A 114,849-nucleotide genomic window follows, 5' to 3' on the forward strand; every position below is an offset into this window, starting at 1 on the left:
TAGCCGCGGGCGAGACCGGGACCGGTCACATACATCTCGCCCACCGCGCCCTCGGGCACGGGCTGGAGCGCCTGGTCGAGCACGAGCACCCGAAGGTCGCCGAGCGGGCCGCCGATGAGGCTGCCGGTCGCGCGGGCCGCGGTGGCGCGGTCGAGCCCGAGGTGGGTGACATGGACCGTGGTCTCGGTGATTCCGTACATGTTGGACAGCACGGGCGTGTCCTCGGCGCGGTGGTCGTACCAGCCCTCGAGCCGCCCCAGATCGAGCGCTTCGCCGCCGAACACCACATGGCGCAGGGCCAAGTGGCGCCCGGGTCGCTCCCGGTCGGCCTGGATGAGCGGGTAGAAGGCCGACGGTGTCTGGTTCAGGACCGTGACCCGCTGCTCGGCCAGCAGGTCCAGGAAGTCGTCGGGGGAGCGGGAGACGTCGAACGGGACGACCACCAGCCGCCCGCCGTGCAGCAGCGGACCCCATATCTCCCACACGGAGAAGTCGAAGGCGAACGAGTGGAACATGGTCCACACGTCCCGTGGGCCGAACGCGAAGTGCTCGGCGGCCGCGGCGAACAGCCGGGTGACGTTGCGATGGGTGACCACGACGCCCTTGGGCCGCCCGGTCGAGCCCGAGGTGTAGATGACATACGCCGGGCAGTCCGGCCGCAGCGCGGCCACGACCGGGTCGGTCGCGGGCTCCTGGGCCATGCCCGTACGGACCTGGGGCGCGTCGACGACCAGCCGCGGCACCGCGTCCCCGGTGTGCGCGCCGATTGCGGCGTCCACCTCGGCGGCGGTCACCAGCAGCGCGGGGCGGGCGTCGCCGAGGATGAGGGCCAGCCGCTCGGCCGGGGCCGCGGGGTCCAGCGGCACATAGGCGGCGCCGGCCTTCAACACGGCCAGGAGCGCCACGATTTGGTCGAGCGAGCGCGGCAGCGCGATGGCCACCAGCCGCTCCGGGCCCGCACCGTACCTGATCAGACGGTGCGCCAGCTGATTGGCCCGGGCGTTCAGTTCGCCGTAGGTCAGCGTGGTGTCGCCGTAGGTCAGCGCGGCGGCGTAGGTGGTACGCCGGGCCCGGTGCGCGAACAGGCCGGGCAGCGTGGCCTGCGCCTCGGGCGACGCCGCAGGGGGGAGGGGTGCGGCCGCCGGAAGCGCACGAGTGCGCTCGGCGGGCGTGGTGATGTCCAGCAGGCCGAGCGGAGTGTCCACATCGGCGCGGGCCAGCCGCTCCAGAAGGTGCCCCAGCCGCTGCTGGTGCGCGGCGACATCGGCCTCGTCATAGCGGTCGGCGTTGCCGTCCAGCTCGATCCTCAGCCCGCCGCCGCCGGGGTGGACGGAGACGACGACCGAGAAGTCGTCGGTGGGCCCGATGGACAGATTGTGAACGGTGACCGGGGCGCCGTCGAATGTCAGTTCGGCGGCGAAGGACATGATGTTGACCTGCGGGCCGAACAGGGGCGTGAGGGCGTCGGGGCCGCCGTGCTCGCGGCGCAGGTCCTCGTAGCGGTACCGCTGGTGCCGCAGGACCGCGCGCAGCCGCCGGGACACCTGGCGCAGCGCCTCGCCGACGGTCAGGGCCGGACCCAGGTCGAGTCGCAGCGGCAGCAGATTGGACATCATGCCCGGAGTCCGCTGCGGCGCGTGGCCGATCCGGGACGCGACCGGCACGCCGAGGGTGACCTCGCCGGCCCCGGACATCCGCTGCACATAGACGGCGACCGCCGTGAGCACCGCGATCGGCCAGGGCAGCGCGGCCTCGCGCGCCACATCCCGCAGCCGCTCCAGCTGGGGCGCTTCCAAGCTCATCCCGCGCCGCACCTTCTCCCGCGGCGGTGCGGGCGGCCTGGCACTGAGCGACGCCGGTGCCGGTGCGTCCGCGAGCTCCCGCGCCCAGAACGCACGGTCGGCGTCGAACTGCTCCGAGGCACGGTATGCGGCGTCCGCCTCGACCAGCCCCGCCAGCGGGGGGAACGGCGTGCCCGCGGCCATCCCCTCGGTGCCCGCCACGGTGTACAGCTCCGCGACCCGACGGGCCACCGCGGCCACCGTGAACCCGTCGCCCACCAGGTGGTGGTAGTGGTGGAACCAGAAGAAGCGGTCCGGCGCGACGGCGAACAGCACACACCCGAAGAGCGGCTCCCCGCCCAGGTCGAGCGGGGTGCGCAGCCGCTCCCACATCGCCCGCTCGGCCACCGCCCGGGGATCAGGCTCGTGGCGCAGATCCACCACTGGCAACGTCCAGTCGCCCAGGGGCGTGATGACCTGCCGGGGCCCGTCGGGTCCGTCCACCACCCGCACCCGCAGCGTCTCGGCCTCCTCCAGGGTCCGCCGGACCGCTGCCTCCAGCCGCGCGGCGTCCACCGGGCCCGCGACCTCCAGGTACTCCCCGCCCTGGTAGGCGGTGCTGAGCGGGGCGAGCTGCTGCGCATGCCAAATGCCCAGCTGCGCGGCGGTCAGCGGCAGTTCCCGCCGCTCGCGGCCGTCCGCTCCCTCGCGCTCATTCGTGGCGCGCCCCGAGGTCTCGCTAAACACGTCGACGTCCCCTTCTGCAGTGACTCGGACCTGGCTGATCCGGAAGAACGAAATGGTGTGGAACGGCCGGTTACAGGCGGCGGGTGAAGGCGCGGATGGCCAGCGGTACGAAGAGGGCGAGGATCACCGCGGAGGCCAGCAGCGTGCTGCCGAGAGCCGAACCGGAATCCGAAGCCGGACCGGTGAGCAGGGCCCGTACGGCATCGGTCAGATGCGTCACCGGATTGACCTTCGCCCAGGCCTGGAGCCATCCGGGAAGGGTGTCGGTCGCGACCATCGTGTTGCTGCCGAACGCCATCGGGAACAGCAGGATCATCACGAGCATGTTGACCGACTCGGGCTTGTCCGCGATCAGCCCTATCGTCAGGGCGATCCAGGAGAACGCGAACGACACCAGCAGCACCAACGCCACGGCCAGCACCGCCGAGAGCGGATCGGTGTGGACGCGGAAGCCGATGCAGAAGCCGAAGGCGAGCAGCGTCAGCGTGGTGGCGGCCTGGCGTGGCAGGTCCCCGAGGATGTGCGCGATGAGCGGTGCGGGCCGGGCGATGGGCAGGCTCCGGAACCGGTCGAAGATCCCCTTGTCGATATCGCTGTTGATCGCCTGGCCCACGGTGGTGACCATGAACGCCGCGTTCTGCGCGAGCATCCCCGGCAGCAGGAACTGCAGATAGGCCGACTGGCTCCCGGACACCGCCCCGGCGAACAGCACCATGAAGAGCAGCATCATGATGAGCGGCTGCAGCACGCTGAACACCACGATCTGCGGCGAGGCGCGCAACTTGGTCAGATGGCGTCCGGCGAGGATCAGCGTATGGCTGACCAGGGCCCCACGGCCCGGGTCGACGGGGAGCTGGGCCGGGGTGCTGTGCTGGGCGCTGCTCATCGCGGTTTCCTTTCGGCGGACCCGGCCGTGACCGGTGCCGGATCGGGGTCCTGGACGGGGTCGGCGGGCTGGGCGGTACGGCCGGTCAGCGCGAAGAACACCTCATCGAGGGTGGCCTGACGCAGCCCCAGCTCGACGAAGCCGATCCCCTCCGCCTCCAGCCGCGCCGCCACCCGCCGCAGCGCCGTCACATCCGCGACGGCGGCGTCGATCAGGCCGGTGTCCGCGTCGACGGCCGGCTCCACCCCCGTCGCCTCGGCGACGTACGCGGCGGCCTGCGCGCCCTGGGCCGGATCCGCCACCCGCATCTGCAGGGCGAGGCCGCCGACCCGGGCCTTGAGCTCGGTGGGGGTTCCGGTGGCCACCACGCGGCCCTGGTCGAGTACCACCAGATCGTTCGCCAGGTGGTCCGCCTCCTCCAGGTACTGCGTGGTGAGCAGGACCGTCACGCCGTCCGCCACCAGCTCGCGCACCAGCGTCCACACCTCGGTGCGGCTGCGCGGGTCCAGCCCGGTCGTCGGCTCGTCCAGGAACAGCACCCGCGGCCGCCCGACGAGGCTCGCCGCCACGTCCAGTCGGCGCCGCATGCCCCCGGAGTACGTCTTCGCCAGCCGGCCCGCGGCGTCCTCCAGCCGGAACCGCTCGATCAACTCGCTGGCCCGGCCGCGCGCCGCCGCCCGGGACAGGCCCAGCAGCCTGCCGATCAGCTCCAGGTTGTGCTGCCCTGACAGCTCGTCGTCCACCGCCGCGTACTGGCCCGTCAGGCCGATCGCCGCCCGCACCAGGTGCGGCTGCGCCATGACGTCGTGTCCGTCGATCCAGGCCCGCCCGCTGTCCGCGCGGATCAGGGTGGACAGAATGCGCACCGTGGTGGTCTTGCCGGATCCATTCGGGCCCAGCAGCCCCAGGACGGTCCCGGCCCGAGCCGTGAATCCGACCTCGGACAGCGCCTGGGTCTTCGCATAGGACTTGCTCAGTTCTTCGACACGGATGGTCTCCACGACAGGGCCTCTCGGGTATCGATGTCCGCCGGTCACACGCGGTGGACCGCGGCGGCAGAATCAGCAATTCCACGGTTGGGATCACGCGCCGTCCGGCTGAGCCCTCATCCTGGGCAGCGGGACAACGCCTGGACACCCCGCATCGAATAATCAATTGCGTAACGCATGATTCCGTAGAGGCGTAATGAGGAATTCCGCGGACCGTGCGGGGTAATGTGCGGCAGGTGTGACCAGGGCCTTCAGTATGATCAGAGGAAGTGCCCGGATGCGGGGGCGGGGCCGGATGGATTCGCCTCCTGGCCGCGAAGGGAATTGCGTAATCCGGAGTTCCGGATCATGCGTAATTCTTGATTCCGGTGTGTGTATCGGTCAGCAATCAGGGGTTGTGCAGCCTCGGATTCTTACTGGCGCCGGCTGCCAACTTCTTGCCTGGGGGTTGCACTCCCGGGGCGGACACGGATAAATGTGAGAAGCTCGCAGACCTCCCCGTATGTTCGTCATGCTCGGGGACCGGTCGTCGGCGGCTTTTCATCGGTGTATTGCCCGGGAATTCCTCGGGTGGTTTCCGTGCGCCGCGGGCGGCTGCAGAAGATCCACCATCACGGTCTGCCGCATTCTCGACTCGAGGGGGAGCGCAATCGATGACCACAGTGCGTGAAGGGTTCCTGCTGATCGAGAGTCAGGCGGCGGCCCTGCCGGGCGGGGCGGGATTCCCGCGTGACGCCGTGACCCAGGCACGGCTCGGCCATCCGGTGGTGCTGTTCCTCATCCAGGACGCCGTGGCCCTGGCCGTCCCGGGCCGCTCACCGGAACTCGAGGCCTTCATCGGGGCCGGCGGCCGGGTCTGGGTGGACGACTTCTCGCTCGCCCAGCGGGGCCTCGCGAGCGCCGGCCTCCTGCCCGCGGCCCGCCGCACCGATATGGGCGCGGTGGCCGAGGCGGTACTCAACCCGGCGGTGAAAGTGGTGTGGCACTGATGGGCCGTCCCGTTCCCTACACCGACGTCATGGTGATCCTCATGGGCGCACCGCATGAATCCGACCAGACCACCAGCGTGCTGCGGCTGGTCCAGGCGATGCTGGAGCGTGGTGGCCGGGTGCAGGTGTGGACATGCGGCCACGCCACCCATCTCACTCGGCAGGCGCTCGGCGCTGCCAAACAGCGCAACATCGCCTCCTGGACCACCTCCTATCCGACGACCGCCACGCTGGTCCAGGACATGCTCGCGGCCTTTCCCGACCAGCTCTACTGGTACGGCTGCCAGTTCTGCAGCGAGGACCGGGGCGTTCACGATCACGTGCCCGAGGTCGTCCTGCGCCGGCCCTCCACGTTCGCCGCGAACAGCGCCGCGACCGGCAAGACGCTGATGGTCGGAGTGATGTGAGATGGACAACCGCCCCGGCCTGCCCTCGGCCGCACCGCAGCGGCCCCAGGTGCTGGCCATCGTGGAGCGCGCCTACCGCGGCGCCGTGGAGAAGCAGTTCGCGGATGCCCTGTACCTGGCGCTCGAACTGCACCGCCAGCTCGGCGGGATCGACATCCTGCTGCGCGGCCAGGCCGTGACGTACGCGGCGCGCGACGCCCATGTGCCCCCGCTGCGGCTCGGCAACCGAGTGATCGACACGCTCACCGATCCGCGCGGTGACGTGCTGCGGCTGCTGGACGCCGGGGTGCGGGTGTACGCCGAGGAGCCTGGCCTGGCCGCCTACGGACTGGACGGTGAGGGGCGCCTCCTGGACCGGGTACGGCCGATGCCCGCGGACGAGGCGGCGGCGCGGTGGTCCACCTACCGGATGGTGTGCTTCATGTAGCGGTGCCCGCCATGGCTTCGGAGCGGACGGCCCACCGCGAGCCCGATCGCCGGTCCTCCGGCCACCCGGTCTTGATATGAGTACGGCAGCGGATACCGGCGGGTCGGCCGGTTCCGTAGCGTCCCTCGCATGGAGAACACGGGAACGGCTGCTGATGGTGCGGCCTTTGATCGTGCGGCCGGGCCGGACCGCCGTGGCGTCCCTCGCCGGCGCACCGCTGCCGGCTGGGCAGGGCTGGTCGCCCTCGCGGTGGGAGTGCTGGTCCTCGGAGTCTTCGTGGGGCTGGTGGGGCCCCTCTTCGCCATCGCCTGCGATTCCTGCCCGGACGGTGTCCGCGGCCCGCAGCGTTTCGGCGATGCCCTGATAGGCATCACACGGTACGCGGTGCCGTTCGCGACGGTGGGGACGATCATGGGGATGTTCCACCCTCGAGGTGGCGCCCGAGTAGCCGGTATCGGGCTGGGGGCACTGGTGATGCTGCTGTTCCTGATGCTGGCGCTCGGTCAGTCCACCGCCTGACGGTGGCCCTCCACCCTGGCAGCGTTCTCACCTGGCGCGCAGGCCCCGGTCGGTGAAGGCGATCAGCCACTCGAAGCTCTCGTCGATGTCGGTGCTCCACTGGAAGCCGCCCGCCGCCTGCAACGTGGCGAAGCCGTGGGCGAAGCTGCGGAGCATGCGCAGGGCGTGGTCCACGTCGGACTCCGCGATGTCGTAGCCGCGCAGGACCGCCGTGAACGCGTCGAGCAGCCGCTGACTCGCGATGGCCAGCGGGTCGTCCGGGCCGGAGGGTTCCAGGCCGATCGTCGCGGCGTACCGGCCGGGGTGCTCCAGGACGAAGGCGCGGAAGGCGCGCGCCGCGGCCGCCAGGGCGTCGCGGCCCGCGTACCCCTGGACCGCGCCGCCGACGGCGTCGGCGGCCTCGCTCAACGCCAGGGCCGCGATGCGCCGGTTGAGGTCCTCCTGGCCGCCCACGTGCTTGTACAGGGACGGGGTGCGCACGCCCACCCGCTCGGCCAGCAGGCCCATCGTCAGGCCGGCGAGGCCCACCTCGTCGGCGAGGGCGGCACCGGCCGCGACCACGGCCACCGGGTCCAGTCCGGCCCTAGGCATGAGCGGCGTCCGAGCGGAGGAAAGCGAGCATCAGCGAAACCACCTGGTCGGGGAACTGGTCGTGCGGGTAGTGCCCGGCGCCCTCGATCATCTCAAGGTGACCGAGGCCGGACGGCAGGGCATCGACGATCGCCGAACCCTCGGCGTGCGGGTCGGCCCAGTCGGGGTCGAGTGTGCCCATCACGACCAGGACCGGGCAGCGGACGTTGCCGAGCTGCGCGCCGGCGTCGGTCGGGGTGCTGCGGCCCATGCCCTGCAGGGCCTTCATCCGGCCCGGCTCGCGCAGCAGGGAGTCGATGCGGCCGAGCCGCTCGGCCCAGTCGGCCGGCTTCACCCCGGGGGAGGCCACGTCGAGGTACGAGCGCCAGAGCGGCACACTGCCGAACACACCCGTGCCGAGCAGCCGCAGCACGCCCTGCCGGAAGCGCTTGACCCGCAGGTCGCCGAGGCGGATCGACTGCTTGCGGGTGAACGGCGCCACCTCGACCACCGCGGTGACCAGCGAAGGCTCCCGCGCCGCGGCGATGGTGGCGGCGCCGCCGGAGATCGAATGGCCGACGAGCAGGGCCGGGCCGCCCAGGTGGCGGATCACGGCGAGCAGGTCGCCGGCGATGGCGGTGCGGCTCCAGGCCGGCCAGCCGACGCTGGACTCGCCGCAGCCGCGCAGATCGACCGCGGCGACCCGATAGCCCGCCGCCACCAGCGGGGGAATCACGGCACGGTACGCGGCGCGGCTGTCGCCCATGCCGTGGGCGAGGACGATCAGCGGGCCGGACCCCGCCACCTCATACGCGATCGTGCCGCCGTCGACGGCAAGGTACTCGGTCATGACACCCCTCAGCTCTGGCTAACTGTGTTAGCTAAAAGCTAATGGGGTTAGCCGAGCCTGTCAACGACGAACTCCCGCGCCTTGCTCGCGCTGGCCCATCGGATGAGGTGAGACGCGCAAACGTCGTTGCCCAGGCGCCGGGGTGCGGTGTGACGTGCGTGGGAGTCGTGAAGAATCCGCGCGCGATTCCCGGGATCCGGTTACCGGAGCGGAAGACTTGGGGGGCTCACTCGGCGCTTCCGAACAGGTCGGGCGCCGACCCATGCGAGGGGAGACCGGTCAACGATGTTCAGCCTGGTACGGAGCAGAATACGGACGGCCGCGTTCGCACTCACGGCGGTCGCGGCCCTCGCCTTACCCGGGGCCGCGGCGACCGCCGCGACCGGGGCGGCAGCGGCCCCCGCTCCCGCGAAACAGGGGCCGACCTCGGTGGCGTACGTCGAGGTGAACAACAACAGCATGCGGAACGTCGGCAAGTACACCCTCGCCAACGGCGGCGGCAACGTCTTCGACGTCGCCGTGATCTTCGCGGCGAACATCAACTACGACACGGGTACCAAGGCGGCGTATCTGCACTTCAACGAGAACGTGCAGCGCGTCCTCGACAACGCCGCCACGGAGATACGGCCGTTGCAGCAGAAGGGCATCAAGGTCGTCCTCTCGGTGCTCGGCAACCATCAGGGCGCGGGCTTCGCCAACTTCCCCTCCCAGCAAGCGGCTTCGGCGTTCGCCAAAACACTGTCGGACACCGTGGCCAAGTACGGCCTCGACGGCATCGACTTCGACGACGAGTACGCCGATTACGGCAACAACGGCACAGGCCAGCCCAACGACAGCTCGTTCGTGCACCTGGTGACGGCGCTGCGCGCGAACATGCCGGACAAGATCATCAGCCTCTACAACATCGGCCCGGCCGCGTCGCGCCTGTCCTACGGCGGCGTCGACGTCTCGTCCAAGTTCGACTACGCCTGGAACCCGTACTACGGCACCTGGCAGGTTCCCGGCGTGGCACTGCCCAAGTCGAAGCTGTCGCCGGCGGCTGTCGAGATCGGCCGGACCTCGCAGAGCACGGCCGCCGACCTCGCCCGCCGCACCGTCAGCGAGGGGTACGGCGTCTATCTGACGTACAACCTCGACGGCGCCGATCGCAGCGCCGATGTCTCCGCGTTCACCAGGGAGCTGTACGGCAGCGACGCCGTCTACACGCCCTGAGGCGACCGCACGCCCCGGCGCGCGGACGGTGGCCGTATGAAGACGGTCGCCACCACCGGGGGCACGGACGGCATCGGACGCGGCATCGCCCGTATGCGTCGCGGGCGTGGGGATCGGGACTGGCGCGCATCACCGGACGAGAGGACCAGCACCATGGCTCGCCGCGCCGCCCTCGGCGGTCTTCGCCGTGATCGCCGATCCGCACCGGCACGCCGACCTCGACGGATCCGGCACGGTGAAGAAGTCGGTATAGGGGCCGGAGCGGTTGAGCTCGGCGCGCAGTTCCGGATGGCGATGAAACTGTCCGGCGTCAGATATCAGATCACCAACACGGTCGAGGAGTACGACGAGAACCGCCGCATCGCCTGGGCCCACCCTGGCAGGCACCGCTGGCGCTACGAGCTCCAGGAGGTTCCGGGCCTGGTGGAGGCGTCCACAGGAGCCTGTTCCCACGCGGGGAGCCGGAGGCGGACATCGCACTCGCCCTGCCTGCTACTCCTCGGAGGGCTGCCGCCGAACGGAAGTGAGCCGCGTCCAGGAGCGGTCCGTTTGGCCTCTTCGGGGAGTAGCGTGAACTCATCGGGAGTATTTCGCACACCGGCCCCGATGCCGGTGTCGTTCCCGGTGAGCAACGACACCGGCCAACTGTCCACGCGCAGAGGTCCGGAGACGGGTTCGCGCGATGTCCGTGACCACCGATCACCCCCCACTCCGGGCCGTGCCCTTCAGGGCCCCGACCGCGCGCCTCGCGCTGAAACCCCTGAGTCCTTCACCAGGGCACGACGAGTTGGACGGCGCCTGGTGGCCTCGTTCACGTGACCTGACACACGAACTCGCCGCTCTGGCGGACGTACTGGATCCGCTGTGGGGACGGATCACCCGTATCGCCGTCAACCCGCGCCACTGGTCGGTCATCCCGCGCAAGATCTACGTCAACGGCCATGAGGTGAAGGTCGGTTGGTACACCTCCGAGCAGGATCCGCACAAGATCCTGCTGCTGTCCTATACGGCGGGCCGCTGGGACCTCCTGGTGATACCCCCGGAGACCAGTGCCCCCTCGGCGGCCCGGCTGATGGCCGCCGCGAGCGCGGGCACCGGCCCGCCGCTGACCGCGACCGCCCTCATGACGGCGGAACGGGCCGGCGACACTTCCTCGTCGTACGAGGCCGACACCGGACGGCCCGGCCGGTTGGTGTCAGGGATGTGACGGGCGTCGTCAGTGCCCTGGTGATTCGCCGGCCCGTCCGTGGCAGGCCGAATCAGACGTGACCGCCCGCGGCGGATGCCAGGAGCGGTTCCGCGGCCTCCTCGGTCGTGTTCGGAGGAACGACCAGTAGGTCCCAGCGCCCCCGGCCGGGGGCGAGCAGGACGACCGTGTGGGGGGCGGATGCCGCCAGGATCCTGCGCAGTCGTACGACCTGGTTGGAGACGAGCATCCGGCCGGGCGTCGCGGACCATTCCGCCCCGTTGACCGCAACGCTGCTGATGTGGCCCCACGCAGGCGGCAACCCGGCGAGCAGTGGCGGGAGCTCCGCGAGCAGGTCGTACGAACGAGGCCACCACGCGCCGTCAACGGGTCGGGGCAGACCGCCGAGGGGTGCCAGGCGCAGACGGAGAACAGGATGGGAGGGAAGCGGGGGTTGCAGTGCGGTGGTCATGAAGGCTCCTGCCAACTGCGTTATATGGACCAATGGTTGACGTCAGGCACGACGGGCGGCGACACGGGTCGGCGTCGGCCGGCGCACCTTGTCCACCCAGCCAGGCGTTCGAGGAGGCGGCCGCGGCCGACGGGTCGCTGGCCGCGGTCGACGCCGTGCCGGGCACTGGTGGGGACGACGCCGTGTCCGACGGAATCGCTGTCGTGGATGCGGTGGATGAGCGACATGCGGGGCCCCTCGGCCTCGGTGCGGGTGGCGCGGCCGGGGTCAGGGGTTGCCCAGGTGATGGGAGTCGTGGGGACGGGGCCGGTTCCGACACCGGCATACGAAGAGCCCCCGCTTCGTCCACCGTACTCCCGCGCTCCGAAACGAGGCGGGCCGGATCGCGTGGCCACCGCGTTGACAGGGGTGTCGCCGGACGTCGACTGGCGGCACCGCGCAGGGCCATGCCGCTTCGGAACACACGGCGAAGCATTTCGCCTTCCCGCCCCGCCCAGACTCCGCGGGAACCCGGGCCAATCCGGGGGCGCCGCAGAACGCCGTCCCCCCGGCCCGGAGCCGCTGCTCCCGTCGGCCGAAGGGGACGAGAGCCATGCCTCCGGCGCGCCCTCGACACCTTGGCCGACAGTCCGCGCGAGGCCGGCCGAGGATGCGGGCCACGGTGGTCTTGCCGGTGCCGGAGGGGCCGGAGAAGACGAAGTGCCGCTTGGGCGGCTGGAACTGGGAGGGGTCGAGAGCGCCTACGACGAGGCCACCGCCCAGCTGGTGAACGTCCTCGCGGAACGGCGGCGTCTCCTCCGTGCCGCCCGGCAGGACCAGGCCCCCGAGACACCATTCCGACGCATTCCGGCGCGCTGTGAGGCAGTACCGGGAGAGCACACAACGACTGCTCCGCCTCCAGGCGGCCGCAGGTCCGCGCTGCGGCGGAGCGGGGAGTAGTGTGGACACTACCGAGGGCATTCCGCACACCGGCTTCCACGCCGGGTCGTTCTCGGCGAGAGATGAAACCCGGGCCGCCGCAGAGGCGACCCGGAGACGGGTCCGCATCATGTCGGCAACCCTGCATCGAACCCTGCAGCACCATGAGTCCGCAGCGGCCCCGGCCGCGCGTCTCGCACTGAAGACCGAGGGCACGTCCCGCGGACTCCTGGACGGGGCCTGGTGGCCCCGCTCCCGGGATCTGTTGAGCGAACTTCCCCTACTGACGGACGTGTTGGATCCCTTGTGGGGCCGCATCACCCGCGTCGCCGTCAACCCGGAGCACTGGCCGGTCATCCCCCGCAAGGTTCCCGTGGACGGCCACATCGTCAAGGTCGGCTGGTTCACCCCGGAAATCGATCCGCACAAGCTGCTGCTGCTCTCCTACGGCAGCGGCCGCTGGGACCTGCTGGTCATCCCGCCCGAAACCGGGGCGGATTCGGCGGCGCGGCTGATGGCTGCCGCGTCCGACTACGACGGCCCGCCATTGACCGCGAGCGCGCTCATCGCCGCGGACGAGGCCGGGCATGCCGTCTCCGCGGCCGACCAGCCACTGGACCCGGAGGAGACATGGGAGTACGAAGGCGGTGCCTCCGCGGTGTCCGCGGCCGTTCCGGAACAAACCGGTCCGTCCAGGCGGACCAGCCGCCTGATCGTCGGTACGTGAGGTGGCCGCCATGAACGCCTTCTGACAGTCGCCGCCTTCGTCGTTCTCGTCGCAGCGGCGGCATACGTGATCCACCGGCTCAACATCCAGCAGGCCGACAGAATCGCCGTGCACCGGTACGGCGCCGCCCTGCCCGGCCGCCGCGGCCGCGGCACGCCGCAGCCCCCGGTGAGACCGGACCGGTCCGAGTCGCCGACCGTCGGCGAACGACGGGACCACCGCGACGGGGGCCGTGGCCGCTTCCGGCCGCGCCGCCGCAGCCGTACCACTCACCACAGGTGACCAGTTGGCTTGTCGTCACCGGCCTCGCGCACGGACCGTCGACTCGGCTCGTACCGACGCGTGCGCCCGGGAACGTACACCCGGGCCAAGGACCGCGCGAGGAGCGGCCGGGATCCATGCACCGAGGCGTCATGACTCTTCCGCAGCTGAACATCTACCGGTACGACCGGGGCGGGCGAGCGCTGATCACCCTGGCCGGTGAGATCGGCCCGGCCACCGCCGGACACCGGCTCCGAGCGCATGCTCCGGTGATGGACCGGGTCGGAACAGCGAAACAGGGGAAGCGAGTTGATCAGCCCTCCTGAACGCGATCCGCCGACGCCGGCCGAACCGCGGGCAGGCCGAGAGCCTGCGTGAGATCCGCGTGGACCTGCACGTGAAGTCCGCCGTCGGGGCGGGGGCGGCGAGGAGTGACGCCACCGTCCCAGACCCCGGCGGCATTCTGCTGCTGAACACGATGGCCGCGGGGTGCGGATTCTCCGTCTGTCCCCCGGCGCATCCCTGGAGGGAACTGGGTGGGTCGTTAGTCCTGCTGTGCAGGCTGTCGGACCGGCCGTTGCTCTGCCTCCGCCGGAATGCGCCCCTGCCGGGAGCGCGCCCAGCCTCCGCGCTGCGCAGCAGACCACCGTGGTCGGCGGGACCGGTCGTCGGCGTAATAGGCGTCGTCCGGACCCGTGCTTCCCGGCCCGCCCCGTTGCCGCGTTGCGGGCCGTTAGCCTGTCGGTATGTCAGAGCGTGTCATGCCCGGTCGCACGGACGGCCTGATCACCCTGGGTGCCGCGGACGCTCTGTGGGTCGAATTGACGGCCGACAGTGCTGTGCCGACGGCTTCTGGGGCCTTGACCTGCTCTCCTGCCCATGCCCGGGTGGGGTACGTCCTGCTCGGCGACCGTGTGGTGGCGACGGTGAGGGCGAGCGGCGGTCAGTGGAGTGTTCCGGAGGTTGAGGTGCGCCGGGCGGCCGCGGAACTCAACGCGGTGGGGATGGATCGGCAGGACCAGGTCCGCATCGGGCCGTTTCGTGGGGCGCCGAGGCAAGGGTGCAACGAGGAAACGCCGCTGCGTTGGCGCCGGCGCATCGCGGGGGAACTGCGGGAGCTGGGCGGCCCCGAGCGGGCAGCACGAGGTGAAGTCGGCCGGCCGTACCATCTGGCGGGGATCGACTGGCGACGGATACTCGTGGAGCGGACCCGCGACGGGACGCAGCGGACGTGGTGGCTGCCGCGCGCTGTGGTCAGGCTGCTCGACGCGGCCGAGCACGCCGAAACGCAGTGGGTACAAGCCGCGCGGAACCGCCAGGCAAGCACAGCCGTCACCGAGCCGCCCTCCCACCTCCGGCAGGCCCGAGACTTTGGCGGTCAGCAGACGACGAGCCCGGAGGGCTCCACCGCCTCACTGCGTCCGTACAATGCGGAGCTGGAAGGCCAGCTGTACTCGGTGCTCAGCAGGAAGCCCGGTACCTCCCGCAGGGTGGCCGGGTGGGTGTGTGCCATCTGCCGCACCACGGCCGCCGCGGTCCTCGACCACTGCCATGAACACGGCTACGTCCGCGCCCCCGTCTGCCAGTCCTGCAACACACAGGAACGCCCCGACCACCTGTACAGCAACGACATCCGCGTGGCGAACCGCTACACACGCCTCTTCGACACCGGCGCCGACGACTGGCTTCGCCACTGGCACCGCTGCCCCGGCTGCCGCGCACGCACCACCTTGCCCCTGCCGCACCTCGCCGCATGGACCGCCCACATAGCCTGCCGATCGCTGCGCCCGACCCACCGCGCCCCCCGCGGGCGCGAGCCCTGCGGTGTCCTGCGTGTGTCCTGGACGGGCAGTCAGAAGGCGCCCCGTTCCTGCCTGCTCACTGTCGCCGTCGATTTCTGCCCCTCCGGCGAGCACCGTGTCCTGGCGCGAGTCCCCTACCTCAAAGCCGTTGAGCGGTTTGGTGTCTGGTTGGCCGAGACGGCCCCTGCCGTGGCCGCCGCGGCCGGTCCTGACCGCTTGGACGACCTCCCCGCCCAGTTCCGGCCAGTCATCGCGGACACCAGCGGCGAGGGCCTGGCACTGTTCTGAGCGGGCACCGGGAGACGTGACACCCCAACGTCACCTCGCAGCTGCCGGCCCCCGACACGGTCACCCCGCACGCCCTCGGCGAAATGCGCAGCAGAGTGAGTAAGGGCAAGCGATACGCCCCGAGGAGCCGGCCTGCTCGATGCGTCAGAACGCACTCGTAGCAGTCGAGCCCGCGCAGCCTCACAGCCGGGATCTCAGCACGGCGGCCTCACCACCCGGCCACCACCCGGCGCGGACGGGTCGAAGCCGTGCTCGACCAGCCGGCGCACCGCCAGCAGGCTTCGCAACGACCACCCCGCGCGGATCATGCCGAGGTCGATGTCGGTTCCCTAGCCGGCGACGGTGTCGCCGAGGCGCCCCTCGTGTCCGAGCGTCAAGGTGGCGAGGCCGAACCGAGCGTCACCCCGGCCTGCCTCGGACCAGTCGATGATGCCAGTGATCTCGTCGCCGTCGACGGACACGTGAGCGATCTGCAGGTCGCCGAGCGTGAACACCGGAGTCCACGGCCGGAGCGCGGCCTCGGCGACCTGGCGGTTGCGGGTGACCAGGTCGGCAGGCAGGGCGCCGTTCGCCACGAGCCGCTTGCACTCGCCGTCGAGATCCGGCGTGGCTCGTTGGAGCCGTCGGCCCGGGAATAATGGTCCGGATCTTGTCCGTAGCGAGACGGGCCTGGTCATCTGTCGACGCCGCATCCCTCGGCTCATGGACTGCTCCAAGCGGATGCGTCGGCCCGTCGAGTGCTATATCGAGGTGGGCAGGTGCGGGGAGCGGAGCACGAGCAGGGTGATCTCGCTGGGGGCGAAGACGCGGAACGGCGGGCCCCAGAAGCCGGTGCCGCGGCTGGTGTAGAGGAGGGTGCGGGGGCCGTGGTGGCTGAGGCCGGCGAGGGCGGGCTGGTCGATGCGGACGAGGTGGTGGAAGGGCCAGATCTGGCCGCCGTGGGTGTGGCCGGAGAGTTGGAGGTCGATGCCGGCCGCTGCTGCCCGGTCGATGAACTTGGGCTGGTGTGCCAAGAGCAGGACGGGTAGGTCGGGGTCGGCGCCGTTCAAGGCTCCGGCGAGGTGGGCGCGGTGGCCTGCCAGGCCGGAGGACTCGGCGGTGACGTCATCCACGCCGGCGACCACGAGGGTGTCGCCTCCGCGTTCGAGCAGCAGATGGCGGTTGCGCAGCGGCTCCCAGCCCAGCTCGTCCATCAGGTCGACCCAGCCCTGGGCCTCGCTGTAGTACTCGTGGTTGCCGGTGACGTATACACGGGCCCGGGTGGCCCGCACGGTACCGAGTGGGGCGGCCTGGGCCCGGCGGCGTTCGGCCGTGCCGTCCGCGATGTCGCCGGTGTGGCAGACCAGGTCGGCTTCCAGAGTGTTCACCGTCTCGCATACCCGCGCCGACCAGCGAGCGCGATCGAGCGGGCCGTAGTGGGTGTCGGTGATGAGGACGACGCGGATGCCGTCCAACCCGGCACCCAGCCGTGGGAGTTGCACGTCGAGCCGGCGCACGCGTGGCACGCGGCGGGCCTCGGCGTACCCCCAGCCGAGCAGTACGGCGGTTATGCCGAGGACGGTCCAGGTGACGATTCGGGCCCGGTCCTGGCTCTCGCCGACGCCGGCCACGGCCAGGGCGAGCCGCAAGAGGACGGCGAGCAGAACGGACCAGGTGAACAGAATCCAGATGGTGCCCAGCAGGGTGTCGCCGATGATCGCCGCCCGATCCTGCTGGCGCCGGCCGTGGCCGCGCACCATCACGAGTGGCATACCGATGAGACCGAGGGCGAACAGGGCGGTGCCGACCAGCGTGACGGGCAGCGGCCAGTGCTGGCCGGTGTGCAGGAGCACCCAGCAGGGCACGGCCCACAGCAGGACGGGGGCGATCAGGGGGATGTAGTGCATCAGGCGGCGCAGTCGGCTCTGCCGCGGCGCTTGCGCTTCACCCTCGGCGGGCCGGGTGTCGCTGGTGTCGGTCACGCTTCCCCTCCCTGACCAGGCTGCCGTCTCGCGCACTGTATCCGGTCGCCTCGGGCCGGCCGGACCGGGCGTTCACAGGCGCGGCCCTTTAGAGCGAAGGATTCTCTGCGAGATGGCATGACGGCGCCGCAGACACCTCCCTCGGCATGAGCCGCGATCAGGGTGCTGCTGCCCCGGCTTGGTACTGCCGCCGGTGGAGGGCGCGGTCGGCGGGACGATGGCCTGAGCCGATGATGGCGAGTACCGGCCTCGCTGAAGCCGGTCAATGCACTCCCGCAACAGGCTGTTGACGTACCCGAGTCAGGGAGGTTGCCAGCACGTGGGACGAGGGCGGCTCCGACTACGTGCCGAACCCCCAGACCGAGTGGCCGGGTGGTGGTCATCGGGCCTGGTCCCGCTGCTGGGCGGCACTGACCGGGCCATCATCGTGGAGGGTCTGGACGAGCCGCCGCGCTACTACCTCCAGCACGGCTTCGGCTGCCAGTGCCACGACCGCGAGAAGCCTCACCACTACCGTCGGCACGGCCGTGCAGCCATCGGCTGGCCGGCGGAGAACGGAATGGCCGCACCATGAACTTCGCCACCTGGCCCGCACTGTTCGTCGTGGACGTCGAAGGCAACGGCACCAACCCGCCCGACCTGGTCGAGGTGGCCGCCCTACCCGTTCGCGACGGCTGCCCGGACACCAGCAGGGCCGCGTGGTGGCTCATCCGCCCGCCCCGGGCCCGTCACTCCCCGCGCCGCAAGCATCCACGGCCTGACCAACGGACTTCTGGCGCAGTCCCCCCGATGGGAGAGATCGCCGAGCGGGTCCACGGGGTCCTGGGCAAGGCGTGGATCTGCGCCCACAACGCGCACACGGACTACCGAGTGCTCAAGGCGCACCTGCCGGATTGGGAACCGGCCGGAGTCCTCGACACGCTCCGCCTGGCCAAGACCACGTACAAGGACCTGCCCGGCTACAGCCTCGACGCCCTGATCAAGCACACCGCGCCGGACATCATGGCCGCTCCCGCCCAGCGGCACCGTGCCACCTGCGACGCCTTCGCCGCGGCGCAACTCCTCATCGTCATGGCCGCCCACTACGACACCTGGGATCAACTCGTCGCCGCGGCCGTGCCGCCCGGCCTGCCAGGCACCCCCGAACCAGAAGAGGACCCCACCCTGTGGTGACCACCGGACACCCATCCGTATCGGCGTGCTCGGCACCACTCCACCGGCAAGACGACACTGCTCAAACGGATCCAGATGGAACTGCGCGGCCACGGGCTCACCGTGGCCCGCTCGCCGACGAAGTCGACCCCGAGTGCGTGCCGAATCCTCCTCAGGTCGCCCGGCTGCTTGCCGCGGTCAAAGCCCTGCCCGGTCGCGGCGGGGAACTACATCGAAGCCGCGGCGCATGGCCTTACGCGGAGGCGAGCGCGTGAGGCTGCTCTCACCCTTGACGAGCAGGCGATGAAACGCGCGAAGCGTCCCTATGACCTGCGCCATGCAGGCATCTTGTTCTGGCTGGCTTCCGGAGTCGACCCCGCGGAGTGCGCGCGCCGGGCCGGGCAGGGCATTCAGGTTCTGTTCCGCCATGACGCCAAGTTCCTGGCCGAAGCCCGGAATCATGCGAACAGCCTGATCGAGGAATCCATGCGGCGGTGGGAGGAGGCGACGGACGGCTCGGAGAGCGCCTTAGCAGGGTCTTGGCCCGGAAATGCCCCGGAACAGCTGGTCATAGCTGGGATACCCGTGGGAGGAATCGGGACTGAGGTCGTGTCTCGACTCGCGGCCCAGATCGTGCGCAGACAGGGCGCCTGACGGGCATCTGCCCTGGTCAGGCGCCCTTTTGCGGTGCTCAGAAGAAGCCGAGCTTCTTCGGCGAGTACGACACCAGTAGATTCTTCGTCTGCTGATAGTGATCCAGCATCATCTTGTGGGTCTCGCGGCCGATCCCGGACTGCTTGTAGCCGCCGAAGGCGGCGTGTGCCGGGTAGGCGTGGTAGCAGTTGGTCCACACCCGGCCCGCCTGGATGGCGCGCCCGGCGCGGTACGCGGTCGTGCCGTCGCGGGTCCACACCCCCGCGCCCAGCCCGTAGAGCGTGTCGTTGGCGATGCCGATCGCGTCCTCGAAGTCGGTGAACCGCGCCACCGCGACCACCGGCCCGAAGATCTCCTCCTGGAAGACCCGCATATGGTTGCCGCCCTCGAAGATCGTGGGCTGGACGTAGTAGCCGCCCTCCAGTTCGCCGCCGAGCTCGGCGCGGCTGCCGCCGGTGAGGACGCGGGCGCCCTCCTGCCGGCCGATGTCGAGATACGACAGGATCTTCTCGAGCTGGTCGTTGGACGCCTGGGCGCCGATCATGGTGTCGGTGTCCAGCGGATGCCCCTGTGCCACCTTCTCCGTACGGGCCACGGCCGCGTCCATGAACGCCTGGTAGTGACCGCCTTGGACCAGGGCCCGCGAGGGGCAGGTGCACACCTCGCCCTGGTTCAGGGCGAACATGGTGAACCCTTCCAGCGCCTTGTCCAGGAAGTCGTCGTCGGCGGCCGAGACATCGTCGAAGAAGACGTTCGGGCTCTTGCCGCCGAGTTCCAGGGTGACCGGGATCAGGTTCTCGCTCGCGTACTGCATGATCAGCCGGCCGGTGGTGGTCTCCCCGGTGAAGGCGACCTTGGCCACCCGGGAGTTGGACGCCAGCGGCTTTCCGGCCTCTACGCCGAAGCCGTTGACGATGTTGACCACACCCGGGGGCAGCAGATCGGCCACCAGGCTCATCCACAGGTGGATCGAGGCGGGCGTCTGCTCGGCGGGCTTCAGCACCACCGCGTTGCCCGCGGCCAGCGCCGGGGCCAGCTTCCAAGTGGCCATCAGAATCGGGAAGTTCCACGGGATGATCTGGGCGACCACGCCCAGCGGCTCGTGGAAGTGGTACGCGACCGTGTCGTGGTCGAGTTCGGAGAGGCTGCCTTCCTGGGCCCGGATCACCCCCGCGAAATAGCGGAAGTGGTCGATCGCCAGCGGGATATCGGCGGCCAGTGTCTCCCGTACCGGCTTGCCGTTCTCCCAGCTCTCCGCGACCGCGAGCGCCTCCAGATTCTGCTCCATCCGGTCGGCGATCTTCAGCAGCACCGAGGCGCGCTCGGCGGGTGCCGTGCGGCCCCAGGCGGGCGCGGCCGCGTGGGCGGCGTCCAGGGCCCGCTCGACGTCCTCGGCGGTGCCCCGGGCGATCTCGGTGAACGGCTGCCCGTTCACGGGGGTCGGGTTCTCGAAATAGCGGCCCCGGGCCGGCGGTACGTACTCGCCACCGATCCAGTGGTCATAGCGCGGCTGATAGCTGACGACCGAGCCCTCGGAGCCGGGGTTTGCGAAACGCGTCATGGGGCGGCCTCCCGTGGTGTACGCGTGATGGGGTCCCGTTGTCGGACGCGTCGTTCGTGTGCGTCCCGGCCCCGCCCGCGCCGACACGGGCGGAGCCGACGGGGAGGCTAGCCGCGGCCACGTTGCGGGGACGTTGCGTCCCGGTGGCCGACCCCTTGCCATTCAGCGCCGCCTGCGCGTTGCGGGCCGACGCCGTGGTGCGGGCCGACGCTGTGGTGGGCGCCGTCTCCGTGCTGGGCTACGCCCGCCAGCCCGTACAGCTCCCGCAGCCGCCGTACCCGCGCCGCCGGAACCGCCCGCCCCGGCGCATGGGCCGGAAGCGCGGTCAGCAGCGCCTCCGCGACCTCCAGATCGTGCTCGCCCCACGGCGTCTGCGCCCAGCGCCGCAGCAGTTCCGGATCGCCGTGGGACAGCACGGTGCGCCGCAGCCCGTCCTCCAGCACCCGCCGCATCCGGCACACCCCCGGCGCCTCCGACAGCGGCAGCAGCGGCCCCGTATACGCCCGCAGCGCCGTATACGCGTCGCCGGAGGCCAACGCCTCGGCGGCGTCGGCCAGATCGGTGCTCACGGGCGCGCAGAGCCGGTACGGGCGCGAGCCCAGCAGCGGGCCCACCAGGCGGCGCAGCCGCGACAGCTCGGCCCGCAGCGTCACCGGGGAGCGATCGTCGGCCCGGGGCCCGTACAGCTCCAGCGTCAGCCGGTCGCCGGACAGCCCCTCCGGATGGCCGGCCAGCAGCACCATGATCTCGCTGTGCCGCCGCCCGAGCCGCAGCCGCCGCCCGTCGACGACCAGCAGCGCCTCGTCCCGGCCCAGCGCCGTCAGGGAGATCCGCGGCCCGCGCGCCCGCGGCTCCCCGGCGCCCAGCTGGGCCTCGGCGGCGCGGGCGGTCGCCTGGACCAGGGCCAGGCTGTGCGGGGCGGCCAGATGGTCCCCGCCGGTGATGTCCACCGCGCCCAGCAGCCGTCCGGTGTGCGGATCGTGGACGGGGGCGGCGGCGCAGGTCCACGGCTGCACACTGCGGTTGAAGTGCTCGGTGGCGAAGATCTGCACCGCGTGGTCGACGGTCAGCGCCGTCCCGGGCGCGTTGGTGCCCGCATGGCTCTCGTCCCAGCGCGCCCCGGCCACGAAGTTCATCCGCTCGGCCTGGTTCCGTACGCCCGCATGCCCCTCCACCCACAGCAGCCGGCCCTGTTCGTCGCAGACCGCGAGCAGATGGGCGCCGTCGTGGGCGATGGTGCCCAGCAGCTCCCGGAACAGCGGCATCACCCGGGCCAGCGGATGGTCCGCGCGGTAGGTGTCCAGCGCGTCGTCCGCCAGGTCGATCGGCGCGTTGCGCTCCTGGGCGACCCGTGCGTCGGCCGAGCGCCGCCAGGACTCCGCCACCACCGGCCGCACGGCCGGGCTGAGTGCCCCCTCGGTCAGAAACGCCTCATGGGCGCGGCGCACGGCACGGGTGCGCTCGGCGGGGTCGGTGCCGGACGCCATCGCCAGCCAGGGATTGACCATGGTGCCTCGCTCAGCGGTACGGGGGGCGGAATGTTCAGAGGTCCAGGGTTCCAGGGTTTCGGGGATTTGGGGATTCGGGGCTTCAGGGATACGAGGAGACGGTACTAAGAGGCGGACGGGGTGGGGGAGTCGGCCGTCAGCTTCGGGCGGGCAGAGAGGGGGCGGGCACGACCCCGGGCGGGGATGCATAGCCGCAGGAGTGGCAGATCTTCCACCCGTCCTGGTTCACGGCGAGTTGGCCACCACAGCTCGGGCACTGCTCGGAGCTCATGATCGTTCCTTTGGTTCATGCGCACGAGGCGGTGCGGGCCACCCGTGCGCTCAGATTTCCTTGTGGGGCGGATGCCCCGCAACAGTCAGAACAAGCCGCGTTCAGGTACGGGCTGCGGAGGGAGCGCGTTCACACCGGTGTGCGGGCGTTGCCGGGATCTCCCCCTACGCTTCCCGCGCCCCCTCGCACGCCGCTTGAACGCTTGAGAACCGGTCGGCCGCCGGTCGAGCCCGCCGCGCACGCCGTGTACGCCGGGTCCGCCGCACACGTCTGACCCGCCGCGCACGGCAACGCGGGCGGGGAGCCGGTGAGGCTCCCCGCCCGCGTCATCAGGGGGGTTCGTACGGGGTCCGTACGAGGGTCAGCTGATGGACTTGATCAGCTCACCGTTCGTGGTGTCGCCACTGAGCTCCCAGAAGAAGGTGCCGCCCAGGCCCTGCTGCTGCTTGTAGTTCATCTTGCCGGCGATGGTGGCGGGGGTGTCATAGCTCCACCACTGGTTGCCGCAGTGCGCGTAGGCCGTCCCCGCGACCGTGCCGGTCGCCGGGCAGGAGTTCTTGAGCACCTTGTAGTCCTCGATGCCCGCCTCGTAGGTGCCGGGCGCGGCGCCGGTCGCCGTGCCGCCGGGGGCGTCCTGGGTGACGCCGCTCCAGCCGCGTCCGTAGAAGCCGATGCCCAGCAGCAGCTTCGAGGCCGGGATGCCGGCGCCCTTGAGCTTGCTGATGGCGGCGTCGGTGTCGAAGCCCTGTTGCGGAATGCCGTTGTAGGAGTTGAGCGGCGAATGCGGGGCGGTGGGGCCCTGTGCGGCCCACGCGCCGAAGAAGTCGTACGTCATCGGGTTGTACCAGTCGACGTACTGCGCGGCGCCCGCGTAGTCGGCGGCCTCGATCTTGCCGCCGGAGGAGGCGTCGGCCGTGATCGCCGCGGTCACCAGATTGGACGAACCGAACTTGGCCCGCATCGCGGACATCAGGTTCTTGAAGGCGTCCTTGCCGCTGGTGTCACAGCTGAGGCCGCAGGCGTTGGGGTACTCCCAGTCGATGTCGATGCCGTCGAAGACATCCGCCCAGCGCGGGTCCTCGACCAGGTCGTAGCAGGACTGCGCGAAGGCCGCGGGGTTCTTGGCGGCCTCGGTGAACCCGGAGGACCAGGTCCAGCCGCCGAAGGACCACAGCACCTTGAGGCCCGGGTGGAGCTTCTTCAGCTTGCGCAGCTGGTTGAAGTTGCCGCGCAGGGCGCCCGCGTCCCAGGTGTCGGCCTGGCCGTCGACGCTGCTCGCCGCGTCGTACGCCTTGTCGTAGTCGGCGTAGGCGTCGCCGATGGCGCACTTGCCGCCGGTGACATTGCCGAAGGCGTAGTTGATGTGGGTGAGCTTGGCGGCCGAGCCCGAGGTCTCGACGTTCTTGACGTGGTAGTTGCGCTGGTAGATGCCCCATTCGGTGAAGTAGCCGACGACCTTGTCACCGGCGGCCTTCGCGGCGGGGGCCTCGGCGCTCTTGGAAGCGGCCTTCGGCGTGGCCTTGGCTATGCCGGCGCTTTGGGGTTCACCGGCCGTGGCCGAGCCCGCGAGCAGAGTGGCGGTCAGGACCGCCGTACAGAGCGCCGCGAGCGCGGCCGACAGTCTGCCTGGTCTGAGCATGGAATCTCCTCGGTGGGGGGTGAGGGGAGAGTGAACTGCCCGACGACCTGCCCATAGCTTGACATGAACGCGCAGGACAGGGTGGGGAAAAGGTAGAAGGACTAGACCAGTGGGGTCAATGGTCTGGGCCAATTTGCTCCGCGCGTGCGCCGTTGGTGGGAATGCGCGTAAGAAGGTGGTGGGCGTACGTGTGCGAAGTTGATTGAAGATCGGGCAACCGGTGGCGGAAGGCCCGGGATCGGGCATACTCCAACCGCCGCGGTACAGGTCACCACCCCTCGCGATCCGAACGGGCGGGCCGGCCGGCGGCAGCAACACCGGCGGCGCCGCCACACCCCGGCGCACGTCGCCGCAGTGCCTGAACAGGGGAGAGGAGAGCGCCGCCATGACCGACCACGGCCCGCAGCCGGTGGAACGCGAGCTGCCCACCGAGGAGGCCCGCGACCTGATTTCGCTCGTCCGCGAGCTGATCGAACGGGAGATCAAGCCCCGGGCCGCCGAGGAGGAGGCCGCCGGGCACTTCCCCCGCGAGCTGTTCACCCTGCTGTCCGAGTCCGGGCTGCTGGGGCTGGTCCAGCCCGAGGAGTTCGGCGGCGGTGACCAGCCGTACGAGGTCTATCTGCAGGTCCTGGAGGAGCTCGCGGCGGCCCGGCTGACCGTCGGCCTCGGCGTCAGCGTCCACACCCTGGCCTGCCACGCCCTCGCCCGCTACGGGAGCAAGGAGCAGCTGGCCGAGCACCTTCCCGCGATGCTGGGCGGCGGTCTGCTCGGCGCGTACTGCCTCTCCGAGCCCTCCTCCGGCTCCGACGCGGCCGGGCTCACCACCCGGGCCACCCGCGACGGGGACACCTGGACGCTTCAGGGCACCAAGGCGTGGATCACCCACGGCGGTATCGCCGACTTCTACACCGTGCTCGCCCGCACCGGCCCCGAGCGCACCCGGGGCATCAGCGCCTTCCTCGTCCCCGCGGACACCCCCGGGCTCTCGGCGGCCGCACCCGAGCACAAGATGGGCATGGCCGGTTCGCCGACCGCGCAGATCCATCTCGACGGGGTGCGCGTTCCCGACGCCCGGCGCATCGGCGAGGAGGGCCAGGGGTTCGCGATCGCCCTGTCCGCCCTCGACGCGGGCCGTCTGGGCATCGCGGCCTGCGCCGTCGGCGTCGCCCAGGCGGCGCTGGACGAGGCGCTCGCGTACACCGCGCAGCGGCGGCAGTTCGGCCGGCCGATAGCCGACTTCCAGGGGCTGCGCTTCATGCTCGCCGACATGGCCACCCAGATCGAGGCCGGGCGTGCCCTGTACCTGTCGGCGGCACGGCTGCGGGACGCGGGGCGGCCGTTCTCCAAGCAGGCGGCGATGGCCAAGCTGTTCTGCACGGACGCCGCGATGCGGATCACCACCGACGCCGTCCAACTGCTCGGCGGATACGGCTACACGGTGGACTTCCCGGTCGAGCGCTATATGCGCGAGGCGAAGGTCCTGCAGATCGTGGAGGGCACCAACCAGATCCAGCGGGTGGTCATCGCCCGCGCTCTCGCGGGACCTGAGACCGGCTGAGCCGGGTGTTTCGGTGGGGGGCGCGGCACGCGCCCCCGCCGTTCGCCTACCGCCGCGTCACCGGGAAGCGGACCGGCTGCGAGCCGGGGCCGCCGAGGTGCGAGAACGGCTGCGTCCGCCAGTCCAGGCCCGCCGGAAGCGTCAGCAGCAAGGCGGCGTCCCGCTCCCGCGCCTCCAGCGACGCGTCGGCGGGGGCGGCGTCGGCCGCCGGGCGGCCGGTGCCGGCGCAGACCGTGAGCCCGAACGGGTCCCACGGGGAGGAGCACAGCGCGTGCTCGGGAAGAACGTCCTCGTCGGCGAGGAGCGCGATGGGATGCGCGCAGTCCGGGCAGATCACCCGGAACATCTCATAGGTGTCGTTGTGCTCGTCGGTATCGATGTCGCCTGCGTCGAGGCGCTCGAGATGAGGCATGTGTCTCCCCCTCGGGTGGGCTGGTCGGGCGCGTCGGCCTCGACCACAGCAAGCATTTCCCGCGCGACCGCATAGGTAATCGCGGCAACTCATAGGACACCCACGAGGAGATGTGGCGTTCGTCACATGCCTGGTGCAGGTGCGGCGTACGGGCGTCTGTGTCCGCTGTGCCCACCCGTTGTGCCGGAGCCCTCCCGACCACATAAGGTGATCGGCTGTGGAGGAGTTGGACAGACAGATCGTGGAGCTGCTCGTCAAGGACGGCCGGATGAGCTACACGGACCTGGGCAAGGCCACCGGCCTGTCCACATCGGCCGTGCACCAGCGCGTTCGCCGGCTCGAACAACGGGGCGTGATCCGCGGCTATGCCGCCGTCGTGGACCCCGAGGCCGTCGGGCTCCCTCTTACCGCGTTCATCTCGGTCAAACCCTTCGACCCCAGCGCGCCCGACGACATCTCCGAGCGGCTCGCCGAGGTGCCCGAGATCGAGGCATGCCACAGCGTCGCGGGGGATGAGAACTACATCCTCAAGGTGCGCGTGGCCACCCCGCTGGAGCTGGAGCACCTGCTCAGCCGGATCCGCTCGCTGGCCGGGGTCTCGACCCGCACCACCGTGGTCCTCTCCACGCCCTACGAGGCGCGCCCGCCGCGCGTCTGAAACGCCGGGGACCTCTTACCGGGCCCCTTCCGATCCCCTCATCTGATACCCCCCGAGGCAGCCCGCCGTGAACGACCCGACCCCCGCCCAGGCCCCCGAAGGCCGTACCGTCCTGCTGCGCGGAGGTGAGGTCCACAGCCCCGCCGATCCGTTCGCGACCGCGATGGTCGTCGAGCGCGGCACCATCGCCTGGGTCGGCTCCGAAGGGGCCGCGGACAGCTTCGCGGACGGCGTGGACGAGATCATCCAGCTGGACGGGGCACTGGTGACCCCCGCGTTCACCGATGCGCATGTGCACACCACCGCGACCGGGCTCGCCCTCACCGGACTCGATCTCACCGGTGCCCGTACGCTCGCCGACGCGCTGGAGCGGGTGCGCGCCTTCGCCGCCGCCCACCCCGCCGACCGGGTGCTGCTCGGCCACGGCTGGGACGCCGCCCGCTGGCCCGAGGGACGCCCGCCGTCGCGGGCCGAACTCGACGAGGCGACCGGCGGCCGCCCCCTCTATCTCACGCGCATCGATGTGCACTCCGCCGTCGTCACCACCGCGCTCCTCGACCGCGTCCCCGGCGTGTCCGACCTGGCCGGCCACCATCCCAGTCGGGGTGGTGCCCCCCTGACCGGCGCCGCCCACCACGCCGTCCGGGCCGCCGCCCACGCGGCCGTCACCGAGCGGCAGCGCACCGACGCCCAGCGGGCCGCACTCGCCCGCGCCGCCTCGCTCGGCATCGGCTCCCTCCATGAATGCGCCGGGCCCGACATCTCCTCCGAGGACGACCTCACCGGGCTGCTGAAGCTCGCCGCCGGGGAGCCGGGACCGCGGGTCTACGGCTACTGGGCCGAGGCCGCCGGCAGCGCCGCCGACCTGGACAAGGTGCGCGAACTCGGCGCCATCGGCGCGGCGGGCGACCTCTTCGCCGACGGGGCGCTCGGCTCGCACACGGCGTGTCTCCACCAGCCGTACGCCGACACGCCGCACACCGGCACCGCCTATCTGGACGCGGCGGCCATCGCCGCCCATGTCATCGCCTGCACCGAGGCCGGCATCCAGGCCGGATTCCACGCCATCGGCGACGCCGCCGTCACGGCCGTGGTCGAGGGCGTACGGGCCGCCGCCGACAAGGCCGGGCTCGCCCGCGTCCGCGCCGCCCGCCACCGCGTCGAACACGCCGAGATGCTCACCCCCGGGACCATCGCGGCCTTCGCCGACCTCGGCCTCACCGCCTCCGTCCAGCCCGCCTTCGACGCCCTGTGGGGCGGCGAGGACGGCATGTACGCCCAGCGGCTCGGCCCCGAGCGGGCCCGCACCCTCAACCCGTACGCGGCGCTGCTGCGTGCCGGTGTGCCCCTGGCGCTCGGCTCCGACAGTCCCGTCACCCCGCTCGACCCCTGGGGCACCGTGCGCGCCGCCGCCTTCCACCGCACCCCGGAGCACCGGATCTCCGTCCGCGCCGCCTTCACCGCCCACACCCGCGGCGGCTGGCGGGCCATCGGACGGGACGACGCGGGGGTCCTGGTGCCCGGCGCGCCCGCCGACTACGCGATCTGGCGGACCGGTGAACTCATCGTGCAGGTGCCCGACACGCGGGTCGCCGGATGGTCGACCGACCCCCGCTCCGGCACCCCCGGCCTGCCCGACCTCACCCCCGGCGGTCAACTGCCCGTCTGCGTGCGCACGGTGGTGGGCGGACGCACCGTCCACCTCCGGCCGGACGAGTGACGCGCGGACGCCCCGTACCGCCGAACGATGAGCCCCCGGCCTGTCGTGGCATCTGAACATCGTCCGTACTGACCTGGTCATTTGAGGAAACGGCGCAGGTCATGCGGCTGTTGACAGGGTGCGGTCGGTGGCCGGTAGGTTCGGCCTCGTCCACCACTGGACGCCCGACCGGGGAATCTTCACGCAGTCGTCGAACGCCGCTGGGCCAGAGGGAGACGCGCCGCCGTGGTGCGCCGCCACTGGGAGCCAGGTCCAGCGCACGGGGGCGAGGGAGGGATCGCCGGGTCGGCAGGTGCGACCCGGGAGGGGCCCGGACGCTCAGTAGACAACGGCTCTCGGTCGATCCGCAGCCAGCGGGTCCCAGGTCGGCCCGAAGGGCGTCGGGCCCCCACTCCGCACGCGCACACCGGCGGACCGCCCCCCCCGACGCGGGGGCGGGGCCGCCGCCGGGCGAGGAACCCCCGCCATGGCCGAAGCGTTTCCATAGCCCGAGGTCACAATCCGCACCTCGGGACAACTTCTGGGCGCCCGCGTTATACGGTCACTTCACCACAGCACGACCTGTAGGAAGGCCGCACCGTGCCATCGGGTTCCGACACCACCGCCGATACCGCCCCCACCGGGCCGGACGCAGACCGTCCGGGCCGGCGGCCCGGCTCCGCCGTCACGCCGCCCACCGGCGGCGCCGTCGAAGGCGGTGACACCGTCGAGGGCGGCGGGACCGGGACCGCGGCGCCCGCGTCCGAGCCGTCCACCGGGGAGCGGCGGCCCGGCCGGCTGCGCCGTCTGGGCCTGCTCGCCCGCCGCGAGGCGCGGCGCAGTGCGCTCGCGGCGGTCAGCGGGCTCGCGCTCGGCGTCGCCTTCCCGCCGTTCGGGGTGTGGCCGCTGTCCCTGGTGGCCGTCGCCGCCCTGGCCCTGCTCACCCACGGCCGGACCGCCCGCCAGGGCGCCTGGACGGGCTTCGCCTTCGGGCTGCCGTTCTTCCTGCTGCTGCTGAAGTGGCTCAGCGTGGTGGGATGGGACGCGGTGATCGGGCTCTCCGTCATCCAGGCGGCCTTCCTGGCGCTGATGGGCGCGGGCCTGGCCCTGGTCTCCCGGCTGCCGGTACCGGCCCTGTGGCCGCTGTGGACGGCCTGCCTGTGGGTCGCCGAGGAGTGGGCCCGCGACCGGGTGCCCTTCGGCGGCTTCCCCTGGGGCCGGCTGGCCTTCGCCAACACCGGTTCGCCCTACACCCCGCTCGCCGCGCTGGGCGGCGCCCCGCTGGTCACCTTCGGCGTCGCGGTGACGGGCGGGGCGCTGGCCTCCGCCGCGCTCCTCCTGTGGCGGCTGAAGCGCGCCGGGAGCCTCTCGCCGCGCGGCGCCCTGCCCGCCGCCGGGGCCGTGGCCGTCGCCGCCGCCGTGACGGCGGCCGGATTCGCGGTGCCCATTCCCACCGCCGCCGACGACTCGGTCGACATCGCCGTCGTCCAGGGCAATGTGCAGCAGCCCGGTATGGACTTCCTGGGCCGCCCCATGATGATCCTCGACAACCATGTGAAGGCGACGCTGAACCTGGCGAAGGACGTCAAGGCCGGCCGGATCGCCAAGCCCGACCTCGTCATCTGGCCGGAAAACGCCTCCGACCTCGACCCCTTCCAGTATCGGGAGGCATACGCCCGGATCGACGAGGCCGTGAAGGCGATCGGCGTTCCGGTGCTGGTCGGCGCCCTGGTCGACCATCCGACCAAACAGGGCTATGTGGAGAACCAGGGCATCGTCTGGGATCCGAAGAGCGGTCCCGGCGCCTCGTACACCAAGCAGCATCCGGTGCCCTTCGGCGAGTACGTCCCCTTCCGCCAGCAGCTCAGCAAGGTCATCACCCGGCTCCAGCGGGTGCCCCGCGACTTCTACCCCGGCGACCACACCGGCGTGCTGAAGGTCGGCCCCGCCCGGCTCGGCGATGTGATCTGCTTCGAGGTCGCCTACGACGAGATCGTCCGCGACACGGTCAACGCGGGCGCCCGGGCGATCGTCGTCCAGACCAACAACGCCACCTACGGGCGCAGCGGCCAGCCCGAGCAGCAGCTGGTCATGTCCAAGCTGAGGGCGATCGAGCACGGTCGGCCGGTGATCACCGCGGCCACGAGCGGGATCAGCGCCGTGGTCTCCCCGGATGGCACGATCGAGCAGCGGACGAAAGAATTCACGCAAGATGTGCTCACCGCGCGCATCCCGCTGCGTGACGGCAAGACCCTGGCCGACCGCGTCGGTGCGATGCCCGAGTGGGTGCTCGCTATGGTGGGCGTTCTGTCCTGCGCGGCCGCGATCACGATCGGCCGTCGGGGACGTACGGACGAGAAGGGGCAGTAGCCGTGAGCGACGCACGCGAGGCCGAGGAGCCGCGCCGGAGCAACGACCGTGACGATGCGTCTCACGGGCGGAGAAGCGACCAATCCGACGCCGTGAGCGACGCACGCGAGGTCGGTGAGCCGAGCGAGAAGGCCGCGGAGCCGCTTGCCGGAGCCGGTGAGCCGAGCGAGAAGGCCGCGGAGCCGCGCACCGGAGCCGAGGAGCCCAGCGCGAAGGCCAACGCGCCGCGTACCGATGCCACGGAGCCGCTCGCCGGAGCCGACGAGCCGCGTATCGAAGGCGACGAGCCGCTCACCGACGGCGCGGACGCGGAGCCGCGCCGTGCGCAGCAGGACGACGGCGGCCGGCGGAAGTACGGTCCGCTCGGTACGACCTTGGTGATCATCCCGACCTATAACGAGGCGGAGAACATCAAGCCGATCGTCGAGCGGGTCCTGGAGTCGGTTCCGGAGGCGCACATCCTCGTCGCGGACGACAACAGCCCCGACGGCACCGGCAAGGTCGCCGACGAGCTGGCCGCCGAGGACGACCGCGTCAAGGTCCTGCACCGCAAGGGCAAGGAGGGCCTCGGCGCCGCCTATCTGGCCGGGTTCCGCTGGGGCATCGAGCACGGCTACGGCGTGCTGGTGGAGATGGACGCCGACGGCTCCCACCAGCCCGAGGAACTGCCCCGGCTGCTCACCGCGCTCAAGGGCGCGGATCTGGTGATCGGTTCCCGCTGGGTACCCGGCGGCCGTATCGTCAACTGGCCCAAGTCCCGCGAGTTCATCTCCCGGGGCGGCAGCACGTACTCCCGCCTCCTCCTCGATGTGCCGATCCGCGATATGACGGCCGGCTATCGCGCGTTCCGCAAGGAGACGCTCGAGGGCATCGGCATGGACGAGGTCGCCTCCCAGGGCTACTGCTTCCAGATCGACTTGGCCTGGCGGGCCATCAAGGCGGGCTTCCATGTCATCGAGGTTCCGGTCACCTTCATCGAACGCGAGCGCGGCGAGAGCAAGATGAGCCGCGACATCGTCACGGAGGCGGCCTGGCGGGTCATGTCCTGGGGCGTGGGCTCACGGGTCAACAAGATGCTGGGTCGCAAGGAGCCCTAGGCCCGGCTTCGGGTCCCCGGGCCCGGGCTTCGGGTCCCCGGGCCCGGGCTTCGGGGGTCCTTCGGGTCCCAGCCTCCGGCTCTCCGCCTCCGCGCTCGGAGTAGTCCCGCGGGCGTCCTTCCGCCCCGTACCGGACACTTGAGGCTGAAGGAGGCGGAACATGGCTAAAGCGACCACGAAGAGCGCGAAGTCGACAGCGCGCGGCACGGCGGCCCGAGGGAGCGCCAAGTCGGGCAGCATGGAGATGCGGACCAAGGAGGATCTGTACCGCGAGGCCCAGAAGGCGGGCATCGAGGGCAGGTCCCAGATGTCCAAGAGTCAGCTGATCTCGGCACTGCGCCACCGCTGACCACGGGACCGAGCGCGTCTCGGTCTCAGCGGACCCCCGGGGCGGTCAGCACCGTGAGCAGCGCCGTCCCGGCAACCAGCCAGGCGACGTAGTCGCCGATATGCCCGGACTGCAGCCGCCGTACGGGCGCGAGTAGCGCGGCCGTCCCGGTGCGGACCGGCCGCCGTACCGCCAGTGTGGCCAGAGTGATGGCGAGGGCCGTGGAAAGCAGCCCGAGCACGATCCCGGTCGCCTGCCAGTGCGGTGGCACGGACGTCGGGGCGGCCGCGGCGCGTCCGTCCAGGACCGCCCGCCGGTAGCCACCGGTATCGGTGAACAGCGCCCCGGCCCGGTCCACCGCGGACGCGACGGCCGGGATCACCCCGACCGCCAGCGACCCGGCCAGCAGCGCGGCGGGCACCGCCAGCAGCGGCACCGGGATGCGCCCGAGGCGGCGGCCGGTCTCGGGCTCCTCCTCGCCGGTGGTCTCCGGACCGCTCTCCTGCCCGTCCCGGGGCCGCCGCCCCACTCCGGCGAAGATCCGCAGCCCGGCGCGCAGCACCGCACCCCCGGTCACCGCCGACACCAGGACGTAGAGCGCGGGCAGCCATGCGACGGTGTGCCCCGCGGCCTCCTCGGCGACGGCCTTGCCGAGCCCGGAGCCGAACGGCGGCAGCCCGCTCAAGCCCAGGCCGCCCACCGCGAACAGGGCCCCGACCTCCGGCAGCTCCCGGGCCCGGCCGAACAACTCGTGTTCGTCCACCGACGCGTACCGGTCCAGCAGCACCCCGGCGCAGGCGAAGAGGGCCGCCTTCACCCTCGCGTGGCCGAGCACGTACAGCGCCGTACCCGAGATCCCCTCGGGGGTCAGCACGGCGACGCCGATCAGGAACAGCCCGGTGTGGGAGACGGTCGAGAACGCCAGCAGCCGTTTGAGATGGCGCTGCTGCCAGCACATCACCGCGCCCAGCAGCGCCGTGAGGACGCCCAGCACCAGCAGGGCGCGGGTGAAGTCGGGGTGGGCGAGACCGCCGCGCCCGGCGAAGACCGTCCAGTAGACCCGGGCGACGCCGTAGACACCCAGCTCCACCATCACCCCGGACAGCAGCATGCACACGGGCGTCGGGGCGACCGCGTGCGCGTCGGGCAGCCAGAAGTGGAACGGGACGGCGGCCGCCTTCACCAGCAGACCCGTCGTCACCAGGACGAACGCGGCGAGTACCAGCCCGTCCGGCCCGCCCGTATCCAGCTTCCGTCCGATCTGGGCGAACCCCAGCTCCCCGGTGCGCGCGTACAGCAGCGTGATGCCCAGCAAGGTGACGTAGGCGCCGAGGGAGTTCACCACCCCGAAGGCCAGCGCGCCCTGCAGCGGCTTGGGCTCCTCGACCCGGAAGCCGGTCAGCGCGTAGGCGACCACGCCCATCAGCTCGAAGAAGACGAAGGCGTTGAACAGATCGCCGGTCAGCGCGAAACCGCACATGCCCGCCTGGAACACCAGGATCAGCGCGGAGAAGGAGCCGGTGTGACGGCGCGGCGGCTCCTCGAAGTAGCGCCAGGAGTAGACGAGGACGGCGACGACGAGCAGCGAGGCCAGTGCCGCGAGCCCGGCGCCCAGCGGATCGCCGACCAGCACGATGCCCACCCCGCTGCCGCCCACCGGCCGCCAGCCGCCCACCCACTCCACCGGATACGCCTCCGGCCCGGGATGACCGGCCCGGAACAGCACCAGGAGCGCCAGTACGGCGGTGGCGGTCGCGAAGGCGCAGCCCAGAACGTCGGAGGCGAGCCGGGGCAGCCGCCGTCCGGCGGCCACCAGCACCGCCGCGCCCATCAGCGGCGCCGCCACCACCAGCGGCAGCAGTCGCGCGGTATCCACCCGGTCAGCCCTTCAGCTCGGACAGGGCGTCCGGGTCGACCGTGCCATGGCGTTTGCGGAGCTGGACGACGAGCGCGAGCAGCAGCGCGGTCACGGTCGCGCCGACCACGATGTCGGTGAGGGCGAGCGCCTGCACGACCGGGTCGACCACCCGGCTGTCGGTGGGCGCGTCGGCGAAGACCGGGGCGGTGCCGCCGTTGCGGTAGCCGACGGCGAGCAGCAGCACATAGGTGGAGGACTGGGTGACCGCCAGGCACCCCACGGCATGGATCAGGTCCCGGCTGGTCACCAGCCCGTACACACCGATCAGAAAGATCCATCCGGCGACCAGGTACGGCAGGACCGTCACGCTCGCTCCCTCTCGTCGTCTCCGTTGTCTCCGTTGTCTGGGCTGTCCCCTGCGCCGTGCGGGCTCCCCTCGTCCTCCCCGGGCTCCTCGATCTCCACGGCCTGGTCCAGGAAACGGGCCAGCAGGACCACGACCCCGCTGACGACCTCCAGGCCGACGGCCGCGTTGAGCACCGGCACCGTGCCGCCGGAGGACAGGGTCGCGAAGGTGCCGAACGGCAGGACGTTGGCGAGGAACGCCGACCCCGCGAGGACGGCCGCGAGCCCGGTGATGACATAGGCCACCTCGCCCGCGGACTCCCCGATCTCGTAGAGCGTCAGCGGCCGGACCCGCTCCAGGGCCCGGTAGTCGGCGGCGATGTAGAGCAGATGCAGCGCGGTGGCGGCGACTACCCCGCCCTGGAAGCCGCCCCCGGGGCTGACCTGACCGTGCGCGATCACATACAGCCCCACCAGCAGGGCGAGCGGCAGCATCAGCAGCGCGAACCGGCGCACCCGGGGATGGACCACGGCGGGCTCGGGATCCTTGCGGTGCTCGTCGCGGGCCTGGCGCAGCAGCACCACGGTGCCGAGGACGGCGGAGAAGAGGATGGTCTCCTCGCCGAGCGTGTCGAAGGCGCGCAGATCGAAGTTGACGGACGCGATGACATTGGCCGTGTGATGGCTCAAGGAGGCGTGCACCGCCCGGACGCCGTACGGGTGGTGGCCGGTGCCGAACGCCGGCAGGCCGAAGCAGGCGACGGCGAACAGCACGGCGAACCCGGCGGCGCCCACCAGGAAGACCCACCACCGGACCCGGGCGCTCATCGCTCACGGCCCGCCCGCTTGTCCGCGCCGTCGCCGTCCCCCGGGCGGCGCCGCACCTTGCGCACGGTCAGCAGGATCATCAGGGGCGTCACCGCGGAGCCGACGGCGAGCTGTGAGAGCGCGACGTCCGGCGCCTGGAGGAAGGTGAACAGCAGGGCCAGCGCGAGGCCGAGGAAGGACAGCACCAGCGCCTGCCGCACCGGGTCCCGGTTGAGCACGGCGGCGGTGCCGGCGCCTGCGACCAGCAGCAGCGCGACGACGATCAGCACATCGGTCATGCCGTGATGCCCCCGTTTCCGCCGCGGGCGCTGGTCACCACGCTGCCCGCGATCAGAGGTGAGGTTCTGGCCGATCAGCCGGTCCTTCGGCGAGCCGTAGGCGATCCGCCACAGCACCGGCACCAGCGCGAGCAGCGGCACCAGCGCCGCCGCCAGCCAGCCGTCGGAGGTGTTCACCGGCCCGCCACCGCCCGGCGCCCGGCGCGGGCGAGCAGGGCGGCGGCCAGCGCGGCGGCCGCCCCGACCAGGATCTCCAGGGGGTCGACGGTGCCGATCAGCACCAGCCAGATCCCGGTCAGCGCCGCCCACCACACCAGGACCTCCAGCACACCCGTCATGCGACACCTCCGCCGACAGCGGGTACCCGGACCGCCACCGCCGATTCCCCGCGAATTCCGTCCGGTCTCCTTCGGACCCCTCTTCGAACTCCGCTTCGGACTCCTGGAGCCTCTGGGACACCTCGCACGTTGGAACCCATGAGATCCCCTCGATCCCCTTGGCCACGCGGCCCCGGGCTCCGAATCGCGCACGGGCCCGGGCACACTTGGAGGCATGATGACCGGCGCATCGCAGCAGAGCGACCCGACCCGCCCGAAGCGCTCACGCGCCCGCACCTTCGTGCCGCTGGGGATCGCCGCCTGGCTGGTCCTGGAGATCTGGCTGCTGACATTGGTGGCGGACCTGGCCGGTGGGCTGACCGTCTTCCTGCTGCTGGTCGCGGGCGTGGTGGTGGGCGGGGCCGTGGTCAAGCGCGGCGGCCGCCGGGCGTGGCAGAGCCTGGCCGCGTCGATGCGGCCGGGCGGCGAGGAGGAGCCCGCGGCGCGGCCCGGAAGCTCCTTCACCATGCTCGGCGGGCTGCTGCTCATGGTGCCGGGGCTGATATCGGACGTGGCCGCGCTGGTGTGTCTGTTCCCGCCGACCCGGGCGCTGCTGCGGCGGCGCGCGGAGAGCGCGCTGTCGCGCCAGATGGGCTTCGTCCCCGGATCGCCCTCCGACCCCTTCCTTCAGGCCCGTGAGGAGTGGGAGCGCCGGGGCAGGCAGGCGCGCCCGGAGCAGGGCACGGTCATCCAGGGCGAGGTGATCCGGGACGGTGACGGGGACGACCGGGACCGGGACGGCGATGGAGAGCCGGGCCCCGGGCTGCGGCCGCGGGACCGGGGCTGAGACAGCGGGACCGGGGCTGGGCCACCGGCGGCCACAGCCCCACCCGGGCCCGACGCCGCCGAGGCCAACGCGAACAAGGGCCGGGGCCACTGCTCAGCAGTGGCCCCGGCCCTTGTTATCTCAGTGCTGCCGCTCGGATTCAGGCGGACTTACGTGTTGTGTCCCGCGGATGCACGGCGATGTTCATGGCACCGGAGCGCAGGACCGCCAGCCGCTCGGCCAGCACCTCCTCGAGCTCCTCGCGGGTGCGCCGCTCCATGAGCATGTCCCAGTGCGTGCGCGCAGGCTTGCCCTTTTTCTCCTCAGGTCCGTCGCCGTCCACCAGGAGTGCCATGGCGCCGCACGCCTTGCACTCCCACTCCGGCGGGATCTCCGCCTCTACCGAGAACGGCATCTCAAATCGATGGCCGTTCTGGCATGCGTACTCCACCGCCTGGCGCGGGGCCAGATCGATGCCGCGGTCGGTCTCGTAGCTGGTCACCACGAGTCGCGTGCCGCGGAGAGCTCGCTCACTCATGAATCGTGCCTCCCGGGCTTGTCGCCCACAGGACAGGTGTCGCTGTCGTCGTCATCCGGTCAACGTCCGGTCGGCGGTGAAGATTCCCGTATTGGGACATGCGTCGCCCGTCGTGCCGCCCCGTTGTTCTACCCACAGGCGCCCGGTTTGTCACATCTGGCAGCAGATGTCACCCAGCGTTTCTGGTACTTTAGCGCGCAGTAACGGTCCGCCTGGTAGGCCAAGGGCGTACACTACCGCCCCGATCGCGTCAGCCCTAAATCAGGTCCCGGACCTGCGGCTCGACGCCGCCGCGCGCCACGATCCCGGGGCCCGACGTCCCAGCGGTCGCCGGAATCGCGAAAACGCGCAGGAAGAACTGCGACAGCGGGCCGATGGTCAGCGCGAACAGCGCTGTACCCAGCCCCACCGACCCGCCCAGGGCGAAGCCGGTGGCCAGTACCGCCAGCTCGATCCCGGTCCGCACCAGCCGGAGCGACCATCCGGTGCGCCGGTGCAGCCCCGTCATCAGCCCGTCCCGCGGGCCCGCCCCGAACCGCGCCGAGATGTAGAGCCCGGTGGCCACGCCGCACAGCACGATCGCGAAGAGCAGCATCGGGATCCGTACCGCCAGCGCCTCCTGCTCCGGTATCAGCCACAAGGTGGCGTCCATCACCGGCCCGATCACCATCACGTTCGACACCGTGCCCAGTCCGGGCCGCTCGCGCAGCGGGATCCACAGCAGCAGCGCGGCGAGGCCGACGACGACCGTCACGGTGCCGATCGACAGCGAGGTGTGCTCGGCGACGCCCTGGTGGAAGGCGTCCCAGGGGTCGAGACCGACGGCGGCGCGCAACTGGAGCCCCATGGACGCGCCATACAGGACGAGCCCCACGTAGAGCTGGACAAGGCGGCGTGGAAGGCGATCGGACAATGCGAGCTCCTGGTGTGAGTGGCCTGCGGCATGTCACTCTGTGGCCTGGAACCAGTCCAGTTCTACGGCCAATTTCCGAAAGGTGGACCGCATTCGATGAGTCCATGGACGTCCGCGGTCGGCGCACCCCAACTGGCCCGGCTGCTCGGGTCGCAGCACTCCCGCGACGGCGTGGCAGCCGGGGCCGCGGCCTCACTGACCGGGGGCCGCCGCGTCCCCGCCTACCGCTCCCTCGCCGACGGCGTACGGCTGCTCATCCTGGAGGGCCGGGTTCCGGTCGCGGCACGCCTCCCCGCCGAGCGCGAGCTCGCCGCGGCGCTCGCGGTCAGCCGCACCACCGTCGCCGCCGCCTACGAGGCGCTGCGCGGCGAGGGGTTCCTGGAGTCCCGGCGCGGCGCCGGGAGCTGGACCGCCATGCCCGCCGGAAGCCCGCTGCCCACCCGGGGGCTCGATCCGCTCCCGCCCGAGGCCGCGGCCTCCGTCATCGACCTCGGCTGTGCCGCGCTGCCCGCCCCCGAACCGTGGCTCACCCGCGCCATGCACGGCGCCCTGGACGAACTGCCGCCCTACGCCCGCACCCACGGCGACTACCCCGCCGGGCTGCCCGCCCTGCGCCAGGCGCTCGCCGACCGCTACACCGCAAGCGGCATACCGACCATGCCCGAGCAGATCATGGTCACCACCGGCGCCATGGGCGCGGTCGCCGCCGCCTGCCGGCTGATGGTCCGGCCCGGGGAGCGGGTCGCCGTCGAATCACCCAGCTACGCCAACATCCTCCAGCTGATGCGGGAGGCGGGCGCCCGGCTCGTGCCCGTCGCCGTGGCCGACCGACTCGGGGGCTGGGACATCCCGGCCTGGCGCCAGGTCCTCAGCGCCGCCGCACCCCGGCTGGCCTATGTCATCGCCGACTTCCACAACCCCACCGGCGCCCTCGCCACCGAAGAGCAGCGCCGGCAGCTCGTCGACGCCGCCCGCGCCGCCGGAACGATCCTGATCGCCGACGAGACCATGACCGAGCTGCGCCTGGACGACGAGGTGGCGCTGCCCCGCCCCGTCTGCGCCTTCGACCCGGGCGGCAGCACCGTGATCACCGTCGGCTCGGCGAGCAAGTCGTTCTGGGCGGGGTTGCGCATCGGCTGGGTGCGCGCCGCGCCCGATGTCATCCGCACCCTGGTCGCCGCCCGCGCCTACGCGGACCTGGGCACCCCCGTCATCGAACAGCTCGCCGTCGCCTGGCTGCTGAACACCGGCGGCTGGGAGGAGGCCATCGAGGTGCGCCGGGCGCTCGCCCGCGACAACCGTGACGCGCTCGTCGATGCCCTCCGACGCCATCTGCCCGACTGGGAGTTCACCGTCCCGCACGGCGGACTCACCCTCTGGGCCCGCACCGGCGGCCTCTCCGGCTCGCGCATCGCGGAGGCGGGTGCCCGGCTGGGGGTCCGGGTGCCGTCGGGGCCCCGCTTCGGAGTGGACGGCGCGTTCGAGGGGTACGTACGGCTTCCGTTCACCGTCGGGGGAGCGGTCGCCGAAAAGGCCGCCACCCGGCTGGCCGCGGCCGCCGATCTGGTGGCCTCGGGCGCCACGATCGAGGCCGAGTCGCCCCGTACGTACGTGGCCTGACCCGCCGGGACGTGCCCCGGCGGGTCACCTCGTCCGGGCACTGCGGCGGGTCATCCGCCCACGGGCGCCGGGGCCTGGGGTGCGGCGGGGTCCGGGGCGGGGAGCAGCCGGAGCACCGCCTGCCGCTCGGCCTCGCTCACCGCCTCGTCGTACGGATCGGGGGTGGCCGGCACCTGGAGGCGGTGCACCGGCCCCGCGCCAAGGCGGGCATAGCCGCGGCCCGGAGGGACCTCGGGCGTCGGCGTGGTGTGCGGGGGCGCCCCGAGGACGGCCGTGACCTGCTCGGACGAGACCGGGCCCAGCACCACCCGGGCCCGGGTGTGGCGCCGCACGGCGTCGCTCAGCCCCTCCGCGGCATCCAGCTGATCGGCCACCACGACCCGTACGTTCGCCGCCCGTCCGTGCCGCAGCGGCACGGCCAGCAGCTCCTGCGGGTCGGTGCGGCCGTCGGCCGCCGCGAGATGGCTCATCACCGACGGCCGGTCCAGCAGGATCCACAGCGGGCGCTGGATGTCGTCCGGCGGCGCATGCCCGAGCTGGCGGGCGCGGTTGGCGCCGATCAGTCGGCGCTCGGTCTCATGGCCCGCCCACTCCAGCGTGGCCAGCATCCCGGCCAGCCCGGACTCCACCGCGAGCACCCCCGTCCGCCCGCCCAGACACGCGTACTCGCCGGTGCCGCCGCCGTCCACCACCAGCACCTCGCCATGGGGCAGCGCCTGCAGCGCGATGGAGCGCAGCAGGGTGGTGGTGCCGCTTCCGGGCTGGCCGAGCGCGAGCAGATGCGGTTCGGTCGACCGCGGGCCGGTGCGCCAGACCACCGGCGGCACGTCATGGGTCCGAGGTCCGTCCCCCGTCGCCCTCTCGACCCCCGTGCCCGCCGCGTCCCCCGCGCTCTCCTCGCAGCTCTCCGGCTCCGCCAGTACCGGCAGCGTCCGCTGCACCGACGACGGGTCGGTGAAGCCCAGCACCGTCTCACCGGGCGCGGTGACGAAGCGCTGGGCGTGGATCGCGGTCGACAGGGCGGGCAGCACGGTCAGGCTGAGGCCATTGGCCTCCTCGTCCCACTCGAACAGATATTCACGACCGCGTCCCGACTTCGCGTACAGCAGCTGCTCGATCCGGGTGCGGGCCGCGGGTTCGCCGTCGGTGAAGTAGGCGGGGTAGCGGAGCCGCAGTCGGGTGAGCCGTCCGCCCTCGTCGAAGGCGAAGGAGTCGAACACCGTGGACCAGTCGCCGCCGTGGCTGTAGAGCGGGCTGGGGTCCTCGGAAGCGGAGAAGTACGGCACCAGGGCTTCGTAGAGCGTGCGCAGCCGCTCGGCCCCGTCCGTGCCGGGCGTCCCCGATGCGGCGGGGGCGCGCCCCCGCCCGGCCCAGCCCGCCGCGCCGATCAGGCTGATCGCCGCCGCCAGTGGCCCGTACGGCAGCAGGAAGAGAACGAAGCCGCAGGCGACCACGAGGGTGAACACCGGCCCACGGCGGTCGCCCGGCAGCTCCACCCACTTGCGCCGCCCGGTGGCGGCGAGCAGGCGCATCCCCCGGGAGAGCGCGACCAGGGGGTGGAGGACATCGGCGACGCCGTCGGCCGCGGTGCGGGCGAACGCGCGGCCACGGAGGAACGGGATGAGCGGGGTGCCTTCGGCGCCGCCGAGGCGGAGGCGGGGGAGCGGTCTCCGGGCCACGTCAGATCTTGATCCCGCCCAGGAGGCTGGCGAGGCTCGCACCGCCCGCCTTGATGCTCGGAGCGATCGCGGTGGACGCGAGATAGAAGCCGAAGAGCGCGCAGATGATGGCGTGCGACCCCTTCAGCCCGTCCTTGCGGAAGAAGATGAAGACGACGATGCCGAGCAGTACGACGCCGGAAATGGACAGGATCATCACGGTCTCCTGGCTGATGGGGGACGGTCAGTCACCATGAGGGGTTCCAGGATCACAGCATGTATCCGTCGGGTGAAAGGTGCAATTGGGTGGATTATCGGTGTAATCATCACCATGGAGGCGTGGCGCTCCGAGCCGACCGCCTCCTCCCGCGGGGGTGACCACCTCCTCGGACGACTCGGTCGCCGTCCTTAGGGTGGGTGATCACATACCGAGGTAGCGAAGCCGGAGGCGACAGGCCATGACCCAATCGAACCCCGAGAGCGAGCCCGCCCACGACCCGGAGGTGCTGCAGTTGGCGTCCAAGGTCTTCGACCTGGCCCGGCAGGGTGACACCGATACGCTCGCCGCGTACGTGGACGCGGGTGTCCCGGCCAACCTCACCAACGACAAGGGCGATTCCCTGCTCATGCTCGCGGCCTACTACGGCCACCCCGCGACGGTGTCGGCCCTGCTGGAGCGCGGCGCCGACCCCAATCGGGTGAACGAACGGGGCCAGACGCCCATTGCCGGGGCCGCGTTCAAGGGCGAGGAGGAGGTGTTGAGGGTGCTGCTGGCCAAGGGCGCCGACCCTCGCTCCGGATCGCCCTCGGCCGTCGAGACGGCGCGGATGTTCGGGCGGGAGGATCTGCTCGCGCTGTTCCAGGCGCCGGGCGCGGAGTAGGAGGTCGTGCGGCGGTGGCCAGGGGCGGCTTTGGTCGGCCCGCCCGTCGGTTGCCCTTGACGGCCGGACGCCATTGACCGTTCAAAAGGTGAAGCGCGAGACTTCATTCAGACCGTGAGTTAAGCGATGAAACCCGTCGGCGTCAAGAGCGGCCGCGTCAGGTAGGTTCGGGCGGGGGGAAGGAGCCCGATGGGTCAGATGAACCGACGGACCGTCCGCGACCTGCGGCGCGGCAACCGCTCGACGCTGCTGCGCCAGCTGTACTTCCAGGGCCCGGTGAGCCGTCAGGAACTGGGGGCGCTCACCGGGCTCAGCTCCGGTTCGGTCAGCAACGTCGTCGGCGAACTGCTCGCCGACGCACTGGTGGAGGAGGCCGGGTCCGTCGAGTCCGACGGCGGCCGCCCCCGCACGCTGCTGCGGGTCGCGCCGGGCAGCGGCCATCTCATCGGGGTCGACGTCGGCGAGACCCATGTGCGCGTGGAGCTGTTCGACCTCATGCTCACCGAACTGGCCCGGTGGGAGCACCCGCTGACGCCCGGCGGGCTGGAGAGGGACCCGGAGCCGGTCGTCGGCCACATCCTGACCGGCCTCGAAGCGGTCGTCGCCAAGAGCGGCACGGAGCCGGAAGCGGTCATCGGCGTCGGGGTCGGTGTCCCCGGCGTCGTCGAACAGGGCGACGAGGTCCTCGTCCACGGCCCGACCGCCGGCCGGGACGCGGTGCCGCTGGAGCGGCTGCTGCGCACCGGCACCGATCTGCCGCTGTTCATCGACAACGGCGCCACCGCGCAGGGGCAGGCCGAGATGTGGTTCGGGGCGGGCCGCGGCGCGGACAACGCGGTGATCGCGCTGATCGGCTCCGGCGTCGGCGCGGCCATCGTCACCGCCGGGGCGCCCTACCGGGGCGCGACCAGCAGCGCGGGGGAGTGGGGGCACACGGTCGTCCAGGTCGGCGGGCGCGCCTGCCGATGCGGTGCGGTCGGCTGTCTGGAGGCGTACGTCGGGGCGCAGGCGGTGCTCGACCGCTATGGACGCGCGGCGCACGGCGACCGCGCGGGGGAAAGCGGCGCGGACGGGGTCGAGGAGGGCGGCGCGGAGGGCGCCGGTGAGGACCAGCAGGCCGCGTTCGCCGCGATCGTAGGGGCCGCCGGAACCGAGACCCGGGCGCGCGAGGTGCTGGAGGAGACCGCCGCCTACCTCGGCGCCGGTATCGCCGATCTGATCAACCTCTTCAACCCCGAGCGGATCATCCTCGGCGGCTGGGCCGGACTGCTCCTCGGCGGCCGGGTCCTCCCCAGGATCCGGGCCGCCACCGCCTCCTACGCGCTGCACCGGCCGTACGCGCAGACCGAGATCGGGCTGGCCGAACTGGGGCCCGACGCCGTGGCGTTGGGTGCGGCCACCCTTCCGCTGGCGCACTTCCTCGCCACCGGCGGAGCGCGCTGAGGGTTCGACTTCTGTCGGTTCAGGGGGAGTTGGGTCGGGGCCCGCCTCAAATTCTTTGAGACAAGAAGGTCCATACCTATTGACATGCATCGAACAGGGCTGGACATTGTGTCTCCCCGGAGGTGACCGATGACGGCCCAGGCGCAGGCAGCCCAGCCCTCGCTGCGCACCACCGTGCGCGATCCGCGGCACGGCAGCCGCGCCTCACTGCTGTGGACGCTGTACTTCCACGCCCCGCTCACCCGGCAGGAGCTCGTCCGCCGTACGGGGCTCAGCGCCACCACGGTGCGCACCGTCATCGGCAAGCTGATCGCCGAAGGCGTCGTCGCCGAAGACGCCGTCGCCCAAAGCCTCATCCCCCCAAACACCATCACCAACGGCACCGTCATCAAAGACGCCGCCACCAAAGGCGCCATCACCAAAGGCATCGCCACCGAAGGCGTCGCCACCGAGGCGGAGTCGGCCCTCGTCGCGGCGGGCCGCCGGACCGGTGCCCGGCTGCGGCTGGTCCCCGGGCACCGGTACGTCATCGGCGTCGAGGTCGCCGACACCCGGGTCCGCGTGGGGCTGTTCGACCTCGCCCTCACCCAACGGGCCGGTGTCGTTCACCCGTTACCCCCCGGGGAGCGCGACGCCAAAACCGTCGTCGGTCACATCCTGACCGGTCTCGACGCCGTCATCGAGGAAGCCGCAATCCCCCAGGGGCACATCCTCGGCGTCGGTATCGGCATATCGGCCACCGGCTGGAACGCCCTCCCCTTGGAGCGGCTGCTGAGCACCGTCACCGCACTGCCCCTGCACATCGACAACGGCGCCGAGGCCATGGGCCGGGCCGAGATGTGGTTCGGCGCCGGACGCGGCGTCCAGCACGCGGTCGTCGCGGTCATCGGCTCCGGCGTCAGCGCGAGCGTCATCACCCACGGCGCCCCCTACCGGGGCTCCACCAACAGCGCGGGCGAGTGGGGCCACACCACCGTCCAGGCCGGGGGCCGCCGCTGCCGGTGCGGCGCCCGCGGCTGCCTGGAGGCGTACGTCGGCGCCGAAGCGGTCCTGGAGCGCTTCCGCCAGGCCCGGCGCGGCCGCACCACCCCCGGCGCCGACAAGGAGTCCACGTTCGCCGCGCTGCTCGCGGCCGCCGACACCTCATCCGCCGCCCAGCGCGTCCTGGAGGAGGCAGCGGTGTATCTGGGTGCCGGAATCGCCAACCTGGTCAACCTCTTCAACCCGCAGCGGATCATCCTCGGCGGCTGGGCCGGGCTGCTGTTCGGCGCCCGTATGCTCCCCCGGATCCGCGAGACGGTCGCCGCGCAGGCGCTGCGCCGGCCGTACGCCCAGACCACCATCGGGCTGTGCCGGCTCGGCCCCCACGCCGTGGCGCTCGGCGCCGCCACCGTCCCCGTCGGCCGCTTCCTCACCGAGGACGCGCACCGGCCCGCCCGTCGCCCGGCCACCACCCCCCAACGAGCGCTCACGGGCACCCCTCCCGACCGTCCCCCGACCGCCACACCCCGACGAGCGCTGATGGGCACCCCTCCCACCCGAACGCCCGTGCCATAGCGCCGCGGAACCCCGGCCCCCAGCCGCCGGACGCACACCTTCCCCCCACCGGACCGGCACCCACCGGTCCCATCCCCCACACAGGAAGGCACCACCGCTCCATGAGAAAAACTGTGCGCAACACCGTGATCGGTCTGCTCTCCGCGACCGCACTCGCCGCCACCCCCTGGCTCACCGCCCCGGCCACGGCCACCCCCCAGGCCACCAGCAAGGCTGCCGCCGCCGAGTTCACCGACAACTTCGACGGCCCGGCGGGCAGCGGGGTCGACGGCTCCAAGTGGGGCGTGGAGACCGGAGACAACGTCAACAACCACGAGCGGCAGTACTACACCGACGGCAACAAGAACGCGGCGCTGGACGGCAACGGCAACCTTGTCATCACCGCCCGCAAGGAGAACCCGGCCAACTACAACTGCTGGTACGGCCGGTGCGAGTACACCTCCGCCCGCCTCAACACCTCGCAGAAGTTCACCACTGCCTCCGGCCATGTCGAGGCCCGGATGAAGCTGCCCCAGGGCCAGGGCATGTGGCCCGCCTTCTGGATGCTCGGCGATGACATCGGCAGCGCCGGCTGGCCCAACTGCGGCGAGATAGACATCATGGAGAACGTGGGCTTCGAGCCCAGCACCGTCCACGGCACCCTGCACGGCCCCGGCTACTCCGGCTCGGGCGGCATCGGCGCCGGCTACACCCTCCCCAACGGCGGCAAGTTCTCCGACGCCTTCCACACCTTCGCCATCGACTGGTCGCCCAACAAGATCACCTGGTCCGTCGACGGCAACGTCTACCAGACCCGCACCCCCGCCGACCTGAACGGCAACCGCTGGGTCTTCGACCACCCCTTCTACATCATTCTCAACCTGGCCGTCGGCGGCTACTGGCCCGGCGACCCGGACGGCAACACCTCCTTCCCGCAGCAGCTGGTCGTCGACTACGTCAAGGTGACGGGCGGCAGCTGACGGAGACAGCCGATGTGGAGGCCCACTGAGCGGTGGCCTCGGTCGTCATCCGGGGCGGACCGCCTCCGAGACCGCCGCGATCAGGGCTTCCACATCGGCTTCCCCGCGTGAGACGAGGGTGAGGTCACGGGCCGGGTCCACCCACAAGAGGTGGTTGCCGCCGTTGCCCCGGGCACGGCGCCCGGTCGACGGGGCCCGTGGCCACACCACGCGGCCGTCGTCGAGCCACCAGGACAGCCCGTACTCCGGCTTGACGGAACACGGTGTCCACAGCGCCGCGATCCAGCGCCGGGACACGACCCGGCGCCCGGCCCACTCCCCGCCCTCCAGGCAGAGCCCGCCGACGCGGGCCAGGTCGAGCGCGCTGATCCACAGCCCGCCGCCCCAGTGGGCGCCGCCGGACACCACCGTTCCCGCACGGCCCTCTCCAGCGCGTCGGGGTCGACCCCCGCCCAGGCATCGCTCACCGGGCCTCGGTCCTGGCGCGCTCCCTCTGGTGCCACTTCGCCCTCCGTCCGTAACTCGTGCCGCGCCGAGCCGACCACCCCGGACGCAAGCGTGACTGGAGGGCCGCAAGGTGCTGTGCCGGATCCTGTTCGTGCTGTTTCCCGGCATGGCCTCGTCCTCGTCCGTCCCTGGTAGCTGCCGCTACCAACCGGCAATGTTCACATCAGCCCTGAGCCCTGAGAAGTCGGCCTCCGACCCCACCGCCCGCAACTTCTCCGTACGTGCCTCCGCACCCGTTTCGCAGCCCCTCGTCCGCTGCAGCAGACAGCCATTCAGCCTCATCCGGTTCAGTTGGTCGCGTGGCGCTCCGCGATCGGCGAACTTGGTGCCGGTTGGCTGCGCGTACCGTCGGCCGGCCGGGGCGTACCGCGTAGCCTCGGGGTTCATGGACACCTCTTGTGCCACCGCGGCCGCGCGGGTCTGTGACCGGATCGAGGCCGCTGACGGGGAGATTCGGGCCTTCGTCCCCGAACCCGGCCGCCGTGAGCGGCTGTTGCGTGAGGCGCGGGCGGCCGATGAGCGGTGGGACGGTCCGGGCGGGCGGCCGGCGTTGTTCGGCGTACCGGTGGGCGTCAAGGACATCGTGCACGTCGACGGGTTGCCCACACAGGCCGGTTCGGACGTTCCCGCCGAGGCGCTGGCCGGGCCGCAGGCGTCGCTCGTCGATCGGCTGCGGGCGGCGGGTGCGCTGGTGGCGGGCAAGACCGTCACCGCCGAGTTCGCCGTGACCGCTCCCGGTCCCACCCGTAATCCGCACCATCTCGGCCACACTCCGGGCGGCTCCAGCAGCGGTTCGGCCGCCGCCGTCGCGGCGGGGATGGTGCCGCTGGCGATCGGGACCCAGACGATCGGTTCGATGATCCGCCCGGCCGCCTACTGCGGGGTCGTCGGCTTCAAACCGACCCACGGCCGCATCCCTTCCGACGGCGTGATCGCCAACGCCCCGACCTTCGACACCGTGGGCCTCTTCGCCCCCGGCGTGGCGGCCCTCGCCCCGGCGGCCGCCGTGCTGTGCGACGGCTGGCGGCCGTCCGGCGACGGAGCGGCGGCGACGGAGCGGCGGCCGGTGCTCGGCATCCCGCTCGGCCCCTACCTCGACCGCGCCGACGCCGAGGCCAGAAGCTCCTTCGAGGAGCGGGCGGGGCGTCTGGAGGCGGCCGGATTCACGGTCCGCCGCCTGCCCTTCCCGGACGACTTCGACCGGGTCGTGGCGGAACGGGTGGTGATCGGCCGTTACGAACTGGCGCGGACCCACGCCGTATGGTTTCCGCGCTACGCGGAGCGGTACCGCGCGCAGACCGCCGAGGCGATCCGGCAGGGGCAGCGGATCGGCCACGACGCGTACGCCGCGGCCCTGCGCGAACGTGCCGCCTTCCGCGACCGGCTGGTGACCGCCATGGACCGGGACGGCATCGACCTGTGGATCACCCCGGCCGCCACGGGCCCCGCGCCGTTCGGCCTGAAGAGCACCGGCGACTCCGTGATGAGCCTCCCCTGGAGCTACGCGGGAGTCCCCGCCCTGGCCCTGCCCGCGGGGCGGGCGGCGGACTCCCTTCCGCTGGGGATGCAGTGCGTGGCCAGGCCGGGGGCGGACGAGCGATTGCTGGGATGGGCCCTCGATATGGAGTCGACCCTCGTCGGGTCTTCCACACCCGTATGATGGGCATCCACTCCCATGTACGGAGTTGGGGACGAGATGGGTGCCACATGGTGGCTTATGCAAGGTGAGGCCGCAGTCGGCGAGTTACGCCAGTACGGGGTCGACCAGCCGGTTTTTCTGTGCCACTTCACGCCGGGACCGGCCTGGGAAGCCGTCCGGGCGCATTTCGAGGCATGGTCCGCGCTGCGCGGACCGGACCCCGACGGAAGCCGTACCGCGCAGGTCATCCGGTCCATCATGGATCTCGGGCTGCGGCTGGTCCCCACGGACGACAGCCCTTCGATGACGCTGTTCACCGAATGCATCCTGCGCATCGACGGCCATACCGCCCGGCTGCGCTGCTGACTCGCCGCTGAGCACGTCCGTTTCCCCCGCCACTCCGGGCGGGTGGCGGGTAGCGTGCACCCATGAACATCGGTGATGTGGTCGAGGACTTCGAGCTGCCGGACGAGAACGGCGCCGTCCGTTCGCTCAGTGGGCTGCTGGCGGACGGTCCGGTGGTGCTGTTCTTCTATCCGGCGGCCTTCACCCCCGGCTGTACCAAACAGGCGTGCCACTTCCGGGACATCGCGGCGGAGTTCAAGGAACTCGGCGCCCAGCCGGTCGGGGTCAGTGCCGATTCGGTCGAGAAGCAGGCGGAGTTCGCCCATGCGTACTCCTTCGGCTATCCGCTGCTGTCGGATCCGGAGGGGACCGTACGGGAGCGGTTCGGGGTGAAGCGCGGGATCGCGGCGGTGCCGACCAAGCGGGTCACCTTTGTGATTGATACCGACCGCAAGGTGCTGGAGATCGTCAAGAGCGAGTTCCGGATGAGCGTGCACGCGGACCGGGCGCTCAAGGCGCTGCGCGACAGGAGCGCGTAAGACCGCCTGACGCGGCCGCGTACGGCAGGCCGAAAGCAGGTGCCGGCGGGGGTGTTGGCGGAGGCGCAGGAGGTTTTTCCCCACCCCACCCCACCCCTTCCCGCACCCGGCCGCTGCCCCGGCCCCCGCTGGGGCTGCGCACCAGACCCCGTTCTGGGGGCTCCGCCCCGAACCCCCGGCGGGGGCGGCCTCTTGGACCGCCCCCGCACTCTTGTGACCAGCGGGCGCGGTGCGGGTGGTGGAGGCGCGTACGACCCGGGGCCGATCGCCACGGCCGGCCCCGGCCGACGCGACCGTCAGCTCAGCCGCGAGAACGTGAACGAGAACTCGGCCGGTGCCACGTCCAGGCGGTGCTCGTCCAGCACCCCCGGCCCGCAGGACTGGGTGCCGATGCCCTGCTGGCCGTGGTCCAGGTTCACCCACACCGTCTCGTTCGACGCCTCCAGATCCGGTGTGTGCTCGGCCGCGTCGAGCTGCTCGGTGGTCCAGCGGCGCGCGGTGAACCAGAAGGCCGGCTCGCCCTCGATCCGCACCCCCGACCCGTCGGGCGCGGTCAGCCGCACCCAGCGGACATCGATCCGGGCGCCGTTCTCCTGCGGGCGGACGTACGGCGTCTGGAGCTCGTCGACCGACAGCGCCCACCGCCCCACCCGCGCGGCGGCACGCGTGTCCGGGTACGCCTCGCCGGGACCGCCGCCGAACCACTCGGCCTCGCCCAGCGCGGCCGGGACCCCGAGCCGCAGGCCCAGGCGCGGCAGCGGGCAGGTCCACTCGCCCAGCGGGGTGACGGAGACCGCCAGGCTCAGCCGTCCGTCCTCATCGGCGGTCCAGCGGTAGACCGTCTCCAGACCGAAGTCGACGGCGGCGGGCGCGACGCGGGTACGGACGGTCAGCGCACCGTCCGGCGTCGTCTCCACCGCGTCGGTCCGGTGCCGCACCCGGTGCAGCCCGAACCGGCGCCAGATCAGGCCCCAGCGCTCGTCCGGCTGCCAGGAAGCGCCGTTGTCGTTGTCGGTGGGCGCGCGCCAGATGTCCAGCCGGGGCGGTTCGGTGACGGGCAGCCCGCCCAGGGCCGTCAGGGCGCCGGTGGCTGCGTCGAAGACGCCGGGGCCGAGCACGATCCGGTCGCCGTCGCGGCGCGGCGCCTCCCCCGAGGCGAGGGCGCGCACCCGGCCGGTGCCGGGAGCGGTGGCCGGGAACTGGGCCCAGGCCACCGTATGGCCCGCCTCGGCCCATGCCGTCGCGGCCGCGAGCCGCGCCTCCACGGTCCACCGGGTCTCCGCCCCCGCCTCGGCGGCGGGCGGTGCCGGGAGCTTCAGATCGGCGGACTCGCCCGGGGGCAGCGGCGGCACCGCCAGCTCACCCGAGCCGATCGCCTCGCCCTCCGCCTCATAGCTCCACGAGAAGACGAGAGGGGACAGATCGGCGAAGTCATGGCCGTTGGTGATCCGGACCGTGCCGTCGGCCCCGTCGCCCTCGATCCGCACCGGCTCGATGACCTTCTTGTACTCGATCAGCCCCGGGGAGGGGGTGCGGTCGGGGAAGACCAGCCCGTCGCACACGAAGTTCCCGTCGTGCAGCTCCTCGCCGAAGTCCCCGCCGTACACGTGGTAGAAGCGGCCGTCGGGGGCGCGCCGGGTGAAGCCGTGGTCGATCCACTCCCAGACGAAACCGCCCTGGCAGCGCTCATGCGCCTCGAACAGCCGCTGGTACTCGCCCAGTCCGCCCGGCCCGTTGCCCATGGCGTGCGCGTACTCGCACTGGATGAACGGCAGCGCCCGGCGCTTCGCGTCCAGCTCCGGATCGCCCCACGGCGCCTCGGTGCGCCGGCCGATCTGGTCGACTTCCTCGTGCGGCGCGTACATCCGCGAGTAGACGTCCGTATCGGCGCAGGACAGATCGCCCTCGTAGTGGATCACCCGGGACGGGTCGCGCTCCCGGATCCAGTCGGCCATGGCGGACAGCCCGCGTCCGGTGCCGCACTCATTGCCCAGCGACCACATCACGATGGACGGGTGGTTCTTGTCGCGCTCGACCATGCGCTCGGCGCGGTCGAGCAGGGCCGGGGTCCAGCGGTCGTCGTCCACCGGGTTGTTCCGCCACTCCAGGACGCCGAAGCCATGGGTCTCCAGATCGCATTCGTCGATCACCCACAGCCCCAGCTCGTCGCAGAGCCCGAGGAAGGCCGGATGCGGCGGATAGTGGCTGGTGCGCACGGCGTTGATGTTGTGCTGCTTCATCAGCACCAGATCGCGGCGCATGGTCGCGAGGTCCACGGCCCGCCCGTTCTCGGGGTGGAACTCATGCCGGTTGACGCCGCGGAAGAGCACCCGCCGCCCGTTGACCTTGAGCAGCCCGTCCTCGACCACCACGGTGCGGAAGCCCACGCGCAGCGAGACGCTCTCGCCCACGGTGGTCAGCCGCGCCTCGTACAGCCGCGGTGTCTCCGCCGTCCACGGCTCGACCGGGATGGTGGCGCTCTCCCCGGTGGCCAGGTCAAGACCCAGCTCGGGGACGGTGACCCGGCCGCCGGGGTCGGAGTCGATCCGCAGCGTGCCCTCGCCGGTGGTGTGGTCGTACGAGGCGTGGACGAAGTAGTCGGCGAGCGCGCCCTCGGGGCGGTGCTCCAGCGTCACCTCGCGGAAGATGCCGGGCAGCCACCACTGGTCCTGGTCCTCGAGATAGCTCCCGGAGGACCACTGGTGGACGCGGACGGCCAGTACGTTCCCGGACGGCTCGAGCAGGCCCCCGACCTCGAACTCATGCGGCAGCCGGCTGCCCTTGAAGGTGCCGAGCTCCTCGCCGTTGAGCCAGACCCGGGCGCATGACTCGACGCCCTCGAAGCGCAGCACCGCCTCCCCGCCCTCCGGCCAGTCGCCGGGCAGGTCGAAGACGCGCAGATGGTCGCCGGTCGGGTTCTCGGCGGGGACGTGCGGCGGATCCACCGGGAAGGGATAGAGCACATTGGTGTAGATGGGCGCCCCGTGGCCGTGCAGCACCCAGTGGCCGGGCACCGGGAGCTCGTCCCAGCCGCGGGCGTCGTAGCCGGGGCGGGCGAAGGAGTCGTCCTCGGCGGTGGCGGTCGGCGACAGCCGGAAGGACCACGTCCCGTTCAGGCTCAGCCGCGCCGCGTCGGAGGATGGGGTCCAGGGGCGGGGCGGCAGCGCTCCCGCGCCGGGGGAGACATCCTCGTAGTAGGGCAGCGGTGTGTGCTGCGTGGAGCTCATCGTTCTCCTCGGTCAGCCCTTGATACCGGTCTTCTGTGCGGTCATATGGGAGGACAGCGCGACCTGAACGGCCGTGCGCGACTCCGTTGTCACGAGGGTGTGGAGCGGTTCCTTGGGGTGGTGCGGTTCTTTGGCGTGGTACGGCGGTTCTTCAGTCCCACCGACGCGAGCGAGCCCTCCAGGGCGAAGGTCGCCGCGCCGAGGCTAACGGGGTTGGACGGGATCGGGCACAGCACGATCTCGGTGTTCGCCAGCGGGCGGCGCAGCGCGCGCACCGCCACCGCCGCGCGCACCTCGGCGAGCAGCGGCTCCCCGAGGGCGGCCGCGACCCAGCTGCTGAGCACGATCACTTCCGGGTTGAGCAGATTGATCAGATCGGCGAGGGCGGCGCCGAGATAGCGCGCCGTGGTGTGCACGACCTTCACGGCCACCGGATCGCCTGCCATAAGGCCCCGGCCGAGCGCCTCGATGGTGGCCGTCTGGTCGTCCGGGTGCAGCAGCGGGCTGTCCGGGCTCAGCTCGCGCAGATTCCGCATGATGCCGGGGGCGCCGACATAGGTCTCCACACACCCCTGGTTGCCGCAGTGGCACTGCCGTCCGTCCAGGACGAGGGTGGTGTGCCCCCATTCCCCGGCGCTGTTGCTGACCCCGCGGTGCAGGGTGCCGCCGAGCGCCAGCCCGGCCCCCACGCCCGTACCGAGGTTGACCACCACGGCGTCGTTCCGCCCGCGCGCCGCCCCGAACCACTGCTCGGCCACGGTGCAGGCACGCAGCGGATTGTCGAGGTGGAGGGGGTAGGGGATGTGCTCGGCCAGCAGCCGCAGCAGCGGGACGTCATGCCAGTCCCAGTTGGGGGCGAAGACCGAGACCCCGCCCTCGCGGTCCACCTGCCCCGGCATGCTGACGCCGACGCCCAGCACCCGGTCCGCGGCCACGCCCGCCTGCTCGACCACCGAGGACACGGCGTCCGCGATATGCGCCACCACCTTGCCCGGGTCGTTCTCCTCCGGGCGCAACTCCTCGTCCGCGCGGGCCAGGACGGTCAGCGCCAGATCGAACAGCTCGACATGGATATACGTCTCCGCCACATCCACGCCGATCAGCGCGGCGCCCGAGGAGTTGACCGCGACCAGACCGCGCGGCCGGCCGCCGTCGGAGTCCTCGTAGCCGACCTCGACCAGCATCCCGAGGTCGAGCAGCTCACCGACGAGATTCGCGACGGTGGCCAGGCTCAGCTCCGTCGCGGCGGCCACCTCCTGCCGGGAGACGGGGGATTGGGCGACGATATGGCGCAGCACCCCGTAGCGGTTGGCGGTGCGTATGTCGCGGGAGGTGCGCTTCACGCCGGAATCCCCTCTGCGCGGGCAGTGCGGTGCCGTGCGGTGCCGTGCGGTGCCGTGCTCTGTCGGCTGCCGCGCCAGGCTAGAGCGTGGGTCAGGCCATGGACAACCCCTTAGCCCAACCCCTGTACGAAGTGGTGGGGCAGCGGGGGAGGTCAGGGGCAGTGGCATTGAGCACCGCATGTCAGGCAGCTTTGAGCACCGCGTGTCAGGCGGCTTTGAGTACCGCGTGTCAGCCGGTTTTGGGTGCGCGCGTCGGCCGGTTTTGCGTACCTGCTTTGAGTACCGCTCGTCAGCCGGTTTTGAGTACCGCGCGGACGACGGGCCCGGCGGCATCCCCGCCGTGTCCGCCGCCGGTGACCACGGCGGCGGCCGCCACATCGTTCCGGTAGGCGGTGAACCAGGCGTTGGTCTTGGGCTGGCCGTCGATCTCGGCCGAACCCGTCTTGGCCCCGATGTCGCCGGTGAGCCCGGACATCGCCCGGGCGGCGGTGCCGCTCGTCGCGGTCAGCCGCATCATCGCCCTGAGCTGCGACCTGGTGGCCGGGCTGAGGCTGCGGTCGCTGGTGGCGATCTCCCGGTGGTCGACCGAGCGCGGCACGATGACGGGCTGCTTGAAGGTGCCGGTCTGGGCGGTGGCCGCGACGGAGGCGATGGTGAGCGGGTTCATCTGGACCGTGCCCTGGCCGATCATGGCGGCGGCCTTGTCGTCACCGCTTCCGCTCGGCACCTCTCCGTCGAAGGTGGTGATGCCCACCCGCCAGTTCAGCCCGAGGCCGAACACGGTCCGCGCCTCCTGGGCCACCGCGCCATCGGGCACGGCTCCGGCGAGCGAGACGAACGCGGTGTTGCAGGACGCCGCGAAGTCCTGCGCGAAGGTGGCCCCGGGGTTCTCGCTGTCCTCGACGTTGTGGAACGTCATGCCCTGTGCGTACGCCGCCGTCTTCGGGCACGGCACCAGGTGGCCCGGGCTGACCTTGCCCGCCTCCAGCAGGGTGGCCGCGGTGACTATTTTGAACGTCGACCCCGGCGCCGTCTGCCCCTGCAGCGCGGCGTTGAACTCGGCCTGGTCGGAGTTGGCCACCGCCAGGATCTCCCCGGTGCTGGGCCTCAGCGCCACGACGGAGGCGCCGTCGCGCGTGGCCACCGCCTTCTCCGCGCGCTTCTGCACCCCGGCGTCGAGGGTGGTGCGCAGTGTGCCCGGCCTGCCCTTCTTCACCACATGAAGCGTCGCTGCGGCGGTCCCGTCGGCCTTGACCGCCGACACCTCCACCCGCGCCGTGCCACCGGCGTCCGCCCCGTATCTCGCCCGCAGCGCGATCAGTACCGGGTCGAGCGAGGGATAACGGCCCTGCCGCAGCTCCTCGCCGTCGCGGTCCAGCACCCGCACCGGCGGATTGTCCGCCAGGTCCGTCCGCACGGACTCATCGGCCGCCAGCTTGGGATGGAGGACCGAGGGTCTCCAGTCGACCAGCGGCTTCTTGGTCGTCCGGCCGCGCACCACGGTCAGCCGCGATGCATACGACCAGCTCGAACGGGTCTTGTCGAAGACCACTTCGGCCTTGACGGTGAACGGCACCGTGGTGCCCCGGGCCGTGCCCGGGGTGACCGTCACCTTCTTCACATGGCCGTCGTCGCGATAGCCGCTCAGCGCGCCGATGGCCGCCTCGGCGTCATTGGTCAGCCCTGCGGCCAGCATGTCATTGCCGTCCGCCCATGCGTCCAGGAATTCCCGCGCGGTCCGCCGGGTCTCGTCCGCGGTCACCGGACCGTCATGGGGCGCGGTGGTATCGCCGCCGGTCACGCCCGTGTAGAGGTTGTATCCGCCGTACCCGGCGACGCCCAGAAGCCCCGCCGTCACCGCTCCGAAGACGACCTTGCCCACAGCCCCCATGGCGTCCCCCGCTTTTCAGATGTGGTCGGCTCGTGCCGCTCGTGCCGCTCAGGCGGCCTTCTCCACCTCGCCGCGCAGCGCCCGTGTGTAGACCTTCAGCAACCGGCTGTACTCGGCCCGCTCCGAAGGCCGCAGTGCCCGGCCTGCCCGGGCCCGCAGAAAGACGCGAATCGCCTCGTTGGCCTGGTCGGTGGAGGAGGTGGTCAGTAAGGCAGGTTGTTGAGTAGGAGTCGGACGCATGCCATAAGAGTAGAGGCCCCTACCGACAACGGCATCGGCGTAAACCGCCCAACTGTGGTGTTACCGGTGGTATGTGAGGAAGACCGCATCGCCCGCACGGGTGTTCCTTCGCCTGCCCCTATGGCATATGCCCCGCCGTGGCTCGGGTATGCGTCCCGTGCCTCGTCAGCTCTGACCAGCGGTTTCCGGCCCGGCCGGCGGCCCGGTGAGGATCACTTCGAGGGTGCGGGGGCCGTGGACGCCTTCGACGCGATCGAGTTCGATGTCACTTGTCGCGGACGGGCCCGAGATCCAGGTCAACGGGCGGGCCGGATCCAGGCGTTCAAGGCCCTCCGGGACGGAGTCCACGACCTGGTCGGGCACCCGGATGACGCAGATGTGGTGGTCGGGAACCAAAGTGATGCGCCGGCGGCCCTGGTCGGGGGCGGCGTCCAGGACCACGGTGCCGGTTTCGGCGATGGCCACCGCGCAGGCCGTCACCACGCTGGAGACCGCGTCCAGGTCGTGCGGGGTCAGCTCCGCCGTGTCCGGGACCCGGCGCACCGCGTCGGGGACGGCGGACAGCCAGGAGTCGGGGAGGCCGGGGGGCACGGCCACGCTCGTCGCGCCGCGGTCGGCGAGGAGGCGGGCGATCAGGGCGGGGAGGGAGGGGGTGTCGGTGCGGTGGACGATCGCGCGGTAGTCGGCCAGGTGCTCGGCGAGGAGGTCCGCGGTCTCGGTGGGGGTGCGGTCGCCGTGGACGCGGTGGTAGGTGCGCTCGACCGGCACCGCGTCGGGCGTCTCGGCACGCGGCACATCGGCCAGGGCGCGGCGGATGCGGGCCATGACCAGGGCGCGGGAGTCGGGGCTCCGGGTACCGGGGGCCTCGGTGCTGTGGGCGCCGGGGTTCTGGGTGCTTCGGGTGCCGGGGCCCTGGGTGCTTTGGCTGCCGGGATCTTGCGGGGTCATGTGGTCTTCCTTCCCTCCGTGCCGCTCTCGCCCCGCGTGCGTTGCCACCAGTCGCGGAACGACTCCTCCGGCACCTTCGGCAGCTCACGCGTATCGCTCCACGCCCGCCCCGGACCGGGCAGCCGGCGCGGATGGAAGCGGCGGGTGCGGGAGGCCAGACGCTGGCCGGTGCGCAGCACCCGGGGGTGGTCCAGGGCCCAGCGGGCGGCGCGCATCGCGGCGCGCTCGGCGGCGTGGCCCTTGGCGGGCTTGATGACCGTGCGGGTGCCACGGATGGAAACGGGGCCGCCCTCGACCACGCGCTCACGGAGGTGGACCAGGACCTCCGGGATGTCGATGGCGACCGGGCACACCTCGTAACACGCCCCGCACAGGGAGGACGCGTACGGGAGGGAAGCGTCCAGTTCGCTCTGGACGCCGCGCAGTTGGGGGGTGAGGATCGCGCCGATCGGGCCCGGGTACGCCGATCCGTAGGCATGGCCGCCCGCCCGCTCGTACACCGGGCACACATTGAGACACGCCGAGCAGCGGATGCAGCGCAGCGCCTGGCGGCCCACGGTGTCGGCGAGGGTGTCGGTGCGGCCGTTGTCGAGGAGGACGAGGTGGAAGGTGCGGGGCCCGTCCGCGTCCGTGGTGCCGGTCCAGGTGGAGGTGTACGGATTCATCCGCTCGGCGGTCGAGGAGCGGGGCAGCAGCTGAAGGAAGACCTCCAGGTCCTGGAAGGTGGGGACGATCTTCTCGATGCCGACGACGGAGATCAGCGTCTCGGGGAGGGTCAGGCACATCCGGCCGTTGCCCTCGGATTCCACGACCACGAGCGTGCCGGTCTCCGCGACCATGAAGTTGGCGCCGGAGATGCCCACCTTGGCGTTCAGGAACTTCTCGCGGAGGTGCAGCCGCGCGGCCTCCGCCAGATCGGCGGGCGCGTCGGTCAGCCCCTCCGGGGCCGGGCGGCCCCACCGGACCATCTTCTCCGCGAAGATGTCGCGGATCTCGCCCCGGTTGCGGTGGATCGCCGGGACCAGGATGTGCGACGGCAGGTCGTCGCCGAGCTGCACGATCAGCTCGGCGAGATCGGTCTCGTACGCCGTGATCCCGGCGGTGGCGAGAGCGCCGTTCAGGCCGATCTCCTGCGTGGCCATCGACTTGACCTTGACGACCTCGCGCTCGCCCGTCGCCTGCACCAGCTCGGTGACGATCCGGTTCGCCTCGTCCGCGTCCGCCGCCCAGTGGACGTGGCCGCCGGCCGCCGTGACCGCGCTCTCCAACTGTTCCAGATAGTGGTCGAGATGGCGCAGCGTACGGTCCTTGATGGCCGCGCCCGCCGCGCGCAGCGACGACCAGTCGTCCAGTTCGGCCACCGCCGTGGCGCGCTTGGCGCGGATGGTGTGGGTGGCGTGGCGGAGGTTGGCGCGCAGTTGGGTGTTCCGGGTCGAGGCGTCGGCCGCCGCCGGGAAAGCGGGCATCCCCAGGTAGGTGGCTTGGTGGGTTCCGCTCACCAGTCGTTTCCTTCCCTATGGGGTTCGCTCACCTGATGGTGTCCGCTCGCCTGATGGCCTGCCTTCACCTGGCGGTCTCCGTTCACCAGACGTTTCCTTCCGTGCTGGCCAGGATCTCGGCGATGTGGACGGGGCGGACCGTGGAGCCCTGGCGGGCGAGTGTGCCGCCGATGTGCATCTGGCAGGAGTTGTCGACCGTGCACACGGCCTCGGCGCCGGTCGCTGTGATGTTGCGCGCCTTGTCCGCCCCCATGGCCGCCGAGACGGCCGCGTTCTTGACGGCGAACGTACCGCCGAAGCCGCAGCACTCGTCGGCGCCCGGCAGCTCCACCAGGTTCAGCCCCTTCACGGCGGCGAGCAGCGAACGCGGGCGGTCGCCGAGCCCCAGCATCCGCAGCCCGTGGCAGGTGGGGTGGTACGTCACGGTGTGCGGGTAGTACGCGCCGACGTCGGTGACCTTCAGGACGTCGGTGAGGAATTCGGTGAGCTCGTACGTCTTGGGGACGGCCTCGGCCGCCGCGTCCGCGAGCTCCTGGCCACGACCCTCGGCGGCGGCCTTGGCGCCGATCCGGGGGTAGTTGTCCCGCACCATCGCCGCGCACGAACCCGAGGGGGCCACCACGTAGTCGTAGTCGCGGAACGCGGCGGCGTAGCGGCGCACCAGCGGTTCGGTCTCGTGGCGGTAGCCGGTGTTGAACTGCGGCTGGCCGCAGCAGCTCTGCCCTTCCGGGAAGCCGACCTCCACGCCGAGCCGTTCGAGGAGCGTGACCACGGCCTGGCCGGTGTGTGGGTAGAGGGTGTCGTTGACGCAGGTGATGAAGAGCGCTACGCGCACGGTTCCTCCTCGTCGCCCAGGCCGGTGGCGGCCCTTGTGACCTGCGCGTCCCCCAGCCGGGCGGCTGCCCGGTCCCACGCCGAATGATCACCTGTGGGCTCATACTGCCTCAGTGGCTGGGTGCTGTGAAGCAGGGCGCGCAACTCTGGCAGACCACCGGTGATCGCTCCGGCCGCCCGGGCCTGGACCAGGACGTTTCCGAGGGCCGCCGCCTCGGCCGGGCCCGCGATCACGGGGAGTCCGCAGGCGTCGGCGGTGAGCTGGCACAACAGTGCGTTGTGCACGCCTCCGCCGACGATGTGCACGGTGCGGACCGTACGGCCGGACAGCCGTGCGGCGTCGTCGATCGCGCGGCGGTGGGCCAGGGCGAGGGAGTCCAGGACGCAGCGGGTGGTCTCGGCCGGGGTACGGGGGACGGGCTGGCCGGTGCGGCGGCAGGCGTCGGCGATGCGGTCGGGCATGTGGTGCGGGGCGATGAAGGCGGGGTCGCCGGCGTCGACCACGGAGCGGAGGGGGATGGCTTGGGCTGCCTCGTGGAGCAGTGCGGTGAGGTCTGTGCCGGTGGCTCGGGTGTTCTCGGCGTTCCAGGTGCGGACGCACTCTTGGAGCATCCACAGGCCCATGATGTTGCGCAGATAGCGGACCGTGCCATCCACGCCCAGCTCGTTCGTGAAGTTGGCCGCGCGGCTCGCCTCCGAGAGCACCGGCCCGTCCAGCTCCAGCCCGGCGAGGGACCAGGTGCCGGTGGCGATGTACGCGAAGTCGGGCGTGGTGGCCGGGACGCCGACGACGGCGGACGCGGTGTCGTGCGAGCCGACGGCGGTCACGGGGATGGGGGTGGTGAGGCCCGTCTCGGCGAGAACTTCCGGGCGCAGGGTTCCGGCGGGGTCGCCCGGGTGGCGCAGGGGCGGGAAGAGCGTCAGGTCGATGCCCAGGGCCTGCGCCACGGGGGTGGCCCAGTCGCGGGTGCGGGGGTCGATGAGCTGGGTGGTGGAGGCGTTCGTCAGCTCGGTGCCGTACTCGCCGGTCAGCCAGTATGAGATGAGGTCGGGGATGAGGAGGAGACGGTGGGCGGCGGCGAGGGCGGGGGTGCCCTGGGCCGAGATGAGCTGGTAGAGGGTGTTGAAGGGGAGGTGCTGGATGCCGGTGGCGGCGTAGAGGGCCTGGGGCGAGAGCGCTTCCGCGACCTTTTCGGCGGCGCCGGTGGTGCGGGTGTCGCGGTAGTGCACGGGGTTGGCGAGGAGGGTGCCGTCGGGGGCTAGTAGGCCGTAGTCCACGGCCCAGGTGTCGATGCCGATGCTGGTCAGGGGGTGTGGGGCGCTGTTCGCTGCCGCCTTCAGGCCGTTCAGGATGCCCTGGTAGAGCGACAGGATGTTCCAGTGCAGGGTGCCCAGGAGGCGGGTGGGCTGGTTGGGGAAGCGGTGCGCCTCGTGGAGGGCCAGCCGTTCGGGGGTGACCTCGCCGACGATGACGCGGCCGCTGGACGCACCGAGGTCTACGGCGGCGAAGCGGTGCTCTTTGGTGGACACGTGGACCTCGTGGTGGATGGGGTGCGCGGGTGGTTGCTGTGTTTCGTCGGGGTGGGGGCGGGGGCCGGGGCCTTGGGGGCGGGGCCCTGGACCGTATATTTACGGCGCCACTGGCCGGGGGCGTTGAGTTGGTCGGGGATGGGCGCCACAAATACACGTAAGCGTCCAGGACCTCACCCCTCCGACCCCGTCCCCCTCACGCGCGTGTCAGCGCAGGAACGCCGCCGCGACCCCGGCGTCGACCGGGATGTGCAGACCCGTGGTGTGGGTCAGGTCGCCGCCCACGAGGGTGAAGACCGCGTTCGCCACGTGGGTCGGGAGTACTTCGCGCTTGAGCAGGGTGCGTTGGGCGTAGAACTCGCCAAGCTTCTCCTCGGGGACGCCGTACACGGCGGCGCGTTGTGCGCCCCAGCCGCTTGCGAAGATGCCGGAGCCCTGGACTACGCCGTCGGGGTTCACGCCGTTGACGCGGATGCCGTGCTCGCCCAACTCTGCGGCCAGCAGACGGACTTGGTGGGCCTGGTCGGCCTTGGACGCGGAGTACGCGATGTTGTTCGGGCCCGCGAACACCGCGTTCTTGGAGGTGATGTACACGATGTCGCCGCCCATGTTCTGGGCGATGAAGGTTGCTGCTGCTTCGCGGGAGGCCAGGAAGCTGCCTCGGGCCATGATGGTGTGCTGGAGGTCCCAGTCCTGGGTGGTTGTTTCGAGGAGGGGCTTGGAGATGCTGATCCCGGCGTTGTTGACCAGGATGTCCACCCCGCCGAAGTCCAGCGCCGCCTGGGCGAACGCCGCCCTGATCTGCTCTTCCGAGGTGACGTCGGCGGTGACGGCGGTGGCCTTGTCCGGACCGCCCAGCTCCTGTGCGACGGCTGTGGCCGAGTCCGCGTTGATGTCCGCGACGACGACGCATGCGCCCTCGGCCACCAGGCGGTGGGCGATCGCCTTGCCGATGCCTGAGCCGGCGCCGGTCACCAGGGCGATACGGGTCGCGAGGGGCTTGGGCTTCGGCATGCGCTGGAGCTTGGCCTCTTCCAGCGCCCAGTACTCGATGCGGAACTTCTCCGACTCCTCGATGGGGGAGTAGGTGGAGACGGCTTCCGCGCCGCGCATGACGTTGATCGCGTTGACGTAGAACTCGCCTGCCACGCGGGCGGTTTGCTTGTCCTTGCCGTAGCTGAACATCCCGACGCCGGGAATGAGCACGATGGCAGGATCCGCGCCGCGCATGGGAGGGGAGTCGGGGGTGGCGTGGTTGTTGTAGTAGGCCGCGTAGTCGGTGCGGTACGCGGCGTGGAGTTCCTTGAGGCGGTCGATCGTCGTGTCGAGGGGCGCGTCCGGGGGGAGATCCAGGACCAGGGGGCGGACCTTCGTACGGAGGAAGTGGTCCGGGCAGGAGGTGCCGAGGGCCGACAGGCGTGGGTGTTCGGCGCGGGAGACGAAGTCCAGGACGGTGTCGTTGTCCGTGAAGTGGCCCACCTGGGGGCGGTCCGTGGAGGCCAGGCCGCGGATCACGGGGGCCAGGGCGGCCGCGCGGGCGCGGCGCTCGGCGTTGGGGAGGGTGGGGTGGACGACGGGCCCGAACGGGTCCGCCTTGCCGCGTGCGGTGAGGAACTCCTCGGCGGTGCGGATGATGCGCAGGGAGTTCGCCTCGCACGCGGCGGAGGTGTCGCCCCAGGCGGTGATGCCGTGGCCGCCGAGGATGCAGCCGATGGCCTGGGGGTTGGCCTTTTTGATGGCGGCGATGTCCAGGCCCAGTTGGAAGCCGGGACGGCGCCAGGGCACCCATACGACCTGGTTGCCGAAACACTCCTTGGTCAGCGCCTCGCCGTCGGCCGCGCAGGCGAGGGCGATGCCGGAGTCGGGGTGGAGGTGGTCGACGTGGGCGGCGTCGACCAGGCCGTGCATGGCGGTATCGATGGACGGTGCGGCGCCACCCTTGCCGTGCAGGCAGTAGTCGAAGGCCGCGACCATCTCGTCCTCGCGGTCCACCCCCGGATAGACCTCGGTGAGCGCGCGGAGCCGGTCCAGACGGAGCGCGGCGAGCCCGGAGTGGGCGAGCGTGCCCAGATCGCCACCGGAGCCCTTGACCCACATCAGCTCGACGTCCTGGCCCGTGACGGGGTCGGTCGCGGTGCCCTTGGCGGAGGTGTTTCCGCCCGCGTAGTTGGTATTGCGGGGGTCGGCCCCGAGGCGATGCGAGCGCTCCAGGAGCGTGGCCGCCTCGGGGTGGGGTTCTGCGGTCATGTCGTCCTCTTCGTGTGGACCGGTCTCAGCGGGGTGTTCAGTGGCGGCGGGAGGCGTGTCCCGGGCCGATAGCGGTCGGGGGCGGCGCCAAGGGGTTCGGGGCGAAGCCCCGCGTGTTTGGGGCGGCTGTCCGGAGTGTCCGGGCGGGGCGCCGGCAAGTGCGGGCCGGAGCCCCAGGGGGTGCGGGGCGCAGCCCCGGGTTCCCGGGGGGCCGGGGGCTTGCCCCCGGTTTCGGGAAGGGGCGGGGTGGGGAAGGGCCCGCCGCAGGCGCTACGCCCCCCACCCCGCCTGCTGCCCACCCACCCGCTCCGAAACGATCCGCTCCGCCCACCCCGAGCCCCGGTACGCCGCCATCGGGTCGGGCCCGATGCCCAACTCCTCGCGGACCTCGGCGAGCAGCGGCCGTACGTCCGTGTTGTAGGCGTCCATCAGGACCGCGTTGGCGCCCAGCACATCGCCCGTGCGCTGGGCGGCGGCCAGCGCGTCACCGTCGACCAGGAGGGCCTTGGCCGTCGCTTCCTGGACGTTCATGACGGAACGGATGATCGCCGGGATCTTGGGCTCGATGTTGTGGCACTGGTCGAGCATGAAGGCGACCCCCGAGGTCAGCCCGCCGCCGCGGACCACCTCGTACATGATGCGGAAGAGCTGGAAGGGGTCGGCGGCGCCCACCATCAGGTCGTCGTCCGCGTAGAAGCGGGAGTTGAAGTCGAAGGCGCCGAGCTTCTTCTCGCGCAGGAGGAGGGCGACGATGAACTCGATGTTGGTGCCGGGGGCGTGGTGGCCGGTGTCGACGCAGACCTGGGCCTTGGGGCCCAGCTTGAGGCAGTGGGCGTAGGCGGTGCCCCAGTCCGGGACGTCCGTGGTGTAGAAGGCGGGCTCGAAGAACTTGTACTCCAGCAGCATGCGCTGGTCCTCGCCGAGACGGTCGTAGACGGCGCTCAGGGCCTCGCCGAGGCGGTCCTGGCGGGCCGCGATGTCGTCCTGGCCGGGATAGTTGGTGCCGTCGGAGAACCAGAGCTTGAGGTCGCGGGAGCCCGTGGCGTCCATGATGTCGACGCACTCCAGGAGGTGGTCCAGGGCCTTGCGGCGGACCGCCGGGTCAGGATGGGTGACCGACCCCAGCTTGTAGTCGTCGTCCTGGAAGACGTTGGAGTTGATGGCGCCCAGTTTCAGGCCGCGTTCCTCCGCGTATTTGGCGAGCGCCCCGTAGTCCTCGACCCGGTCCCAGGGGATGTGGAGGGCGACGGTGGGCGCCACTTTGGTGAAGGCGTGCACCTGGGCGGCGTCGTCCAGCTTCTCCTGGGGGGAGCGCGGCACACCGGGCTGGGCGAAGACCTTGAACCGGGTTCCGGAGTTGCCGTACGCCCATGACGGCGTCTCGACCGCCTGGCTCTTGAGGGCCGCCTTCACGGCTGGAACGTCAGACATGAATCTCCTTCATGAAACGATTCAAGAAACCTAGCCGCGCGGTCGGCCACGCGTCAAGAAGTGGTGGGTCCCCGAGCCCACGGCGAACACCGCGCAGCCGTCCGCCATGCGCAGCAGGCGGCCGCCGCGACGGGTCACGTCCGATGCGCGGCGCGCGGGGACCCAGATCTGTGCGGTGGTGTTGACGGGGATGGACACCGTGAGGGTGAAGTCCTCGCCCTGGGACCAGCGGGTGGTGACCGGGCCGTAGAGGGAGTCGTAGCGGCCCTCGGCGGAGCGCACCTCGCCGCCGGGGCGGGGCCGGATGAGGATCTCGCGGAAGCCGGGGGCGGCGGGGGCGATCCCGGTGATGTTCTGGTACATCCACTCGCCGACCGAGCCGTAGGCGTAGTGGTTGAACGAGTTCATCCCGACGTCCTGGAAGCTCCCGTCCGGCTTGATGGAGTCCCAGCGCTCCCACATCGTGGTCGCGCCCCGGTCGATCTGGTACCCCCAGGAGGGGAATGTGCGCTGGTGGAGCAGGCGGTAGGCGACGTCGGTGTGACCGGTCTCGGTGAGGGTGGGGAGCAGCCGGGGGGTGCCGAGGAAACCGGTGGACAGATGCCAGTCGCGGTCCTGGATGAGGGCGACGAGGCGGTCGGCGGCGGGCTTGCGGAGGGCGGCGGGGAGCAGGTCCATGGAGAGCGCCAGGACGTACGCGGTCTGGGTGTCGCCCTTGATCCTGCCGTCGGGGGAGACGTAGGCGCGGTTGAAGGCCGTCTTGATGCGGGCCAGGAGGTCTTCGTACGGGGCCGGGTCCTCGTCCAGGACCTGTGCCGTGCGGGCGACGAGGTCGGTGGCGTGAGCGAAGTAGGCGGTGGCGATGACGTCCTTGGGGGTGTCCGCCTCGACGCTGAGCCAGTCGCCGTAGCCCTCGGCGGGCCGCAGCAGGCCGGTGCTGTGCTGCTCCAGGTAGGTGATCCAGCGGCGCATGGCCGGCCAGTTCTCGCGCAGCACCTGGGTGTCGCCGTACGCCTGGTAGAGGTTCCAGGGCACGGTCACCCCGGCGTCGCCCCAGCCCGCGACGCCGTCGCCGACGTCGCCGAGGTTGGGTGCCACATTGGGGAAGGAGCCGTCGTCGGTTTGGCCGTCGCGCATGTCCTGGAGCCACTTGGTGAGGAAGCGGGCGGACTCCATGGCGTAGGCGGCGGTGCTGGAGAACACGTTGATGTCGCCGGTCCAGCCGAGCCGTTCGTCCCGCGCCGGGGTGTCGGTGGGGATGGACAGGAAGTTGCCGCGCAGGCCCCAGGTGATGTTGGAGTGCAGCTGGTTGAGCATCGCCGAGTCGGTGTGGAAGGACATGGTGAACGGCGCGGCGGTGTGCATGACCCGCCCGGTGACCGCGTCGAGGGAGGGCTTTCCGGGGTAGCCCGTGACCTCGACGTAGCGGAAGCCGTGGAAGGTGAAGCGCGGCTCGTAGGTCTCGGGGCCGCCGCCCTTGAGGGTGTACGTGTCGACGGGGCGGGCGGTGCGCAGGTTGGCCGTATACGCGGTGCCGTCCGGGTTGAGCACCTCGGCGTGGCGGATCCGGATCTTCCGGCCGGCCGGGCCGGAGACCGTGAGGCGGACGCTGCCGACCATGTTCTGGCCCAGGTCGAAGAGGTGGACGCCGGGGGCGGGTTCGGTGACCCCGACCGGCTTGATCTCGCGTTCCACCTGGGTCGGGGCGTCGGTCTGGGCCACCACCTCGGCGGTGATGTCGGTAGCCGTGACGGCCGGGTGCCAGCCGGTGTCGTCGAAACCCGGTGAGGTCCAGCCGGGGGTCTCCGCGCGGGCGTCGTACTCCTCGCCCATCAGCAGGTCGGCGGTGAGCAGCGGACCGGTGGCCGCGCGCCACTGCTGGTCGGTGGTGATGCGCTCGGTGCTGCCGTCGGTGTACATCACCTCCAACTGGGCGAGCAGGGCGGGGTGGTCGCCGTACTGGGCCTGGCCGAGCCAGGCGATGTTCCCGGCGTACCAGCCGGGGGCGAGGGTCGCACCGAGGGCGTTGGCTCCGGGGCGGAGGGCGTCGGTGACGTCATAGGTCTGGTACGCCACCCGCTTGCGGTAGTCGGTCCAGCCGGGCGCCAGTTGGTCCCGGCCGACGCGGACGCCGTTGAGGTGCGCCTCGTAGAGGCCCAGCGCCGTGGAGTAGAGCCGGGCCCGGGCGACGGGCTTGGAGAGCCGGAAGGTGCGGCGCAGCTGGGCGGGGGACTGGAGGGGGAGCACCTTGCCCCAGGGCCCACTGCCCCAGGCGGCCAGCCGCTTGGCGGTGTCCCAGCCGCTGTCGTCGAAGTCCCGGCCCGGCCAGGCGGCGGAGGGTTTCGTGTCGGTCGTGCGCCAGGTGGCGTCCGTGTGGTGGTGGGTGGTGGTGCCGTCCTCGGTGGTGAGCTCCAGGGTGGCCAGCAGTCCCGCCGGGCCCTTCTCGGCGTTGGTGGCCGAGATGGCGAGGGTGGCGGCGCCCTTCTGGAGGAATTCGGTGACATCGACGGTGGCCGGATGGCTCCATGCCTTGAGCACGCCCAGTGCTTCGCGGGCGGCGACCTCGGTGCCGTTCACATAGGCGGTGAAGCCGTCGTCGGCGGCCACCACCAGCCGGGCGCGGCGGACGGTGCCCGTGGCCTGGACCGAGGCGCGGAACCACCGGGTGGCCGCCGGGGCCTCGGTGGCCGGATCCCCTTCGGGGAACCAGATCCAGGAGGCGTCGTCCAGGGCCGGGGGCGCGGTGAGCGCGGCGGGCGCGGTGATCCAGCGCGCCTGCCACTGCTCGGCGCTCAGCAGCCCGGTCTCCCACCAGGCGGGGGCGGACCACGGGGAGGGGCGGCCGTGGTCGTCCCAGACCCGCACCGACCAGTGGTACCGGGTGCGCCCACGCAGGGCCGGGCCGTCGTAGGGGACCAGGACCGATTGGCGTGACGTCTGCTTGCCGCTGTCCCAGACGTCGGGGTCGCCGAGCCGGTCGGGGGAGGTGGCGACCCGGATGTGGTACGCGCTCTGCGACTGGTCGCGGGCGTCCGAGTCGAGGATCCAGCTCAGGCGGGGGCGGGGGGTGTCGAGGCCGAGCGGATGGGGCGCGTACTCCACCGTCGTGCTCCGGACCCGCAGCCCGGCGGTGGGGCGGTCCTCGGCGGTGGCGGACGGGGTGAGAGCGGGCAGACCCGTGAGGGCCGTGCCGGTGGCGGCGGTGGTGGCGAGCAGGTGGCGTCTGCTGATCACGAGCGTCCTCCCATAACGGCTGGGAACGGCTGGCAGGGAACGACGGGCGGGGAACGACGGGCGGGGAACGACGGGCGGGGAGCGATGGGCGGGAACGATGGGATGAAAACGATTCAACCCAAGGCGCCTGGACCGTAGGGCCGGATCTCAGGGCGCGTCAAGGGGTCTGAATCGATGTGGGTTTATCCCGTGCACACCCCCTTGACGGCCGCAAAGTGCAGGGCTAGCTTCCCGGAATCCAGCATTGAAACATTTCATTTCCCGCCCTGGGTATGCGTCAGGAGACTCCGTGAGCCAGCCTGCTTCGACCGGTGTGCCGGTCCTCGCCCTCGAGGGGGTGAACAAATCCTTCGGTGCGGTACGGGCCCTTCGCGATGTCTCGCTCGAGCTCTTCGCCGGTGAGGCCCATGCCCTGGCCGGTGAGAACGGAGCGGGCAAGTCGACGCTGATCAAAGCCCTCGCCGGGGTGCACCGGCCCGACTCCGGCCGGGTGCTGCTGGACGGCGAGCCGGTGGTCTTCCACGGTCCGGCCGACGCGCGCGACGTCGGTATCGCCGTCATCTACCAGGAGCCCACGCTCTTCCCCGATCTGTCCATCGCCGAGAACATCTTCATGGGCCGTCAGCCCCGCCGGGCCCTGGGCCGGATCGACCACAAGGCCGTACGGACCTCCACCGCCGCGCTGATGGCGCGGCTCGGCGTCGAGCTCGACCCGGACCGGCCCGCCCGGGGCCTGTCCATCGCCGATCAGCAGATCGTCGAGATCGCCAAGGCGCTCTCCTTCGACGCCCGGGTGCTGATCATGGACGAGCCGACGGCGGCGCTGACCGGAAGCGAGACCGCCCGGCTCTTCTCGGTCGTCGAGACGCTGCGCGCCGAGGGCGCCGCCGTGCTGTTCATCTCCCACCGCCTGGAGGAGATCTTCGAGCTCTGCCAGCGGGTCACCATCCTGCGGGACGGCCGGTGGGTGGCCTCCGAGCCGCTGACGGAGCTGACCCAGGACGATCTGGTCCGCCGCATGGTCGGCCGGGACCTGGCCGAGCTCTACCCCAAGCAGGACAGCCGGGTCGGCGAAACCGCGCTGTCGGTGCGGCGGCTGACCCGGGAGGGCGTCTTCCGGGACGTCTCCTTCGAGGTGCGGCGCGGTGAGATCGTCGCGCTCGCCGGGCTGGTCGGCGCCGGGCGCACCGAGGTCGCCCAGGCCGTCTTCGGCGTGGACCGGGCGGACGCGGGCGAGGTGCGGGTCGACGGGACGGTGCTGCGGCCCGGTTCGCCGACCGCCGCCATGGACGCCGGGCTCGCGCTCGTCCCCGAGGACCGGCGCCAGCGGGGCCTGGTGATGGAGATGTCCATCGAACGGAACATCGGGCTGACCGGCCTCGACCGGCTGGGCCGCGCCGGACTGGTGCAACGGACGCGGGAGCGCGGCCGGGCGACCGACTGGGCGGTCCGGCTCCAGCTGAAGTACGGCAGTCTCGCCGACCACGTCGGGGTGCTCTCCGGCGGCAATCAGCAGAAGGTCGTGCTCGCCAAGTGGCTGGCGACCGAGCCCACGGTGCTCATCGTCGACGAGCCCACGCGCGGGATCGACGTCGGCACCAAGGCCGAGGTGCACCGGCTGCTGTCGTCGCTGGCCGCCGACGGCCTCGCGGTGCTGATGATCTCCTCCGATCTGCCCGAGGTGCTGGGCATGGCCGACCGGGTCCTGGTGATGCACGAGGGCCGGCTGGTCGCCGAGATCCCGCGCGCCGAGGCCACCGAGGAGTCCGTCATGGCCGCCGCGACAGGGCTCACCGGCGACAGCGGCGTCACGGGCTTCACCGGCGAAAGGACACGGACGTGAGCGTGACCGTCGAGAAACCCGGGAAACCCGCCGCCGCGCCGGAGACGGCGCGCTCGGCGCGTTCGCTCGTCGACGCCGTCTTCCGCGCGCGGGAGATCAGCATCGCCGGCGCCCTCCTGCTGCTGGTGCTGTTCACCTGGATCGCCGAGCCGCGCTTCCTCAATGACCAGGGCATCAAGGACCTGTTGCTCAACGCCGCGATCCTGGTGCTGCTCGCGGTCGGGCAGTCGGTGGTGGTCATCACCCGCAACATCGATCTGTCGGTCGGCTCCGTGGTGGGCCTGTCCGCCTTCGCCTGCGGGAAGTTCGTCTCCGGCACCGACCACGGGGTGCTGACGGTCCTGGCTCTCGGCCTCCTCGTCGGCGCGGGCTGCGGCATCGTCAGCGGCGCGCTGGTGAGCTTTGGTCGGGTGCCCGCCCTGGTGGTGACCCTCGGGATGCTCTACATCATCCAGGGCGTCGACTACTGGTGGGCGCAGGGCGAGCAGATCAACGCGGCCGATGTGCCACAGCCCGTGCTGGACCTCGGCAGCGGCAGCGTGCTGGGCATCCCGTATCTCCCGCTGATCGCCTTCGCGGTGCTCGCCGGGACCGCGTATGTCCTGCGCACCTACCGCAGCGGCCGTGAGCTGTACGCCATCGGCTCCAGCCCGGAGGCCGCCCGGCTGGCCGGGGTGCCGATCCGGCGGCGGGTGCTGGGCGCGTATCTGTTCTCCGGCGCCGTCTCGGGCTTCGCGGGCGCGCTGTGGCTGGCCCGCTTCGGCACCGTCGTCGCCGACAACGCCCACGGCTGGGAGCTGACCGTGGTCAGCGCGGTGGTGGTCGGTGGCGTCGCCATCGTCGGCGGCACCGGCACGGTGTGGGGCGCTGCGCTGGGCGCGCTGCTGCTCACCACCATCGGCAGCGCCCTGGCCGTGCTGAAGGTCGACTCCTTCTGGCAGGACGCCATCGCGGGTGCGCTGCTGCTGGCGGCCATCAGCGTGGACCGGATCGTGAGGGTGCGCATGACCCGTGCGCTGAGGAAGAGGAGCGCACGATGAAGCTCAGGTGGGACACCGCCGTCGGGGTGCTGCTGGTGGCCGTCTTCCTCACCGGCCTCGGCACCACGGACGGCTTCGCGAGCCGCGACAACCTCGCCTTCGCCTTCAACGACATCGCCGAGGTCGCGCTGATGGCGCTGCCGATGACGCTGCTGGTGGTGGCCGGGCAGGTGGATCTGTCGGTGGCCTCGATGCTCGGCCTGGGCAGCGCGCTGACCGGCCAACTGTGGGACGCGGGCTGGGCGTTCGAGACCATCGTGCCGATCGTGCTGCTGGTCGGGGTGGCCGGGGGGCTGATCAACGGCTGGCTGGTCACCCGGGTCGGGCTGCCCTCACTCGCCGTCACCATCGGGACGCTCGCCCTCTACCGGGGGCTGGCCTCGGTGGTGCTCGGCACGGGCGCCATCACCGACTTCCCCGAGACGTACGCCAAGTGGGCCGTGGACACCACCACCGTGTCCGGCACCTTCCTCACCTATCCGGTCCTGCTGTTCATCGTGCTGGCCGCCATCGCCGCCGTGGTGCTGCACGCCACGGGCCTGGGCCGGTCGCTGTTCGCCATCGGTGCCCAGGAGGACGCCGCCTACTTCGCGGGCATCCGCGTCAAGCGCGTCAAGCTGCTGCTGTTCGTCGTCAGCGGGCTGATCTCGGCCTTCGCGGGGGTCGTGTTCACCCTGCGGTACGGCAGCGCGCGGGCCGACAACGGCCAGGGCTTCGAAATGCTCGTCATCGCCTCCGTCCTGCTGGGCGGCGTCGACTTCGACGGCGGGAAGGGCACGCTGTTCGGCGCCGTCGCCGGGGTGCTGCTCATCGGCGTCCTGAAGAACCTGCTGACTCTCAACGACGTGGCCAACGAGGTCCAGGTGATCGTCACCGGGCTGCTGCTGGTGGCCTCCGTCCTCACCCCCCGCCTGATCACCACCGTGAGCGCCTGGCGTCACCGGCGCGCCGCCGCCTCGACCAGCTGATCCACCCACGCACCGCGAAAGGTCTCCCCATGAAGAGCTCTCCCGCGCGCCGCCGCGCCGCCGCCACCGCCGCCGCGGTCTGTGCCCTGGCCGTGGCCCTGGCCGGCTGCGGCGGCACCACCAAGAAGGACAACGACAACAGCGGCCCCGCCAAGACCGACGCCAAGGCCGACCCCGGCGCGCCCCTGAAGAAGGGCCTCAAGCTGGCCTTTCTGCCCAAGCAGATCAACAACCCCTACGAGAAGCTCATCGACCAGGCGGGGATCACGGCCGCCGGTGAGTTCGGCGGCAAGGGCAAGGAGGTCGGCCCGTCCGACGCCAGCGCCTCCTCCCAGGTGTCGTACATCAACACCCTGGTCCAGCAGCGCCAGGACGCCATCCTGATCGCGGCCAACGACCCCAACGCGGTCTGCGGTCCGCTCAAGCAGGCAATGAAGAAGGACATCAAGGTGGTGGCGTACGACTCCGACACCGCCCCGGCCTGCCGTCAGCTCTTCATCAACCAGGCCGGCTCCGAGGAGATCGGCCGCAGCCAGGTCCAGCACCTCGCCAAGCAGCTCGACTACAAGGGCGAGATCGCGATCCTGTCCGCCACCCAGAACGCCACCAACCAGAACACCTGGATCCGCTTCATGAAGGACGAGCTGAGCAAGCCCGCCTACAAGAACATGAAGCTGGTCAAGACCGTGTACGGGGACGACGACGACCAGAAGTCCTTCCAGGAGACCCAGGGCCTGCTCAAGGCGTATCCGAAGCTCAAGGGCATCATCGCGCCCACCACGGTCGGCATCGCCGCGGCAGCCCGCTACATCAGCGGCTCCTCGTACGAGGGCAAGGTCGTGCTGAACGGGCTCGGCACGCCCAATCAGATGCGCAAGTACGTCAAGGACGGCACCGTCGAGCAGTTCTCGCTCTGGGACCCCAAGAAGCTCGGCTACCTCGGTTCGTACGCCGCGGCCGCGCTCGCCTCCGGGCAGATCACCGGGGCCGAGGGGGAGAAGTTCAAGGCCGGGAAGCTGGGCGAGTACACGGTCGGCAAGAACGGCGAGATCATCCTCGGCCCGCCCACCGTCTTCGACAAGTCCAACATCGACAAGTTCGACTTCTGAGGGCGGTTCGGGGATGCGGCGGGTGTGTTTTCTGCTGAAGGTCCGCCAGGACCGGATCGAGGAGTACCGCGAGCGGCACGAAGCCGTCTGGCCCGAGATGCGGGCGGCGCTCGCGGAGACCGGCTGGCACAACTACTCGCTCTTCCTGCGCGAGGACGGGCTGCTGGTGGGCTATCTGGAGACCGAGGACTTCGAGGCGGCCCAGACCGCGATGGCCGCCACCGAGGTCAACGCCCGCTGGCAGGCCGAGATGGCGCCCTTCTTCGAAGCGCTCGACGGCGCGCAGCCGGACGAGGCGATGAAGCCGCTCACGGAGGTCTTCCACCTCGTATAGGTCCCGGTCCGGGGCCACGCCCCGGACCCGCTCCACACCCGCCGGACGGGCCACTTCACGGCCCGTCCACCGACGCAGAACGGAGACCCCGGATGAGACCCCCGGCCGCTGTCGCGCTCGCCACCGCCCTGCTCGCCACCGCTCCGCTCGGCGCCGCGAGGCCTGGCGCCGCGACCCCCGGCGCGGGCGCCACCGCCGCTCCCGGCCCGGCCGTGCGCCAGCTCGCCGACACCCAACTCGACGCCAAGGCCATTTACTTCGAGTCGTACGACGGCCTGGTCAACAACAACGCCTTCCAGAAGAACGGGCTGCTCACCTACAAGGGCTATCAGTACGCCGTCTGGTACACCGCCGACCGCAGCGCGGTCATCGGCCGCCGCGCGCCGGCCCAGAAGAGCTGGCAGACCGTCACCCTGCCGCACCGGCTCACCGCGGACGACTCCCACAACGTCATCTCCATGGGGATCTCGCGGATCGACGGCCGGCTGCATCTGAACATGGACTCCCACAGCAGCGGCTTCTTCTACGTGAAATCGGTGGCCGGGCTGGTGGACGACCCCGCCGGACACCCCTGGACCACCGGCCAGTTCGGCGCCGTCCAGACCACCCTCGACGGCCTGGCGCTCACCTCCCAGTTCACCTACCCCCAGTTCATCGCCACCCCCGAGGGCCGGCTCCAGCTCAGCTACCGCTCCGGCGTCTCCGGCAACGGCCGCAACGCGCTCGCCGAGTACGACGGAAGCAAGTGGACGGCGCTCGGCGCTTGGTCCTCCGCCACCGGCACCTACACCAGCGAGCACGGCTCCAGCACCGCCCGCAACATGTATCTGCACGGCATCGACTACGGGTCCGACGGCCGGCTGCACGCCTTCTACACCTGGCGCGAGCAGAACACCGCGGTGATGTGCGCGAGCGGCGGTCTCACCAACCACGACACCGGCTATGTCTACAGCGCCGACCGCGGCCGCACCTGGCGCACCGCGGCGGGCACCGTCGTCGGCACCACCGGTGGGGCCGACACGGTGGCGGTCGGCGACGCCGGAACCGTCGTCGACCCGCTGAACCCCGACCACTCGCTGATGAACCAGGAGAGCCAGGCCACCGACTCCGCGGGACTGCCCCACGCCCTGATCAGCTATGTGCCCGGCCGCTTCGGACAGTGCACCACCGACTATGCGGCCGACCGGAAGGCCAACGGCCGTACCTTCCACCTCTTCAAGGACGCCGCCGGCACCTGGAAGAAGACCGAGATCCCGGTGCCGCCGGGCTCCACCCAGCGCAGCCATCTGGTCTTCGACCGCTACGACAACGCCTACGCGGTGATGCCGTACGGCCGGATCGTGGCCGCGTCCAAGTCCTCGGGCTGGACGGACTGGAAGACGCTCTTCGACGGCAGCGGTCTCAGCGCCTTCGGCGAGGTCGTCGTGGACGACACCCGGCTCGCCCAGGACGGCGTCCTGTCGTATCTGTATCAGCGGAGGTCCAGCGGCACCACACCCTCCGCCCTCCGCGTCATCGACTTCACGCTCCCCTCCTGACGGATGGCACCCGGGGTGGGCATCAAAGAGGTGGCGCGCGAGGCCGGGGTCTCGGTCGGCACGGTCTCCAACGTCATCAACCGCCCGGAGTCGGTGTCCGAGGAGACCCGGGCCCGGGTGCTGTCCACCATCGAGCGCCTGGGCTATGTACGCCAGGAGTCCGCGCGCCAGCTGCGGGCCGGCCACAGCCGCATCATCGCGCTGCTGGTGCTGGACATGGCGAACCCGTTCTTCGTGGATGTGGCGAGCGGTGCGGAGCGTGCGGCGCGGGAGGCGGGGCTGGGGGTGATGGTGTGCAACAGCGCGCAGAGCCCCGAGGAGGAGGCCGACTACCTCGGGCTCTTCGCCGAACAGCGGGTGCGCGGGGTGCTGATGACCCCGGCCGATATGACCGGGCGCAACCTCGCCTCCTTCCGGCGGCAGCCCATCCCGTTCGTCCTCGTCGACCGGGTGCTGCCCAGCGCCGAGGGATGTTCGGTGTCGGTCGACGATGTCACCGGCGGCGAACTCGCCGTCCGCCACCTGCTGGGCCTCGGCCATCGCACCCTCGCCTATGTGAGCGGGCCGATGCGGCTGGCCCAGTGCCGCGACCGGCGCGAGGGCGCGCTGCGCGCCCTGCGCGAGCAGGGGCTCGGCGAGTCCGCGCTGCGCCATGTCGAGGTGGAGCGGCTGGATGTGACGTCCGGCCGGGACGCGGGGGCGCGGCTGCTGGGCATGTCACCGCGTCCGACGGCGGTGTTCTGCGCCAACGACCTGCTGGCGCTGGGGGTGCTGCAGTCGCTGTACGGGGCGGGGGTGTCGGTGCCGGGGGAGGTGGCGCTGGTGGGGTACGACGACATCGAGTTCGCGGCGGCGGCCGCGGTGCCGTTGACGTCGGTGCGCCAGCCGGCCTTCCGGATGGGGCGGATGGCGGCCGAGCTGCTGATCGAGGAGACGGGGGAGCGGGCAGCGGACCACCGCCACCAGCGGATCGTCCTCCAGCCCGAACTCGTCGTCCGCGGGTCGAGCCTGGTCCGCTCCCGCGGCTGAGAGGGGGCTCCGCGGTGGCCCGGAGCGGGCCCGGAGCGGTGCCGAGCGCCCCGGCGGGGTCCCCGCCGGCGGTCCGGTCCTGCCCGACCGGTCGAACAGAGCACTACCATGTTCCCGCGACCGCGGTGGGTCGCGGGAAGACGGAGGCTCCGGGTCGTGGGACGCATGGTGGGGATCAAGGACGTCGCGCGGCAGGCGGGAGTGTCGGTCGGCACCGTCTCGAACGTGATCAACCGGCCCGAGATGGTCGCCGAGGCCACGCGCGACCGGGTGCTGTCCACCATCGAGCGGCTGGGCTATGTACGCCAGGAGTCCGCGCGTCAACTGCGCGCGGGGCGCAGCCGCATCATCGCGCTGCTGGTGCTGGACATGGCGAACCCGTTCTTCGTGGATGTGGCGAGCGGTGCGGAGCGTGCGGCGCGGGAGGCGGGGCTGGGGGTGATGGTGTGCAACAGCGCGCAGAGCCCCGAGGAGGAGGCCGACTACCTCGGGCTCTTCGCCGAGCACCGGGTGCGCGGGGTGCTGGTCACCCCGGCCGATGTCACCGGGGCCAACCTGGAGAGCTTCCGGCGCCACGACATCCCGTTCGTCTTCGTGGACCGCGAGGTGCCCAGCGCCGACGGCTGCTCGGTGTCGGTCGACGATATCGAGGGCGGGGCGCTCGCCGGCCGCCATCTGATCGCCCAGGGACACCGCTCCGTGGTCTACGTCAGCGGTCCGATGCTGCTTCCGCAGTGCCAGGACCGGCGCGCCGGGCTGCTCAGCGCGTTCGCGGAGGAGGGGCTGGCGGCGGAGTCGATGGTGCACATCGAGGCCGAGCGGCTGGACGTGGCCTCGGGCCGGGACGCGGGCGCGCGGCTGCTGGGCATCTCACCGCGCCCGACGGCGGTGTTCTGCGCCAACGACCTCCTGGCGCTCGGAGTGCTGCAGGCCCTCTTCGCGGCCGGGGTCTCGGTGCCGGGGGAGGTGGCGCTGGTGGGGTACGACGACATCGAGTTCGCGGCGGCGGCCGCGGTGCCGCTGACGTCGGTGCGCCAGCCGGCCTTCCGGATGGGGCGTACGGCGGCGGAACTGCTCATCGAGGAGACCGGCGAGGAGACGGACGCCCATCAGCACCGGCGGATCGTCCTGCAGCCCGAACTGGTGGTCAGGGACTCGACGTTCGCGGCGAGGCCGGGCGCTTGACCTCGGGTTCGCCGTTCTCCGCGGCGTCGGGAAGGGGCCCGGCACGGGCGAATTCCAGGGGCCGACCGGGACATCGTCCTCGACCCCACCCTCGTGGTCCGGGGCAGCACCGACCCGCCCCGCACCCGGTCAACGCCCGACGGTGACCTTCTCCGGTGACCCCTGGCTGCCGTAAGGGGCACCCAGCAGCGCCTGGATCTCGTGTACGGCCGCACGGCCCGCCCGGTTGGCGCCCACCGTGCTGGCCGACGGCCCGTAGCCGACGAGATGCACCCGCGGATCCCGGACCGCCCGGGTCCCCTCGACGGCGATCCCGCCACCCCGCTCACGCAGCCGCAGCGGGGCGAGGTGGTCGATCGCGGCGCGGAAGCCGGTGGCCCAGAGGATCACGTCCGCGTCGACGTGGCGCCCATCCGCCCAGTCCACCCCGGACGGGGTGATCCGCTCGAACATCGGCAGCCGCTCCAGCACGCCCTTGGCGCGGGCCCGCTGCATCGCCTCCGTCATGGGCAGCCCGGTCACCGACACCACGCTCTGCGGCGGCAGCCCCCGCCGGACCCGCTCCTCCACCAGTGCGACGGCGGCGCGCCCCTGGTCCTCGCCGAACGGCCCGGTGTGGAACACCGGCGGGCGGCGGGTCACCCAGGTCGTCTCCGCCGCCACCTCGGCGACCTCCAGCAGATGCTGCACCCCGGACGTACCGCCCCCGACGACGATCACCCGCCGCCCCGCGAACGCCTCGGGCCCCGGGTACTGCGCGGTGTGCAGCTGGCGCCCCCGGAAGGTCTCCTGTCCCGGGTAGCGCGGCCAGAAGGGCCGGTCCCAGGTCCCGGTCGCGTTGATCAGCGCGCGGGCGGACCAGGTCCCGGCCGAGGTCTCCACCAGCAGCCGGCCGTCGTCCCCGTCCCGTACGGCGGTGACATGCACCGGCCGGACGACCCGCAGATCGAAGGCGCGCTCATACCGTGCGAAGTAGGCCGGGATCACCTCGGACGAGGGCCGCTCTGGATCCGCGTCGTCGCTGGTCAGCCGCATACCGGGCAGGTCGTACATCCCGTGCACCTTGCCGTATGTCAGCGACGGCCACCGGAACTGCCACGCCCCGCCGGGCGCGGGCGCGTGGTCGAGCACCACGAAGCCGGTCCCGGGCTCGTACCCGGCCCGCCGGAGGTGATAGGCACCGGACAACCCGGCCTGCCCGGCACCGATGACCACGACGTCCACGCTGTTGTTCATGCTTCTACTAACTCTGCGGGGGTGTGGTCTCTTCCCCGTCCTCCAGCCGCCGGCCCCGGCTCTCGGCCACCCGCAGCGCGTCATGCAGCGCCTCGGCGAGCCGATGCCCCACGAACCGCAGCTCACAGGTGTCGGCCTTGCGGTCCCGGAGCAGTGGCCGCGCATGCCCGAGGAGCTCGGCCCCGGTGCGAAGCTGTACGGCTTCCATCTCGTCGGCCAGCCGTGAGAGGTGGCTGGTGCCGGTGTCGTCGGTGACGAGGAAGCAGGGCTGTCCGTTCAGTCCGGGCCAGGGCAGCAGACGGGGGCGTGATGAAGGCATGAGGGCTCCATGGCGTTCCGAGGTTCGGCTACCGCGAGTGATGAGGCGGTGGCGGAAACAGCTTCACGGCCGAAAGAGTTGCTGTGCAAGAGCGATTGAATTTCTCGCTTGAGATGGCATATGTGACCGAGTGGGCTGTTGTCAGAACAAAGCGGGTTCTCGGTGTCAGACTCGGAACTCGCACTACGGCATGGCAGGCTCGACCCACCGGGAGGCATACTCGTGGCAGCACCAACAGGACCCACGGTTCGTCGCATGCAACTCGGCTGGGAGCTCAAGCGGTTGAGGGACAAGGCGGGATTCACCCTCGCGGAGGCGGTGGACGGGTTGACGTTCTCCCCCTCGAAGCTCCATCGCGTGGAGAACGGCCTGACCGGCCTCAAGACCACTGTGGAGCTGCGAACTCTGCTGGACCGCTACGGAGTCGAGGACGAGGACGACGTGGATTTCCTGGTCGAGATCCACCGGGACTCGCTCAACCGGGGCTGGTGGTCGCTCTATCGCAGCGTGCTGCCGTCCGGCATGGGGATGTACATCGGGCTGGAAAGCGGTGCTCGGAGCATCCGGGCTTGGCAACCGAATGTGGTCCTCGGGTTGTTGCAGACCGAGCGATACGCCCGTGAGTTGTTTCAGGCGGCGAAGTCCATCGAGGAGACGACGACTGAGTTCGTCGAGCGACACATCCAGATCCGTATGGAACGTAAGCGGGCCCTGGCCCGTAGGGAGGGCCCGCTGGAGCTGTGGGCCATCCAGGACGAAGCCGCGCTGCGCCGGGTCGTCGGGAACCCGGACGTGATGCGCGAGCAGTACGAGGAGATCATCAGGGTCTCTCAACTCGACAACGTGACCGTTCAGATCCTCCCGATGTCCACACCCACGTACCGTCCGGGTTCCAACTTCACCCTCCTGGAGTTCGGTTCCCCGTTGCCGACGGTTGTGCAATCCGACGTCGCCGACGGATCCGACATCAGTGACAAGGACACCACGATCTGGTCCTTCTCTCGCAGGTTCGAGGGCTTGCGCGCAGCGGCTCTCGCTCCTGGTGAGACACCAGCATTCCTGCAACGACTAGCACGAGAGGTCTGACATGACCCACCGCATAGCGTCTGACACCGCGCCGGAACACGCATGGTTCAAGTCCTCCTACAGCGAGGCGAACGGCACCGCGTGCGTCGAGATCGCCCACCTGCCCCGCACCGCCCAGGTCGGCATCCGCGACTCCAAGGACAAGGGCGGTCCCGCCCTGGTCGTCCCGGCCGGGGCCTGGGCGGAGTTCGTGACCGCAGTGCGCAAGGTCTGACGGTGCTGCCGGGCGCGGGCATCGTCTCGCGCCCGAAAACCGTTCGCGGAACGCACCCGCCCCCAACTAGCCTGCCTCGCCGTGGACATCGACGATCCCAAGGACGTGGTCAGGCGCGGGTATGACGCGCTCTCCCGCCACTACGAGCGGTCCTATGCCACCGAAACCAAGTACCAGCCCTGGCTCGGCGCTCTCCAACAGCGCATCCCGCCCGGCGCCACCGTGCTGGACCTGGGGTGTGGCTCCGGCCTCCCAGTCGTCCGCGCGCTCAGCGCCGCAGGACACCGTGTGACCGGTGTCGACATCAGCGGAGAGCAGATCCGCCGGGCGCGGGAGCTGGTGCCGGAGGCCGAGTTCCGCCGGGCCGATGCCACGGCGGTGGAGTTCCCGGCCGCCTCCTTCGACGCCGTGGTCTCCCTCTACGCCCTGATCCACATCCCCCTGGCGGAACAGCCTCCCCTCCTCGCCAGGATCGCCACCTGGCTCCGCCCGGGCGGCTGGTTCCTGGCCACCACCGGCCACACCGCCTGGACCGGCACCGACGACAACTGGCTCGGCGGTGGCGCCACGATGTGGTGGAGCCACGCCGACGCCGCGACCTATCGGACGTGGCTCACCCAGGCCGGACTGACCGTTGAGGGAGAGGAATTCGCCCCCGAGGGCGACGGCGGCCACGCCCTGTTCTGGGCGCGGCGGCCGTGATGTGTATCGGGCTCACGCCTCAGTTGACGGGGACGTCCCCGTCGGACTTCTGCCAGGCGCAACTGCCGAGCGTGGCCCGGCCCTTCTCGACCAGCGGGTCGGCGACCCGAGCAGGTGGCATGGAGCTGTGGCCCCGGTAGCAGATCACGGTGCGGTCCGTGTGCCCGGCGAGGTCGACGAGGATCTGGTCCCAGTGCCGGTACTGCACGTCATGCCCCGAGTCGGCATAGCTCCGCACGGCCGGGTCGCCGGGCAGGTGCTCCTTCCAGGTGTCGATCGTGCTCGGCGGCACGGTCGTGTCCTTCTTCCCGCTGTAGATGGTGACGGGGGCCGTCAGCTTTGACAGATCGGGGCCGGGCCGCTGGCAGTAGAGCTTCTGCTCATGCACCTGAGGTGCGGGGTCGGACTTCTGGCCGCGCTGGTTGTAGGTGCGGGCGCCGTCCTCGAAGGCGGTGTCGGCGAAGCCGGAGATGCGCTTGGTCGGGCTGTCGTCCGGGAACGCCCACCAGATACGAGGGTCGGCGATCTGCTTCTCCAGCGACTTGCCCAACTCCTCGTCGGACATCGAGCAGTATGGACGCTTCGCGCCGTACGGCGGCAGCGCGGCGGCCAGGTGCAGTGACTGGACACGGTCCGGGGCCAGGGACGCCAGCTCGGCGGCGTAGGGACCGCCGCCGGAGATGGCGACCACACTGACCTTGCGCACCCCGATACGGTCCAGCACCTGAAGCACGTCCTTGGCGAAGTCGGCCTTCCCCAGGCTCTTGTCGAACTCGGTGTCCCCGAAGCCGTTGCGCTCGACCGATATCAGCCGCAGCCCGAGGGACTCCCGGGTGCTGCGCAGGAAGTCCGTCATATGGGCCACCCGCGCACTGGTGCCCGTGCCGCCGAGGTAGAGAACCGGCTTTCCGTCCCGGGGGCCGTCGTCGATGTAGTGGGCGGTGCGCCCCGAGTCGAGTTTCAGTGCTCGGACCTCGGGGCCGAGCGAGTCGAAGTCGTCCTGGATACGGACCCGATGGACATCGGTGGCGTGCGGCTCACGTGGCGCCGTGGCCGTCGCGGTGGCGCTCACAGCTCCGGAGCCCGTGAGCAGGACGGTGGCGACGGCGGTGGCGGCGATACCCGTGACAAGCGTTCTGGGCACGTATCTCTCCTGGTCATAGGGGGAGGTGACGCGGTGGGCGGGACGATCGCCACCTACCCCCTTTGATCGGGAAGACACTAGGCGGGGGCGTTCAGCGGATCGCGATGGGGGAGCGCGGGGTGCGCTCGTTCGCGCTACGGCTCGCGCCGCTGGTGCACGGCGAGGGAGACCTGAAGGGCTTCACACCGACACTCGCCGGCATCGCCCGTTGCGAAGGGCGTGTCCGCCTATGTCGGCGACGGATCGAACCCGTGGCCGGCGTCGTGCCCGAGGACGCGGGCGACCACTTCGGCTTCCTCGGCCCCTGGTGTCGCTCGACAGCCCGACGTCGAGCGCGGGGACGCGGGAACGCCTGGGGTGGCGGCCGACGCGTCCCACGCTGATCGCGGACATCGCCGAAGATCACTATTTCAACGATTGACGGCCCCGCTCCGGCGGATCCGACGTGGCGGGCCGCGGACATCGCGTTCGGCGAATTCCGTTCAACTTTCATGTTTCCGCCCGCCGCCCGCGGACGATAGTCCGTTGGCGGCGCCGCGGGCATGAGTGCCTGTCTCGCCAATTACTACGGATAACCAGTCTTCCTGCGCGTGACGATTATTTTCGGACGGCCCCGTGCCCAGATTCGGGGCTCCATCCGCGAAATCAAGCCGACTTTACCTTCGCGAGCAACCCTCACCTGATCGCGAACATGCCAATTATTGGGGTACGTCTGTTCGGTGGGGCCGCCTCATGGCGACATAAGGCCCCTCGGTGGCCGTGGTTGGTGCGCGAGCGCGGCCGTGGCCGGGCGTCGGCGATATCGAGCGTCGATCGCCTTGCTTCTCTAACTTTTACATTGCTTTAACCAGGCTATATTCGGACTTTATTCACCCATGCTGAGTTCAATTGCTAGGGAATTCCAGGTTTTCCTGCCTGGCATGCTGGTAGTGAAAAGTCACTCCAGGGAAAGGTCTGAAGATGCCGCGTTCCTTCCTCGCAGAGTTGTCCGCACCAGGGCGCAAGGTGCCGGTGCGGGCGTGCGAATTGGAGTCGAGCCCGGTGTGGCTGTTCGCTTCGATCGGCGAGTACCCGGTGTACGACGAAGTCGCGTACGAGGTGATGATCAAGGACGAGCGTCGGATGGGCGCGTATAGCGACGCCGTCCGCCGCTACGCGCCCGGCCGGACGGTGCTCGACATCGGTACGGGGCAGGACGCGGTGTGGGCGCTGGCCGCCGCCCGCGCCGGAGCGCGCCACGTATGGGCCGTGGAGGTCATGCCCGAGTCCGCGCAGATCGCGCGGAGGAACATCGAGAAGGCCGGTTTCGCCGACCGGGTCACGGTGGTGGAGGGGCTGTCCACCGAGATCGAGCTACCCGAGGCCGTCGATGTGTGCGTCTCCGAGATCATCGGCACGCTCGCCGGCTCGGAAGGGGCGGGGTCCGTCCTGCGGGACGCGCGGGAGCGCCTGGTGAAGCCCGGCGGGGTGTTCATCCCGCACCGCAGCGCCACCACCGCCGTCGCCCTGGACCTGAAGAGCGCGACGCTCGGCGAACCGCCCGCCTTTCCGCCCCCCATCTTCCATTATGTGGAGGAGGTGTTCGCCTCGGTGGGCCGCCCCTTCGACCTGCGGGTGGTCATCGAGGGGGTGCAGGACAACCCGAAGGTGCGGGAGCGGTCGTATATGTCCGGGACCGCCGAGGTGGAGCCGCTGGAGTTCAACGGCGAGCTGGAGCCGGAGGGCGTCGACGGCGCGGAGCTGACGTTCACCCGAGAGGGCCGCTTCTCCGGGCTCGCGCTCGGCATGCGTCTGTGGGTGGCCGAGGGCGACGAGCCGATCGACTCGCTGGTCCAGCCGAGCAGTTGGACCCCGGTCTACGCACCGCTGTCGGAGGAGGGCCTGCCGGTGCGGCCGGGCGACCGGTTCGAGTTCGAGTTCACCACGACGATGAGCGACGACGGCGTACACCCCGACTACGCGCTCGTCGGCCAGCTGCAGCGGGCCAGTGGGCCGGCGGTGCCCCTGAGCTGGAACTCCACGCACCATGGGGACGGTTTCCGTGAGACGCCCTTCTATCGCTCGCTGTTCCCCGCCCCCTGACCCCGCGCCGTCGTCAGCGGTCCGCCGCCCCGGCGGCTGCGACGGCTTCCAGCACCAGCCGGGCGAACTCCTCCGGCCGCTGTTCGGGGAACGGCACACCGGCTCCGGGCACGGTGTGCCCCGTGGCGGACAGGGCGTTCACCATGGGCTCGAAGCTGGGCATCGACGGATCGTCGTCCTGTCCACAGATGACCGTGGCCGGGGCGGTGATCCGCGGCAGCCGCTCGTCCATCGCGAACAGCCGAACGGCGATGTGGCCGTCCTCCGCCCGGTCCAGCACCCGTACGGCGTCGGCCATGAACCGGTTGAGCGCGGCCTCCTGCCCCGGCGCGTAGAAGTGCCTGCGCCGGTTCCACAATTCCATGAGGTGGGAGCCGTCCGGTTTCGGCTGCACCCAGTCGACCGGACGCTTCCACGCCGCTCGGGCGCGCTTCTCCGGGGTGATGAACGGGGTCGCCGAGAGCACCAGGCTCCGCACCCGGGAGCCCAGGCGCGCCGCCACCTCCACCGCGATCACGCCGCCGGTGTGGTGGCCGACCAGGTGGAACGACTCCAGCCCCAGCCCGGCCACCAGATCCTCGACCCCGTCGGCGAACATCTCGATGCTCTGATCGTCCGCGGGTTTCGCCGAGGCCCCGTAGCCGACGGTGTCCATCGCGATCGCTCGGTGGGTGGCGCCGACCAGCGGGAGCACATCGCGGTACTCGGTCCATGACCGCGGGGTCTGGTGGAGCAGCAGCACCGGCTCGCCCTCGCCGCACTCGACGTAGTGCAGCTGGCCGAAGCGGCTGGAGGTGTAGTGGGCGGTCGGCATAGGCACTCTCCGGTTGTGGCGGGTTGGCGAGCCCGCGGTCCTGGTCGTACTTTGTACGGAACTCCTTGGGTGGCGTCAAGAGCGGTGCGGCCGGGACGGGCCTCTCGCTCGGAGCGTTCCGTGCGGCGGTACGCCCTTCCGGCCGGATGCCGGCAGGGCAGGTCAGCACCGCCTCGTCCGGCATCCCGCTATCCGCCGCGTTCCGCGTAACGGAACAAAAGTTGGCTCGTGGCGGCCCGCGCGTCTATACCGGAGGCCACATGGGGAGCGCCGGGGGCCCGGCACTCACGTTCCACCTCAGGAGGTAGCCCGTGCCGAATGTGCCCGACCGCGTCCCGACGGACGCCTTCCCCGGGGCCGTGGTCAAGGCCGCCGACGCACTGGCGGAGGCCGTCCGCGGCGGGACCGCTTGCCCGCCGGTGCGCACGCTCTTGGACGACGGCGACATCGAGGCCGCCTATGCGGTGCAGCGGCTGAACCTGCAACGCGAACAGGCCGCCGGCCGCCGGATCGTCGGCCGGAAGATCGGTTTGACGTCGCTGGCCGTGCAGCGCCAACTCGGCGTGGACCAGCCGGACTTCGGTGCCCTGTTCGCGGACATGGCCGTCCCGGAGGGCGGTGAGGTGGCCGCCGGGCAGCTGCTCCAGCCCAAGGTGGAGGCCGAGGTGGCGCTCGTGCTCGGCAGCGACCTGCCGCACGCCCAGTGCACCGTCGTCGACCTGCTGCGCGCCACTGACTTCGCGCTGCCCGCGCTGGAGATCGTCGACAGCCGGGTGCGGGACTGGGACATCTCCATCGTCGACACCGTCGCCGACAACGCCTCCTGCGGGATGTACGTCCTCGGCGCCTTCCCGGTGCCGCTGACCGGGGTCAACCTGCGCTCCGTGCAGATGGGCATGACCCGCAACGGCGAGATGGTCTCCGAAGGGACCGGCGCCGACTGCCTCGGCGGCCCCCTCAACGCGGCCGTCTGGCTGGCCTCGGCCCTCGCCGAGCGGGGCGACCCGCTGCGGGCGGGCGACCTCGTCCTGACCGGGGCCCTGGGACCGATGGTCCCGGCGGCCCCGGGCGATGTGTTCCAAGCCCGTATCTCGAACCTGGGCACCGTAGGAGTCGGGTTCGCCGCGGAAGGAGACAACCGGTGAGCAGCGAGACGAACACCCGCACCAAGGTGGCGATCGTCGGGTCCGGCAACATCGGCACCGACCTCCTGATCAAGGTGTTGCGGCTCTCCGACACCCTGGAGATCGCCGCCATGGCCGGCATCGACCCCGACTCCGACGGGCTGGCCCGCGCCCGCCGCCTGAAGGTGGCCACCACCCACGAGGGCGTGGACGGGCTGGTGAAGCTGGACGAGTTCGCGGACGTGGACATCGTCTTCGACGCGACCTCCGCCGGTGCCCACACGCGCCACGAGGAGGTGCTGCGCCCCCTCGGCCGCACCCTCGTCGACCTCACCCCGGCGGCCATCGGCCCCTATGTGGTGCCCCCGGTCAACGGCGACGCCCACCTCGGCGCGCCGAACGTCAACATGGTCACCTGCGGCGGCCAGGCCACGATCCCGATCGTCGCCGCGGTCGGCGCGGTCACCCCCGTCCACTACGGGGAGATCGTCGCGTCCATCTCCTCCCGCTCCGCGGGCCCCGGCACCCGGGCGAACATCGACGAGTTCACCGAGACCACCGCCTCCGCCATCGAGCGCGTCGGCGGCGCCGCCCGCGGCAAGGCCATCATCGTCCTCAACCCGGCCGAGCCGCCGCTGATCATGCGGGACACGGTGCACTGCCTGGTCTCCGGCTGCGACACCGAGGAGGTCACCGCCTCCGTCGAGGAGATGGTCGGCCGCGTCCAGGCGTATGTGCCCGGATACCGCCTCAAGCAGAAGGTGCAGTTCGACCAGGTGAGCTCCGACGACCCGCTGCGCTCGCTGCTGCCCGCCGAGGCCGCGCACACCGACGCGGTGAAGGTCTCGGTCTTCCTCGAGGTCGAGGGCGCCGCCCACTACCTCCCGGCCTACGCCGGAAACCTCGACATCATGACCTCGGCCGCGCTGCGCACCGCGGAGCGCCTGGCCGCACACCGCTCCGGCGAGGAGGCCGCACGATGACCACGACCGACGCCGGCCGGGCCGCCCCCTCCCCCTCGGCCCCGCCCGCCCTGTACATCCAGGACGTGACCCTGCGGGACGGTATGCACGCCGTCCGCCACCGCTACACCGTCGAGCAGGCGAGCACCATCGCCGCCGCCCTGGACGCCGCCGGGGTGGCCGCGATCGAGATCGCCCACGGCGACGGCCTGTCCGGCTCCAGCGTCACCTACGGCATCGGCGCCCACACCGACTGGGACTGGATCGAGGCCGTCGTCGGGGCCGCCGGCCAGGCGATTCCCACCACGCTGCTGCTGCCGGGCATCGGCACCCTGCACGACCTGAAGCGGGCCCACGTGCTCGGCATCCGCTCCGTGCGCGTCGCCACCCACTGCACCGAGGCCGACATCTCCGCCCAGCACATCTCCGCCGCCCGCGAGATGGGCATGGACGTCGCGGGATTCCTGATGATGTCGCATATGGCCGAACCGGCCGAACTCGCCCGCCAGGCCAAGCTGATGGAGTCCTATGGCGCCCATTGCGTCTACGTCACCGACTCCGGTGGCCGGCTGACCATGGACGGTGTCCGCGACCGCTTCCGCGCCTACCGTGAGGTGCTCGACCCGGACACCGAACTCGGCATCCACGCCCACCACAACCTCGCCCTCGGCGTGGCCAACACCGTAGTCGCCGTCGAGAACGGCGTCACGCGCGTGGACGCCTCCCTCGCGGGCCAGGGCGCGGGGGCGGGCAACTGCCCGCTGGAGGCGTTCATCGCCGTCGCCGACCTGATGGGCTGGAAGCACGGCTGCGACCTGTTCCCCCTCATGGACGCAGCCGACGACGTCGTCCGGCCGCTGCAGGACCGCGAGGTCCGTGTCGACCGCGAGACCCTCACCCTCGGCTACGCGGGCGTGTACTCCAGCTTCCTGCGCCACGCGGAGGCCGCCGCGGTCCGCCACGGTCTGGACACCCGCGCGATCCTCGTCGAGGTCGGCCGCCGCAAGATGGTCGGCGGCCAGGAGGACATGATCACGGACATCGCCCTCGACCTGGCCGCCCGCGCGAACACCGCCTCCTGACCGCCGGATCGGCTCCGGCCACCTCGTCTCGTCCGCGTCTCACAGCCCGTCGGACCGGCGGTTCGCCCGAGGGGAAAATGCCCGAGGGCGGCTGTACGGTATGCGGTACGGCGGCGCCGGGTGCGTCGCCGGTTTCCGGTGGCGTGAGAAGAGGAGAGTCCAGGTGGCGGGTCCGCGGTCGCGTGCGAGGGCACTCACTGCTGAGCGGATCATCGAGGTGGCCACCCGGATCTGCGACGAGGAGGACATCGAGGTGCTGACGATCCGTCGGCTCGCCTCGGACCTCGGCGTGGGCGCGATGACGCTCTACAGCTACTTCCGTAGCAAGGAGGAGATCCTCGACGGGATCGCCGACCACGTCATGGGGAACTTCCGGCTGCCCACCGCCGAGGAGACCTCGCCCGAGGCGGTCGTGCGGGCCCTGGCGCTGGCCTTCCTCGACATGATGCGGGAGCACCCCAGCATCGTGCGGCTCTTCTCCACGCGGGTGAGCACCGGTCCGCAGTCCATGCGGGGCGCGTTCGAAGCGGTCATCGCGAGGCTGCGCGAGGCGGGGTTCGCGGACCGGGATGCGGTGCGGGTCTACGGCCTGATCGTGCAGTACAGCTTGGGATTCGCCAGCTACCAGGCCCCCCGCCCGTGGGGGAAGGCGGACCATCCCGAGGCCGAGGAGCTGCGGCGCCGCCGCCGGCACTTCTACGGAGCCCTGCCGCGTGAGGACTTCCCCAACATGGTGGAGCTCGCCGAGGACATGACCACACTGCCCAGCGACGAACAGTTCCTCTTCGGGCTCGACTGCCTCATCGAGGGCGTACTGCGGCAGACCGGAGACTGAGACTCGCTGCCTGGTTTCCCAGCCCCGGGTCCTTCGGCCCGGGGCTGAGCTGTCTTCTCTCCGTATCCGCCATGGGCGCTGTCGGGATCCTTGATGGCGTACATCGAGCGGTACGTAGTTCGACCCCTTGGACCGCTGAGCCGACTTCGATTCGGCCTCCGGCCGTCCTGCGGTTTCTCCGGGCCCGCTGCATCCGTCAGGGGCGCGCCGCCACCACCTCTTCCCACGCCTCGCCCGTCCCTACGGACAAAGGACCCTCATGACAGCACCCCATGTTCGTGCCCCCGGCCGGGACCAGAGCACACGAGCGCTGGTCGCGGGCTGGATCGGCACCACCGTCGAGTACTACGACTTCTCCATCTACGGACTGGCCCCGTCGGTGGTGTTCGCCAAGCTCTTCTTCCCCACCTCGGACCCGGTGGTCGGCACGATGCTCTCGCGGTCGACAGGTCTTCCCGGCGCGCCTGAGGTTCACCGGTATGTCGATCGGCTTCACCGTCGGGCTGATCGCCGGGAACGCGTTCTCCCCCGACATCGCCACCTATCTGCTGCACACCACCGGCGGGTGGCTGGGCATCGCGGTGCACATGGCGGCGATGTCGGTCGTCTTGGTGATCGCGGGCCTGTTTCTCCGGGAGGAGGGCGACACGCCGCAGCCGCCGCGCGATCCGGCCCCGGACGGCGTGGCCGACAGCGGCACCGCACAGGCCCATTGACTGTCGTACGTTGTACCGTACATAGGTAGCCCCAGCCCGAACACGCGGACCGCTTCAACGCGCTGCACCGGGACTTCCTGAACCGGGGGCAGGCATGAACACACCGGAGGAGAGCAAGATGCGCATCGGAGTCCGCATACCGCCGTGCGACCGGGTGGACCGGCTGGCCACAACCGCCCGGCGGGCCGAGGAACTGGGCTTCGACCAGGTGTGGTTCCCCGACTCCCAGCTGCTGTGGCGGGACGTGTTCACGGTCCTGACCGCTACCGCACTGGGCACCGAGCGGATCGGCCTGGGCAGCGCGGTCACCAACCTCGCCACCCGGCATCCGGCCGTCGTCGCCTCGGCCGCGCGCAGCGTCGCCGAGCTGGCCCCCGGCCGGTTCACCCTCGGCCTCGGCGTGGGCAACAGCTCGGTCGGTCCCATCGGCATGCGGCAGAGCACCGGGGCGGAGCTGCGCGACGGGCTCGCCACGCTGCGGGCGCTGTTCGCGGGGGAGGAGTGGGACTTCGACGGCGTACGGTCCCGGCTGCGGGACCCGGATCCGAACGTGCCGATCCACATGGCCGCCAGCGGCCCCCGCAATCTGCGGCTCGCCGGGGAGATCGCCGACGGCGTCATCCTGCTCAGCGGCGTCTCACGGAACACCCTCGCCAGTGCCACCGCCCGGGTGCGCGAGGGCGCCGAGGCCGCGGGCCGCACCGCGGCGGCCATCCCGCTGACGGTCTCGGCGTTCTGCGCGGTGACCGACGACATCGAGGCCGAAGCCCGGCTGCTCAAGCCGATCTGCGCCTCGATCGCCCAGAACGGCGGAGCGCCCTTCCTCGCCCTGGCCGGGATCGAACTGGACGTACCCGCACGGGTGGAGGGGATCTACCCGGACCTCGTCCACGCCGAGGACTGGGACGCGGCCGTCGAGATCTGCTCGGCCTGGGTGAGCGATGCGGCGGTGCTCCGGTTCGCCCAGGAGTTCTGCCTGTTCGGAACCGCCCAGGAGATCGCCGAACGGCTCACCGCGCTGCACGCCGACGGGGTGACCGATGTGTTCCTGCAGCACGTCGGCTCCTACGATCCGCCCACCGAGCTGATCGAAAGCGTCGGCTCCGAGGTGCTGCCCGCCCTGCGGGCCGAAGCCGGCCGGTGAGCGTACTGGAGGAGCTGGTCCGGCACGGCCATAACGGCCCGCGCACGACCGGGCCGGACACCCGGTCCCTGGCGGCCCTGCACGTCCTGGACACGTTGGGCTGCGTGGTGGCCGGCGCCACCCACCCCCTGGCCGCGCAGCTGGCCCGGTTCACGGCGGACCGGCGACACCGGTGAGCTGTGCACCCCCGCCGTGGCCGGGACGCACTCCCTGCGCACGGCGGTGCTCATGGAATCGGTGCTGGCCCACGCCGATGAGTACGACGCCCCGCATCCCGCCGCGGCGGTCGTTCCGGCCGCCGTGGTGGTCCCGGCCGTCCTCGCCGTGGCCGCCCGCGAAGGGCTGCCGGGCAGCGCCGTCACCGACGCCGTGATCACCGGCTATGAGGGCGTCATCGAGACGGGGCTGCGCTTCGGGGGCCGAGTCCGTACGGCAGGGCCTGGTGGCCGACCGCGGTCTTCGGCGCGCTGCGGGCGGCGGCCGCCGTGGCGAACCTGCTGCGCCTGGACGAGGAGGAGACGCTCGTGTCCGTGGGCCTGGCCGCGGCCGGGCTCGGCGGGCTGCTCAGCGCGGACGAACTCGGCGCGGGCCACTACCTGCTCGCCGGGCACGCGGCGACGGGCGGAGCGGAGGCCGCCTATCTGGCCCGCGCCGGGGCGCGGGCCAGCCGCACCCTGCTGGATCAGCCCGCCGCCGCGGCGATGGGGGCGAGCGCCGCACCCCCATCGCCCGAGGGACAACCGCACCTGGCCGACTGCGTGTTCACGGCGTACCCGTGTGCCCGGCCCCTGCACGCGGCGCTGGACGCGCTGAACACGCTGGCGGACAGGGGACTTGCCGCTCCGCACGGCCCGCCGTATGGAGATCCTTCTGCCCGCGGCGCTGCTGCGCTTCGTCACGGCGGACCGGACGCCCGCGGGCCCCACGGAGGCCGCGGCCAGCGCGGCCTTCGCCGTCGCCGCCTGGCTCCACGGGGCCGCGGGGGGCGTCGCCTTCTTCCGGGGCACCCTGCCCGAGGACACTGGCGGAGGTGGTCCTCGGGCACGCCCCCGCACTCGATTCCGGCCTGCCGGACCACTGGGGCGCCCGGGTGCTGGTGGATCTCGCGGACGGACGGCGGGTCGAGCAGGAGATCGTGAGCGCGGGAGGCGACGCCGGTGGATCCACGCCCACGGAGGCGGTCACGGCCACGTTCCGCCGCCAGACCGGAGCGGACGAGGACGACCCGGAATGGACGCGGTGGATCGAGCGATGCCTGGCACTGGACACCGTCTCCGACATCGGCGATCTGCGGCGGGACCTGTGCCGGCTCAGCCGGAAACCCCGTCGGTCGTGACGATCAGTGCCTGTGGCCGGCGCCCCCGTCGCGCACCGCCCACTTGCGGTGGCGGACACGGGGGCGCCGTCGTGCATGAGGATGCTCCTGTCCGTCGGCTAGGAGGCGGTGCACGAACCGATGGTGGGGGCCGACCAGTCCCCGTTCGCCATGACCGTGAAGCCGAAGCTGGTCGCCGCTCCGGCGCCCAGGTTGCCGTTGCCGCTCGGCCGCATCGTCATGACCTTGCCGCTGCTGTCCCAGCTGGGGCTGCCGTTCCAGGTCGTGGAGACGCTCTGCGCGGAACGCACGGTCACCGTCACCGTCCAGCCGCTGATGGCGGAGCTTCCGGCCCGCACCGTCACCTGACCGTTGAAACGGTCGCCCCACCGTTGCGTCTCGGCGTACGACACGGTGCACGTCCGGCCGCCACCGCCACCATCGCTGGTGCCGCCCAGCGCGGCGAGCACCGCGTTGTACGCGGGCTTCTTGCCGTAGTTGTCGTCGAACAGCAGCGGGGTGCCGCTGGCGCGCCATGAGTACTTGTCGGGGATGCCCCATACGGTGATCCCGGTGCACCGGGACACGGCCAGGCACGCCTGCGTGACGCGGCGGTAGCTGTCGGCCTGGGCCGTGCCGGAGCCCTCGATGTCCAGCTCGGTGATCTGCACATCGACGCCGAGGTCGGCGAAGCGCTGAAGGTTCTGCTGGTAGTCACCGGGGACCGGGGACTGGCTGTTGAAGTGGGACTGGAAGCCGACGCAGTCGATCGGCACACCGCGCGCCTTGAAGTCCTTCACCATGTTGTAGACGGCGTTGCTCTTCGCGTTCTGGCCGTCGGTGTTGTAGTCGTTGTAGCAGAGCTTGGCGCCGGGGTCGGCCGCACGCGCGGTGCGGAACGCCTCCTCGATGAAGCCGTCGCCGAGCTTGTCCTGGAACGGCGAACTGCGCCGCGCACCGCTGTTGCCGTCCTGGAACGCCTCGTTGACCACGTCCCAGGCGTAGATCTTGCCCTGGTAGTGCTGCATCACCTTGGTGATGTGGTTGTTCATCGCCGAGCGCAGCTCGGTGGCGCTCAAACCGCCCACCCAGCCGGGGAGTTGGGAGTGCCAGACCAGGGTGTGGCCGCGGATCTTCATGCCCTTGCCCTGGGCGTGGCCGACGATCTGGTCGGCGCTGCCGAAGGTGAACGAGTTCCGGGAGCTTTCGACGGCGTCCCACTTCATCTCGTTCTCGGGTGTGACGGCGTTGAACTCGGTGTCCAGCGTGGCGGCATACGGGGATTCGCCGAGGTGGCCCGCGGCCACGGCGGCACCGAAGTACCGGCCCTTGGCGGCCGCCGCGCCGCCGAGGGTGCTCGCGGCGCTGGCGGGACCGGACAGGGCCAGAACACTGGCCGCGGTGAGGAAACCGACGACACCGAGGCTGAACGCCCTTCGGGCGCGTAACCGAGGACGCCGATCTCTGCGTTCCTGACGGGAATTGATGACCATTGCTGTCCCTTCTTCGAAGGCCGAGCGGGTGGCAGTGGTGTGCCGATGGGCAACGATCGCTGCGGAGTATGCTGCGGGACTGACGCAACGTCAACGCTTCCTTCCGGAACTCTTCCGGTAGGCGAGCTCGCTGATACCTCTGCTCACCCGCCTCTGAGCTGCCGTTCTTCGGTGTGTACGTGCGCCTGTCGGCAGCGAAGAGGATCTCTCTGGGCTGGTCTCCGAAAAATTTTCGGAGCGGAGGTGGCGTGTTATCGGTCATGTGGCCGTGATCGGAGAGCGGGTGCAGTCAGGTGACGGATACCGTCCCCGGGCCTCTCCGGCGAGGATTCTGCTGCCAATCGACTTTCTGACACACAAGGCGAATATCCATGCAGCAGATAACGCTGGGCGATGTCACCATCACACGCGTCGAGGAATACTGCGGCCCGGTCGGCCTGACCTCCCGGGCATTCTTCCCGGAAAGCCCGGAGAAGGTCTGGGAGGACAATGCGTCCTGGCTGGTCCCGGACTTCTACGACCCCGGCACCGATCATGTCCGGTCCGCGATTCAGACCTGGGTCCTGCGCAGTGCGGGAAAGACCATTCTCGTCGACACCGGTGTGGGCAACCACAAGCACCGGCCCTACGCGCCGGTGTGGAGCTACCTGAACACCGACTTCCTGGGGAATCTCGCCAGGGCCGGGGTGCGCCCGGAGGACGTCGACATCGTGATCAACACACATCTGCACGTCGACCACGTGGGCTGGAACACCCGCCTCGACGGCCGGAGTTGGGTTCCGACGTTCCCGAACGCCACCTATATCCTCCCCGAGCGCGACTTCGAGTTCTGGAATCCGGAGAATGAGCACAAGCCGTTGCTCGGCCGAGGCAACCAGAATGTCTTCGAGGATTCCGTCGCCCCCGTCCATCAAGCGGGCAAGGCGTTGCTGTGGGACGGCAGTCTCGACATCGACGCCAATCTACGACTGGAACTCGCCCCCGGACACACCCCGGGCTCGTCCGTGCTCGCTCTCGATTCCCGCGGCGATCGCGCGCTCTTCGTGGGGGACCTGCTGCACAGCCCGGTGCAGATCGCGGATCCCGACACCAACAGCTGCTTCTGCGAGAACCCGGCCGAATCCCGCGCCACCCGCCGCCGGATCCTCGGCCGGGCGGCGGAGGAGAACACCCTGGTCTTCCCCGCCCACCTGGGCGGTCACGGCGCCGCGGAGGTGCGGCGCGACGGCGGCGGGTTCGCCATCAAGGAATGGGCGGCCTTCGCGCGCCTGTGAACCCGGAGCGCCTGTGATCCGCACCGGAGCGATACCGAGAAAGAGACACACCCCGCACATGACGAACACCCTCGCCCCCATCGTGGCCACCTCCCAAGGCGCCGTCCGCGGCCGCCGGGAGGAGCACGCCACTGTCTTCCGGCACATCCCCTATGCCGCCCCGCCACGGGGCCCCGCCCGGTTCGCCCCGCCGGTGCCGCACCCGCCTTGGGACGGTGTCCGGGATGCCACCGCCGAGGGCCCCACGGCACCGCAGCCGCAGCGCGACGCGTTCGGCGACCTCGACATGACCCCGTACTTCGGACAGGGCTGGGTCCCGGGCGAGGGCTACCTCGCGGTGAACGTCTGGACGCCCGACACCGCACGCGACGACCTGCCCGTGATGGTGTTCGTGCACGGCGGCGGATTCGTGGCCGGGTCCACCCGGTCGGCGCTCTACGACGGCACCGGCTTCGCCCGTGACGGTGTCGTCCTGGTCACCCTCAACTACCGGCTCGGCGTACCCGGCTTCCTGCACCTCCCCGACGCCCCCGACAACCGGGGTCTGCTGGATGTGATCGCGGCCTTGCGCTGGGTCGAGGAGAACATCGCGGCCTTCGGCGGCGACCGGTCCCGGGTGACGCTCTTCGGGCAGTCGGCGGGCGCCACCATCGTGGGCGCGGTGGTGGCCGACCCACGGGCCGAAGGTCTCTTCCAGCGGGCGATCATCCAGAGCGGCAACGGCCTGGGAGCGTTCACCCCCGCCCAGGCCGACCGGGTCACCCGGGCACTCGCCCGCATCCTGGGGACCGCCCCGACCGCGGAGGCGCTGGCGTCGGTCCCCGACGAGCGCTTCGTCAAGGCCATGCCCCAACTCGCGGGCATCGATCTCACGGTCGACGGGCACTTCGATCCGTTGATCGGCCTGAGCCCGTTCAGCCTCGTCCTGGACCAGCAGCCGGCCGAGGCCGTGGCCGCCGGCCGCGGCGCGGACATCGACCTGCTGCTCGGCACGAACGCCGAGGAGGGCAACCTCTATCTGGCCCCGCTCGGCCACCTGGCGTCCTCGACCGAGGAGGACGTCCACGCCGTGGCGGCACGCTCCCACCCCGCCCCTGAGACGCTGGTGGAGGTCTACCGCCGCGAGCGGCCCGGGGCGTCCGCCGGGGAGCTGCGGTCCGCCATCATGACGGACGCCCTGTTCGGCGCGGGCACGCGGAGCCTCGCGGCCGCCCATGCCCAGCACCCTTCGTCGCGGACGCATCTCTATGAGTTCGCCTGGCGGTCGCGGGCCCTGGACGGGCGGCTCGGCGCCACGCACGTCATGGAGCTGCCGTTCGTGTTCGATCGCACCGATCTGCCGCGGCTCCATGGCCCCGAGGCGCTCCTCGGCCCGGCCGAGCCGCCCGCCTCTCTCGCCTCCCGCGTCCACGCCACCTGGATCCGGTTCGCGAGGACGGGCGACCCCGGCTGGCCGCCGTACGACGGCGTGCGCCGGACGACCATGCGCATCGCCGAGGCATGGACGCAGGTGGCGGACCCCGGCGCCCGGATACGGCGGGCCTGGGAATAGCGCCCGCGCGGACGGTCGTACCGCCGCCATCACACGGAGCTGGGCTTCGGCGCCCACCGGGACCTCCCGGTAGGCGCCGTTCCGTTTTTCCGTACTCGCCGTCCCCGGTGAGGTGTTTTTCGGGCCCGGCAAGGGCTTGACCAGAGGCGAAGTGGCTCCTACATTCCTCTCACCCTCGAGGTAGATCGATTAACCACTCGTTAACCGCCTGGTTGGAGACCCCCGCAGTGCACTCACCGCTGACTCGGCGCGGCTTCCTCGCCGCCGGTTCCGGCCTGGCCGCCGCGACCGTCCTGCCCGGCCTGTCCGGCTGCTCCGCACTGACCGGAGCGGACTCCGATCCCGATACGCTCGTCGTGCACAGCCAGCTGGGCACCACCGCCCCGGGATCGCCGACCTACCTCGCGGCCCTGGACCGGTTCCGCAAGGAAAATCCGGGACTCAAGGTCAAGAACCTCATCAACGGCGACGACCTCGCGCAGGTCTACGAGACCTCGCGGCTGGCCCGCAAGGAGCCGGACGTCGTCATGGTCAACCTCTACGACAAGACGCTGGCATGGACCGACGTCGGCGCCACGGTCGACGTCAAGGGCTACCTGGACGACTGGGGACTGCGGAGGCGCGTGCTCCCGCAGGCGCTGGCCGAGTGGACCGACGCCAAGGGCCGGGTGCGGGCCTTCCCCTACTTCGCCACCAACTGGCCGATCGCCTTCAACCGGGCCCTGCTGGACCGCGCGGGCGTCGACGCGATACCCACCACGGGCGATGAGCTGATCGCCGCGGCCCGCAAGCTGCGCGGCAAGGGGATCGCGCCCGTGACCGTCGGCGGCAACGACTGGACCGGGCAGAAGCTGCTCGCCCAGATCATCCAGACCTTCCTCACCGAGGACGAGGCCCGGCACGCCTACACCACGGGGGACTTCGGCAGCAGGGGCGCCCGGGAGGGCATCGACTACTTCGTGACGCTGCGCGACGCGGGTGTCTTCGCCGACAAGGCGCAGGGCCTCACCTCGGACACGATGACCACGCAGTTCAACACCCAGGCCGCGGCGATCGAGTCGGCGATGTCCTCGGCGCTGGCCAAGGTGCCCGAGGAAGTGGCCCGGCACACCGAGGTCGGCGGCTGGCCCCTGACCGGCGGCGCCGTCCACGACAAGCCCACCATCCTGCGGACCTACACCCTCATCGGGTTCTGGATCAGCCCGAACGGCACCAAGAAGATCGACGCCGTCGAGAAGTTCCTGCGCTTCATGTACCGGCCGGACACCGTCTCCCGGTTCATCAAGGAGAGCGGCCGTGACATGGCGCTGCGCTCCGACACCCTCAGCACGGACTTCCCGCTGGTCGCCGCGGCCCAGCGACTGGGCGGGACGGTGAGCCAGGCGCTGCTGCCCGATGTGTACGTCCCGCCCGCCGCCGCACAGCCGCTGATCACCGCGACCAGCACGTCCTTCACCCGCGGCACCAGCGCCGCGAAGGTCCGCGCCGCGCTCGAGACCGCGTACCGCTCCGCGTGAACCGCCCGCCCGCTCACTCATATCCCGAGCCCGACTCCACGGGAGCCACCTCATGACGACGTTGACGTCGCCCCCGGGCGGGGCCGCGGTCCGCCGGCCCGCACCGCCCACCACCACGGCCCGTACCGGCACGCCCCGGCAGGGCGGCACGATCCTCGCCGTCCCGGCGCTGGTCTGGTACGCGGTCTTCATGATCGGCCCGGTGATCGCCATCTTCGTGATCGCCGCCCTGCACTGGCCGGGCATGCTCCAGCCGGTGTCCTTCGCCGGTCTCGGCAACGTCCGCACGGTCCTCGACGACCCCGTCTTCTGGGACGCGGTGCGCAACACCGCCGTCCAGCTGGCGGTGGCGCTGCCGATCATGATCGTGTGCGCCTACATGCTGGGCTACTACGTGGCGCAGAAGCCGCCCGGGCACCGCGTCATCCGCTATCTGCTGTTCATCCCCGGCCTGATCTCCACCCCCGCCAAGGCGATGGTGTTCTACGCGGCGCTGTCCCCGGACGGGCTGGCCAACGGCGCGCTGCAGTCGGTGGGGCTCGGTTCGCTCACCGACGCCTGGCTCGCCTCGCCGTCGACGGCCCTGGCCTGTCTCATCGCCCTGGACGTGTGGAGCGGGATCGGCTTCACCGCCGTCCTGTTCGCCGCCCGGCTCGACAGCGTCCCGGACGACCTCGGCGAGGCGGCGCAGCTGGACGGGGCCGGGCACTGGCGGACCATGTGGCGCATCCACTTCCCCGTGATCCGCGACTATGTCGGCGTCGTCACCATGCTGCAGTTCCTGTGGACCCTCTTCGGATCGGCTCAGCACGTCCTGCTGCTCACCCAGGGCGGTCCCGGCAGCTCGTCCACGACGCTGTCCTTCCTCGTCTACCAGAAGGCGTTCATCGCGGCCGACCTGGGCTACAGCCAGACCGTCGGCGTCATCCTCTTCCTGGCCGGGCTCGTCGGGCTGCTCACCATCCGCCGCGCGTTCCGCCAGAACTACTGACCCGAAGGCGGCTCACCATGAAACTCGGCAAACGCTGGCTGCCCGCACACCTCCTGGTGTGGACCTACGCGGTGCTGCTGATCGTGCCGCTCTACTACTTCCTCGCCTCCGCGTTCAAAAGCAACGAGGAGATCTTCGCCCACCCCTTCGCGCTGCCCTCGTCCTTCGGCTTCGGCAACTTCCGCACCGCCTACAACAGCGCCGACCTGGGGACGGCCGTCGTCAACTCGGCGCTGGTGACGGTCCTCGCGCTGGCGCTGACCCTGCTGCTGGCGCTGCCCGCGGCGTTCGCGCTCGCCCGCTCGACCAGCCGGCTCGCCTCGGCGATGGAGAAGGTCTTCTCGCTGGGCTTCCTGATCCCGACGTTCGCGGCGCTCTTCCCCACGTTCCTGCTCGCCGCCGCCACCGGGCTGTTCCACACCCGGCTGTTCATGGTCTTCTTCCTGCCCGCGACGGCGATGCCGCTGTCGGTGGTGATCCTGGTGCAGTTCATGCGGACCATCCCCAGGGAGATGGAGGAGGCCGCCCGGATGGACGGGGCGTCCACCTACACGGTGCTCCGGCACATCTACATACCGATGTGCCTGCCCGGCATCGCGACGGTGCTCCTGCTGAACTTCCTCACCTTCTGGAACGAGTACCTGTACTCGCTCATCATCATCGGCCCCGACCCCGAACAGCGCACCGTGCAGGTGGCCCTGCCCACCCTGAAGGCCATCACCGGCACCGACTACGGCGTCCTCACCGCCGGCACCGTACTGACCCTGGTCCCCGTCTGGGTCGTCTACACGGTGCTCCAGAAGCGCATGCAGGAGGCGCTCATCAACGGGGCGGTCAAGGCGTGAGCACGCCCACGGTGAAGCAGGGACGGCGCCCCACCATCAAGCAGGTGGCGGCCGCCGCCGGGGTGTCGACCGCGGCCGTGTCCCAGGCGTTCAACGACAAGGGCCGGCTGTCGGAGGCGACCCGGGCGCGCATCCTGGACACCGCGATGGAGCTCGGCTGGTCGCCGAGCGCGTCCGCCGCCGCCCTGCGCAGCGCCCGGACCCGCACCCTCGCCCTCGTCGTCCGGCGCCCCACCGATGTGCTCGGCGCGGACCCGCACTTCAGCGAGCTGATCACCGGCATCGAGGGCGAACTGGCGCCCCGCGGCTACGGTCTGCTGCTGCACCTGGTCGCGGGCGCCCAGGAGGAGAACGCCCTCTACAAGCGGCTGGCGGCCGAAGGCCGCGTCGACGGAGCCGTCCTGACCGACGCCCGCGCGGATGACCCGCGCCCCGCCCTGCTGGCCCGCCTCGGCCTGCCCGCCGTACTGCTCGGTCCCCCCGACCGCGCCGCCGCCGTGCCACGCGTCGGCCTCGGCCACCAGGACGCCGCCGTCGAGGAGGTCGTCCGCCATCTGCTCGGGCTCGGACACCGGCGCATCGCCTATGTGGCCGGCCCCGCCGACCTGCGGCACACCCGGCTGCGCGGCGGCGTCTTCGAGACGGCCCTCCGGCAAGCGGGCTTGCGCCCCTACGCGGTCCTGCACACCGATTTCACCGAAGTGTCCGCCGTCGCCGCCACCCAGGCCCTGCTGGAGCCCGCCGACCGCGCCACGGCGATCGTCTACGCCAACGACTCCATGGCCATGTGCGGCATCGGCGCCGCCCAGCGCGGCGGGCTGCGCGTCCCCGACGATCTGTCCGTCGTCGGCTACGACAACCTGACGCTCGGCCGCTGGCTGCACCCCCGGCTGACCACGGTCGACCAGCAGGTGCGGCGGGTCGGCGCGGCCGCCGCCCGGCTGCTCCTGGCACGCTGCGGCGAGGACGTCGAGGAGACGGTGCTCGACGACCGGCCGCGGCTGGTCGTCCGCGAGTCCACCGGACCCGCCCCCGGCTGACACCCACATCCACCCCCCACCCGCACCACCGACACCCGAGAAGGACCATGCGACGCCACAGCGCCCAGCTCATCCACCACCCCGCCGTCCTGCCCTGGCTCGGCGCCAACTTCTGGTCCCGCACCGGCGGGCCCCTGATGTGGCGCGACTACGACCCGAAGACGGTCCGCGCGGAGCTGCGGGTGCTGCACGAGCACGGCCTGACGATGACCCGGTCGTTCTTCTACTGGCCGGACTTCCATCCGCAGCCCGACCGCGTCGAGGAGGCGCTGTGCGAACGCTTCCGTGACTTCCTCGACGCCCACACCGAGATCGGCATGGGGACGGTGCCCACCTTCATCGTCGGGCACATGTCGGGCGAGAACTGGGACCCCGCCTGGCGCGGGGGCCGCGACCTCTACGAGGACGTGTGGATGGTCGGCCGTCAGGCGTGGTTCGTGTCCCAGATGACCCGCCGCTTCAAGGACCACCCGGCGGTCACCGGCTGGCTCATCACCAATGAGATGCCCGGCTACGGCCGGATCTACCAGGTGGATCCGCCCTCCTCCGATGTGGTGACGGCCTGGGCGCAGGCCATGTGCAACGCCGTACGGGCGGCCGGCGGCACCCAGCCGGTCTCCCTCGGCGACGGCGCGTGGGGCATCGAGGTCACCGGCCGCGACAACGGCTTCTCACTGCGCGAGACCGCCGAGTACGTGGACTTCGTGGGCCCGCATGTGTACCGCTCGGACACGGACCGGCCCCGTCAGCATCTGCGCGCCGCCTTCGAGTGCGAACTGGCATCGGTCACCGGACAGCCCGTCGTCCTGGAGGAGTTCGGCCTCTCCACGGACACCGTCTCCGACCGGAACGCGGCGGTCTACTACCGGCAGACCCTGCACAACTCCCTGCTCGGCGGGGCGACGGGCTGGATCGCCTGGAACAACACCGACTACGACGACCTGTGGGACCGCTCGCCGTACGACCACCACCCCTTCGAGATGCACTTCGGCATCACCGACAGCACTGGTGCCCCCAAGGCCCCGCTGCTCGAACTCGCCGCGTTCGCCGAGGTGTTGAAGGACGTGGACTTCGCACACTGCCGCCGCGCCGACGCGGACGCGGCGCTGGTCGTGCCCGCCTTCCTGGAGCGCGGGTACCCCTACAGCAGGCCCGCCGACCGCCCGCTGATCTTCACCTCCCTGCACCAGAGCTATGTCGCCACCCGCGCCGCCGACCTGCCGGTGGGCTTCACCCGGGAGGCCGACGGACTGCCCGGCGACGCGGCCCTGTATCTGCTGCCGGCCACCCGCCAGCTCACCACGCGCACCCGGCGTGAGCTCGGGCGCCGGGCCCGCGAGGGCGCCACGGTCTACCTCTCGTTCTGCTCCGGCGAGTACCCCGGGACCCGCGGCCCGTGGTTCGACGACCTGGACGGGCTGTTCGGCGTCGAACTGCAGCTCTCCTACGGTGTCGCCGAGCCCATCGAGGACGGCGTCCTGGAGATGACGTTCACGGAGGACTTCGGCGGGCTGACGGCCGGGACCTCGCTGCGCTTCCCCGTCGCGGGCAACGAGGACAGCCGGGCGTATCTGCCGGTCGTTCCGCGCGACGGCCGGGTGGTGGCCGTCGACGCCCACGGCCGGCCCGCCCTCCTGGTGCGCGACACCGGGCGCGGCCGCACCGTCCTGGCCACCTACCCCCTGGAGCACATGGCCGCCCGCACCGCGCGGGCCAACCCCGAGGACACCCACCGGCTGTACGCGGCGCTCGCCGACGTCGCCGGGGCCCGCCGCCCGGTGACGGTCGACAGCCCCCATGTCGGCGCGGACCTCCTCGTCCATGACGACGGGCGCCGCTTCGTATGGCTGGTCAGCCAGAGCGCCGAGGAGCTCACCGTCCGCCCCGTCGCCGATGGCACCCTGAGCGACCTCGCCTCCGGCGCCCCGGTCGCGGAGGTGTCGCTCGGCCCGTACGGGGTGCGCGTCCTGGAGCTGCGGTGACCGGCCACCTCTACCGTGACCCGGCCGCGCCCGTGGCCGAGCGGGTCCGCGATCTGCTGGGGCGCATGACGCTCACCGAGAAGGTCGGCCAGGTCAACCAGCGCATGTACGGCTGGCACGCCTACGAGCGGGTCGGCGACGGCCATCGGCTCACCGATGCCTTCCGCGCCGAGGTCGCCGCGTACGGCGGGATGGGCGCCCTGTACGGGCTGCAGCGGGCCGACGCGTGGTCCGGCGTCGGCTTCGCCGACGGCATCACGGCGGCGGACGGGGCGCGGGTCGCGGGCTCCGTGCAGCGGCACGTCGTGGAGAACACCCGGCTGGGCATACCGGTGCTGTTCGTCGAGGAGGTTCCCCACGGCCACCAGGCCCTGGACGGCACCGTGTTGCCGGTCAACCTCGCCGTCGGCGCCACCTGGGACCCCGGACTCTACGAGGCAGCGGCGGCCGCGGTCGGCGCGGAGGTGCGGGCGCGGGGCGGCCATGTGGCGCTCGTCTCCGCCCTCGACCTGGTGCGCGACCCGCGCTGGGGCCGTGCGGAGGAGTGCTTCGGCGAGGACCCGTATCTGGCGGCGCGGCTCACCGAGGCGCTGGTGCGGGGCATGCGCACCGCCGATGTGGCCGTCGTGCTCAAACACTTCGCCGGGCAGGGGGCCACCGTCGGCGGACGCAACAGCGCGGCCACCGAACTGGGCGCCCGCGAAGTGCACGAGATCCATCTGGCGGCGGCCCGGGCCGGGATCCGCGCCGGAGCCGCCGGAGTGATGGCGGCCTACAACGAATTCGACGGTCTGCCGTGTGTCGCCAGCCGCCCGCTGCTGACCGGACTCCTGCGGGATCGGATGGAGTTCGACGGCATCGTGATGGCTGACGGCGCCGCCGTGGACCGGCTGGTCCGGCTCACGGGCGACCCGGTGGCCGCGGGCGCCCTGGCCCTGAACGCCGGATGCGATCTGAGCCTGTGGGACGCCTGCTTTCCGCGGCTGGCCGAGGCGGTCGCCCAGGGGCTCGTCACGGAGCGGACCCTGGACACCGCCGTGGCCCGGGTCCTGGCGCTGAAGTTCCGCCTGGGCCTCTTCGAGCAGCCCTATACGCGTGCGGTGGAACAGCGCCCCGTACCGCATACGCCCGCTGCCGAACATCGCCCCGAGCCAAGTGAGTTGAGCGAACGCATCGCCCGCGAGTCCATCACACTGCTCGCCCACGACGGGGGAGTCCTGCCGCTGGCGCCCTCGACCCGCCGGATCGCCGTCCTCGGCCCGAACGCCGACTCCATCGCCCAGCAGATCGGCGACTACACCGCGCCACAGCGCCCCGGCTCCCACCATGTCACGGTCCTGGACGGCATCCGGTCGGCCGCTCCGCCGGCCACCGAGATCAGCTACGCGCCGGGGTGCGATCTGATCGGCGGCGACCTCTCCGGTGTCCCCGAGGCGGCCGCGCTGGCCGCAGCGGCGGACATCGCGGTCCTCGTCCTGGGCGGGTCCAGCGCGCGGTCGGGCGACACCTCCTTCGACACCAATGGCGCGGCCGTCGTGACCTCGGCCAACCCCGCCGGTATGACGTGCGGCGAAGGCGTCGACCTGGCCGATCTGCGGCTGCCTGACGGGCAGTTGGCGCTTCTGGACGCGGTGGCGGCCACGGGTGTGCCGGTCGTGGTGGTCCTCGTCCAGGGCCGTCCGCACGCCCTGCCCGACCTCTCCGGCACGGCCGGGGCGGTGCTGAGCGCCTGGTACCCGGGGCCGTGGGGCGGACGGGCCGTGGCCGATGTGCTGTTCGGCGCGGCCGGGCCCGAGGGGCGGCTGCCGGTGTCGATCCCCCGGTCGGCCGCGCAGCTGCCGGTGTTCTACAACGCCAAGGACCACGGCTACCGCGGCTATGCGGACCAGCCCGCCACCGCCCGATACGCCTTCGGCCACGGCCTGTCGTACACCACGGTCGCCTACGCGCCGCCACGGCTCTCCCGCGCCCGCGTCACCCCGGATGATCCCACCCTCACCTGCCGGGTCACCGTGCGCAACACCGGCGAGCGGCCGGTGCGCGAGACGGTCCAGCTCTACCTGCGGCGGCTGTCGGGCGGCTCCTCCTGGCCCCGCGTCCGCGAGCTGCGCGGATTCGCCCGCCTCGACCTGCGGCCGGGGGAGGAGGCCGACGCCGTGTTCGCGGTCGACGCCGACACCCTCGCCTCCGTCACCCGGGACCTCGGCCTCGCCGTCGAGCCCGGAGAACTGATGCTGGAGACCGGTCCGTCCTCCGCCGAGACGCAGGGGGCGCGGCTGGTGATCGACTGATCCGGACCGGTCGGCGGCGGCCCGGCAGGGCCCGGCGGGTGAGGGCGTACTCGACACTTCGAGCGGGCCGTCCTACAGTCACCTGCCCGGCAGGGACCGCCCGGCCGCTGACGCAGGGGAAGGCCGCATGCCGACCAGGAGCTCACTCAGGTATCTGACGGGACTCGCGGCGATCCTCGCGCTGCTGGTCACGGCGCCGGGGCCGGTCGCCACCGCGCAACAGCCCGCCGAGCCCGCCACCCGCGCCACCGCCCCGGCCGCCACTCCCGTTGCCGACACCTGGCAGCCGCCGCTGTCCACCCGCGGCCGCTACATCGTCGACGCCAAGGGCGACCGCTTCCGGCTGAAGTCGGCCAACTGGGACGGTGCGCAGGGGTCGTGGACGGGAAGTGGCAGCGTCGACGACCCCGCCAACCACCACGCCGGCCAGAACTCCCACGGCATACCCCTCGGCCTGGACCGGGTCCCGCTGCCGACGCTGCTCGCCGACTTCCATCGGCTCGGCATCAACAGCATCCGGCTGCCGTTCTCCAACGAGATGATCCACGCCACCGCGACCGTGCCGGACGGTGCCGTGGCCGCCAACCCGCAACTGCGCGGGAAGACACCGCTGCAGATCTTCGACGCCGTGGTGTCCGCCCTCGGCCGCGACGGGTTCGCCGTCATCCTCAACAACCACACCAACACCACCCGGTGGTGCTGCGGAGTCGACGGCAACGAGCGGTGGAACAGCGGCCAGACCACCCAGCGCTGGATAGACGACTGGGTCTTCATGGCCCGCCGTTACGCCGATGAGCCACGCGTCGTGGGCGCCGACCTCTACAACGAGGTGCGCCGCGACATCCTGGACGACCCCAACTGGGGGCTCGGCGACGCACACGACTGGTACGCCGCCGCGCAGCAAGCCGCCGACCGCATCCTCACCGACGGCGACCCCGACCTCCTCATCGTCATCGAAGGCATCAACTGGACGGGGATACCGGTCGACGGACTGCCCCACGAACGGCCCACCCTGGCGCCCGCGCGCGCCCTTTCGCACACCCTCGTGAACGCCCACAAGCTGGTCTACTCCGCGCACTTCTACGGATACACCGGCCCTCGCCACAGCGGCGCCACCGGCGTCGGCGAGACCCACGACCCCCGATACCAGGACCTCAGCCGCGACGAGCTCCGTAATGTCGTCACCGACCAGGCGTTCTTCGTCGCCGAGGACACCGGGCGGCACTACACCGCACCCGTGTGGATCAGCGAGTTCGGCATCGGAGCGGCCGAGACCGGCACCGCCCCGCGTGCCTGGTTCACCAACATCACCGACTACTTCGCCGACCACGACGCCGACTTCGCCTACTGGCCACTGGTGGGCTGGGATGGCAGCGACGACTGGGCGCTGCTGCGCTACGACTCCGCGGGCCACCGCACCGGAATCCTCGACCAGGGCGACTGGCGCGGCACCGCGTGGCACCGGCTGATGACCGCGCCCGAGCGCACCGGGCCCGTCGACCCCGTTCCCTCCTGGCGCATGCTCGTCACCGACCACGGCGACCAGGTGCAGTCGCTGATCGAGCGGGCCCACGGCGACTGGGATCCGGGCGCCTACAAGGCTGCCTGCCCCGACGGGTTGCGGCTGATCGGCCTCAGCCATACCGCCGGGCGCGGACTGTGCACCGACACCGGCGCCGACGACCCGCGCGCCCCCGGCACCGCCCATACGGTCGTCACGGACGAGCGGTATGTGCCCGCCGGTGGCGACTGGGCCTCCGGCTACACCAAGTTCCAGTGCCCCTCGGACCACTTCCTGATCGGCTACAGCCGCCGCGGCGGCCGGGTGTCCGCCGCGCTGTGCGCCCCGGCCCGCGACCCGCTCGGCACCACGGGACGCACCGTATGGTTCGACCGGTCCGACAACCGGCCCGCCGACGCCGCCGGGGGCGACTTCGCCCACGGTGCCTACAAGGGCCAGTGCGCGGCCGATGAGTACGCGGCCGGGATCGCCTTCACCACGCGCGTGGGAAGCTCCGGGAGCCCGGACGCGCTGCTGTGCCGCCGTCTGTCCTGAGCCGGCGAGTCGTTCCGCGACCCTTGCCCGAATCTGACGGTCCGTCATATCGTGAGGTGGTGCGCGCAGCCGTTGTCGCACGACACCCGCCGAACCGGATCAGGAGTTACGGGTGGAGCCGCACACCACACCCGGGACCGCGCCGAAAGTACGTGCCCGCGCGGTGACCCGCACCTTCGGGCACGGAACCCGGCAGGTGCACGCCCTTGGACCACTCGACCTGGACATCCAGCACGGGGAGTTCTGCTGCATCGTCGGCCCGTCCGGATGCGGCAAGTCCACGTTCCTGCGCATCGTCGCCGGACTCGTCCGCCCCAGCGGCGGTGAGGTCGAGCTGCGCGCGGGCCGGCGCCATCCGGCCGCGATGATCCCGCAGGACTACGGCATCTACGACTGGAAGACCGTGCTGGCCAACGTCCGCTTCGGCCTCGATGTGCAGCGCGTACCACGCAAGGCCGCCGACGCGCGGGCCAGGGACTGGCTGGACCGGCTCGGTCTCGCCGACTTCGCCGACGCCTACCCGGCCACCTTGTCGGGCGGGATGCGGCAGCGGGTGGCGATCGCCCGCGCACTCGCGGTGGAGCCGGAGGTGCTGCTGCTGGACGAACCGTTCGCCGCGCTCGACGCCCAGTTGCGCACCATCCTCCAGGACGAGCTGCTCGCGGTGTGCCAGGCGACCCGTACCACCGCGCTGTTCGTCACCCACAGCCTGGAGGAGGCGATCGTGCTCGGGGACCGGGTGGTGGTGATGTCGGCCAGACCCGGCAGGGTGATCGCCGAACGCCGCCCGCCGTTCGACCGCCCACGCACCGGGGCGATGCGCCGCGCTCCCCGGTTCGCCGCGCTGCAGTCCGAGTTGTGGGAGCTGCTGCGCGACGAGGTCCAGCGGGCCGGGGCCGGAGCCGCCGCTCCGGCGGACACGGTGGGGAAGCCCGCATGAAGAGCGAGAGCACGGCCGCCTCGACCCGGACCGCCCGGCCCGGTGCGGCGGACGGCGGGCCCACCGAGACCGTGCTGGTGCGGCGCCCCGGACCGGGGGAGCGCGATCCCGTCCGCACCCACCGGCGGCGCCGCGGCATCGAACTCGCCCTCGCCCTCGCCGTCCCCTCCGCGCTGATCCTGCTGTGGCAGCTCGCCGCGGATCAGCACTGGATCGACTCGCGCATCTACCCCGCGCCGTCCACCATCGCGGCGGACGGCTGGCAGCGCGCCGCCGACGGCAAGCTGTGGCCGGACGTCTGGGCCACGCTCCAGCGGGTGGTCGCCGGGTACGCGCTCGGCACGGCCGCGGGCTACCTCTTCGGGCTGGTGATGGGCGCGCTGCGGATGGTCCGCGCCGCACTGGAACCGCTGCTGGACGCCCTGTACGTGGTGCCCAAGCTCGCGCTGCTCCCCGTGTTCCTCAATATGTTCGGCCTCGGTGAGGGCCCTCAGATCGCGCTCGTCGCCACCACCGTCTTCTTCTTCGTATGGATCTCCACGATGGCCGCCGTGATGGGCGTCGCCGAGGGCTATCGGGAGGCCGGGCAGGTGTTCGGCGCCGGTCCCTGGCAGATGTTCCGCCATGTCCTGCTGCCTGCCTCGCTGCCGCAGGTCCTGGTCGGCATGCGGGTCGCGTCCGGAGTGGCGGTGCTGGTCATCGTCGCCTCCGAGCAGATCGCCGCGAACGACGGCCTCGGCCATCTGATCTTCGACTCGCGGACGCTGTTCCAGAACGATGTGATGTTCGTCGGCATCGTCTGCGTGGCCGTGCTCGGCGTGGTCTTCTCCGAACTCGTCCGCTTCATCGGCCGTCGGCTCACCCCCTGGGCGCCGCGGGACCGCGGCCGGCCCCGGCCCTGACCCTCACCCCGGCCCTGATCCTCACCCCGGCTCCGACCCCCAGCCCGGAAGGCGACCCCCATGGCCCGGAGACCCTCCCTCGCCCGCGCCCTGATCACGGGCGTGACCCTGTTCGGCGTCCTCGGCTCCCTCGCCGCCTGCGACGCGCAGACCTCGGAGTCGGCGCGCTCCGGCACGCCGGGCAAGCCCCGCCCGATCACCCCCGTCGCGGGCTGCGCCAAGGGCTGGACCGACCCCGCCGACGCGTCCGCCGCCCGCGCGCCCGCCCGTTGCGCGCCCGGCGCGCCCGCGCCGAAGCCGCTGAAGAAGAAGACGAAGATCGTCGTCTCCGCCAGCACGCTGACCGCCGAATATCTCGCGCCCCTGCGGATCGCCATGGCCAAGGGCGAGTTCAGCAAGGAGAAGCTCGACGTCGAGCTGAAGCTGCTGCCCACCCCGGACGCGCTTCCGCTGCTCGCCAAGGGCGATATCGACGTCCAGTACGCGGCGCCGGAGGCCGCCGTGCTCAACGGCGTCCGCCAGGGGTTCGCCATTCGCTGGGTCGCCGGCAACTTCACCCCCGCGCCCGGCTCCAAGAGCGGATTCTGGGCCAGGCTGAAACCGGGGGAGACGGCGGACGAGGTCAGCCTCAAGGGCCGCACGGTCGGCACGCTCATCGGCAAGGGCTCGGTCATCATGTACCCGATGGAGAAGGTGCTCTCCGCGCACAAGGCCGACGTGGACAGCGTCCGCTTCCAGCAGCTCGGCCCGGCCGAGGTCCTCACCTCGCTGAAGAACGGCGGAGTGGACGCCGCATGGCTGCTCGACCCGGTGTGGCGCCAGGTGGACGGCGACGCGGGCTACGCCTTCCTCGGCGGCCAGCCGCGCGGCGAACCGCTCGGCGGGCTCCTGTTCGGCCCCGATCTGCTGACCGAGAACCCGGACGCGGGGGTGGCGTTCCTGCGCGCCTACATCCGCACCGTCAACACCTACTTCGCCGGGGACTACAAGAAGGACAAGGCGTTCCTCGACGACCTCGGCGCAGCGCTCAAGACCGAGCCGGACACACTGGCCGCCGTGCCGTCGCTGCGCATGGACTGGGAGATCCGCGCGGGCACGGTGGACCGGCTCCAGAAGGCGTACGCCACCGCCGGGGTGGTCGAGGGCGACCCCCTGCCCGAGGATCAGGTCGTGGACCGCTCGTTCTACGCGGAGGCGGTCGGCCACAAGCCCTAGACCGGCGGTATTGCGGGCACGCCCCCGCGCGGTGAGGGAAGACGTATGAACGGCGGCGCGAAAGACCCTTGCGCCGGGCCGCCGGCCTATAGTCCGCTGACCCCCATGAGGAGCATGAGGGTCATGAGGAAGCGGAGCCTGGCCGCCCTGAGCGCCGCCCTGGTCGTGGGCTCGCTCTGCGCGGGCGCGCCGCAACCGGGGGCGGAGGCCGCCGACTCCGGCGGGGGCGTTCCGTCGTTGCCGGCCGGTTCCGCCGCGGGGCTCGGGGTCGATCTCGACACGGTGACGATCCCCGAACTCCAGGCGCGCATGGCGGACGGCTCGCTGACCTCGTCGGCGCTGACCAGCACCTACCTGCGGCGGATCAAGGCCATCGACCCCACGATCCACGCGGTGCTGCGCACCGACCCGACCGCCCTGCGGCAGGCGGCCGCCAGCGACGTCAGGCACCGGCACGGCGCCGCCCGTGGCCCGCTCGACGGCATCCCGGTCCTGCTCAAGGACAACGTGAACACCCGCGGCCTGCCCACGACCGCCGGATCGCTGGCCCTGGCCGGCAGTCCGCCGGACACGGACGCCGCCCTGGTGACGCGACTGCGCGACGCGGGGGCGGTGATCCTCGGCAAGACCAACCTGTCCGAGTGGGCCAACTTCCGTGCCGCGAAGCCGACATCGGGGTGGTCGGCCGTGGGCGGGCAGACCAACAACCCCTACGTACTGGACCGGAACCCGTGCGGGTCGTCCGCCGGTTCGGGCGCGGCCCTCGCCGCGTCGCTGGCGCAGGTGGCGATCGGTACCGAGACGGACGGCTCCATCGTGTGCCCGGCCGGGATGAACGGGGTGGTCGGCCACAAGCCCAGCCTCGGCCTCGTCAGCCAGGCCGGAGTGGTCCCGATCTCCGCCGAGCAGGACACCGCCGGGCCCATGGCGCGCAACGTGATCGACACCGCGCTCACCTTCTCGGTGCTCAGCGGCGGCCGCGCCCCGGACGAGCCGACGAACCCCGGAGGGTTGCACGGCAAACGGATCGGCCTGTGGCGGCTGCCCTCGCTCGGGCCGGAGGTGGACGCTGTGATGACCCGTACCGCGAAGCAGCTGCGTACAGCGGGAGCCGAGGTCGTCGAGGTGACGCCGCCGTATCAGCAGCGGCTGGCCGAGCTCGAATTCCCCGCGCTGCTCAGCGAGTTCCACCGGGACATCGACGCCTACCTCGCCACCCGCGAGGGGCCGCGCGACCTCGCCGAGCTGATCGAATTCAACCGCGCCCACCCGGCGGAGCAGACCTGCTTCGCCGGTCAGGAGCTGTTCGAGCAGGCACTCGCCGCGCCTTCCACCACCGACCCGGAATACCGGTCCATGCGCGCCGAGTTGACGGACCTTTCCCGGCGTTCCATCGACGAGACCATGGCCACCCACCACCTGGATACCATCGCCTCGCCGACCAACCCACCCGCCTGGACGACCGACTGCGCGCGGGGCGACAACGACGTGATCCCATCCTCGACCCCCGCGGCCGTGGCCGGATACCCCTCCCTGTCGGTGCCCGCCGGGTTCGTGGACGAGCTGCCCGTGGGCCTGCTCCTGATGGCCGGTGATCACGAGGACACCGAGCTCCTGTCGCTGGGCGCCGCGGCGGAGCGGCGACTTCACGCCTGGCGGGCTCCGCGCTACCTCCCGTCGGTGGGGACCGGCGCCTCTCGCTGAACGGTCCGGCCGTGGCGTCCGGCCCCCGCACCAGCGGCCGGACGCCATCGGTCACCGACGAGATCGCGACATCTTCCACCGCACCCGAACGGGCGTCGGAAAGTCTGCCCCAATGGCCACAGATTCTCGCGCTAGTGTGCGCGCGTGAGCCTTCATGTCGTCATAGGATTCGGGCCCGCCGGAGCGGCCACCGCTCGGCTACTGGCCGAAAAGGGTCATTCGGTACGGGTCGTCACCACATCGGGCCGAAGCCCCGAACCGGGCATCGAGCATGTCGCGCTGGACGCGACGGACAGCGCACGATTGACCGAGGCCGCGCAGGGCGCGGCCGCCATCTACAGCTGTGCCGCACCGCCCTACCACCGCTGGGCGAGCGCCTGGCCGCCGCTGGCCTCGTCGCTGTGCGCGGCCGCCGAGGCGACCGGGGCCGTCCTGGTCATCCTGGGCAACCTCTACGGCTACGGCCCGGTGGACGGCCCCATGACCGAGGAGCTGCCGCTCGCGGCGACCGGCACCAAGGGGCGGGTGCGCGCCGCCGTGTGGGAGCAGGCGCGGGACCTCCATGAGCAGGGTCGGATCAAGGCGGTCGAGGTACGGGCCTCGGACTTCTTCGGGCCCGGTGTGACCGACGGCGGGCATCTTGCCGCGCGGGTCATGCCAAAGGTGCTGCGTGGCAAGCCGGTCTCCTCGCTCGGGGACCCGGACACCCCGCACAGCTGGACCTATATCCCCGATGTGGCCGGCGCCCTGGCCGAGGTCGCGGGTGAGGAGCGGGCCTGGGGCCGGGCCTGGCACGTACCGACGGCGCCCGCGCAATCCACCCGGGAGATGGTCGACCGCCTCGCCACGCAGGCGGAAACCGGGCCGGTCGCGGTGCGCAGACTGCCGTCCGCCGTGCTGGGTCTGGCGTCGCTGGTCTCCCCGCTGCTGCGCGAACTGAAGGAGGTCCGCTACCAGTTCGACCGTCCCTTCGTCGTGGATGCGAGCGCCTACGAAGCCGCGTTCGCGGTACGCGCCACCCCCGTCGACGAGCAGGTCAAGGCGACGGTGGAGTGGTGGCGTGAGCGACTGTCCACCGCCGGGTGACATCCGTGACAGCGAAGGGTTCCCAAGTGGGTTCAGCTGGAACGCGGCGTGATGACGTCGCGATCGTGGGAATGGCCTGCCGATTCCCGGGGGCGCGGAACGTCAACCAGTACTGGCGGCTCCTCACCGAGCCGCGGGCGCAGTTCACAACCGTCCCCGACTCGCGGTGGCGCACCGCCACCTTCCTCAGCGACAACTTACGTGACACGTCCTCGGCCTATACGGACACCATGGCCCTGCTGCCGGACGTGGGCCACTTCGACGCGGCGCACTACGGCATCCCGCCACGGCGGGCCAGATCGATGGATCCGCAGGGCCGGCTGCTGATCGACCTGGCCCGGGAGGCGATCCAGGACGCCGGATGGGAGGCCGAGGGCTTCGACCGCGAGGAGACCTCGGTGATCACGGCGCTCACCGAGAGCGGCTACCGCGAACTCAGCACCATGCAGATCCGGATGCGCCAGCTGACCGGCGGCGAGTTCGGGGCGCGGGCGGGCGACCCCCGGTGGCCGGAGACGGTCCGCGCGGTGGACGGGCTGCACGGCTCCTCCGTGGCCGGGCTGCTGCTCAACATGGGGCCGAACACGGTCAGTTCGGTCTTCGATCTGCACGGTGAGAGCTATGCGCTGGACTCGGCGTGCTCCGGTGGGCTGATGGCCGTGGCCAACGCCGTGTTCGCGCTGCGCGCGGGCCGCTGCCGGATCGCGCTCGCGGGCGGCGCCCAGCTGATCCTCGCCCCGGACCTGCTGGTGGGGCTGTGCCGGATCGGCGCCATCTCGCGCAGCGGCAGATGCCTGCCGTTCGGCGCGGAGGCCGATGGCTTCGTCCTGGGCGAGGGCGCCGGAGTCCTGGCGCTGCGCCCGCTGGCCGACGCGCTGGCCGCCGGTGACCGGGTCTACGCGGTGATCCGAGGCGTGGGCACGGCCAACGACGGGACCGTACAGGGCGGTATGCACCCCCAGGCCGCCGGTCAGCTCAGGGCCCTGCGCCGGGCCTACCGCGACGCGGACCTGGCCCCGGAAGCGGTGGGATACCTCGAGGCGCACGGCACCGGGACCACAGTCGGCGATCCGGTCGAGGTGGGCGTCCTGCGGGAACTGCGGGGCGAGCGGGGCGCACCCGCCTTCCTCGGCGCGGTGAAGGCGGTCGTCGGGCACGCGCTCAACGCCGCGGGGATCGCCGGACTCGTCAAGACCGTGCTGGCCGTGCACCGGGGGGTGATACCGCCGCAGCCGGACTTCGACCTGGCCGACCGCTCCGGACTCGACGCCGCGCGGCTGGCCATCCCGACGAAGCCGACCGGCTGGCCCGACCCGGGGCGGCCGCGCCGGGCGGGGGTGAGCGCCTTCGGCTTCGGCGGCACCGGTGTCCATCTGGTGGTGGAGGAGTGCGCCACGGCACCGGCCCGCCCCGCACCGGACGGCGGGCCGCATCTGCTGGTGCTCAGCGCCCGCGACCGGGCCGGGCTGGCCCGTTACGCCCGGGAACTGGCCCACACCCTCGCCGATGACCGGCCGCCGCTGGCCGGGGTGGCGGACACCCTGGCCCGCCGGGCTCCCCTCGCCGAACGGCTCGCCCTGGTGGCGGAGGACGCCGCCGACGCCGCCACCCGGCTGACCGCGGCGGCCGAGGCCGTGGCGGCCGGCCGCACCGGAGATCTCGGGGCGGGGCTGGTGGCCGGTACGGCGCCACCCGGTGAGCTGCCGGAGGCCGTCGTGCCGGAGCCGGGCTCGCTGTCCGCCGACGCGCGCTCGGCCGCACTGGCCCAGCTCGCGCAGCGCGCGGTCACCGGCGCGGGGCTTCGCCCGGTGAGGGAGCGCATACCCCCCATCACCCTGCCGCCGAGCCCGCTCGCCCCACGCCACCACTGGGTGGTGGACGAGTCGGCGCGCGCTCCCGAGGAAGAGGACACCTCCCACGCCCTCGGGGCCGTGGGGGAGGGCCGGACCGGGCCGGTGGGCTCGCCCGCGCCGGCGCGGGGTGGCGGGGCGTCCGCCGGGTCCATCGTGCTCGAAGAGCTGTCGCGGACCGGCGTCTTCCCCCTCGCCGATCTGACCGAGCGGATGCAGCTGGTGGCCGACCTCGGCTTCGACTCCCTGATGCTGCAGGAGCTGGAGGTCAACATCGGCAAGCGCATACCGGGATTCCGCACCGAGGAGATCTTCTCGCCCGACCTCACCGTGGAACGGCTGGTCGCGCTGGTCGATCCGCACCTCACGCAGGAGCCGGCCGCCGGTGCGCCGCTGCCCCAGCAGACGCGGGCGGACTGGGACGCGGCGAGTGCCTGCGCCGATGACTTCCCCGAAGTGCGGCAGTTCGAGGAGCGGTTGAGCGCGATCGCCGGCAGCGGCGCGGACTTCCCGTACTTCCGGGTCCATCAGGGCAACATCCGCGACACGACCGTGATCGACGGACGGCCGTACCTGTCCTTCGGCAGCTACAACTACCTGGGGCTCTCCGGCCATCCGGCGGTCAACGAGGCCGTGCACCAGGCGGTGGACCGGTACGGCACCTCGGTCTCCGCGAGCCGGGTGCTCTCCGGCGAACGGGAGCTGACCGTACGGCTGGAGCGGGCGCTCGCCGACTTCCTCGGCGTCCCGGACTGCCTGGCGCTGGTGAGCGGCCATGCCACCAATGTCACCGCGATAGGGCATCTCGTCGGCGCGCGGGACCTCGTGGTGCACGACGCGCTCGCCCACGACAGCATCCTCCAGGGCTGCGCCCTGTCCGGCGCGGCGCGGCGCCCCTTCCCCCACAACGACATCG

100 protein-coding genes and 2 pseudogenes (2 of these 102 cut by a window edge) are annotated in these 114,849 nt (G+C 71.5%); 63 read left to right on the forward strand and 39 right to left on the reverse strand.

What is annotated here, in order from left to right; all coding sequences use genetic code 11:
- From ACFYOY_RS08315 to ACFYOY_RS08325, 3 genes are all read right to left on the reverse strand, one after another.
- Positions 1-2,528: the 5' portion of an amino acid adenylation domain-containing protein gene (locus ACFYOY_RS08315; protein ID WP_388585583.1), read on the reverse strand. Its footprint begins 14,461 nt before the window's first position; the window shows 2,528 of its 16,989 coding nt (coding positions 1-2,528); its start codon is at positions 2,526-2,528; its stop codon lies beyond the left edge, outside the window.
- A gap of 70 nt (positions 2,529-2,598) precedes the next feature.
- Complete coding sequence (locus ACFYOY_RS08320; RefSeq protein WP_137968411.1) at positions 2,599-3,414, reverse strand: ABC transporter permease; 816 nt, start codon at positions 3,412-3,414, stop codon at positions 2,599-2,601.
- The gene (locus ACFYOY_RS08325; protein WP_351903035.1) at positions 3,411-4,415 is read right to left on the reverse strand and encodes an ATP-binding cassette domain-containing protein; all 1,005 of its coding nucleotides are present in this window, start codon (positions 4,413-4,415) and stop codon (positions 3,411-3,413) included. Before ACFYOY_RS08325 ends, ACFYOY_RS08320 begins: the two co-directional genes overlap by 4 nt.
- A gap of 641 nt (positions 4,416-5,056) precedes the next feature.
- Here ACFYOY_RS08325 and ACFYOY_RS08330 point away from each other — a divergent pair.
- The 4 genes from ACFYOY_RS08330 (at position 5,057) to ACFYOY_RS08345 (ending at position 6,745) form a co-directional block, all read left to right on the forward strand.
- Positions 5,057-5,392, forward strand: coding sequence for a hypothetical protein (locus tag ACFYOY_RS08330; protein ID WP_351903038.1), 336 nt, complete (start codon positions 5,057-5,059; stop codon positions 5,390-5,392).
- Positions 5,392-5,799, forward strand: coding sequence for a hypothetical protein (locus ACFYOY_RS08335; RefSeq protein WP_014056328.1), 408 nt, complete (start codon positions 5,392-5,394; stop codon positions 5,797-5,799). Before ACFYOY_RS08330 ends, ACFYOY_RS08335 begins: the two co-directional genes overlap by 1 nt.
- 1 nt (position 5,800) lies before the next feature.
- Positions 5,801-6,226, forward strand: coding sequence for a hypothetical protein (locus ACFYOY_RS08340; RefSeq protein WP_351903044.1), 426 nt, complete (start codon positions 5,801-5,803; stop codon positions 6,224-6,226).
- A gap of 129 nt (positions 6,227-6,355) precedes the next feature.
- Positions 6,356-6,745, forward strand: coding sequence for a hypothetical protein (locus ACFYOY_RS08345; protein ID WP_351903046.1), 390 nt, complete (start codon positions 6,356-6,358; stop codon positions 6,743-6,745).
- Positions 6,746-6,772: 27 nt separating this feature from the next.
- Here the strand turns inward: ACFYOY_RS08345 and ACFYOY_RS08350 are convergent, their stop codons facing one another.
- Together ACFYOY_RS08350 and ACFYOY_RS08355 are read right to left on the reverse strand one after the other, a co-directional pair.
- Positions 6,773-7,306, reverse strand: a complete 534-nt coding sequence (locus ACFYOY_RS08350; RefSeq protein WP_351903115.1) for a TetR/AcrR family transcriptional regulator — start codon at positions 7,304-7,306, stop codon at positions 6,773-6,775.
- Positions 7,307-7,328: 22 nt separating this feature from the next.
- Positions 7,329-8,165, reverse strand: a complete 837-nt coding sequence (locus ACFYOY_RS08355; RefSeq protein WP_388585588.1) for an alpha/beta fold hydrolase — start codon at positions 8,163-8,165, stop codon at positions 7,329-7,331.
- A 285-nt stretch (positions 8,166-8,450) separates the two neighbouring features.
- On the opposite strand from ACFYOY_RS08355, the gene ACFYOY_RS08360 reads away from it, so the two are divergent.
- Both ACFYOY_RS08360 and ACFYOY_RS08365 read left to right on the forward strand, forming a co-directional pair.
- Complete coding sequence (locus ACFYOY_RS08360; RefSeq protein WP_351903052.1) at positions 8,451-9,377, forward strand: endo-beta-N-acetylglucosaminidase H; 927 nt, start codon at positions 8,451-8,453, stop codon at positions 9,375-9,377.
- A 718-nt stretch (positions 9,378-10,095) separates the two neighbouring features.
- Positions 10,096-10,584 (forward strand): DUF5994 family protein, encoded by a 489-nt coding sequence (locus tag ACFYOY_RS08365; protein ID WP_351903055.1) that lies wholly within the window; start codon positions 10,096-10,098, stop codon positions 10,582-10,584.
- A 52-nt stretch (positions 10,585-10,636) separates the two neighbouring features.
- Here the strand turns inward: ACFYOY_RS08365 and ACFYOY_RS08370 are convergent, their stop codons facing one another.
- A complete protein-coding gene (locus ACFYOY_RS08370; RefSeq protein WP_351903057.1) occupies positions 10,637-11,035 on the reverse strand; it encodes a DUF5994 family protein in 399 nt (132 codons plus the stop codon).
- Positions 11,036-11,975: 940 nt separating this feature from the next.
- On the opposite strand from ACFYOY_RS08370, the gene ACFYOY_RS08375 reads away from it, so the two are divergent.
- From ACFYOY_RS08375 to ACFYOY_RS08385, 3 genes are all read left to right on the forward strand, one after another.
- A complete protein-coding gene (locus ACFYOY_RS08375; RefSeq protein WP_351903060.1) occupies positions 11,976-12,680 on the forward strand; it encodes a DUF5994 family protein in 705 nt (234 codons plus the stop codon).
- 413 nt (positions 12,681-13,093) lie between these two features.
- Positions 13,094-13,267, forward strand: coding sequence for a hypothetical protein (locus ACFYOY_RS08380; protein WP_388585592.1), 174 nt, complete (start codon positions 13,094-13,096; stop codon positions 13,265-13,267).
- Between the two features lie 420 nt (positions 13,268-13,687).
- The gene (locus ACFYOY_RS08385; protein ID WP_388585595.1) at positions 13,688-15,031 is read left to right on the forward strand and encodes an endonuclease domain-containing protein; all 1,344 of its coding nucleotides are present in this window, start codon (positions 13,688-13,690) and stop codon (positions 15,029-15,031) included.
- Positions 15,032-15,225: 194 nt separating this feature from the next.
- Here ACFYOY_RS08385 and ACFYOY_RS08390 read toward each other — a convergent pair.
- Both ACFYOY_RS08390 and ACFYOY_RS08395 read right to left on the reverse strand, forming a co-directional pair.
- Positions 15,226-15,672, reverse strand: a pseudogene (locus ACFYOY_RS08390) (phosphotransferase); the annotation flags it as partial.
- Positions 15,673-15,771: 99 nt separating this feature from the next.
- The gene (locus ACFYOY_RS08395) at positions 15,772-16,992 is read right to left on the reverse strand and encodes a metallophosphoesterase (RefSeq protein WP_388585598.1); all 1,221 of its coding nucleotides are present in this window, start codon (positions 16,990-16,992) and stop codon (positions 15,772-15,774) included.
- A gap of 364 nt (positions 16,993-17,356) precedes the next feature.
- Between ACFYOY_RS08395 and ACFYOY_RS08400 the strand changes: the two genes are divergently transcribed.
- Both ACFYOY_RS08400 and ACFYOY_RS08405 read left to right on the forward strand, forming a co-directional pair.
- Entirely contained in the window at positions 17,357-17,566 is a 210-nt protein-coding gene (locus tag ACFYOY_RS08400; RefSeq protein ID WP_351903072.1) for a hypothetical protein, read from the forward strand.
- Positions 17,563-18,165, forward strand: coding sequence for a 3'-5' exonuclease (locus tag ACFYOY_RS08405; protein ID WP_351903075.1), 603 nt, complete (start codon positions 17,563-17,565; stop codon positions 18,163-18,165). Before ACFYOY_RS08400 ends, ACFYOY_RS08405 begins: the two co-directional genes overlap by 4 nt.
- 177 nt (positions 18,166-18,342) lie before the next feature.
- Here ACFYOY_RS08405 and ACFYOY_RS08410 read toward each other — a convergent pair whose 3' ends face one another.
- From ACFYOY_RS08410 to ACFYOY_RS08425, 4 genes are all read right to left on the reverse strand, one after another.
- Positions 18,343-18,606: a hypothetical protein gene (locus ACFYOY_RS08410; protein ID WP_351903078.1), complete on the reverse strand. Its 264-nt coding sequence runs from the start codon at positions 18,604-18,606 to the stop codon at positions 18,343-18,345.
- A gap of 229 nt (positions 18,607-18,835) precedes the next feature.
- Complete coding sequence (adh, locus tag ACFYOY_RS08415) at positions 18,836-20,359, reverse strand: aldehyde dehydrogenase (RefSeq protein ID WP_093466315.1); 1,524 nt, start codon at positions 20,357-20,359, stop codon at positions 18,836-18,838.
- Positions 20,360-20,466: 107 nt separating this feature from the next.
- Positions 20,467-21,867 carry a GAF domain-containing protein gene (locus ACFYOY_RS08420; RefSeq protein ID WP_388585602.1) on the reverse strand — a complete coding sequence of 467 codons (1,401 nt, stop codon included), beginning with the start codon at positions 21,865-21,867 and terminating at the stop codon, positions 20,467-20,469.
- A gap of 632 nt (positions 21,868-22,499) precedes the next feature.
- Positions 22,500-23,777: a glycoside hydrolase family 18 protein gene (locus ACFYOY_RS08425; protein WP_351903085.1), complete on the reverse strand. Its 1,278-nt coding sequence runs from the start codon at positions 23,775-23,777 to the stop codon at positions 22,500-22,502.
- A 385-nt stretch (positions 23,778-24,162) separates the two neighbouring features.
- On the opposite strand from ACFYOY_RS08425, the gene ACFYOY_RS08430 reads away from it, so the two are divergent.
- Positions 24,163-25,335, forward strand: coding sequence for an acyl-CoA dehydrogenase family protein (locus ACFYOY_RS08430; RefSeq protein WP_059146580.1), 1,173 nt, complete (start codon positions 24,163-24,165; stop codon positions 25,333-25,335).
- A gap of 46 nt (positions 25,336-25,381) precedes the next feature.
- Here the strand turns inward: ACFYOY_RS08430 and ACFYOY_RS08435 are convergent, their stop codons facing one another.
- Complete coding sequence (locus ACFYOY_RS08435) at positions 25,382-25,747, reverse strand: hypothetical protein (protein WP_351903088.1); 366 nt, start codon at positions 25,745-25,747, stop codon at positions 25,382-25,384.
- 217 nt (positions 25,748-25,964) lie between these two features.
- Here ACFYOY_RS08435 and ACFYOY_RS08440 point away from each other — a divergent pair, with 217 nt between their 5' ends.
- The 5 genes from ACFYOY_RS08440 to ACFYOY_RS08460 all read left to right on the forward strand — a co-directional run bounded on the left by ACFYOY_RS08440 (position 25,965) and on the right by ACFYOY_RS08460 (position 31,920).
- Positions 25,965-26,405 (forward strand): Lrp/AsnC family transcriptional regulator, encoded by a 441-nt coding sequence (locus ACFYOY_RS08440; RefSeq protein WP_020866923.1) that lies wholly within the window; start codon positions 25,965-25,967, stop codon positions 26,403-26,405.
- Between the two features lie 67 nt (positions 26,406-26,472).
- Entirely contained in the window at positions 26,473-28,125 is a 1,653-nt protein-coding gene (locus tag ACFYOY_RS08445; RefSeq protein ID WP_351903092.1) for an amidohydrolase, read from the forward strand.
- Positions 28,126-28,704: 579 nt separating this feature from the next.
- Positions 28,705-30,474 (forward strand): apolipoprotein N-acyltransferase, encoded by a 1,770-nt coding sequence (gene lnt / locus ACFYOY_RS08450; RefSeq protein ID WP_351903095.1) that lies wholly within the window; start codon positions 28,705-28,707, stop codon positions 30,472-30,474.
- Between the two features lie 374 nt (positions 30,475-30,848).
- Positions 30,849-31,571: a polyprenol monophosphomannose synthase gene (locus tag ACFYOY_RS08455; RefSeq protein WP_351903118.1), complete on the forward strand. Its 723-nt coding sequence runs from the start codon at positions 30,849-30,851 to the stop codon at positions 31,569-31,571.
- A 160-nt stretch (positions 31,572-31,731) separates the two neighbouring features.
- On the forward strand, positions 31,732-31,920 hold the full coding sequence (locus tag ACFYOY_RS08460; RefSeq protein WP_351903098.1) for a rho termination factor: 189 nt from the start codon (positions 31,732-31,734) through the stop codon (positions 31,918-31,920).
- A 25-nt stretch (positions 31,921-31,945) separates the two neighbouring features.
- Here ACFYOY_RS08460 and ACFYOY_RS08465 read toward each other — a convergent pair whose 3' ends face one another.
- Genes ACFYOY_RS08465 through ACFYOY_RS08485 form a run of 5 tightly spaced genes read right to left on the reverse strand, consistent with a single transcriptional unit; the run spans position 31,946 to position 35,546 of the window.
- On the reverse strand, positions 31,946-33,775 hold the full coding sequence (locus ACFYOY_RS08465) for a complex I subunit 5 family protein (protein WP_388585609.1): 1,830 nt from the start codon (positions 33,773-33,775) through the stop codon (positions 31,946-31,948).
- 4 nt (positions 33,776-33,779) lie between these two features.
- The gene (locus ACFYOY_RS08470) at positions 33,780-34,124 is read right to left on the reverse strand and encodes a sodium:proton antiporter (RefSeq protein ID WP_059146574.1); all 345 of its coding nucleotides are present in this window, start codon (positions 34,122-34,124) and stop codon (positions 33,780-33,782) included.
- Positions 34,121-34,930: an MnhB domain-containing protein gene (locus tag ACFYOY_RS08475; RefSeq protein ID WP_351903103.1), complete on the reverse strand. Its 810-nt coding sequence runs from the start codon at positions 34,928-34,930 to the stop codon at positions 34,121-34,123. The genes ACFYOY_RS08470 and ACFYOY_RS08475 overlap by 4 nt, the downstream gene beginning before the upstream one ends.
- On the reverse strand, positions 34,927-35,385 hold the full coding sequence (locus tag ACFYOY_RS08480; protein WP_388585613.1) for a Na(+)/H(+) antiporter subunit B: 459 nt from the start codon (positions 35,383-35,385) through the stop codon (positions 34,927-34,929). Before ACFYOY_RS08480 ends, ACFYOY_RS08475 begins: the two co-directional genes overlap by 4 nt.
- Positions 35,382-35,546, reverse strand: coding sequence for a hypothetical protein (locus tag ACFYOY_RS08485; RefSeq protein ID WP_351903112.1), 165 nt, complete (start codon positions 35,544-35,546; stop codon positions 35,382-35,384). The genes ACFYOY_RS08480 and ACFYOY_RS08485 overlap by 4 nt, the downstream gene beginning before the upstream one ends.
- Before the next feature lie 214 nt (positions 35,547-35,760).
- Between ACFYOY_RS08485 and fxsA the strand changes: the two genes are divergently transcribed.
- On the forward strand, positions 35,761-36,372 hold the full coding sequence (fxsA, locus tag ACFYOY_RS08490; RefSeq protein WP_388585617.1) for an FxsA family membrane protein: 612 nt from the start codon (positions 35,761-35,763) through the stop codon (positions 36,370-36,372).
- A gap of 139 nt (positions 36,373-36,511) precedes the next feature.
- Here fxsA and ACFYOY_RS08495 read toward each other — a convergent pair whose 3' ends face one another.
- Both ACFYOY_RS08495 and ACFYOY_RS08500 read right to left on the reverse strand, forming a co-directional pair.
- Positions 36,512-36,889 carry an RNA polymerase-binding protein RbpA gene (locus ACFYOY_RS08495; RefSeq protein WP_078639713.1) on the reverse strand — a complete coding sequence of 126 codons (378 nt, stop codon included), beginning with the start codon at positions 36,887-36,889 and terminating at the stop codon, positions 36,512-36,514.
- 256 nt (positions 36,890-37,145) lie between these two features.
- The gene (locus tag ACFYOY_RS08500) at positions 37,146-37,802 is read right to left on the reverse strand and encodes a hypothetical protein (protein ID WP_351896985.1); all 657 of its coding nucleotides are present in this window, start codon (positions 37,800-37,802) and stop codon (positions 37,146-37,148) included.
- A gap of 96 nt (positions 37,803-37,898) precedes the next feature.
- Here ACFYOY_RS08500 and ACFYOY_RS08505 point away from each other — a divergent pair, with 96 nt between their 5' ends.
- Positions 37,899-39,422, forward strand: a complete 1,524-nt coding sequence (locus ACFYOY_RS08505) for a PLP-dependent aminotransferase family protein (RefSeq protein ID WP_388585621.1) — start codon at positions 37,899-37,901, stop codon at positions 39,420-39,422.
- A 50-nt stretch (positions 39,423-39,472) separates the two neighbouring features.
- Here the strand turns inward: ACFYOY_RS08505 and ACFYOY_RS08510 are convergent, their stop codons facing one another.
- Complete coding sequence (locus ACFYOY_RS08510) at positions 39,473-41,101, reverse strand: hypothetical protein (RefSeq protein ID WP_388585624.1); 1,629 nt, start codon at positions 41,099-41,101, stop codon at positions 39,473-39,475.
- 1 nt (position 41,102) lies between these two features.
- Positions 41,103-41,297: a hypothetical protein gene (locus ACFYOY_RS08515; RefSeq protein ID WP_059146566.1), complete on the reverse strand. Its 195-nt coding sequence runs from the start codon at positions 41,295-41,297 to the stop codon at positions 41,103-41,105.
- Between the two features lie 241 nt (positions 41,298-41,538).
- Here ACFYOY_RS08515 and ACFYOY_RS08520 point away from each other — a divergent pair, with 241 nt between their 5' ends.
- The 4 genes from ACFYOY_RS08520 (at position 41,539) to ACFYOY_RS08535 (ending at position 45,920) form a co-directional block, all read left to right on the forward strand.
- Positions 41,539-41,961 carry an ankyrin repeat domain-containing protein gene (locus ACFYOY_RS08520; RefSeq protein ID WP_351897004.1) on the forward strand — a complete coding sequence of 141 codons (423 nt, stop codon included), beginning with the start codon at positions 41,539-41,541 and terminating at the stop codon, positions 41,959-41,961.
- A 189-nt stretch (positions 41,962-42,150) separates the two neighbouring features.
- Positions 42,151-43,404 carry an ROK family transcriptional regulator gene (locus ACFYOY_RS08525; RefSeq protein WP_351897009.1) on the forward strand — a complete coding sequence of 418 codons (1,254 nt, stop codon included), beginning with the start codon at positions 42,151-42,153 and terminating at the stop codon, positions 43,402-43,404.
- A 129-nt stretch (positions 43,405-43,533) separates the two neighbouring features.
- Positions 43,534-44,961, forward strand: a complete 1,428-nt coding sequence (locus tag ACFYOY_RS08530; protein WP_388585628.1) for an ROK family protein — start codon at positions 43,534-43,536, stop codon at positions 44,959-44,961.
- 101 nt (positions 44,962-45,062) lie between these two features.
- Positions 45,063-45,920: a glycoside hydrolase family 16 protein gene (locus tag ACFYOY_RS08535; RefSeq protein WP_351897021.1), complete on the forward strand. Its 858-nt coding sequence runs from the start codon at positions 45,063-45,065 to the stop codon at positions 45,918-45,920.
- Positions 45,921-45,965: 45 nt separating this feature from the next.
- Here ACFYOY_RS08535 and ACFYOY_RS08540 read toward each other — a convergent pair whose 3' ends face one another.
- Positions 45,966-46,325, reverse strand: coding sequence for a hypothetical protein (locus tag ACFYOY_RS08540; protein WP_351897027.1), 360 nt, complete (start codon positions 46,323-46,325; stop codon positions 45,966-45,968).
- 487 nt (positions 46,326-46,812) lie between these two features.
- On the opposite strand from ACFYOY_RS08540, the gene ACFYOY_RS08545 reads away from it, so the two are divergent.
- From ACFYOY_RS08545 to ACFYOY_RS08555, 3 genes are all read left to right on the forward strand, one after another.
- Positions 46,813-48,087: an amidase gene (locus ACFYOY_RS08545; RefSeq protein ID WP_388585631.1), complete on the forward strand. Its 1,275-nt coding sequence runs from the start codon at positions 46,813-46,815 to the stop codon at positions 48,085-48,087.
- Positions 48,088-48,123: 36 nt separating this feature from the next.
- Positions 48,124-48,432 carry a hypothetical protein gene (locus tag ACFYOY_RS08550; RefSeq protein WP_351897039.1) on the forward strand — a complete coding sequence of 103 codons (309 nt, stop codon included), beginning with the start codon at positions 48,124-48,126 and terminating at the stop codon, positions 48,430-48,432.
- 62 nt (positions 48,433-48,494) lie between these two features.
- Complete coding sequence (locus ACFYOY_RS08555; RefSeq protein WP_351897046.1) at positions 48,495-48,950, forward strand: peroxiredoxin; 456 nt, start codon at positions 48,495-48,497, stop codon at positions 48,948-48,950.
- A 296-nt stretch (positions 48,951-49,246) separates the two neighbouring features.
- Here ACFYOY_RS08555 and ACFYOY_RS08560 read toward each other — a convergent pair whose 3' ends face one another.
- The 11 genes from ACFYOY_RS08560 to ACFYOY_RS08610 form a co-directional block, all read right to left on the reverse strand.
- Positions 49,247-52,177 (reverse strand): glycoside hydrolase family 2 TIM barrel-domain containing protein, encoded by a 2,931-nt coding sequence (locus tag ACFYOY_RS08560; RefSeq protein ID WP_351897053.1) that lies wholly within the window; start codon positions 52,175-52,177, stop codon positions 49,247-49,249.
- An 89-nt stretch (positions 52,178-52,266) separates the two neighbouring features.
- Positions 52,267-53,520 carry an ROK family protein gene (locus ACFYOY_RS08565; RefSeq protein ID WP_351897060.1) on the reverse strand — a complete coding sequence of 418 codons (1,254 nt, stop codon included), beginning with the start codon at positions 53,518-53,520 and terminating at the stop codon, positions 52,267-52,269.
- A gap of 289 nt (positions 53,521-53,809) precedes the next feature.
- Positions 53,810-55,411, reverse strand: coding sequence for a penicillin-binding transpeptidase domain-containing protein (locus ACFYOY_RS08570; RefSeq protein ID WP_388585636.1), 1,602 nt, complete (start codon positions 55,409-55,411; stop codon positions 53,810-53,812).
- Positions 55,412-55,459: 48 nt separating this feature from the next.
- Positions 55,460-55,651 carry a hypothetical protein gene (locus tag ACFYOY_RS08575; RefSeq protein ID WP_093466356.1) on the reverse strand — a complete coding sequence of 64 codons (192 nt, stop codon included), beginning with the start codon at positions 55,649-55,651 and terminating at the stop codon, positions 55,460-55,462.
- A gap of 165 nt (positions 55,652-55,816) precedes the next feature.
- Positions 55,817-56,476 (reverse strand): LUD domain-containing protein, encoded by a 660-nt coding sequence (locus tag ACFYOY_RS08580; RefSeq protein ID WP_351897547.1) that lies wholly within the window; start codon positions 56,474-56,476, stop codon positions 55,817-55,819.
- A 119-nt stretch (positions 56,477-56,595) separates the two neighbouring features.
- The gene (locus ACFYOY_RS08585; protein ID WP_351897551.1) at positions 56,596-58,065 is read right to left on the reverse strand and encodes a lactate utilization protein B; all 1,470 of its coding nucleotides are present in this window, start codon (positions 58,063-58,065) and stop codon (positions 56,596-56,598) included.
- A 115-nt stretch (positions 58,066-58,180) separates the two neighbouring features.
- The gene (locus tag ACFYOY_RS08590) at positions 58,181-58,933 is read right to left on the reverse strand and encodes a (Fe-S)-binding protein (protein WP_351897076.1); all 753 of its coding nucleotides are present in this window, start codon (positions 58,931-58,933) and stop codon (positions 58,181-58,183) included.
- A complete protein-coding gene (locus ACFYOY_RS08595) occupies positions 58,924-60,462 on the reverse strand; it encodes a rhamnulokinase family protein (RefSeq protein WP_351897080.1) in 1,539 nt (512 codons plus the stop codon). The genes ACFYOY_RS08590 and ACFYOY_RS08595 overlap by 10 nt, the downstream gene beginning before the upstream one ends.
- Before the next feature lie 207 nt (positions 60,463-60,669).
- Positions 60,670-62,709, reverse strand: coding sequence for a bifunctional aldolase/short-chain dehydrogenase (locus ACFYOY_RS08600; RefSeq protein WP_351897087.1), 2,040 nt, complete (start codon positions 62,707-62,709; stop codon positions 60,670-60,672).
- A 270-nt stretch (positions 62,710-62,979) separates the two neighbouring features.
- The gene (gene rhaI, locus ACFYOY_RS08605; RefSeq protein ID WP_351897092.1) at positions 62,980-64,140 is read right to left on the reverse strand and encodes an L-rhamnose isomerase; all 1,161 of its coding nucleotides are present in this window, start codon (positions 64,138-64,140) and stop codon (positions 62,980-62,982) included.
- Positions 64,141-64,170: 30 nt separating this feature from the next.
- Positions 64,171-67,374 (reverse strand): alpha-L-rhamnosidase, encoded by a 3,204-nt coding sequence (locus tag ACFYOY_RS08610; protein ID WP_351897097.1) that lies wholly within the window; start codon positions 67,372-67,374, stop codon positions 64,171-64,173.
- Positions 67,375-67,663: 289 nt separating this feature from the next.
- On the opposite strand from ACFYOY_RS08610, the gene ACFYOY_RS08615 reads away from it, so the two are divergent.
- The 8 genes from ACFYOY_RS08615 (at position 67,664) to ACFYOY_RS08650 (ending at position 76,420) form a co-directional block, all read left to right on the forward strand.
- Positions 67,664-69,217 (forward strand): sugar ABC transporter ATP-binding protein, encoded by a 1,554-nt coding sequence (locus tag ACFYOY_RS08615; RefSeq protein WP_388585641.1) that lies wholly within the window; start codon positions 67,664-67,666, stop codon positions 69,215-69,217.
- Positions 69,214-70,257: an ABC transporter permease gene (locus ACFYOY_RS08620; protein ID WP_351897109.1), complete on the forward strand. Its 1,044-nt coding sequence runs from the start codon at positions 69,214-69,216 to the stop codon at positions 70,255-70,257. The genes ACFYOY_RS08615 and ACFYOY_RS08620 overlap by 4 nt, the downstream gene beginning before the upstream one ends.
- A complete protein-coding gene (locus ACFYOY_RS08625) occupies positions 70,254-71,225 on the forward strand; it encodes an ABC transporter permease (RefSeq protein ID WP_351897113.1) in 972 nt (323 codons plus the stop codon). Before ACFYOY_RS08620 ends, ACFYOY_RS08625 begins: the two co-directional genes overlap by 4 nt.
- A 29-nt stretch (positions 71,226-71,254) precedes the next feature.
- On the forward strand, positions 71,255-72,334 hold the full coding sequence (gene rhaS, locus ACFYOY_RS08630) for a rhamnose ABC transporter substrate-binding protein (protein WP_388585645.1): 1,080 nt from the start codon (positions 71,255-71,257) through the stop codon (positions 72,332-72,334).
- 13 nt (positions 72,335-72,347) lie between these two features.
- Positions 72,348-72,668, forward strand: a complete 321-nt coding sequence (locus ACFYOY_RS08635) for an L-rhamnose mutarotase (protein ID WP_351897125.1) — start codon at positions 72,348-72,350, stop codon at positions 72,666-72,668.
- A 92-nt stretch (positions 72,669-72,760) separates the two neighbouring features.
- Positions 72,761-74,206, forward strand: coding sequence for a BNR repeat-containing protein (locus ACFYOY_RS08640; RefSeq protein ID WP_351897130.1), 1,446 nt, complete (start codon positions 72,761-72,763; stop codon positions 74,204-74,206).
- Positions 74,207-74,209: 3 nt separating this feature from the next.
- The gene (locus ACFYOY_RS08645) at positions 74,210-75,235 is read left to right on the forward strand and encodes a LacI family DNA-binding transcriptional regulator (RefSeq protein ID WP_351897135.1); all 1,026 of its coding nucleotides are present in this window, start codon (positions 74,210-74,212) and stop codon (positions 75,233-75,235) included.
- 165 nt (positions 75,236-75,400) lie between these two features.
- Positions 75,401-76,420, forward strand: coding sequence for a LacI family DNA-binding transcriptional regulator (locus ACFYOY_RS08650; protein ID WP_351897556.1), 1,020 nt, complete (start codon positions 75,401-75,403; stop codon positions 76,418-76,420).
- Between the two features lie 129 nt (positions 76,421-76,549).
- On the opposite strand, the gene ACFYOY_RS08655 is transcribed toward ACFYOY_RS08650, so the two are convergent.
- Positions 76,550-77,656, reverse strand: a complete 1,107-nt coding sequence (locus ACFYOY_RS08655) for an NAD(P)-binding domain-containing protein (protein WP_388585648.1) — start codon at positions 77,654-77,656, stop codon at positions 76,550-76,552.
- 7 nt (positions 77,657-77,663) lie between these two features.
- Positions 77,664-77,975: a hypothetical protein gene (locus ACFYOY_RS08660; RefSeq protein WP_388585651.1), complete on the reverse strand. Its 312-nt coding sequence runs from the start codon at positions 77,973-77,975 to the stop codon at positions 77,664-77,666.
- A 255-nt stretch (positions 77,976-78,230) separates the two neighbouring features.
- Between ACFYOY_RS08660 and ACFYOY_RS08665 the strand changes: the two genes are divergently transcribed.
- From ACFYOY_RS08665 to ACFYOY_RS08675, 3 genes are all read left to right on the forward strand, one after another.
- On the forward strand, positions 78,231-79,061 hold the full coding sequence (locus tag ACFYOY_RS08665) for a helix-turn-helix domain-containing protein (protein ID WP_388585654.1): 831 nt from the start codon (positions 78,231-78,233) through the stop codon (positions 79,059-79,061).
- Between the two features lies 1 nt (position 79,062).
- Entirely contained in the window at positions 79,063-79,275 is a 213-nt protein-coding gene (locus tag ACFYOY_RS08670) for a DUF397 domain-containing protein (protein ID WP_351897153.1), read from the forward strand.
- An 81-nt stretch (positions 79,276-79,356) separates the two neighbouring features.
- Complete coding sequence (locus ACFYOY_RS08675) at positions 79,357-79,977, forward strand: class I SAM-dependent methyltransferase (protein WP_351897158.1); 621 nt, start codon at positions 79,357-79,359, stop codon at positions 79,975-79,977.
- A 19-nt stretch (positions 79,978-79,996) separates the two neighbouring features.
- Here ACFYOY_RS08675 and ACFYOY_RS08680 read toward each other — a convergent pair whose 3' ends face one another.
- The gene (locus ACFYOY_RS08680; RefSeq protein ID WP_351897162.1) at positions 79,997-81,121 is read right to left on the reverse strand and encodes an alpha/beta hydrolase; all 1,125 of its coding nucleotides are present in this window, start codon (positions 81,119-81,121) and stop codon (positions 79,997-79,999) included.
- A gap of 960 nt (positions 81,122-82,081) precedes the next feature.
- Here ACFYOY_RS08680 and ACFYOY_RS08685 point away from each other — a divergent pair.
- Positions 82,082-83,203: a 50S ribosomal protein L11 methyltransferase gene (locus ACFYOY_RS08685; protein WP_351897165.1), complete on the forward strand. Its 1,122-nt coding sequence runs from the start codon at positions 82,082-82,084 to the stop codon at positions 83,201-83,203.
- Between the two features lie 13 nt (positions 83,204-83,216).
- Here the strand turns inward: ACFYOY_RS08685 and ACFYOY_RS08690 are convergent, their stop codons facing one another.
- Positions 83,217-84,017 (reverse strand): alpha/beta fold hydrolase, encoded by an 801-nt coding sequence (locus tag ACFYOY_RS08690; protein WP_388585659.1) that lies wholly within the window; start codon positions 84,015-84,017, stop codon positions 83,217-83,219.
- A gap of 311 nt (positions 84,018-84,328) precedes the next feature.
- Here ACFYOY_RS08690 and ACFYOY_RS08695 point away from each other — a divergent pair, with 311 nt between their 5' ends.
- From ACFYOY_RS08695 to ACFYOY_RS08740, 10 genes and pseudogenes are all read left to right on the forward strand, one after another.
- Entirely contained in the window at positions 84,329-85,162 is an 834-nt protein-coding gene (locus ACFYOY_RS08695; RefSeq protein ID WP_351897170.1) for a fumarylacetoacetate hydrolase family protein, read from the forward strand.
- The gene (locus ACFYOY_RS08700) at positions 85,159-86,124 is read left to right on the forward strand and encodes an acetaldehyde dehydrogenase (acetylating) (RefSeq protein WP_388585663.1); all 966 of its coding nucleotides are present in this window, start codon (positions 85,159-85,161) and stop codon (positions 86,122-86,124) included. Before ACFYOY_RS08695 ends, ACFYOY_RS08700 begins: the two co-directional genes overlap by 4 nt.
- The gene (dmpG, locus tag ACFYOY_RS08705; RefSeq protein WP_351897176.1) at positions 86,121-87,185 is read left to right on the forward strand and encodes a 4-hydroxy-2-oxovalerate aldolase; all 1,065 of its coding nucleotides are present in this window, start codon (positions 86,121-86,123) and stop codon (positions 87,183-87,185) included. Before ACFYOY_RS08700 ends, dmpG begins: the two co-directional genes overlap by 4 nt.
- Positions 87,186-87,348: 163 nt before the next feature.
- A complete protein-coding gene (locus tag ACFYOY_RS08710) occupies positions 87,349-88,020 on the forward strand; it encodes a TetR/AcrR family transcriptional regulator (protein ID WP_351897180.1) in 672 nt (223 codons plus the stop codon).
- Positions 88,021-88,499: 479 nt separating this feature from the next.
- Complete coding sequence (locus ACFYOY_RS08715) at positions 88,500-88,736, forward strand: hypothetical protein (RefSeq protein ID WP_388585666.1); 237 nt, start codon at positions 88,500-88,502, stop codon at positions 88,734-88,736.
- A 118-nt stretch (positions 88,737-88,854) separates the two neighbouring features.
- Complete coding sequence (locus ACFYOY_RS08720) at positions 88,855-89,880, forward strand: LLM class flavin-dependent oxidoreductase (RefSeq protein ID WP_388585669.1); 1,026 nt, start codon at positions 88,855-88,857, stop codon at positions 89,878-89,880.
- Positions 89,877-90,056 (forward strand): hypothetical protein, encoded by a 180-nt coding sequence (locus tag ACFYOY_RS08725; RefSeq protein ID WP_351897191.1) that lies wholly within the window; start codon positions 89,877-89,879, stop codon positions 90,054-90,056. The genes ACFYOY_RS08720 and ACFYOY_RS08725 overlap by 4 nt, the downstream gene beginning before the upstream one ends.
- Positions 90,057-90,102: 46 nt before the next feature.
- A pseudogene (locus ACFYOY_RS08730) lies at positions 90,103-90,219 on the forward strand (hypothetical protein); the annotation flags it as partial.
- A 128-nt stretch (positions 90,220-90,347) separates the two neighbouring features.
- A complete protein-coding gene (locus ACFYOY_RS08735) occupies positions 90,348-91,019 on the forward strand; it encodes a hypothetical protein (protein ID WP_388585802.1) in 672 nt (223 codons plus the stop codon).
- Complete coding sequence (locus ACFYOY_RS08740) at positions 90,911-91,216, forward strand: hypothetical protein (RefSeq protein WP_388585671.1); 306 nt, start codon at positions 90,911-90,913, stop codon at positions 91,214-91,216. Before ACFYOY_RS08735 ends, ACFYOY_RS08740 begins: the two co-directional genes overlap by 109 nt.
- A 98-nt stretch (positions 91,217-91,314) precedes the next feature.
- On the opposite strand, the gene ACFYOY_RS08745 is transcribed toward ACFYOY_RS08740, so the two are convergent.
- A complete protein-coding gene (locus tag ACFYOY_RS08745) occupies positions 91,315-92,688 on the reverse strand; it encodes an endo-1,4-beta-xylanase (RefSeq protein ID WP_351897201.1) in 1,374 nt (457 codons plus the stop codon).
- A 371-nt stretch (positions 92,689-93,059) separates the two neighbouring features.
- Between ACFYOY_RS08745 and ACFYOY_RS08750 the strand changes: the two genes are divergently transcribed.
- From ACFYOY_RS08750 to ACFYOY_RS08820, 15 genes are all read left to right on the forward strand, one after another.
- Complete coding sequence (locus tag ACFYOY_RS08750; protein WP_351897206.1) at positions 93,060-93,962, forward strand: MBL fold metallo-hydrolase; 903 nt, start codon at positions 93,060-93,062, stop codon at positions 93,960-93,962.
- A 58-nt stretch (positions 93,963-94,020) separates the two neighbouring features.
- Positions 94,021-95,514, forward strand: a complete 1,494-nt coding sequence (locus ACFYOY_RS08755; protein WP_388585675.1) for a carboxylesterase/lipase family protein — start codon at positions 94,021-94,023, stop codon at positions 95,512-95,514.
- A gap of 227 nt (positions 95,515-95,741) precedes the next feature.
- On the forward strand, positions 95,742-97,031 hold the full coding sequence (locus ACFYOY_RS08760) for an ABC transporter substrate-binding protein (RefSeq protein ID WP_351897218.1): 1,290 nt from the start codon (positions 95,742-95,744) through the stop codon (positions 97,029-97,031).
- A 52-nt stretch (positions 97,032-97,083) separates the two neighbouring features.
- A complete protein-coding gene (locus ACFYOY_RS08765) occupies positions 97,084-98,022 on the forward strand; it encodes a sugar ABC transporter permease (protein ID WP_351897224.1) in 939 nt (312 codons plus the stop codon).
- 17 nt (positions 98,023-98,039) lie between these two features.
- Positions 98,040-98,867: a carbohydrate ABC transporter permease gene (locus ACFYOY_RS08770; protein WP_351897227.1), complete on the forward strand. Its 828-nt coding sequence runs from the start codon at positions 98,040-98,042 to the stop codon at positions 98,865-98,867.
- On the forward strand, positions 98,864-99,907 hold the full coding sequence (locus ACFYOY_RS08775) for a LacI family DNA-binding transcriptional regulator (protein WP_351897230.1): 1,044 nt from the start codon (positions 98,864-98,866) through the stop codon (positions 99,905-99,907). Before ACFYOY_RS08770 ends, ACFYOY_RS08775 begins: the two co-directional genes overlap by 4 nt.
- A 47-nt stretch (positions 99,908-99,954) precedes the next feature.
- Positions 99,955-101,889, forward strand: coding sequence for a cellulase family glycosylhydrolase (locus ACFYOY_RS08780; RefSeq protein WP_388585680.1), 1,935 nt, complete (start codon positions 99,955-99,957; stop codon positions 101,887-101,889).
- Positions 101,886-104,180, forward strand: coding sequence for a glycoside hydrolase family 3 N-terminal domain-containing protein (locus ACFYOY_RS08785; RefSeq protein ID WP_388585683.1), 2,295 nt, complete (start codon positions 101,886-101,888; stop codon positions 104,178-104,180). The genes ACFYOY_RS08780 and ACFYOY_RS08785 overlap by 4 nt, the downstream gene beginning before the upstream one ends.
- A gap of 127 nt (positions 104,181-104,307) precedes the next feature.
- Positions 104,308-106,236, forward strand: a complete 1,929-nt coding sequence (locus ACFYOY_RS08790; RefSeq protein ID WP_351897245.1) for a cellulase family glycosylhydrolase — start codon at positions 104,308-104,310, stop codon at positions 106,234-106,236.
- Between the two features lie 112 nt (positions 106,237-106,348).
- Complete coding sequence (locus tag ACFYOY_RS08795) at positions 106,349-107,176, forward strand: ABC transporter ATP-binding protein (RefSeq protein ID WP_351897251.1); 828 nt, start codon at positions 106,349-106,351, stop codon at positions 107,174-107,176.
- Entirely contained in the window at positions 107,173-108,078 is a 906-nt protein-coding gene (locus ACFYOY_RS08800) for an ABC transporter permease (protein ID WP_351897257.1), read from the forward strand. The genes ACFYOY_RS08795 and ACFYOY_RS08800 overlap by 4 nt, the downstream gene beginning before the upstream one ends.
- A 60-nt stretch (positions 108,079-108,138) precedes the next feature.
- The gene (locus ACFYOY_RS08805; RefSeq protein WP_388585688.1) at positions 108,139-109,293 is read left to right on the forward strand and encodes an ABC transporter substrate-binding protein; all 1,155 of its coding nucleotides are present in this window, start codon (positions 108,139-108,141) and stop codon (positions 109,291-109,293) included.
- 123 nt (positions 109,294-109,416) lie between these two features.
- On the forward strand, positions 109,417-110,997 hold the full coding sequence (locus ACFYOY_RS08810) for an amidase family protein (protein WP_388585691.1): 1,581 nt from the start codon (positions 109,417-109,419) through the stop codon (positions 110,995-110,997).
- 144 nt (positions 110,998-111,141) lie between these two features.
- Positions 111,142-112,083, forward strand: a complete 942-nt coding sequence (locus ACFYOY_RS08815; protein ID WP_388585694.1) for an NAD-dependent epimerase/dehydratase family protein — start codon at positions 111,142-111,144, stop codon at positions 112,081-112,083.
- 71 nt (positions 112,084-112,154) lie between these two features.
- Positions 112,155-114,849: the 5' portion of an aminotransferase class I/II-fold pyridoxal phosphate-dependent enzyme gene (locus ACFYOY_RS08820; protein ID WP_388585697.1), read on the forward strand. It continues 716 nt past the right edge of the window; only the first 2,695 of its 3,411 coding nucleotides appear in the window; the start codon lies at positions 112,155-112,157; the stop codon falls past the right edge of the window.

Source organism: Streptomyces sp. NPDC007875 (genome assembly GCF_042868035.1).
In the GTDB taxonomy this organism is placed as follows: domain Bacteria; phylum Actinomycetota; class Actinomycetes; order Streptomycetales; family Streptomycetaceae; genus Streptomyces; species Streptomyces antimycoticus.

Coding starts and splice junctions, on each gene's coding strand:
- ACFYOY_RS08320 (WP_137968411.1), bottom strand. CDS start 3,414: ATGAGCAGCGCCCAGCACAGCACCCCGGCCCAGCTCCCCGTCGACCCG.
- ACFYOY_RS08330 (WP_351903038.1), top strand. CDS start 5,057: ATGACCACAGTGCGTGAAGGGTTCCTGCTGATCGAGAGTCAGGCGGCG.
- ACFYOY_RS08335 (WP_014056328.1), top strand. CDS start 5,392: ATGGGCCGTCCCGTTCCCTACACCGACGTCATGGTGATCCTCATGGGC.
- ACFYOY_RS08340 (WP_351903044.1), top strand. CDS start 5,801: ATGGACAACCGCCCCGGCCTGCCCTCGGCCGCACCGCAGCGGCCCCAG.
- ACFYOY_RS08345 (WP_351903046.1), top strand. CDS start 6,356: ATGGAGAACACGGGAACGGCTGCTGATGGTGCGGCCTTTGATCGTGCG.
- ACFYOY_RS08355 (WP_388585588.1), bottom strand. CDS start 8,165: ATGACCGAGTACCTTGCCGTCGACGGCGGCACGATCGCGTATGAGGTG.
- ACFYOY_RS08360 (WP_351903052.1), top strand. CDS start 8,451: ATGTTCAGCCTGGTACGGAGCAGAATACGGACGGCCGCGTTCGCACTC.
- ACFYOY_RS08370 (WP_351903057.1), bottom strand. CDS start 11,035: ATGACCACCGCACTGCAACCCCCGCTTCCCTCCCATCCTGTTCTCCGT.
- ACFYOY_RS08380 (WP_388585592.1), top strand. CDS start 13,094: ATGACTCTTCCGCAGCTGAACATCTACCGGTACGACCGGGGCGGGCGA.
- ACFYOY_RS08385 (WP_388585595.1), top strand. CDS start 13,688: ATGTCAGAGCGTGTCATGCCCGGTCGCACGGACGGCCTGATCACCCTG.
- ACFYOY_RS08405 (WP_351903075.1), top strand. CDS start 17,563: ATGAACTTCGCCACCTGGCCCGCACTGTTCGTCGTGGACGTCGAAGGC.
- ACFYOY_RS08410 (WP_351903078.1), bottom strand. CDS start 18,606: ATGATTCCGGGCTTCGGCCAGGAACTTGGCGTCATGGCGGAACAGAAC.
- adh (WP_093466315.1), bottom strand. CDS start 20,359: ATGACGCGTTTCGCAAACCCCGGCTCCGAGGGCTCGGTCGTCAGCTAT.
- ACFYOY_RS08420 (WP_388585602.1), bottom strand. CDS start 21,867: ATGGTCAATCCCTGGCTGGCGATGGCGTCCGGCACCGACCCCGCCGAG.
- ACFYOY_RS08425 (WP_351903085.1), bottom strand. CDS start 23,777: ATGCTCAGACCAGGCAGACTGTCGGCCGCGCTCGCGGCGCTCTGTACG.
- ACFYOY_RS08430 (WP_059146580.1), top strand. CDS start 24,163: ATGACCGACCACGGCCCGCAGCCGGTGGAACGCGAGCTGCCCACCGAG.
- ACFYOY_RS08435 (WP_351903088.1), bottom strand. CDS start 25,747: ATGCCTCATCTCGAGCGCCTCGACGCAGGCGACATCGATACCGACGAG.
- ACFYOY_RS08460 (WP_351903098.1), top strand. CDS start 31,732: ATGGCTAAAGCGACCACGAAGAGCGCGAAGTCGACAGCGCGCGGCACG.
- ACFYOY_RS08475 (WP_351903103.1), bottom strand. CDS start 34,930: ATGAGCGCCCGGGTCCGGTGGTGGGTCTTCCTGGTGGGCGCCGCCGGG.
- ACFYOY_RS08485 (WP_351903112.1), bottom strand. CDS start 35,546: ATGACGGGTGTGCTGGAGGTCCTGGTGTGGTGGGCGGCGCTGACCGGG.
- fxsA (WP_388585617.1), top strand. CDS start 35,761: ATGATGACCGGCGCATCGCAGCAGAGCGACCCGACCCGCCCGAAGCGC.
- ACFYOY_RS08495 (WP_078639713.1), bottom strand. CDS start 36,889: ATGAGTGAGCGAGCTCTCCGCGGCACGCGACTCGTGGTGACCAGCTAC.
- ACFYOY_RS08505 (WP_388585621.1), top strand. CDS start 37,899: ATGAGTCCATGGACGTCCGCGGTCGGCGCACCCCAACTGGCCCGGCTG.
- ACFYOY_RS08515 (WP_059146566.1), bottom strand. CDS start 41,297: ATGATCCTGTCCATTTCCGGCGTCGTACTGCTCGGCATCGTCGTCTTC.
- ACFYOY_RS08520 (WP_351897004.1), top strand. CDS start 41,539: ATGACCCAATCGAACCCCGAGAGCGAGCCCGCCCACGACCCGGAGGTG.
- ACFYOY_RS08525 (WP_351897009.1), top strand. CDS start 42,151: ATGGGTCAGATGAACCGACGGACCGTCCGCGACCTGCGGCGCGGCAAC.
- ACFYOY_RS08530 (WP_388585628.1), top strand. CDS start 43,534: ATGACGGCCCAGGCGCAGGCAGCCCAGCCCTCGCTGCGCACCACCGTG.
- ACFYOY_RS08535 (WP_351897021.1), top strand. CDS start 45,063: ATGAGAAAAACTGTGCGCAACACCGTGATCGGTCTGCTCTCCGCGACC.
- ACFYOY_RS08545 (WP_388585631.1), top strand. CDS start 46,813: ATGGACACCTCTTGTGCCACCGCGGCCGCGCGGGTCTGTGACCGGATC.
- ACFYOY_RS08550 (WP_351897039.1), top strand. CDS start 48,124: ATGGGTGCCACATGGTGGCTTATGCAAGGTGAGGCCGCAGTCGGCGAG.
- ACFYOY_RS08555 (WP_351897046.1), top strand. CDS start 48,495: ATGAACATCGGTGATGTGGTCGAGGACTTCGAGCTGCCGGACGAGAAC.
- ACFYOY_RS08560 (WP_351897053.1), bottom strand. CDS start 52,177: ATGAGCTCCACGCAGCACACACCGCTGCCCTACTACGAGGATGTCTCC.
- ACFYOY_RS08570 (WP_388585636.1), bottom strand. CDS start 55,411: ATGGGGGCTGTGGGCAAGGTCGTCTTCGGAGCGGTGACGGCGGGGCTT.
- ACFYOY_RS08575 (WP_093466356.1), bottom strand. CDS start 55,651: ATGCGTCCGACTCCTACTCAACAACCTGCCTTACTGACCACCTCCTCC.
- ACFYOY_RS08580 (WP_351897547.1), bottom strand. CDS start 56,476: ATGGCCCGCATCCGCCGCGCCCTGGCCGATGTGCCGCGTGCCGAGACG.
- ACFYOY_RS08585 (WP_351897551.1), bottom strand. CDS start 58,065: ATGCCCGCTTTCCCGGCGGCGGCCGACGCCTCGACCCGGAACACCCAA.
- ACFYOY_RS08600 (WP_351897087.1), bottom strand. CDS start 62,709: ATGACCGCAGAACCCCACCCCGAGGCGGCCACGCTCCTGGAGCGCTCG.
- rhaI (WP_351897092.1), bottom strand. CDS start 64,140: ATGTCTGACGTTCCAGCCGTGAAGGCGGCCCTCAAGAGCCAGGCGGTC.
- ACFYOY_RS08625 (WP_351897113.1), top strand. CDS start 70,254: ATGAAGCTCAGGTGGGACACCGCCGTCGGGGTGCTGCTGGTGGCCGTC.
- rhaS (WP_388585645.1), top strand. CDS start 71,255: ATGAAGAGCTCTCCCGCGCGCCGCCGCGCCGCCGCCACCGCCGCCGCG.
- ACFYOY_RS08635 (WP_351897125.1), top strand. CDS start 72,348: ATGCGGCGGGTGTGTTTTCTGCTGAAGGTCCGCCAGGACCGGATCGAG.
- ACFYOY_RS08640 (WP_351897130.1), top strand. CDS start 72,761: ATGAGACCCCCGGCCGCTGTCGCGCTCGCCACCGCCCTGCTCGCCACC.
- ACFYOY_RS08645 (WP_351897135.1), top strand. CDS start 74,210: ATGGCACCCGGGGTGGGCATCAAAGAGGTGGCGCGCGAGGCCGGGGTC.
- ACFYOY_RS08650 (WP_351897556.1), top strand. CDS start 75,401: ATGGTGGGGATCAAGGACGTCGCGCGGCAGGCGGGAGTGTCGGTCGGC.
- ACFYOY_RS08655 (WP_388585648.1), bottom strand. CDS start 77,656: ATGAACAACAGCGTGGACGTCGTGGTCATCGGTGCCGGGCAGGCCGGG.
- ACFYOY_RS08660 (WP_388585651.1), bottom strand. CDS start 77,975: ATGCCTTCATCACGCCCCCGTCTGCTGCCCTGGCCCGGACTGAACGGA.
- ACFYOY_RS08665 (WP_388585654.1), top strand. CDS start 78,231: ATGCAACTCGGCTGGGAGCTCAAGCGGTTGAGGGACAAGGCGGGATTC.
- ACFYOY_RS08670 (WP_351897153.1), top strand. CDS start 79,063: ATGACCCACCGCATAGCGTCTGACACCGCGCCGGAACACGCATGGTTC.
- ACFYOY_RS08685 (WP_351897165.1), top strand. CDS start 82,082: ATGCCGCGTTCCTTCCTCGCAGAGTTGTCCGCACCAGGGCGCAAGGTG.
- ACFYOY_RS08690 (WP_388585659.1), bottom strand. CDS start 84,017: ATGCCGACCGCCCACTACACCTCCAGCCGCTTCGGCCAGCTGCACTAC.
- dmpG (WP_351897176.1), top strand. CDS start 86,121: ATGACCACGACCGACGCCGGCCGGGCCGCCCCCTCCCCCTCGGCCCCG.
- ACFYOY_RS08715 (WP_388585666.1), top strand. CDS start 88,500: ATGTCGATCGGCTTCACCGTCGGGCTGATCGCCGGGAACGCGTTCTCC.
- ACFYOY_RS08720 (WP_388585669.1), top strand. CDS start 88,855: ATGCGCATCGGAGTCCGCATACCGCCGTGCGACCGGGTGGACCGGCTG.
- ACFYOY_RS08745 (WP_351897201.1), bottom strand. CDS start 92,688: ATGGTCATCAATTCCCGTCAGGAACGCAGAGATCGGCGTCCTCGGTTA.
- ACFYOY_RS08750 (WP_351897206.1), top strand. CDS start 93,060: ATGCAGCAGATAACGCTGGGCGATGTCACCATCACACGCGTCGAGGAA.
- ACFYOY_RS08755 (WP_388585675.1), top strand. CDS start 94,021: ATGACGAACACCCTCGCCCCCATCGTGGCCACCTCCCAAGGCGCCGTC.
- ACFYOY_RS08765 (WP_351897224.1), top strand. CDS start 97,084: ATGACGACGTTGACGTCGCCCCCGGGCGGGGCCGCGGTCCGCCGGCCC.
- ACFYOY_RS08770 (WP_351897227.1), top strand. CDS start 98,040: ATGAAACTCGGCAAACGCTGGCTGCCCGCACACCTCCTGGTGTGGACC.
- ACFYOY_RS08780 (WP_388585680.1), top strand. CDS start 99,955: ATGCGACGCCACAGCGCCCAGCTCATCCACCACCCCGCCGTCCTGCCC.
- ACFYOY_RS08790 (WP_351897245.1), top strand. CDS start 104,308: ATGCCGACCAGGAGCTCACTCAGGTATCTGACGGGACTCGCGGCGATC.
- ACFYOY_RS08800 (WP_351897257.1), top strand. CDS start 107,173: ATGAAGAGCGAGAGCACGGCCGCCTCGACCCGGACCGCCCGGCCCGGT.
- ACFYOY_RS08805 (WP_388585688.1), top strand. CDS start 108,139: ATGGCCCGGAGACCCTCCCTCGCCCGCGCCCTGATCACGGGCGTGACC.
- ACFYOY_RS08810 (WP_388585691.1), top strand. CDS start 109,417: ATGAGGAAGCGGAGCCTGGCCGCCCTGAGCGCCGCCCTGGTCGTGGGC.